Source organism: Rhodococcus sp. IEGM 27 (genome assembly GCF_033142305.1).
Lineage (GTDB): Bacteria > Actinomycetota > Actinomycetes > Mycobacteriales > Mycobacteriaceae > Rhodococcus_F > Rhodococcus_F oxybenzonivorans.
The window spans coordinates 1-106710 of record NZ_JAWLSG010000015.1 but is presented as its reverse complement, the minus strand read 5'-3'; the positions used below and the strand labels follow the sequence as shown (position 1 = coordinate 106710).

Annotated in this window: 86 protein-coding genes and 2 pseudogenes; 43 read left to right on the top strand and 45 right to left on the bottom strand. The window is 66.5% G+C overall.

What is annotated here, in order from left to right; genetic code table 11:
• Positions 1-345 precede the first annotated feature (345 nt).
• The 3 genes from R4P95_RS30535 to R4P95_RS30525 form a co-directional block, all read right to left on the bottom strand.
• Positions 346-474: a hypothetical protein gene (locus tag R4P95_RS30535; RefSeq protein WP_283254064.1), complete on the bottom strand. Its 129-nt coding sequence runs from the start codon at positions 472-474 to the stop codon at positions 346-348.
• Entirely contained in the window at positions 443-1372 is a 930-nt protein-coding gene (locus R4P95_RS30530; RefSeq protein ID WP_317840521.1) for a tyrosine-type recombinase/integrase, read from the bottom strand. Before R4P95_RS30530 ends, R4P95_RS30535 begins: the two co-directional genes overlap by 32 nt.
• A 259-nt stretch (positions 1373-1631) precedes the next feature.
• Positions 1632-1946 carry a hypothetical protein gene (locus tag R4P95_RS30525; protein ID WP_317747552.1) on the bottom strand — a complete coding sequence of 105 codons (315 nt, stop codon included), beginning with the start codon at positions 1944-1946 and terminating at the stop codon, positions 1632-1634.
• A 34-nt stretch (positions 1947-1980) separates the two neighbouring features.
• Here R4P95_RS30525 and R4P95_RS30520 point away from each other — a divergent pair, with 34 nt between their 5' ends.
• Both R4P95_RS30520 and R4P95_RS30515 read left to right on the top strand, forming a co-directional pair.
• Positions 1981-2265 (top strand): hypothetical protein, encoded by a 285-nt coding sequence (locus R4P95_RS30520; RefSeq protein ID WP_213576380.1) that lies wholly within the window; start codon positions 1981-1983, stop codon positions 2263-2265.
• 78 nt (positions 2266-2343) lie between these two features.
• Positions 2344-2637 (top strand): DUF1330 domain-containing protein, encoded by a 294-nt coding sequence (locus tag R4P95_RS30515; RefSeq protein ID WP_317747553.1) that lies wholly within the window; start codon positions 2344-2346, stop codon positions 2635-2637.
• Between the two features lie 180 nt (positions 2638-2817).
• On the opposite strand, the gene R4P95_RS30510 is transcribed toward R4P95_RS30515, so the two are convergent.
• On the bottom strand, positions 2818-3000 hold the full coding sequence (locus R4P95_RS30510; protein WP_317747554.1) for a hypothetical protein: 183 nt from the start codon (positions 2998-3000) through the stop codon (positions 2818-2820).
• Between the two features lie 20 nt (positions 3001-3020).
• Here R4P95_RS30510 and R4P95_RS30505 point away from each other — a divergent pair.
• Positions 3021-3464 (top strand): annotated as a pseudogene (locus R4P95_RS30505) (VOC family protein); the annotation flags it as partial.
• A 3-nt stretch (positions 3465-3467) separates the two neighbouring features.
• Here the strand turns inward: R4P95_RS30505 and R4P95_RS30500 are convergent.
• Positions 3468-4391, bottom strand: a complete 924-nt coding sequence (locus R4P95_RS30500) for an alpha/beta fold hydrolase (protein WP_213576377.1) — start codon at positions 4389-4391, stop codon at positions 3468-3470.
• A 49-nt stretch (positions 4392-4440) separates the two neighbouring features.
• Positions 4441-5055: a TetR/AcrR family transcriptional regulator gene (locus R4P95_RS30495; protein ID WP_213576376.1), complete on the bottom strand. Its 615-nt coding sequence runs from the start codon at positions 5053-5055 to the stop codon at positions 4441-4443.
• Between the two features lie 86 nt (positions 5056-5141).
• Between R4P95_RS30495 and R4P95_RS30490 the strand changes: the two genes are divergently transcribed.
• From R4P95_RS30490 to R4P95_RS30480, 3 genes are all read left to right on the top strand, one after another.
• A complete protein-coding gene (locus tag R4P95_RS30490) occupies positions 5142-6497 on the top strand; it encodes a cytochrome P450 (protein ID WP_213576375.1) in 1356 nt (451 codons plus the stop codon).
• A gap of 36 nt (positions 6498-6533) precedes the next feature.
• On the top strand, positions 6534-7691 hold the full coding sequence (locus R4P95_RS30485) for an alkaline phosphatase family protein (RefSeq protein WP_317747555.1): 1158 nt from the start codon (positions 6534-6536) through the stop codon (positions 7689-7691).
• Between the two features lie 74 nt (positions 7692-7765).
• Positions 7766-8527, top strand: coding sequence for an HNH endonuclease family protein (locus R4P95_RS30480; protein ID WP_213576373.1), 762 nt, complete (start codon positions 7766-7768; stop codon positions 8525-8527).
• On the opposite strand, the gene R4P95_RS30475 is transcribed toward R4P95_RS30480, so the two are convergent.
• Together R4P95_RS30475 and R4P95_RS30470 are read right to left on the bottom strand one after the other, a co-directional pair.
• Complete coding sequence (locus R4P95_RS30475; RefSeq protein WP_213576372.1) at positions 8528-9175, bottom strand: DUF3060 domain-containing protein; 648 nt, start codon at positions 9173-9175, stop codon at positions 8528-8530. It lies immediately after the preceding gene.
• Positions 9176-9313: 138 nt separating this feature from the next.
• Complete coding sequence (locus R4P95_RS30470; protein WP_109333248.1) at positions 9314-10333, bottom strand: beta-ketoacyl-ACP synthase III; 1020 nt, start codon at positions 10331-10333, stop codon at positions 9314-9316.
• A 285-nt stretch (positions 10334-10618) separates the two neighbouring features.
• Here R4P95_RS30470 and R4P95_RS30465 point away from each other — a divergent pair, with 285 nt between their 5' ends.
• The 4 genes from R4P95_RS30465 (at position 10619) to R4P95_RS30450 (ending at position 15543) form a co-directional block, all read left to right on the top strand.
• On the top strand, positions 10619-11734 hold the full coding sequence (locus tag R4P95_RS30465; RefSeq protein WP_213576371.1) for a DUF4185 domain-containing protein: 1116 nt from the start codon (positions 10619-10621) through the stop codon (positions 11732-11734).
• A gap of 57 nt (positions 11735-11791) precedes the next feature.
• Positions 11792-12415: a class I SAM-dependent methyltransferase gene (locus R4P95_RS30460; protein WP_317747556.1), complete on the top strand. Its 624-nt coding sequence runs from the start codon at positions 11792-11794 to the stop codon at positions 12413-12415.
• Positions 12416-12497: 82 nt separating this feature from the next.
• On the top strand, positions 12498-14333 hold the full coding sequence (locus R4P95_RS30455) for an acyl-CoA dehydrogenase (protein ID WP_159924157.1): 1836 nt from the start codon (positions 12498-12500) through the stop codon (positions 14331-14333).
• 226 nt (positions 14334-14559) lie between these two features.
• Positions 14560-15543, top strand: a complete 984-nt coding sequence (locus tag R4P95_RS30450; RefSeq protein WP_317747557.1) for a hypothetical protein — start codon at positions 14560-14562, stop codon at positions 15541-15543.
• A 3-nt stretch (positions 15544-15546) separates the two neighbouring features.
• Here the strand turns inward: R4P95_RS30450 and R4P95_RS30445 are convergent, their stop codons facing one another.
• Entirely contained in the window at positions 15547-17739 is a 2193-nt protein-coding gene (locus R4P95_RS30445; protein WP_317747558.1) for a VanW family protein, read from the bottom strand.
• 330 nt (positions 17740-18069) lie between these two features.
• The gene (locus tag R4P95_RS30440; RefSeq protein WP_213576367.1) at positions 18070-19416 is read right to left on the bottom strand and encodes an acetyl-CoA C-acetyltransferase; all 1347 of its coding nucleotides are present in this window, start codon (positions 19414-19416) and stop codon (positions 18070-18072) included.
• 131 nt (positions 19417-19547) lie between these two features.
• Here R4P95_RS30440 and R4P95_RS30435 point away from each other — a divergent pair, with 131 nt between their 5' ends.
• Both R4P95_RS30435 and R4P95_RS30430 read left to right on the top strand, forming a co-directional pair.
• Positions 19548-20894 (top strand): 3-oxoacyl-ACP reductase, encoded by a 1347-nt coding sequence (locus R4P95_RS30435; protein ID WP_317747559.1) that lies wholly within the window; start codon positions 19548-19550, stop codon positions 20892-20894.
• Positions 20894-21757, top strand: a complete 864-nt coding sequence (locus R4P95_RS30430) for a MaoC/PaaZ C-terminal domain-containing protein (RefSeq protein ID WP_213576365.1) — start codon at positions 20894-20896, stop codon at positions 21755-21757. Before R4P95_RS30435 ends, R4P95_RS30430 begins: the two co-directional genes overlap by 1 nt.
• Positions 21758-21811: 54 nt before the next feature.
• Here R4P95_RS30430 and R4P95_RS30425 read toward each other — a convergent pair whose 3' ends face one another.
• Both R4P95_RS30425 and R4P95_RS30420 read right to left on the bottom strand, forming a co-directional pair.
• Positions 21812-22411 carry a TetR/AcrR family transcriptional regulator gene (locus tag R4P95_RS30425; protein ID WP_213577680.1) on the bottom strand — a complete coding sequence of 200 codons (600 nt, stop codon included), beginning with the start codon at positions 22409-22411 and terminating at the stop codon, positions 21812-21814.
• A 186-nt stretch (positions 22412-22597) separates the two neighbouring features.
• Positions 22598-23779 (bottom strand): glycoside hydrolase family 3 N-terminal domain-containing protein, encoded by a 1182-nt coding sequence (locus R4P95_RS30420; protein ID WP_213576364.1) that lies wholly within the window; start codon positions 23777-23779, stop codon positions 22598-22600.
• Between the two features lie 116 nt (positions 23780-23895).
• Between R4P95_RS30420 and R4P95_RS30415 the strand changes: the two genes are divergently transcribed.
• From R4P95_RS30415 to R4P95_RS30400, 4 genes are all read left to right on the top strand, one after another.
• Complete coding sequence (locus tag R4P95_RS30415; protein ID WP_109333266.1) at positions 23896-24366, top strand: universal stress protein; 471 nt, start codon at positions 23896-23898, stop codon at positions 24364-24366.
• A 41-nt stretch (positions 24367-24407) separates the two neighbouring features.
• Positions 24408-25499 carry an isochorismate synthase gene (locus tag R4P95_RS30410; RefSeq protein WP_317747560.1) on the top strand — a complete coding sequence of 364 codons (1092 nt, stop codon included), beginning with the start codon at positions 24408-24410 and terminating at the stop codon, positions 25497-25499.
• A gap of 141 nt (positions 25500-25640) precedes the next feature.
• Entirely contained in the window at positions 25641-25814 is a 174-nt protein-coding gene (locus R4P95_RS30405; protein WP_159924141.1) for a DUF2613 domain-containing protein, read from the top strand.
• 46 nt (positions 25815-25860) lie between these two features.
• Positions 25861-30198, top strand: a complete 4338-nt coding sequence (locus R4P95_RS30400) for an alpha-(1->3)-arabinofuranosyltransferase (RefSeq protein WP_317747594.1) — start codon at positions 25861-25863, stop codon at positions 30196-30198.
• Between the two features lie 23 nt (positions 30199-30221).
• Here the strand turns inward: R4P95_RS30400 and R4P95_RS30395 are convergent.
• Positions 30222-31286, bottom strand: a pseudogene (locus tag R4P95_RS30395) (acyltransferase family protein); the annotation flags it as partial.
• A 220-nt stretch (positions 31287-31506) separates the two neighbouring features.
• On the opposite strand from R4P95_RS30395, the gene R4P95_RS30390 reads away from it, so the two are divergent.
• Positions 31507-32655: a DUF3068 domain-containing protein gene (locus R4P95_RS30390; protein ID WP_109333274.1), complete on the top strand. Its 1149-nt coding sequence runs from the start codon at positions 31507-31509 to the stop codon at positions 32653-32655.
• 121 nt (positions 32656-32776) lie between these two features.
• Here R4P95_RS30390 and R4P95_RS30385 read toward each other — a convergent pair whose 3' ends face one another.
• The gene (locus R4P95_RS30385) at positions 32777-33979 is read right to left on the bottom strand and encodes a polysaccharide biosynthesis protein (RefSeq protein WP_317747561.1); all 1203 of its coding nucleotides are present in this window, start codon (positions 33977-33979) and stop codon (positions 32777-32779) included.
• A 54-nt stretch (positions 33980-34033) separates the two neighbouring features.
• On the opposite strand from R4P95_RS30385, the gene R4P95_RS30380 reads away from it, so the two are divergent.
• A complete protein-coding gene (locus tag R4P95_RS30380) occupies positions 34034-35788 on the top strand; it encodes a hypothetical protein (RefSeq protein ID WP_317747562.1) in 1755 nt (584 codons plus the stop codon).
• Here the strand turns inward: R4P95_RS30380 and R4P95_RS30375 are convergent.
• A complete protein-coding gene (locus tag R4P95_RS30375) occupies positions 35696-36949 on the bottom strand; it encodes a glycosyltransferase family 4 protein (RefSeq protein WP_213577670.1) in 1254 nt (417 codons plus the stop codon). The genes R4P95_RS30380 and R4P95_RS30375 overlap by 93 nt on opposite strands.
• A 172-nt stretch (positions 36950-37121) precedes the next feature.
• Between R4P95_RS30375 and R4P95_RS30370 the strand changes: the two genes are divergently transcribed.
• The 5 genes from R4P95_RS30370 (at position 37122) to R4P95_RS30350 (ending at position 42655) form a co-directional block, all read left to right on the top strand.
• Positions 37122-37877 (top strand): class I SAM-dependent methyltransferase, encoded by a 756-nt coding sequence (locus R4P95_RS30370; RefSeq protein ID WP_317747595.1) that lies wholly within the window; start codon positions 37122-37124, stop codon positions 37875-37877.
• 2 nt (positions 37878-37879) lie between these two features.
• Positions 37880-38764 (top strand): ROK family protein, encoded by an 885-nt coding sequence (locus R4P95_RS30365; RefSeq protein ID WP_317747563.1) that lies wholly within the window; start codon positions 37880-37882, stop codon positions 38762-38764.
• Positions 38765-38869: 105 nt separating this feature from the next.
• Positions 38870-40033: a phosphotransferase family protein gene (locus R4P95_RS30360; protein WP_317747564.1), complete on the top strand. Its 1164-nt coding sequence runs from the start codon at positions 38870-38872 to the stop codon at positions 40031-40033.
• Positions 40030-41175, top strand: a complete 1146-nt coding sequence (locus R4P95_RS30355) for a hypothetical protein (protein ID WP_317747565.1) — start codon at positions 40030-40032, stop codon at positions 41173-41175. The genes R4P95_RS30360 and R4P95_RS30355 overlap by 4 nt, the downstream gene beginning before the upstream one ends.
• A 31-nt stretch (positions 41176-41206) precedes the next feature.
• Positions 41207-42655: an aldehyde dehydrogenase gene (locus R4P95_RS30350; protein ID WP_317747566.1), complete on the top strand. Its 1449-nt coding sequence runs from the start codon at positions 41207-41209 to the stop codon at positions 42653-42655.
• Between the two features lie 76 nt (positions 42656-42731).
• On the opposite strand, the gene R4P95_RS30345 is transcribed toward R4P95_RS30350, so the two are convergent.
• The gene (locus R4P95_RS30345; RefSeq protein ID WP_317747567.1) at positions 42732-43232 is read right to left on the bottom strand and encodes a hypothetical protein; all 501 of its coding nucleotides are present in this window, start codon (positions 43230-43232) and stop codon (positions 42732-42734) included.
• 144 nt (positions 43233-43376) lie between these two features.
• Here R4P95_RS30345 and R4P95_RS30340 point away from each other — a divergent pair, with 144 nt between their 5' ends.
• Positions 43377-43856, top strand: a complete 480-nt coding sequence (locus tag R4P95_RS30340; protein WP_317747568.1) for a VOC family protein — start codon at positions 43377-43379, stop codon at positions 43854-43856.
• 80 nt (positions 43857-43936) lie between these two features.
• Here R4P95_RS30340 and R4P95_RS30335 read toward each other — a convergent pair whose 3' ends face one another.
• From R4P95_RS30335 to R4P95_RS30320, 4 genes are all read right to left on the bottom strand, one after another.
• Complete coding sequence (locus R4P95_RS30335; protein WP_159924125.1) at positions 43937-45766, bottom strand: phosphoenolpyruvate carboxykinase (GTP); 1830 nt, start codon at positions 45764-45766, stop codon at positions 43937-43939.
• Positions 45767-46045: 279 nt separating this feature from the next.
• Complete coding sequence (locus R4P95_RS30330; protein WP_317747569.1) at positions 46046-46357, bottom strand: DUF6802 family protein; 312 nt, start codon at positions 46355-46357, stop codon at positions 46046-46048.
• 92 nt (positions 46358-46449) lie between these two features.
• On the bottom strand, positions 46450-47916 hold the full coding sequence (locus tag R4P95_RS30325; RefSeq protein ID WP_317747570.1) for a hypothetical protein: 1467 nt from the start codon (positions 47914-47916) through the stop codon (positions 46450-46452).
• Positions 47913-48959 (bottom strand): hypothetical protein, encoded by a 1047-nt coding sequence (locus R4P95_RS30320; protein ID WP_317747571.1) that lies wholly within the window; start codon positions 48957-48959, stop codon positions 47913-47915. The genes R4P95_RS30325 and R4P95_RS30320 overlap by 4 nt, the downstream gene beginning before the upstream one ends.
• A 122-nt stretch (positions 48960-49081) precedes the next feature.
• Between R4P95_RS30320 and trmB the strand changes: the two genes are divergently transcribed.
• The 3 genes from trmB to R4P95_RS30305 are packed head-to-tail and all read left to right on the top strand — an operon-like array spanning position 49082 to position 53626.
• Entirely contained in the window at positions 49082-49858 is a 777-nt protein-coding gene (gene trmB / locus R4P95_RS30315; protein WP_317747572.1) for a tRNA (guanosine(46)-N7)-methyltransferase TrmB, read from the top strand.
• The gene (locus tag R4P95_RS30310; RefSeq protein ID WP_208960440.1) at positions 49855-50589 is read left to right on the top strand and encodes an NYN domain-containing protein; all 735 of its coding nucleotides are present in this window, start codon (positions 49855-49857) and stop codon (positions 50587-50589) included. Before trmB ends, R4P95_RS30310 begins: the two co-directional genes overlap by 4 nt.
• Positions 50590-50599: 10 nt before the next feature.
• Positions 50600-53626 (top strand): MMPL family transporter, encoded by a 3027-nt coding sequence (locus tag R4P95_RS30305; protein WP_317747573.1) that lies wholly within the window; start codon positions 50600-50602, stop codon positions 53624-53626.
• Here R4P95_RS30305 and R4P95_RS30300 read toward each other — a convergent pair.
• The 5 genes from R4P95_RS30300 to R4P95_RS30280 all read right to left on the bottom strand — a co-directional run bounded on the left by R4P95_RS30300 (position 53601) and on the right by R4P95_RS30280 (position 59348).
• Complete coding sequence (locus R4P95_RS30300; protein ID WP_317747574.1) at positions 53601-55529, bottom strand: DUF2339 domain-containing protein; 1929 nt, start codon at positions 55527-55529, stop codon at positions 53601-53603. The two genes, R4P95_RS30305 and R4P95_RS30300, sit on opposite strands and share 26 nt — an antisense overlap.
• Before the next feature lie 78 nt (positions 55530-55607).
• A complete protein-coding gene (locus tag R4P95_RS30295) occupies positions 55608-56270 on the bottom strand; it encodes a DUF1707 domain-containing protein (protein WP_213576349.1) in 663 nt (220 codons plus the stop codon).
• 72 nt (positions 56271-56342) lie between these two features.
• Complete coding sequence (locus tag R4P95_RS30290; RefSeq protein WP_317747575.1) at positions 56343-57011, bottom strand: response regulator transcription factor; 669 nt, start codon at positions 57009-57011, stop codon at positions 56343-56345.
• Positions 57004-58212: a MacS family sensor histidine kinase gene (macS, locus tag R4P95_RS30285; protein ID WP_213576347.1), complete on the bottom strand. Its 1209-nt coding sequence runs from the start codon at positions 58210-58212 to the stop codon at positions 57004-57006. Before macS ends, R4P95_RS30290 begins: the two co-directional genes overlap by 8 nt.
• Positions 58209-59348 (bottom strand): AI-2E family transporter, encoded by a 1140-nt coding sequence (locus R4P95_RS30280; protein ID WP_249354591.1) that lies wholly within the window; start codon positions 59346-59348, stop codon positions 58209-58211. Before R4P95_RS30280 ends, macS begins: the two co-directional genes overlap by 4 nt.
• A gap of 244 nt (positions 59349-59592) precedes the next feature.
• On the opposite strand from R4P95_RS30280, the gene R4P95_RS30275 reads away from it, so the two are divergent.
• Positions 59593-61050, top strand: coding sequence for an adenylate/guanylate cyclase domain-containing protein (locus R4P95_RS30275; protein ID WP_213576346.1), 1458 nt, complete (start codon positions 59593-59595; stop codon positions 61048-61050).
• Positions 61051-61078: 28 nt separating this feature from the next.
• On the top strand, positions 61079-62200 hold the full coding sequence (locus R4P95_RS30270) for a YbhN family protein (protein ID WP_317747576.1): 1122 nt from the start codon (positions 61079-61081) through the stop codon (positions 62198-62200).
• On the opposite strand, the gene R4P95_RS30265 is transcribed toward R4P95_RS30270, so the two are convergent.
• Positions 62197-62439: a MerR family transcriptional regulator gene (locus R4P95_RS30265; protein WP_213577665.1), complete on the bottom strand. Its 243-nt coding sequence runs from the start codon at positions 62437-62439 to the stop codon at positions 62197-62199. The genes R4P95_RS30270 and R4P95_RS30265 overlap by 4 nt on opposite strands.
• A gap of 546 nt (positions 62440-62985) precedes the next feature.
• Between R4P95_RS30265 and R4P95_RS30260 the strand changes: the two genes are divergently transcribed.
• A complete protein-coding gene (locus tag R4P95_RS30260; protein WP_317747577.1) occupies positions 62986-63363 on the top strand; it encodes a DUF3054 domain-containing protein in 378 nt (125 codons plus the stop codon).
• Between the two features lie 60 nt (positions 63364-63423).
• On the top strand, positions 63424-64896 hold the full coding sequence (locus R4P95_RS30255) for a peptide MFS transporter (RefSeq protein WP_109333314.1): 1473 nt from the start codon (positions 63424-63426) through the stop codon (positions 64894-64896).
• A 21-nt stretch (positions 64897-64917) separates the two neighbouring features.
• Here the strand turns inward: R4P95_RS30255 and R4P95_RS30250 are convergent, their stop codons facing one another.
• From R4P95_RS30250 to R4P95_RS30240, 3 genes are all read right to left on the bottom strand, one after another.
• Positions 64918-65655, bottom strand: coding sequence for a sulfite exporter TauE/SafE family protein (locus R4P95_RS30250; protein ID WP_159924101.1), 738 nt, complete (start codon positions 65653-65655; stop codon positions 64918-64920).
• An 87-nt stretch (positions 65656-65742) separates the two neighbouring features.
• Positions 65743-67422 (bottom strand): NTF2-like N-terminal transpeptidase domain-containing protein, encoded by a 1680-nt coding sequence (locus R4P95_RS30245; protein ID WP_317747596.1) that lies wholly within the window; start codon positions 67420-67422, stop codon positions 65743-65745.
• A gap of 97 nt (positions 67423-67519) precedes the next feature.
• Entirely contained in the window at positions 67520-69322 is a 1803-nt protein-coding gene (locus R4P95_RS30240) for a penicillin-binding transpeptidase domain-containing protein (RefSeq protein WP_317747578.1), read from the bottom strand.
• A 94-nt stretch (positions 69323-69416) separates the two neighbouring features.
• On the opposite strand from R4P95_RS30240, the gene R4P95_RS30235 reads away from it, so the two are divergent.
• The 3 genes from R4P95_RS30235 to R4P95_RS30225 all read left to right on the top strand — a co-directional run bounded on the left by R4P95_RS30235 (position 69417) and on the right by R4P95_RS30225 (position 72524).
• Positions 69417-69983 (top strand): hypothetical protein, encoded by a 567-nt coding sequence (locus tag R4P95_RS30235; protein ID WP_109333322.1) that lies wholly within the window; start codon positions 69417-69419, stop codon positions 69981-69983.
• A 140-nt stretch (positions 69984-70123) separates the two neighbouring features.
• Complete coding sequence (locus R4P95_RS30230; protein ID WP_317747579.1) at positions 70124-71704, top strand: ABC-F family ATP-binding cassette domain-containing protein; 1581 nt, start codon at positions 70124-70126, stop codon at positions 71702-71704.
• A gap of 13 nt (positions 71705-71717) precedes the next feature.
• Entirely contained in the window at positions 71718-72524 is an 807-nt protein-coding gene (locus tag R4P95_RS30225; protein ID WP_317747597.1) for an alpha/beta fold hydrolase, read from the top strand.
• Between the two features lie 4 nt (positions 72525-72528).
• Here R4P95_RS30225 and R4P95_RS30220 read toward each other — a convergent pair whose 3' ends face one another.
• On the bottom strand, positions 72529-72906 hold the full coding sequence (locus R4P95_RS30220; RefSeq protein WP_213576340.1) for a VOC family protein: 378 nt from the start codon (positions 72904-72906) through the stop codon (positions 72529-72531).
• Between the two features lie 407 nt (positions 72907-73313).
• Between R4P95_RS30220 and R4P95_RS30215 the strand changes: the two genes are divergently transcribed.
• Entirely contained in the window at positions 73314-73550 is a 237-nt protein-coding gene (locus tag R4P95_RS30215; protein WP_317747580.1) for a transposase, read from the top strand.
• 247 nt (positions 73551-73797) lie between these two features.
• Here R4P95_RS30215 and R4P95_RS30210 read toward each other — a convergent pair whose 3' ends face one another.
• Entirely contained in the window at positions 73798-75033 is a 1236-nt protein-coding gene (locus R4P95_RS30210) for an acyl-CoA dehydrogenase family protein (RefSeq protein WP_317747581.1), read from the bottom strand.
• 87 nt (positions 75034-75120) lie between these two features.
• Entirely contained in the window at positions 75121-76422 is a 1302-nt protein-coding gene (locus tag R4P95_RS30205) for an alpha/beta hydrolase (RefSeq protein WP_317747582.1), read from the bottom strand.
• A 66-nt stretch (positions 76423-76488) separates the two neighbouring features.
• Between R4P95_RS30205 and R4P95_RS30200 the strand changes: the two genes are divergently transcribed.
• Entirely contained in the window at positions 76489-77076 is a 588-nt protein-coding gene (locus tag R4P95_RS30200) for a phosphoribosylanthranilate isomerase (protein ID WP_213576337.1), read from the top strand.
• A 1-nt stretch (position 77077) separates the two neighbouring features.
• On the opposite strand, the gene R4P95_RS30195 is transcribed toward R4P95_RS30200, so the two are convergent.
• Both R4P95_RS30195 and R4P95_RS30190 read right to left on the bottom strand, forming a co-directional pair.
• On the bottom strand, positions 77078-77974 hold the full coding sequence (locus tag R4P95_RS30195; RefSeq protein ID WP_213576336.1) for an alpha/beta fold hydrolase: 897 nt from the start codon (positions 77972-77974) through the stop codon (positions 77078-77080).
• 16 nt (positions 77975-77990) lie between these two features.
• Positions 77991-78635 (bottom strand): alpha/beta fold hydrolase, encoded by a 645-nt coding sequence (locus R4P95_RS30190; RefSeq protein ID WP_317747583.1) that lies wholly within the window; start codon positions 78633-78635, stop codon positions 77991-77993.
• Positions 78636-78764: 129 nt separating this feature from the next.
• On the opposite strand from R4P95_RS30190, the gene R4P95_RS30185 reads away from it, so the two are divergent.
• The 3 genes from R4P95_RS30185 to R4P95_RS30175 all read left to right on the top strand — a co-directional run bounded on the left by R4P95_RS30185 (position 78765) and on the right by R4P95_RS30175 (position 79749).
• Complete coding sequence (locus R4P95_RS30185; RefSeq protein WP_317747584.1) at positions 78765-79262, top strand: hypothetical protein; 498 nt, start codon at positions 78765-78767, stop codon at positions 79260-79262.
• Between the two features lie 90 nt (positions 79263-79352).
• Entirely contained in the window at positions 79353-79559 is a 207-nt protein-coding gene (locus R4P95_RS30180; RefSeq protein ID WP_159924088.1) for a hypothetical protein, read from the top strand.
• Between the two features lie 34 nt (positions 79560-79593).
• Positions 79594-79749 (top strand): DUF6131 family protein, encoded by a 156-nt coding sequence (locus R4P95_RS30175; protein WP_201453406.1) that lies wholly within the window; start codon positions 79594-79596, stop codon positions 79747-79749.
• 116 nt (positions 79750-79865) lie between these two features.
• On the opposite strand, the gene R4P95_RS30170 is transcribed toward R4P95_RS30175, so the two are convergent.
• Positions 79866-80705, bottom strand: coding sequence for a zinc permease (locus tag R4P95_RS30170; protein WP_317747585.1), 840 nt, complete (start codon positions 80703-80705; stop codon positions 79866-79868).
• A gap of 85 nt (positions 80706-80790) precedes the next feature.
• On the opposite strand from R4P95_RS30170, the gene R4P95_RS30165 reads away from it, so the two are divergent.
• The gene (locus R4P95_RS30165) at positions 80791-81708 is read left to right on the top strand and encodes an amidohydrolase family protein (protein ID WP_317747586.1); all 918 of its coding nucleotides are present in this window, start codon (positions 80791-80793) and stop codon (positions 81706-81708) included.
• Between the two features lie 72 nt (positions 81709-81780).
• Here the strand turns inward: R4P95_RS30165 and R4P95_RS30160 are convergent, their stop codons facing one another.
• Positions 81781-81960 carry a hypothetical protein gene (locus R4P95_RS30160; RefSeq protein ID WP_213576332.1) on the bottom strand — a complete coding sequence of 60 codons (180 nt, stop codon included), beginning with the start codon at positions 81958-81960 and terminating at the stop codon, positions 81781-81783.
• A gap of 337 nt (positions 81961-82297) precedes the next feature.
• Here R4P95_RS30160 and R4P95_RS30155 point away from each other — a divergent pair, with 337 nt between their 5' ends.
• Positions 82298-83062 carry a pirin family protein gene (locus R4P95_RS30155; RefSeq protein WP_317747587.1) on the top strand — a complete coding sequence of 255 codons (765 nt, stop codon included), beginning with the start codon at positions 82298-82300 and terminating at the stop codon, positions 83060-83062.
• A gap of 19 nt (positions 83063-83081) precedes the next feature.
• A complete protein-coding gene (locus R4P95_RS30150) occupies positions 83082-85031 on the top strand; it encodes a M13 family metallopeptidase (protein WP_317747588.1) in 1950 nt (649 codons plus the stop codon).
• Positions 85032-85118: 87 nt separating this feature from the next.
• On the opposite strand, the gene R4P95_RS30145 is transcribed toward R4P95_RS30150, so the two are convergent.
• The 7 genes from R4P95_RS30145 to R4P95_RS30115 form a co-directional block, all read right to left on the bottom strand.
• A complete protein-coding gene (locus R4P95_RS30145; protein ID WP_109333345.1) occupies positions 85119-86030 on the bottom strand; it encodes an Ig-like domain-containing protein in 912 nt (303 codons plus the stop codon).
• A gap of 164 nt (positions 86031-86194) precedes the next feature.
• Positions 86195-87880: an FAD-dependent oxidoreductase gene (locus tag R4P95_RS30140; RefSeq protein ID WP_317747589.1), complete on the bottom strand. Its 1686-nt coding sequence runs from the start codon at positions 87878-87880 to the stop codon at positions 86195-86197.
• 127 nt (positions 87881-88007) lie between these two features.
• Positions 88008-88229 carry a dodecin gene (locus R4P95_RS30135; RefSeq protein ID WP_109335362.1) on the bottom strand — a complete coding sequence of 74 codons (222 nt, stop codon included), beginning with the start codon at positions 88227-88229 and terminating at the stop codon, positions 88008-88010.
• A 17-nt stretch (positions 88230-88246) separates the two neighbouring features.
• Positions 88247-89452 carry a serine hydrolase domain-containing protein gene (locus R4P95_RS30130; RefSeq protein ID WP_317747590.1) on the bottom strand — a complete coding sequence of 402 codons (1206 nt, stop codon included), beginning with the start codon at positions 89450-89452 and terminating at the stop codon, positions 88247-88249.
• 90 nt (positions 89453-89542) lie between these two features.
• Positions 89543-90058: a DUF6764 family protein gene (locus tag R4P95_RS30125; RefSeq protein ID WP_213576328.1), complete on the bottom strand. Its 516-nt coding sequence runs from the start codon at positions 90056-90058 to the stop codon at positions 89543-89545.
• Positions 90059-90114: 56 nt separating this feature from the next.
• Positions 90115-91143, bottom strand: a complete 1029-nt coding sequence (locus R4P95_RS30120; RefSeq protein WP_213576327.1) for a DNA polymerase domain-containing protein — start codon at positions 91141-91143, stop codon at positions 90115-90117.
• Complete coding sequence (locus tag R4P95_RS30115; RefSeq protein WP_317747591.1) at positions 91143-92186, bottom strand: ATP-dependent DNA ligase; 1044 nt, start codon at positions 92184-92186, stop codon at positions 91143-91145. Before R4P95_RS30115 ends, R4P95_RS30120 begins: the two co-directional genes overlap by 1 nt.
• Positions 92187-92356: 170 nt before the next feature.
• Here R4P95_RS30115 and R4P95_RS30110 point away from each other — a divergent pair, with 170 nt between their 5' ends.
• The gene (locus R4P95_RS30110) at positions 92357-92947 is read left to right on the top strand and encodes a hypothetical protein (RefSeq protein ID WP_109333357.1); all 591 of its coding nucleotides are present in this window, start codon (positions 92357-92359) and stop codon (positions 92945-92947) included.
• Between the two features lie 76 nt (positions 92948-93023).
• Here R4P95_RS30110 and R4P95_RS30105 read toward each other — a convergent pair whose 3' ends face one another.
• Together R4P95_RS30105 and R4P95_RS30100 are read right to left on the bottom strand one after the other, a co-directional pair.
• Positions 93024-94154 carry a magnesium and cobalt transport protein CorA gene (locus R4P95_RS30105; RefSeq protein WP_213576325.1) on the bottom strand — a complete coding sequence of 377 codons (1131 nt, stop codon included), beginning with the start codon at positions 94152-94154 and terminating at the stop codon, positions 93024-93026.
• A gap of 237 nt (positions 94155-94391) precedes the next feature.
• Positions 94392-106710 (bottom strand): non-ribosomal peptide synthetase (locus tag R4P95_RS30100; protein WP_317747592.1); only part of this gene is annotated, 12319 nt, incomplete at its 5' end.

Here is a 106710-nt window from a genome sequence, read left to right as displayed (position 1 = left end):
ATTCGAAGGCCGCATCACCCCAACGGTGATCTAGATTCATGCGCCAGAACTGGATCCACCGATGTTCTGACAGTCCCGGGGCTGTCAAAGTAACGGTGTATTTGGTTGATTTGTAGCTACTTTCGTCCGGCGGACAGGCGTCCGTCGAAGGTGATCTCGAAGGCATGCAGTGCCGCCTTCCAGCGGTTGAACAGCGCTGGCGGGCGGTGCCTTTGGGGTCGAGGCTCATGATGGCCAGGTACACGCAATTCAGGGCCGCTGCCTCAGTCGTTCTGTGGAATCAGGAATGTCAAGTGCGTCCTGGTCGGCCATGGTTGACAGCGACGATTGGCAACGGGTTGGCGGTCAATTGGCGTGGTGTTGTTCCAGCCGGGACGGAACGTCGGCGAGGCGTAGCAGTAGCTGGTCGAGGGCGGCTTCACCGTCTTCGACGGCTGCTTGTTCATCGTCGGTGAGTGGGATGTTGACGAGCATCCGCTGAAGGTTCGATTTCGCTTGCAGAAGTTGGCTTTTGCTGGACTCTTTGGGAATGTAGAAGTCGCAGCGAGCAGGCCATGCGGTGCGGGCATTGCTCGAAGAAGGTGTAGCTGCAGAACCCGTGGCCGAGGTCGTAGTGCTGCCAAGGCTCACCAGCGGCGGCAGCGCCGGAGGTCGCCCCGTCGCGGTCAACGAGGACTTCGATGGTGCGGACGTTGCGGGCGAAGTAGCCAGCGTCATTGTATGCCTTGGCCAGGGTGTTCGGGGTGATTTCGGCGTAGTGCTGGGTCGATTCCGGGCTGCGGTGCCCGAGCCAAGCCTGCAGCTCGAACAGCGTCATCGGTTCCTTGGCGTTGTAGAGCTGTGTCGCGATGGTGGAGCGAGCGCGGTGGCTGGTGATCGGTCCGCGAACGTCGGCGGACGGGATGTCGGCCTTGCGGCAGAGCGCGAGGATGATCGTGTCGTTGATGTAGTTCTTGCTGATCCGCCCGGCCCGGACAGCAAACAGGAAGTGCACCTTCTCACCGGTTTTCCGGTCCAACATCGGTGGTTGCGCGGGGCGCAGGGCCTGCCATGCTTCGATCGCCCGGCCCAACAGCGGGTCGACGGGCTTGGTGAACGCGGTGCCGGTCTTGTGGGTAGGGATATCGATCAGACAGACCGATGAGTCGGTCTGCTGTGGGTCGTCGCCGACGGCGGGCTGATCGTGTTGCCAGCGGATGCAGCCGAGCCGAAGCCGGGCGATTTCGTCGCTGCGCTGGCCGGCGAACAGCCAGGTCAGCGTGACTGCGCGGACCATGGCGCCCGGGTGGGCCCCGGATCCTCCGGGCAGGTCGCCGGGATCGAGGTTGAGGCCGGCCCAGAGAAGTTTGGCCCAGAGGTCATCGGCGATCACCCGCGGGTCGGGTCCTTGCAGTGCCCGGATGCTGCGCGGGGTTTCCAACGGTCGCGCGGGGTCGAACCGACGCGAGATCCAGTCCCAGTCCTGGATATCGCGGAAGAAGGTGCGGACGATGCGGATGTAGGTGCGTTTCATTTTCGCCGACAAAGGTTTTCCGAGCTGTTCGATGCGGCTGTCACGCCAGCTCTCCGATTGGATGTGGTCGCCGACACGCATGCCGTCGACCCAGGCCGAGCAGGTCTGCCGTGTCCAGTCAGCGGGCCCGGTGATATCGGCATGGTCGGCGGCGATGCCGCCCCATGGAACGATTCGAACGCCAGCAGGCAGCGGTCACCGCCACGATGGTCGGCAAGGTGTACAGCAGCATGTAGGCGATGACCTGCCATCCTCCGTACTGCTCGAGTATTTGTCCTCCCGCGCGGAAAGGCTCGGACAGCCAGAAGAGTGCCAATCCGAAGACGACGATCGCGGCATAGATGAAAGGGTTGCGGGTCGAGCCGCGCTCTACTCGTCGGCTCCGTGGTCCAGGTGTCGTCTTCGCTTCCAGTGCCCCAGATGATGACAACACCGAGTATTGCTCCTCTGGCGAGCATCGCGAAGCAATGCGTGACCTGGCGGATCAACGACAGATCGGTCAGATGCGGTGCGATCCAGCTCTGGAAGTGGGGGTCGCGGGTTACGGCGGCGCAGCCCCAAAGGACCAACATGACGGTCAGGCGTCGTTCGAGGAGCGGGTCGCGGATGACCAGCAGCCGCAGACTGCGACGGCGATCAGAATCCCCATCAGCGGCCAGGCCAGCAGGGTCGGCGTAGTCGAGGTCAACGTCTTCCCCGCAACGCTTGGTTCGCTCGGCCCGCGAGCGGCGCCGCGTGGGGCGTTCGGGTAGTGCTCCGATTGCCGTGGCCGTTCTCTCGTCCGTGCCTTCGCATAGGCTCAAGCATCAAAATCGAGCACAGGAGGCACCGTGGCCAAAGGCTATTGGGTCAGCGTCTACCGCACCATCGCGGATTCCGAAAAGTTGGCTGCCTACGACAAATTGGCTGGTCCAGCCGTCAAAGCCGCAGGCGGGCGACTACTCTCCCGGGGCAGCCGGGTAACCGCACACGACGCCGGAATCGCGGAACGGACCATCCTGATCGAGTTCGACACCTTCGAACAAGCGGTCGCCGCACGTGCCAGCGCGCCCTATCAGCAGGCCCTGGCCACACTCGCTGATGGTGTCGAGCGTGACTTCCGCATCATCGAAGGCCTCGGCTGACGACCAAAGCTGTATTTGAAATCTGTCAGAAGACGGTGCGTCGCCTCTCTACTCCTCCGGCACGTCAGGACCGAACCGAAGTACCAACAACCCAACCAACCGCACCATGAGCTCAGCATCCCGCTGATCAGGTGACTGTGCGTCATGCGCATTAGACCGCTGCTTACGCACCGACACAACCTATTTCACGAGATCCTCGAGCGCATTTGCCAGAGGCGTGTCGACACCCGCAAGCCCTCCCTGCTTCTTCGCGGCTTTGAGTTGATCCCCCAGCGAACCGCCCGAATATCCCAACGACTCGAGGAGCATCTCCAGCGCCGTACCCGCGTCTGCGATGGCATCAGCCGGTTTGCCTGCCGACAACTCGGCAACCGCCCTCCCCCATCCTCGCCGATCCCGCCGGCGCGGTCATCGGGGTCTGGCAGGCAGATCAGCACAGCGGCTTCGGACTCGTCGACGAACCGGGAGCCCCCGTCTGGCACGAGACGCTCTCACGCAACTATGCGGCCGTGCTCCCTTTCTATGCGGACGTGTTCGGCTGGTCCTACGAATCCATGGGCGAATCAACCGAATTCCGCTACTCCCAGGCGAAGATCGGCGACCGGATGGTGGCCGGCATCATGGATGCCGACGCGTTCCTTCCCGAGGGCGTGCCGTCGTTCTGGCAGTTCTACCTCGGTGTCGACGATGCGGACGCCGCGGTGGCCCGGGTGACCGAGCTGGGCGGAAGCGTCCAGCGCGAACCGGAGGACAGCCCGTTCGGCAGGCTGGCGTCGGTGGCCGATCCGTTGGGCGCGTCCTTCCAGATCATGGGAATGCGGTCGTAACCGCTACGGCGCGGACGAGTTCGCGTCGCGCGCGTCCCAGATGTCGAGCAGCGACGTGAGGATCTCCTCGGCCATGCCCAGCCCACCAAGGTGACTCTCGCCGCGCATCGTGTGAAACTCGGCATCCGGCAACATCGAGACCATGTGCTCCCCGTGCCGGTGCGGGATGATGTGGTCGCAGTCGCCGTGCCACCAGCGGACCGGAGTCTTCACCTCGTTCACCCGGAACCCCCAGTCCCGCGCGAACAGCACCAGGTCGGCGAAGGGTGCACTGAGCTGCTTGCGGCCACCGTTGAGCAGGTCGTCGAGGAACATCGCCTTGAACTCCGGGCGGGCCAGGAGGCGCCGGTCCCCCTCGGGCGACAGCCGCCCGTACAGGTCGATGATCGGGGAGGCGAACGGCCTGGCCAAGCGAATGACGGAGCTGGCCACCAGCCCGATGGGGATGCCGCCGGCCGCCAACGCCGGCGCTGCCAGCACCGCGAGGTCCATGAGCCCGCTGCGGATGGCGTCCGGCCCCTGCGTGGGCGCGACTCCACCGAGAATGCCGACGGCGACCACGCGGTCGGGCATCGCGTATGCCGCGCCCAGCGTGTAAGGGCCACCGCCCGACAGCCCCACGATGGCCATCTGGTCGATCCCCAGCGTGTCGGCGACGATACCCAGATCCTCGGAGAAGTCGAGCACCGATTCGTATCGGAAGGACGTCGAGGAACCGACACCCGGCCGGTCGATGCCGATCAGCCGCAGATGGTGCTTCTCGGCGAACACCCGGGCCTCGGTCGGCACCTGACGACGCGCGCCCGGCGTGCCGTGCAGCCAGATGACCGCACGACCCTGGGCGGCTCCGAACTCGGCGAAACCGATCCGTCGTCCCTCGCGTACGGCTACTGTGCCCTCCAACTGCGGGCGTGCGATATCGATCATGCGCACAGCTTCCCACGTGACCCCGGTCACGATTTCGACCAGGTCCCGGTCAGCGGTGGGCGGTGGACGTGAACTGGTAGGTCGCCGCGTCGACGATCTGTTCCGGCGACACCTCGATCTCGCCGTTCAACCACGCGGTGATCAACTCCGACAGCCCACCGACGAACAGCAGGGCGGTGATCTCGTCCTGCGGCGACGACCACGCGCGGTCCCCGTAGAGCGCCTTGGACTCTTCTGCAACCATCGACGCGAACGCGCGCAGCAACTGACGGCGTCGTGTGCGCAGCGGTTCGGCACCCGCCGATTCGATGATCGACACCCTCCCCTTCCGCGGATCCTCCGTGAGAATCTCCACGAACGTCGCGATCGCCGCTCGCGCGCGCACTTCGGGATCTCCGGTGACCGTCTGCAGGGTGGCGTGCGCCGCCTCCCGCACCTCCTCGGCGATCCCCTCGATGACCTGTACCAGCAGATCGTCGCGACTGCGGAAGCTCTCGTAGAAATATCGTTCGGTCAGTTTTGCCTCTGCACAGATCGCGGTCATGGTGGCCTTGTCACCGACCGTCCCGAAGAGCTGCAACCCGGCTTCCAGCAGCCGTGCACGGCGATCTGCGGCCCGCTCCTGCGAACTTCTGCCGCGGTACTGCCGCGCCGGCTGAGTCATTCCTCGATGTTGACAGACCGTCCAGTGTGACGCACACTACACACAACTGACAGAGCGTCCTGTCACATCCTCGACGAGGAGAGCCGATGCCCAAGCTTCTTGCTCCCCCACCTCCCGACAGCACCCTGAGTCCCATCGCCGGTAACGCCGGACTTCCCATCATCGGACTGGGACTCGACTACATCCGCGACCCCATGGGACTGCTCGAAAGCCGCTGGGAGCGGTACGGGCCCGTGTCCTGGCTGAGCATGGCGGGCAAGCGGTGGGTCACCGTCATGGGACCGGACGGCTGCCAGACGGTGCTGCAGAACAAGGACCGGGCGTTCGCCAACGGTGACGGCTGGAGCGTGCTCATCGGCCCGTTCTTCCACCGCGGCCTCATGCTTCTCGACGGCGACGAACACCTCGCGCATCGGCGAATACTGCAGCAGGCGTTCACTCGCGAACGGCTGTCCCGCTACACCGAGGCACTGCACCCCGCCGTCGCGGGTGCGTTGGACGGTTGGCACCCGCGGGCAGGCTTCGCCGCATACCCGGCGTTGAAGGAACTGACGCTGGATCTGGCCACGAGCATCTTCATGGGCGGCGCCGAGGGGTCGTCGCACCAGGAGATGGTCGAGGTCAACAGGGCCTTCATCGATTGCGTCCAGGCTGCCACCTCCGTGGTTCGCTTCCCGTTGCCGGGCACTCGCTGGAAGCGTGGAATCGACGGGCGAGCACGCCTCGAGAAGTTCTTCCGCCGATACCTACCCGCCCGCAGGGCCGGCACGGGCGACGACCTGTTCACCACGCTGTGCCACATCGAATCCGAAGACGGACAACGGTTCAGCGACGACGACGTCATCAACCACATGATCTTTCTGCTGATGGCTGCGCACGACACGTCCACGATCACGCTGTCGACGATGATGCAGTATCTGGGTCAGCATCCGGAATGGCAGGAGCGATGCCGTCGGCAGTCGGCGGCGCTGGGAACGTCCACGCCGAGTTACGACCAGCTCGACGAGCTCACCGACCTCGACCTCGTCATGAAGGAGTGCATGCGGCTGGTGCCGCCGGTCCCGGTGGTGTCCCGGCGGGCGGTCAAGGACACGGAGGTGTTGGGTCGTTACATTCCACGGGGCTCGTACGTGTCGGTGGTCGTGCACTTCACCCACCACATGGCCGAATACTGGCCGGATCCGGAGAAGTTCGATCCCGAACGTTTCGCACCCGAGCGACGGGAAGACAAGATTCACCGATACGCCTGGGAGCCGTTCGGCGGGGGTGTGCACAAATGCCTCGGCATGCATTTCGCCGGCGCCGAGATCAAGACGGTCATGCATCACCTGCTCCAGCGTTTCGACTGGCACGTCGATCCCGGATACCGCGCGCCGCTCAACTACACCTCCCTGCCGTACCCCTCCGACGGGCAACCCGTCGACCTTCGTCACCGGTTGTGATCACGACGGGCGCCGTCCATCCCGCATAGTGGACCCATGACCACTACGGCGCCTGCGCTCGACGTGTACTCGCAGCCCACTCTGTCCACCCTGATGCCGTCCGTTCTGGCCTCGCTCGGCGTGGCGGGTGAAGCGAACCCCCTCGAACTGCCGGACAGTCGGCACACCGTTGTGCTGCTTCTCGACGGGTTGGGCTGGAACGCACTGAATCAGCATCGAGACCACGCGCCATTTCTGTGCAGCCTCCCGGGCCGGCCGATTCGAGCCGGGTTTCCCACCACGACGGCAACCAGCATTGCTTCCCTCGGCACCGGATTACCGTCGGGCAGTCACGGCATCACCGGGTACCAGTCATACGTCCGTGAGGTTTCCGGCACGCTGAATTGGTTGTCGTGGCGGGCGGGGCGCCGAGGCGACGAACTCGCACGCCTCGTCCCCGAGGTCGCCCTGCCGACACCCACTGTGTTCGAACGCGCTGCGGCAGACGGAATTCGGTGCGCCAACGTGCTACCGGCAAAATTCGACGGGTCCGGTCTCACCCGAGCGGTGCTGCGCGGTGGAACCTTCACCGGCATACATGCGTACGGTGATCTGATCGCGCAGGTGATCACCGCCTCCCGTACCGGCGACCGCACCCTCACCTACTGCTATCTCAGCGAAATCGACACCCTCGGACACGTGTACGGTCCGGGATCGGAGTCGTGGACTCAGCAAGTGGCCATCGTCGACGCACTCGTCGAAAATCTCGCCCGCGCCCTCGCGACCGTACCCGGAAACCCCACTCTGTACATCACCGCCGATCACGGCATGGTCACCGTGGACGACGTCGACAAGCTGGACTTCGATGCGGATTCGAGGTTGTCGGACGGCGTCATCGCACTCGCCGGCGAGCCCCGGTGCCGGCACGTGCACACCCGGACCGGAGCCGCCGGCGACGTGGCAGCCCGGTGGCGGCAAGCACTCGGCCCTCGTATGTGGATCGGCACGAGAGACGAGGCGATCACTGCCGGGCTGTTCGGCCCCGCCGTTCGATCCGACATCACCGGGCGTATCGGTGACGTCGTGGCGATCGCACTGGACGGTGTCGCGGTGGTGCGGCGGAAGAAGGAGTCGCGGTTGTCCGCCCTTCCCGGTCAACACGGCGCACTCACCGACGACGAGTTGCTGATTCCCCTGCTGCACACCGCCGGTTAGTCCCGGGTCGGCCACCGGCACTGCGGGCCACTCCTGATAGAAATAGCGAACGCTGTTGAATCCAGGAGACATTCATGCCCCGCACTGCGGTACCGAATCATCGCACCATCATCTCGACCGTCAGAAGCAGGTGGCCCTGGATCCTCGCCGCCATCGCCGTCATCGTGCTTGCAGCGATGCTGGCCCCGCAGTCCGACGACACCCTCGCCGCTGGCACCGGACCGCCCATCCTGCCGGAAGCCACTGACGCACAGCAGATACAAACGGCGTTCGCACAGTTGGCAACCCTCGAAGTCAAGGGCCGCGCCCCCAAGACCGGATACGACCGGGAACTCTTCGGCAGCAGCTGGACCGACAACGTCTCCGTCGAACTCGGCCGCAACGGCTGCGACACCCGCAACGACATCCTGCGACGCGACCTCGTCGACATCACCTCTCGGGATCGCACCCGAAACTGCGTCGTGCAGTCCGGGACGCTGCGAGACCTATACACCGGCAGTGTCATTGCCTTCACCCGTGGCCCGAAGACGTCGGACGCGGTGCAGATCGACCACGTGGTCGCGCTGTCCGACGCGTGGCAGAAGGGCGCCCAGCTCCTCGACGCCCAGACACGGGCCGACCTCGCGAACGATCCGCGCAATCTCCAGGCGGTGGACGGTCCCACGAACCAACGCAAGAGCGATGCGGACGCCTCCACCTGGCTGCCGCCACTGAAGAACTACCGATGCACCTATGTCGCCCGGCAGGTGGAAGTGAAAGCGGCATACCGCCTCTGGGTCACCCCAGCCGAGCGCGACGCCATGGCCGGTGTGCTCACCGAGTGCGGCGCGCGGTGACTACTGCCCCGGTGCGGTGAGCCGGTTCTCCGAGCCCGAGTCGGACACCGGAGCGGCGGCACCGGTCTCCCAGTCCACCGAGTTGTTCGACCCGGTCAGCTCCAGACTGTCCATCTCCTGTGCGCGCACGAAGTTGTCGTTGCCACTCACCGTCGTCACACCCGAGTCGTCCACGGTGATCGAGTTACCGCTGCCGGCGACCGAGATCCGGCCGGCCTGCTTACCCACCACTGTCACACCGTTGCCCTGCACCTCGATGGCCTCCACCGTCTCGATGTTCGCACTGTTGGTGCGCCCGGCGACGGTGAGAGTGCCGGTGCGGCCGCCGATCACGTTGGTGTCCTGGCCACGGATCAGCACGGCGTCCGAGCTGCCGATGTCGACCGACACGCCGTTGGCCTCGATCGTGACCGTGCCGCATTCCCCGTCGAGCACGATGCCCGCCCCGTCCCGGTTGACGACGACATCCCGGCCGGCACAGTCACCACCGGCGTTCAGCTCGACAGCCGAATCTCCGGACGACGACGCGGCGCGGTCGTCCGACGCCACGTTTCCGCACCCGGTGAGGCACGCGGCGCCGACCGTCAGGAAGACGGAAGCGGTCAGAACGGGCACGCGGATGCCGCCGCCCTGCCGTGTCACGTTCATCGATCCCTGCCTTCTCGTCCCGGACCCCTGCTTTCTCTTCGCGACAGAGGGTGTCACGCCCGCAGTACAAGCGGGCAGTGACCTCGCCCGAAACCTCGGGGCCACGAGCACACCGCGGCCCCGAGGTCGGGTAGGGGATCAGCTCTTCGGGAGGGCCGGCATCGTCACGACCTGGGCGGCATACGACAGCCCGGCCCCGAACGCGAGAAGCAGGGCAGTGTCGCCCGGCTTCGTGTCGCCGGACTTCAGCATGGCCTCCATGGCCAGGGGTACCGAGGCAGCCGACGTGTTGCCGCTCTCGGCGATGTCGTCGGAGACGGGAACACTCTCCGGCAGCTTCATGCTCCGAGCGATGACCTCGGTGATCCGCGAATTGGCCTGGTGCGGGACGAATGCATCGAGGTCGTCCACGGTCATGCCGGCCTTCTCGACCGCACGCAGTGCCACCTTGCCCATCTCGAAGGCGGCCCAGCGGAATACCGCGGTTCCGGCCATCTTGATGTACGGGCGAGTGGCGCCCGGCGTCGTGATGTATTCGTACCAATCCAGGTCCTGCACGATGGCGTCGGCCTGCGAGCCGTCCGACCCCCACTCCACCGGTCCGATACCGGCGACGTCACTCTTGCCGACCACGACGGCGCCCGCGCCGTCGCCGAAGATGAATCGGGTCGAGCGGTCGGTGGGGTCGGTGGTGATGCTCATCTTCTCTACACCCACCACCAGGGCGTAGTCGATGGAACCGCCGCGGACCATGTCCGACGCCACGGCCAGGGCGGTGCAGAATCCCGCGCAACCGCCCCCGAGGTCGAAAGCGCCCGGGCCGTTGGTGCCCAGCGCGTCGGCGACCACCGCGGCGGCGGGCGGTGTCAGCAGGAGGTACGTCGACGTGGCGACGATGACACACCCGATCTGCTCGGGAGCGATACCGCTCGCCGCGATCGCCTCGCGGCCCGCGGCGATCGACATCGTGACCACGTTCTCGTCCTCCGCGGCGAAGCGGCGATTGCGGATGCCGGAGCGGGACTGGATCCACTCGTCATTCGAGTCGATCAGCTCACAGATCTCGTCATTGGTGACGACCCGTTCCGGCCGGTACACGCCGAGCCCGAGAAGGGCGGACTGCCGACCTCCGGTCAGGGTGGCAATCTGCTTTCCCATCGATCGATCTCCTCATCAGGTCCCGCGTCGTCTCCGCGCGGTGTGGACTTGCTCGTTCCACACGTTACGTCGGCACCGCCCCAGCGGGTAGCACCGGTTACTGTTACTCGTCGGTAACCTCGAGCCGTCGTGTCCGGACAGAAACGAACGCGCTACTCGAAGCGACACTTCGGCGGGACCCGACTTGCTAGACTTCCCTCGATTTCCAGCAGTTGATCACCGGTAGGGGGAAGGGTCCCACGGACCCGGGGAAGCCGCCTGCTGCTAGAGATGGAGTACCACTTCGTGAAGCGCACCACAGCCCTTGCCGCAGCGTCCATCGCCAGCGTCGCCGCGTCGTTGATCGCCTTCGCCGTACCGGCCGCGGCAAACCCGAACGTCGTCAACCCCATTCCAGGGCTCAACGGCACCAACGGTATCCCGCATCTCACCGGCCGCACCCAAGCCGTCGCCCAGCAGACCGGCCTACTCAGCCCGAACCGCACCCAGGACGCCAACGTCCTCGGCACAGACCTCGGCATCATGTGGGACAACGGCCAGGGGCAGGTCCTCACCGCGTTCGGTGACTCCGCCGGGCTCGGACTGCCCAACCTGCTGTCGGGCAGCATCTGGGCGTGGCGCAGCAGCACCCTGTTCCGCAGTTCCGACGGCATCCTTTCCGACGGCATGAACTTCGACAGTTCCCCGCGCGACATCTTCGGGCAGTCCAAGGAACTCGTTCCCAGCCCCAAGATCCCGTTCGTCGAGATCAGCCGCATCCCCACCGCAGGTGTCGCCGTGGGCAACACCCAGGTGATGAGCATGATGTCGGTGAAGAACTGGGGTCCCGCGGGAACGTGGGACACCAACTATTCCGGTCTCGCCTACTCGCACGACAACGGCGAGAACTGGACCGTCGCACCCGAAACCCAGCGCCCGAACGTCGGAGGCAACGCCAACTTCCAGATGAGCGCGTTCGTCAAGGGTGGTGGCTTCGTCTACCAGTACGGAACGCCGGCAGGCCGCGGCGGACTCGTCCACGTCGCGCGCGTCCCCGAGGCCCAGATCATGGATCTCGGCGCCTACGAGTACTTCGACGGCGGCAAGTGGATCAAGGGGAACCCGGACGTCGCCAAGCCGATCGTCGCCGGAGGCGTCGGTGAGTTGTCCGTTGCCTACAACGAATACCTCGGACAGTTCCTCATGCTGACCACCGACCACAACAACTCCGTCGTGATGCGCCGCTCCCCCTCGATCACCGGACCATGGAGCGGACCCGAGACCCTCGTCGACGCCCGGGAACTCCCCAGCGCGTACGGCGCGTACATCCACCCGTGGTCGTCCGGACCCGACCTCTACTTCCTCACCACGGTGCACAGCAACTACAACGTGCTGTTGATGCGCACCACCTTGACTCCCTGAGTCCCGAGTCGCTCCACGTTTTCCTCCATGGCCCCGACGCGCACTAGCGTCGGGGCCATGGACGCATCTGACTGGGACGAGCGGTATTCACACAGCGAACTGGTGTGGGGTGCGCCACCCAACGCCGTGGTGGTCGAACAGGTCACCGCACTCAACCGGGGTCGGGCGCTCGACCTGGCCTGTGGGGAGGGCCGCAACGCGCTGTGGCTCGCCACCCGCGGGTGGGAAGTGACGGGGCTCGACTACTCCGCTGTCGCGATCGACAAGGCCCGGCGAGTGGCGGCCGACGCACCTCGCTCGGTGCGCGAACGGCTCGACTACCGCGTTGCCGACGTCACCGAATCCGACTTCGACACCGAGTACGACCTCGTCCTCGTCATCTACCTCCATCTGCCGCCTGCGGAGCGTCGCAAGGTTGTGAACCGCGCCATATCCGCGTTGAAACCTGATGGAATCCTCATGATTCTGGGGCATGACGCCGTTAACTTGGCGCAAGGAGTCGGGGGGCCGCAGGATCCCGAAATACTGTTCACCCCAGAGGATTTGACGACCGAGCTGAATGGGCGCGTCGACATCGATCTTGCAGAACGGCGCTTCCGCGAGACGGATGCAGGAACCGCGATCGACGCACTCGTCGTGGCACACCGCCCGAGTCTTGGCAGTCGGGATATTGGGGCGTAATATCGGCGATGTTACCGACGAGTAATAACTTGGGCGGTACTTACTGATAGACCGCACCATCTCACTGGGAGAGACAGAAGACATGGGCCATTACAAGAGCAACGTCCGCGACCTGGAGTTCAACCTCTTCGAGGTCCTCGGTCTCGAGCAGCCGCTGAGCGAAGGCGTGTGGGGCGATCTCGACGCCGACACCGTCCGCAACATGCTCAGCGAAGTTGCCCGCCTCGCCGAGGGACCGCTGGGTGAGGCGTTTGCCGACGCCGACCGCAACCCTCCGGTCTTCGATCCCGAAACCCACACCGTCACGCTGCCGGAGTCCTTCAAGAAATCCTTCCGCGCACTGTGGGACGCCGAGTGGTTCCGCATGGGCATCTCCGAAGAGATCGGCGGCGTTCCCGTCCCCCGCTCCGTGGTCTGGGCCATCGGAGAGCTGATCCTCGGCTCGCAGCCGGCCGCGCACATGTACCAGGCCGGACCCGCGTTCGCGGACGTGCTGTTCCACAACGGCACCGAAGAGCAGAAGAAGTGGGCCGCCACCATCGTCGAGCGCGGCTGGGGTGCCACCATGGTCCTCACCGAGCCCGACGCCGGATCCGACGTGGGCGCGGGCCGCACCAAGGCGATCAAGCAGGACGACGGCTCCTGGCACATCGAAGGCGTCAAGCGGTTCATCACCTCCGCAGACTCCGACGACCTCTTCGAGAACATCTTCCACCTCGTTCTCGCCCGCCCCGAGGGCGCGGGACCGGGCACCAAGGGCCTGTCCCTGTTCTTCGTCCCGAAGACGCATTTCAACTTCGAAACCAACGAGTTCGGTGAACGCAACGGCGTCTTCGTCACCAACGTCGAGCACAAGATGGGCCTCAAGGTCTCCGCCACGTGTGAGGTCACCTTCGGCGGCCACGGCGTCCCGGCCCAGGGCTGGCTCGTCGGCGAGGTCCACAACGGCATCGCGCAGATGTTCGACGTCATCGAGCACGCCCGCATGATGGTGGGCACCAAGGCAATTGCCACACTGTCGACCGGGTACCTCAACGCGCTCGACTACGCCAAGGAACGCGTCCAGGGCGCCGACCTCACGCAGATGACGGACAAGACCGCCCCGCGCGTCACCATCACGCATCACCCCGACGTCCGGCGCGCCCTCGCCATGCAGAAGGCGTACTCGGAGGGCCTGCGCGCCGTGTACCTCTACACCGCCGCACACCAGGACGAGGCCACCGCCAAGCTCGTCTCCGGTGCCGACAAGGACCTCGCGTTCCGCGTCAACGACCTGCTGCTGCCCATCGTCAAGGGTGTCGGCTCCGAACGGGCGTACCAGTACCTGACCGAAAGCCTGCAGACCTTCGGTGGCTCCGGCTTCCTGCAGGACTACCCCATCGAGCAGTACATCCGCGACGCCAAGATCGACTCGCTGTACGAGGGCACCACCGCCATCCAGGCCCAGGACTTCTTCTTCCGAAAGATCGCTCGCGACCGCGGCGTGGCACTCGCCCACGTCTCCGGCGAGATCAAGAAGTTCATCGACAGCGAGGCAGGCAACGGTCGACTCAAGGCGGAGCGCGCCCTGCTCGCCACCGCGCTCGACGACGTCCAGACCATGGCCGCCACCCTCACCGGCTACCTCATGGGCGCCCAGGAGCAGCCGTCCGAGCTGTACAAGGTCGGACTCGGTTCCGTGCGTTTCCTCCTCGCCGTCGGTGACCTGATGATCGGCTGGCAGCTGCTGCGTCACTCGGAGATCGCGATCAAGGCGCTCGACGAAGGTGCGTCCGACAAGGACAAGGCGTTCTACGAGGGCAAGGTCGCCATCGCGTCCTTCTTCGCCAAGAACGTCCTCCCCGAACTCACCGCTATCCGCGGCATCATCGCGAACATCGACAACGACATCATGGAGCTCGACGAAGCCGCGTTCTGATCGGCTGTGCACGGCCCGGCGGCTGGGGAATTCCCCGGCCGCCGGGCCTTTTTTCTGCCCCGCTGCCGGTTCCCGCACTACTTCTCCGTCGACGCACTACTTCTGGGTTCCGACAGGTAGTGCGCGGACCGAGAAGTAGTGCGGGAGTTGTCCACAAGCCTCAGTTCATCCACAGCCGGGTCCTTCGGACCGGATTCTTCAGGCGGCTCCGGCGAGAATCGTTCCCATGGAACACGACCCGGAGGCGATGCTCCGGCGCCGAGAGGCACTGGGCCGCGGCTACAGCGACGACGAGATCCGACGCCTGTACACACGCGGTGAGTGGCAACGCATCGGCCGCGGCGCGTACGTCTCGGCGTCGAAGTACGCGGAACTCGAGGACCGAGAACGTCATCGCCTCCTGATCGATTCGACCGTTTACGCACTGTCGGACGACGCGGTACTGAGCCATCAATCCGCGGCCGTTGTCTACGGACTACCACTGTGGAGAACCGCCCTCGACCGCGTCCACGTCACCAGGAGCCGACGTGGAGGAGGCCGGATCAAACGGCGGGCCACGGTGCACTGCGCCCCCGTCGGAGGGCAGGTCGCGGTAGTGGAGGGGCACTCGCTGACGCTCCCGGCCCGGACCGTGGTGGACCTCGCGCGGACTCTGCCCTTCGAGCAAGCCGTCATCGTGGGCGACGCGGCCGTCCGCAGATTCGGTATCAGCAGTGAGGACCTGGAGGCCGAACTTGCCCGCGCTGCGCGCCGTCACGGCGTCGACGCGGCGCGGAGGGTGGTCCGATTCGTGAGCGGACACAGCGAAAGTGTCGGTGAATCGCGAAGCCGGGTGATGTTGTCGAGTGCCGGACTCCCCGCCCCGTCCCAGCAAGGCGAGGTCTTCGAACCCGGCGGACGCCGAATTGGACGCGTGGACTTCCACTTCGACGGGGTTGTGTTGGGGGAATTCGACGGGCGCGTCAAGTACGGACGGCTGTTGAAACCCGGGCAGTTGCCCGGCGACGCGGTCTTCGCCGAAAAACAACGAGAGGACGCACTGCGTGATCTCGGTTTCCAGGTGGTGCGGTGGACCTGGGACGACCTCGGATCACCGGAGCAGGTCGCGCAGCGAGTCCGCCGCGCGATGTTGCGTGCCGAGCCGCCACGAGGCTGGATCAGGCAAGCATCGCTCCCGCCCGCGCATGTGCTCACTGTGCGAGCGCTGTAGGCGCTACTCGCCGTCGTCCGGGTCGGGCCTGGGGGTCGGGGACGGGGCGGTGGTGGACGGAGAGGTGGGGGCAGCCGCGGGGGTGCGATCGTCGGGCTTGGGGGCGGGGACAGGTTCGGGTGCTTCGCACTTCACGATCGGCACGGGGTCGTAGCGCACGGTCCGGGTGTTGCGGGAGATTTCCCGGCCGGTGGCGCGGTCGGTGATCACGCGGGTGTCGCTGGCGGTGAAACCCGGCGCGCCGCTCGACGGGATGCAGTGATCCCCGGCGGGCAAGGTGACCGTATCGGGAGTCGTGGGTCTGGTGCGATTGCCGGTGATCGAGTCGACGTCGACGGTCTTGGTGCCCCAGAACCTGATCGTCAGTTCGGAACTGCCGCCGATCGCCTGGATCATGACCCCGGTCTTCGCGGTGTTGCGGAACTGGAGATCGATGGCCCCTTCGAAGACCGTGGCCTCCCGCGCCTCCGGATAGCGTGAAATGTAGTAGGAGTGCTCGGTGTGCGCCACGTCTTCCATGCCGGCGAAGTAGGCCGCGTTGTAGAGCGTCGTCGCCACCTGACTGACACCGCCGCCGACGGCCGTATCCGGGCGGCCGTTGTTGATGATCCCCGACTCCACGTAACCCTGAGCGGCTCCACGCGGACCGGTGTGTCCGTTGAGGGAGAACGTGTCGCCGGGCTTGATCAGCGCACCGTTGATTTCGCTGGCCGCCAGCCTGATGTTGGTACCCGAAGCCGCGGAGAAGCCGCCGGTGGTGAATTCGCTGATCACCTCGTTGACGCCGAGGGCTTGCGCCGCCTCGGTGGTCAGGGCCGGCGGGACCGGGCCGTACACGGCCGGGGTGGTGTGCGAACCGGGAGTCGCGAGGAGCTGCGGCAATGTCTCCAACGTCTTGGGCCACTGGATCAGGTCACCGACGACTGCGGGAACGACGCGGGGCGATCCCCCGTCGAGCGTGATCGTGGCGTCCTTGGGCGCGATCTCCGTCGAGACGAGCTGCGGTGCGAGTATTCCTATCGCAGCGTCGACGTTGTACTCGGGCGTCAAGCCACCGTTCCCGTCCGGGCGGAATCCGAGCACGGCGCCGATCTGCTGCCGCGGAAGGGTGGCGACCGAGCCGTTGCGGCCCGGGACGACCAGGTCAGCGGAGGCGGCCGGCACCGCGATCTCGTCGAGCGCCCTCTGGACGCCCTCTTTGGTCACGGTTACCGGCACCGCGTCGACGGGCAACTCCACCGGGCCGCCGAACGCCCACTTCTCCACGATTGCCGCCTCGGCGCCCTCGCCGTTCAGGTTCTGGCCCGCGGACGGATCGACGGGAACAGGTGTGGGCCCCTCGAACACCACCGTTCCCTCGCGGGAAGCTCGGTCGGTGCGCGACCGCAGGTTGTCGACAGCAGCCGCCAACGCGGACTCGTCGCGCGTCGACACGACACCGATCTCGTCGGAGGTGAAGAACGATGCCACTCGGGTGAACGGATTGAGTGGCTGGGCATCGGCCCGGTCGAGCGTGGCCTGCCAGTCGACATCGAGTCCCGCCTGGGCAGGCACGAGCTCGGCGAATACGTCGCCGGCCTTCACCGACACCGGCTGATTCACGCGCGGCCCGACCTGCGCTTGCAGGACAGCTTCGGCGTCGGCTCGGGATGAACCGCCCACGTCGACCCCGGCCACCGTCACTCCGCGCGGCAGTTTCCCGGACGACATCGCGAGGTCGGCGGCGTAGGCGATGCCGATGATCGCGAAGACACCACCGATGACCGCGGCGATCTTTCCCCACCGGGGCCCCTTCGGACCACCCGCGTCGACGGGCGGAGCTGAGGGGGGTGGCACGTCGCCGGTCGGTTCTCCGCCCGCCGGAGGCGCCGCTTGGGGTGGTGGCGGAGGTGCGGGCGCGAGAACTGTGGGTTCGTCGTCTGCCGGAACTGCCGTGTACGCCTGTGTCGGTCCGCTCGCGGCGTCCGGTGTGATCACCGGGATCACCTGGGTCTCGTCCTCGTTGGGCGCAGGTTCCACCCACAGCGGTTCGGGGCGTGATGCCAGATCGCCGAGGTCCAGTCGAGTGGTGGGCGCGTCGTCGTCAGCGCTCGGCGGTGTGGGCTGAGGGTCGGGCGATACCGGGTTCTCGGGAGCAGCATCAGGCGTCGACCGTTGGGGTGCTGCGCTCCCTGCTTCGCGGTCTTCGTCGTTCACCGTGGCCCTCTCACCGAGTATCTTCGTTGCCGGCTTCAGCTTGCCGTCGGCGCTCGGTGCATTTCAAGCGGCGTCCGATTTCAGCGATCTCCGGTCCGGACCCCCCACGACAGACTACCGGCCGCCGAAAATGCAGGAGCCCCGCGCTGCTGCCAGGTCGGGGGTCAGGCAGCAACACGGGGCTGATGGGAGTATCGCCAGCTAATCTCCAGCGTTACACCTGCGGAGAAATATTTCGGGGATTCAACCACCCCTCGTCGCCGGATCCCCTCGCTGGACGCGCGCGAACTGGCCTTTCCGATCCGACAGCTACCGGAAAGGCCAGTCGAATCACGCCTCTATGATTGCCGTCACACCCTGCCCGCCGGCGGCGCAGATCGAGATCAATCCGCGGGCCGAACCGTTGGTGCCGGCCTTCTCGTGAAGCATCTTCGCCAGCGACGCCACGATGCGCCCTCCCGTCGCCGCGAACGGGTGACCGGCCGCCAGCGACGACCCGTTGACGTTCAGCTTGCTGCGGTCGATCGAGCCGAGGGCGCCATCGAGCCCCAGACGTTCCTTGCAGTACTCATCCGACTCGAACGCCTGCAGCGTCGCGAGAACGACGGACGCGAAGGCTTCGTGGATCTCGTAGTAGTCGAAGTCCTGCAGGGTGAGGCCGTTGCGGGCCAGCAGCCGCGGGATGGCATAGGTGGGGGCCATGAGCAGGCCGTCCTTGCCGTGGATGTAGTCGACGGACGCGGTTTCGGAGTCGACGAGGTGGGCCAGGACGGGCAACTTGCGCTCGGCCGCCCACTCCTCGCTCGACAGCAGGACCGCGGACGCTCCATCGGTGAGCGGCGTGGAGTTTCCGGCGGTCATCGTCGCATCGCCCGCCTTCACCCCGAACACCGGCTTCAGCGTGGACAGCTTCTCGACGGTGGACCCCGGACGCAGGTTGTCGTCGCGGGTGAGGCCCAGGAACGGGGTCACCAGATCGTCGAAGAATCCGCGGTCGTAGGCGGCGGCCATGTTCTTGTGGCTCGCGGCGGCCAGCTCGTCCTGGTCCTCGCGTCGAACGCCGAACTCCTTGGCAGTGATCGCCGCATGCTCGCCCATGGACAGGCCGGTGCGGGGTTCACCGTTGCGGGGGATCTCGATACCCAGCATCGACGGCCGCACGTTGGCGAGCAGCTTGATGCGATCGCCCGTGCTCTTTGCCCGGTTCAGCGACAGCAGGAACTCGCGAAGGTCGTCGTTGACGCCGATCGGTGCGTCGGACGTGGTGTCGACACCGCCACCGATACCGGCGTCGATGCGCCCCGCCGCGATCGCGTCACCGACGGCGACGATCGACTGGAGGCCGGTACCGCACGCCTGCTGCAGGTCGAAGGCGGGCGTGTACGGGCTGAGCGCGCTGCCGAGCACACATTCCCGCATCAGGTTGAAGTCGCGGCTGTGCTTGAGAACCGCACCACCCGCGACGAGTCCGAGCTTCTCACCCTGCAGATGGAAACGACTTACCAAGCCGTCGAGGGTCGCGGTGAACATGTCCTGGTTGGACGCCTGTGCGTACGCCTTGTCCGAGCGTGCGAACGGGATGCGATTGCCGCCGACGATGGCGACGGGACGCTGCTGCTTCCCGCCTGGCTTCGGCGTCGCGTCGGAGTTCGAATTGGTGCGAGCTTTGCTGGTCACTGACGTCTCCAAGGATCTGGTGCGATTACCTGTTGGCTACTATTCTTACTCAGGAGTAAGTTACTTGTCGACACCGCACTTCTTTCGGTGCTCGGTGACTGACCGCCAAACGACGAGAAGAAGGTAGGACCGTGGCAGCCAGCAAGGGAGCTCCCGACATCTATTCCCAGTTTCTGTCCTCCGCGCCAGGGGCGTTCATCGCCGCGAAAGCAGGCCTCCCGCGGCCGGAGAACCTGCGGCGTTACAAGCACGGCGAGCCGCCGCTCGCCGGACCGGTTCTGATCGGGGGCAAGGGCCGTCTGGTGGAGCCGCTTCGCGCGTTGCTCTCCGATTACCCGGCCGCCTCCGCCGCCGACGACAACTTCGGCGCCCTGGTGTTCGACGCCACCGGCATCGGCCAGGTCACCGAACTCGAGCAGCTGTTCGAGTTCTTTCAGCCGGTCATCCGGAACCTCGCGCCGTCCGCTCGCGTCGTCGTCCTCGGAACCACTCCCGAAGAGACCTCCGACGTCGACGAGCACGTCGCCCAGCGCGCGCTCGAAGGCTTCACCCGCAGCGTCGGCAAAGAGGTGAAGCGAGGCGCCACCGCGCAACTCGTCTACGTCTCCCCGAAAGCGTCACCTGGACTCTCCGGCGTGGAGTCGACGCTCCGGTTCCTGCTTTCCGCCAAGTCCGCGTTCGTCAGCGGTCAGGTCATCCGCGTCGGCGCCGAGGATTCCACCGCCCCCGCGGACTGGGACAAGCCGCTCGAGGGCAAGGTCGCCATCGTGACCGGTGCGGCGCGCGGCATCGGTGCCACCATCGCCGAGGTGCTGTCCCGCGACGGTGCGCATGTCATCTGCGCCGACATCCCGGCGGCCGGCGACGCCCTGTCCGAGACGGCCAACAAGGTCGGCGGCACGTCCCTCGCCCTGGATGTGACTGCCCCTGACGCGGCCGACAAGCTCGCCGAGCATGTCCTCGAACGCCACGGCGGCGCAGACATCATCGTCCACAACGCCGGTATCACCCGGGACAAGACGCTCGCCAACATGGACGAGGGCCGGTGGAACATGGTGATGGGTGTCAATCTCCTTGCACCGCAGAAGATCACCGAGTCGCTGGTCGCCAAGGGTGCACTGAAGGAAGGCGGCCGGGTGATCGACGTGTCCTCCATCGCCGGCATCGCCGGTAACCGTGGCCAGACCAACTACGGGACGTCCAAGGCCGGCGTCATCGGGCTCGTCGAAGCGTCGGCACCCGTTCTGGCGGAGAAGAACATCACCATCAACGCCGTCGCTCCGGGCTTCATCGAGACCGCCATGACCGCGGCCATCCCCTTCGCCACCCGCGAGGCCGGACGCCGCATGAGCTCGCTGCTGCAGGGCGGTCAGACCGTCGACGTCGCTGAGACGGTCGCATACTTCGCCAATCCCGCGTCCAACGCCGTCACCGGACAGGTCGTCCGTGTCTGCGGCCAGAGCTTGCTGGGCGCCTGATGGCGGGCAAAGTGGTCGAACTTCCCGGAATGCCGGGCACTCTCGACATCTACGCCCGCGCCGTGCGCAGCGCGCTTCCGGTCGTCGGGGCGAGCGGTGACAGTGCCCCGGACACCACACTGACGCTCAGCGGCGTCAAGGTGGATCCCGACAACCTCGCGGCGTACGACAGGGTCACCGGCCTGCGTTTCGGCGACACCCTGCCGTTGACCTACCCGTTCACACTGGTGTTCCCGATCGTCATGAAGCTGATGGTTTCGGACGGATTCCCGTTCCCCGCCATCGGTTCCGTCCACGCCGAGAACGTCATCGAACAGTTTCGTCCCATCTCGGTGAGTGAGCCGCTGGACGTGTCGGTGCACGCCGAGAATCTCCGCGAGCATCGCAAGGGTCTGCTGATCGACGTGGTCAGCGAGATCCGGGTGGGACGCGAACTGGTGTGGCGGCAGACGTCGAGTTTCCTGCGGCAGCAGAAGACGTCGCTGTCCGGCCAGCCGGGTCCCGAACCGAAACCGGAAGAGGTGCCGCCGCCGCCCCTTCGCACGTTGCGGGTCGACCAGAAGACGATCAGCAAGTACGCCGGGGTGTCGGGCGATCGCAACCCGATTCACGTGTCGACGTTGGGCGCCAAGGCCTTCGGCTTCCCGAAGACCATCGCGCACGGCATGTGGAGTGCGGCCGCCGTGCTCGGCTCCGTGGAGGGCCGGATTCCCGAGGCCGTCACCTACAGCGTGCGCTTCGGCAAGCCCATCCTGTTGCCGGCCACACTGAACGTCTACGCCGACCATGCGGGTGAAGGCTGGGAGTTGTCGCTCAAGCACCCGAAGAAGGGGTATCCACACCTCACGGCGACGCTGCGGTAGCTCATGCCGGGGCGAATGTACCTTTCGACACGACCAAGGCGTCGAAAGGTACATTCACTCCGGCTTCTTCTTGCCGGCGAGACCCCGCCACGCCAGCGACTCCAGCAGGTCGGCCGCCGCGTGCACCTCGACCTCGCCGCCGGCCACCCGGTCGGCGACTGCCTCACCGGCACCGACCAGGGCGATAGCGATGAGTTCGAAGTCCTGGCCCGGATCCGGGTCCTTGGTGCTGGACTGCAGCAGGTGCGCGGTCAATTCGATCAACCGGTCGCGGCTCGACTGCACCGATCCCACGAACGCTTGCTGACCCATCGCCTGCCGGTACAGCACCATCCACGACTTGCGGTGCGCTCCGACGAAGCCGAGAAAGCCCTCGAGCGCCCGGCGCAGTTGCTCACGCGGACTGAGTCCGGGATCTCCGGCCGGCGCGAGCGCCTCGACGAAACGCAGACCCTCACGCTGGATGCATGCGGCGAACAACTCGTCCTTGGAACCGTAATACAGGTAGAGCATCGGCTTGGAGATTGCCGCCTTGGCGGCGATCGCGTCCATCGAGGTCTCGTGAAAGCCCCTGTCGGAGAAGACGTCGACGGCCGCATCCAGCATCTGCTGCTCGCGCACTGCGCGAGGCAATCGCTTGGTGCCGCCGGCCATTCGTCCTCCAATATTCGTCGAACCCGCCATCTTACTCTACGGTAAGAAAACGGGCCCCACCTGGCGAACGAACTTCTACGCAGCCACGTATCAGGGCACACTGTACTGGCCGCTCACCCGGGACACTCCGGGAGGGCCGGGTTCGAGCCGACCTACGCAGGCCGACCCGAAGCCTGTGGGCACCCACTAGCAGGGCAAGGCACCCTTCGCGCGCGCCACGGTCAGCACCGCGTCGTCGACCCGTTGCTGCGGCAACTTACCCGAGGCCACAACGCTTTCGAGGTGGTCGAGCACGCGCGGGACGTCGTCGGTGGTGAGCCAGAGGGCGATGTCGACGCCGGACGCCAGTGACGTCTCGACTGCCTCGGTGATGTCGTAGCGGTCGGTGATCGCCTGCATACCGCTGAGGTCGTCGGTGAAAATCGGACCCGTGAACGGAGGGGCGCCGTAGCCGGTTCCCCCGCGCAGTAGGGCTACGGCGTCGGGACTGATGCTGGCCGGAATGCCGGGGGCGGTCAGTCCGGGCACCTCGAGGTGGCCCAGCATGACACCGACGCCCGTGGTGACGAGGTCGCGATACGGAACCAGATCGTAGGTCTGCAGCTGCTCGAGCGGCGGAGTGGTGACTGCTCCGGTGTGCGAGTCGCCCGAGGCCGACCCGTGACCGGGGAAATGCTTGATCACCGGCAGAATTCCGGCGTCGCGCATGCCGCGGGCGTACGCGTCGGCGTACCGGGTGACGACCGCCGGATCGTCGGAATAGGAGCGGTCACCGATCACACTGTCGTCGGGCTGGGAGCTCACATCGACGTCGGGCGCGAAGTTGACGGTCACTCCGAGATCCTTCAGCCCGCGCCCTCGCTCCAGAGCCATCCGATAGGTCTCTTCCTCGGTCATGGTGGCTGCGGTCTGCCGCGCGGAGGGGTCCGGTCCGAGCAGGTCCTCGACGCGCGACACGCGCCCGCCCTCCTCGTCGATGGTCACCATCAGTGGAAGCGCGGAAGCCGACGCCACCTGCGGAACCTCCCGGCCGGCGAGCATGGCCTCATCGGTCCAGCTGCCGATGAAGATGCCACCCACCTGCTCGTTCCGCACCACCTGAGCGGCGTCGGCGGTCCCCGTCACGCCGACGTTCAACAACTGAGCCAGCTTGCGCCGCAACGGCAGAGACTGCAGGAAGTTCGTTTCGCACGACACCGGAGCGGCAGTGGGCACATCGGTATGCGAGGCCGGCTCCGCCGTGGTCGGGGACGACGGTGTCGAGGACGGTGCCGTGGAGGACGACGGCGCGGCAGTGTCGCCGCCCGAGGAGCACCCGGCGACCAGGCCGGTACAGGCGACGAGCGCGAGGGCATACTTGATCCGCATGCCCCCGACGGTAGCCCAGTGACCGGAATCGTCGTCCCGGCCACTCCGAATCTCCTGTCAAGACCGGCACTCTTGGTAATCTGGTGGGTGAAAGGTCCCTTTCCCAGGAGGTCGTCGTGCCTGCAGGTCTGATGTTGATCGCTTACGACGGATCCGACAACGCCAAACGCGCGGTGCAGTGCGCGGGACGCTTTCTCGCCTCCAATCGCGCTGTGCTGGTGACGGTATGGGAACCGATGGTCCGTCAGGCCGCACGCATGTCGGGACTGTCCGGGGTGATGCAGCCCGAGTGGGTCCCCGACGAGGAGACCGAGGACGTCGCCTTCTCGGACGCCAAGGTCACCAACGCCGAAGGTATCGAACTCGCCGAGGCCGCCGGACTGACCACGCAAGGCCGAACCATCGAATGCACCACCACGATCTGGACGGCAATAGTCGAGACCGCCGACGAACTCGGCGTGGACATCATCGTCACAGGGACCCGGGGCACGACGGGACTGCGGTCCCTGCTGCAGAGCAGCGTCGCCGATCACGTGCTGCGGCACAGCCACCGTCCCGTGCTGATCGTGCCGCCCTGCGGCAAGTGATCGGATGAGGGCTGCGCAGGCCGACTACTGTCGGCAGCACCATGGACGGCTTCCTCCTCTCCCGCGCCGACCGGACGTTACGCACAGTCGGCGCCCGCAGTAGATACGACTCCGCGTCGGCGGCGATCACCGCGCTCGCCGACGGTGACACCGAACTCGTCGTCGGCGCATTGCCGTTCGATCCCGCCCGTCCGGCTGCGCTGACCGCTCCCGCCTCGTCGGAAGTCACGAGCGGCCCGTGGCGGCCCCCTCGCGTGGAGCGCCTCCCTGCCGTCCGCGTGGCTCGGCAGGTACCCGAGCCGGCCGAACACGTAGCCCGGGTCGGTGCTCTCGTCGACCGCCTGCGGAGCGGCGCGCTGGGAAAGGTGGTGGCCGCGCGCAGCATCGTCCTGGCGTCGGAGACACCGGTCGATCCGGAGGCGTTGGCGGCGCGGCTGATTCAGTCGAACCCCCTGGCCAACGGGTTCGCCGTCGACCTCACGTCGGCCGGCGACGGTTTTCGCGGCCACAGCCTCGTCGGTGCGAGCCCCGAAATGTTGATCAGCCGTCGCGGCCGCTCGATCACCTGCCGTCCCCTCGCCGGGACCGCGCCGCGGCGCGCCGATCCCGGCGCCGATGAACGCGAAGGTCGCGGGCTCCTGGACTCGACGAAGAACCTGGCCGAGCACGCATTCGTCACCGCCTGGATCGAGGAGGTCCTCGCCCCGCTGTGCACAGAGCTGACCATCCCCGACGCGCCCGTCCTGACCAGCACTCATGAGGTGTGGCATCTCGCGACACCGATCCGGGGGCTCTTGCGCGACCCGGCAACCGACGCACTCACTGTTGCGACACTGCTGCATCCCACCCCCGCCGTGTGCGGCACCCCTTCCGACCTGGCGCTGGCCGCCATTCGCGAGGTGGAAGAGGAACGGCGGTTCTACGGCGGCGCCGTCGGATGGTGCGACGCGCAGGGAGACGGCGACTGGGTGGTAGCCATCCGCTGCGCCGAGATCACCGCCGACGGCCTCGGGGTGCTCGCGACCGCGGGCGGCGGCATCGTCGCCGGATCGGACCCTCGATCCGAGCTGGATGAGACGACTGCCAAGCTCCGCACCCTACTGGGAGCGCTCGGAGTGGTCGCTGCAGACTGACGCCGCCACTCGCACTCGCCCGGACCTGCGGGAAAGGCACCAATGACCAGCCAGACGGGCCGCGAGTGATACCTTGGCCCGAGCAATTCGTACGCGGCGGTAAGTCGCGCGCGTCGATGGCACGACGGTGGGAGATGTGAGATGGCGAAGTTCCTGGTGCCCGGTGTGATCAGCGCTGTGGCCGGTGTTGCTCTCGGCGCTGTGGCGACTTTCGGCATCACGGCAGCGGCACAGGACAACACCCGCCCCGAGATCGACCGGAGCGGCAACGCAGACTCCTCACTGCTGAACCAGGTTGAGTACGGCAGCCGCTGAGAGCGCCGGCTTCGCGAGTTCCCGCACTACCTCCGAGCCGGTGGCCATGTCGTCCATGGCCCCCTCGGTGGAGCCTCTGTCCCGACGGTGGTTGTTCGGCGCCTCTGTCGTAGCGTTCTTCCTCCCGTTTCTGCAAACTCCCGGCCGGCTCGCGGCCGACACCAAATATGACCTCACCCAGAATCCGATCGGATTCCTGGAACGGGCTGCACATCAGTGGAGCAGCCAGGCGCCGATGGGCCAGGTCCAGAACCAGGCCTACGGGTACTTTTTTCCGCACGGTGCCTTCTTCGCGCTCGGCGACGTCCTCAGCATTCCTCCCTGGATAACCCAACGCGTGTGGTGGGCCCTGCTGCTCGTGGCGGGGTTCTGGGGCATCGTCCGTCTCGCGGAGGCCCTCGGCGTCGGGAGTCGGTCTTCGCGCGTCATCGCCGGAATCGCCTTCGCACTTTCCCCACGCGTCCTCACCACCCTCGGCTCGATCTCCTCGGAAACTCTGCCGATGATGCTGGCCCCGTGGGTTCTGCTGCCGCTCGTCGTGGCGTTCGGCAATCCGAGTCCCGCAGTCCGCTCCCCGCTACTGTCGCGTTCACCTGCGCGGCTGGCGGCACAGTCGGCGCTGGCGGTGGCGCTGATGGGTGCGGTGAATGCCGTCGCGACCGCCGCAGCATGCCTGGTGGCGGGCCTCTGGTGGATATCGCACCGGCCCAACCGACGCTGGTGGACGTTCACCGTGTGGTGGTTTCCGTTTCTCGCACTCGCCACCCTGTGGTGGATCGTCCCGCTCCTGCTCCTCGGGAAGGTGAGCCCGCCGTTCCTCGACTACATCGAATCCTCCGGGGTGACCACCCAGTGGACCTCGCTCGCCGAGATCCTCCGCGGCACCGACAGCTGGACGCCGTTCGTCTCCCCCGAGCGCATCGCCGGTGCCGTCCTCGTCACCCAGCCCGCCGCGGTTGCCGCCACCGGAGTCATCGCGGCGGCCGGGCTGGCGGGACTGTGCATGCGCGCGATGCCTGCGCGCGGACGCCTCGTGCTCATCCTGTTCGTCGGCGTCACCGGACTGGCCGCCGGCTACATCGGTGAACTCGGATCTCCCGTCGCGGAACAGGTGCGTCTGTTCCTCGACTCCACCGGCGCTCCGCTGCGCAACGTGCACAAGCTCGAGCCGCTGGTGCGGCTACCGCTGGTCCTCGGACTCGCTCATCTGCTCGCCCAGGTGCCCTTGCCGGGTTCGGTCCCGGCGGTACGGTGGCGCCGCGCCCTCGCTCATCCCGAACGCGAACCGATGGTCGCGGTCACCAGCCTGGTCCTCGTCGCCCTGACGCTCGCCACCTCCCTGGCCTGGACGGGGAAGCTCGCACCGCGCGGGACCTATCCGGAAGTGCCCGACTACTGGCAGCAGGCCGCGACGTGGCTCGAGCACAACGCCGGCGGAACGAGCCCGGACGGGTCCGACGCCGAGCGAGCACTCGTCGTACCGGGTGCGCCTTTCGGCAGTCAGGTGTGGGGTCTGACGCGCGACGAACCGATCCAGGCGCTGGCAACCACACCGTGGGCGTCCCGCGACGCGGTCCCGCTCACCCCGCCCGGCACGATCCGCGCGATGGACTCGGTCCAGCGCCTCATCACCGACGGCCGCCCGTCGGACGGTCTGGCACCGACATTGCTCGGCCAGGGCATCCACTACCTGGTACTCCGCAACGATCTCGATCCCGACACCTCGCGGTCGACGCGACCGATCATGGCCCACCAAGCGGTCACGGGCTCACCCGGTCTGACCCGGGTGGCCGGATTCGGCGAGGACATCGGGCCCGGCGAGGTGGACGGCCTCGTGATCGACAGCGATCTCCGGCCTCGGTATCCGGCCATCGAGATCTTCGCGGTGTCGACGCCGGACGGCTCCCCGGCGACGAGCGGGCCCTACACCGCCGACCTCGACGACGTCCCGTTCGTGCAGGGCGGCCCGGAGTCGCTGCAGCGCTTGCGGGAGAACGGGACCCTTCCCGGGGCGGGGCCGGTGCTCCTCGCGGCCGATGCCCAGCGGGCCGGGTTGCCGGTGCAAGACGTCACCGTCACCGACACTCCCCGGAACCGCGAGACCGATTACGGTCAGGTCGACAACCACAGCTCGGCGCTGCGGTCCCCGGAGGACGCGCGCCGCACCCACAACCTAGTACCCGACTATCCGGTGGCTGATACACCGCTGGTCGAGGGCAGGTGGGAAGGTGCCCGGCTCAGCGTGTCCAGTGCCGCGTCCGACGCCACACAGCTGGGCGGAACCTCACCTGCCAGCAGTGCCGCCGCGACCGTGGACGGTGACCCCGCGACGGGCTGGTTCAGCAACGGCATCGAGCGGGCGCTCGGCCAGTGGCTTCAGATCGACTTCGACACTCCTCCGACGAGCTCCCTGCTGCAGATCACAACGAGCCCGGCGGCCATCGGCGCCCCCGTCCGCTGGATGGAGGTGTCCACACCCAACGGCAGCACCGCCGTCAAGGTGGATGCACCCGGGAAACCGATCACGGTGTCCGTCCCGGGCGGCAACACTCCGTGGGTGCGCATCACCGCCACCCGCACCGAGAACGGTTCCGCCGGAACTCAATTCGGGATCAGCGAGGTGTCGGTGCAGGATTTCTCGCGCCGCGACGCACCACCCGTGACCGTCCCGATCCGATACCGCACGGTGCTGCCTCCCACCCCCGACGGCGCGTCGGTGTCCGGGTGGAACCTCACCCAGGAGTTGCCCGGCCGCAATGCCTGCGCCGAGGCCCCCGACCGTGTCCGCTGCAGCAACGCCTTCGCGCTGCCGCCGGAAGAGGCCGGCACTTTCCAGCGCACCTTGTCGGTGCCCGCCCCCACCGCCGTCACACCGCAACTCACGGTGCGGGCACGCCACGGCGCCGCGCTCGAAGAGCTTCTGACCCGCCCGGACCGACCGACTGCGCACGGCACGAGCAACATCGGCGATCTCCGCGGATCCGCCTTCGCCGCCACCGATGGTGACCCGCGGACCAGCTGGTCGGCCATGCAGGACACCACGAGCGGCAAGGGGGCGAAACCCACACTCACCCTTCACCTTCCGGAGCCCACACTCGTCACAGGCCTCGAGCTGACCCCCAGTGCAGGAGCCATACCCGCCGCTCCGAAGACGGTCGCCGTCGACCTCGGCGACGGCCCTCAGGTCCGAGAGGTCGGCGACGATCTCACCGTCGCCGTGGAACCCCGCGTGACGGATCGGATCGTGCTCAGCCTGGTGTCGTGGGAGGACGTTCTCGATCAGAACGCCCTCGGCTTCGCACAGCTGCAACCCGCGGGGCTCGCCGAGGTCGGGGTGCTGGGTGCGGACGGCGCCTTGCTGCCGGGGTCGGGCCCCAGCGACGACTCCGGTGACCACCCGGTCTCGGTGCCCTGCGAGGAGGGCCCGGTGATCTCGGTCGCCGGACGCCTCGTGCGCACCAGCATCTCCACCACCGCGGAACAGTTGCTGTCGGGAGACCCCGTGCAGGCCACGCTGTGCGATTCGCCCGCCGCCGTTCCGCTCGCCGCCGGCGCGCAGGACGTTTTCGTGCAACCCGGGTCGGCCTTCTTCGTCGACGATCTCCGCCTCGACGCGGGCGGGGGCACGGGCACGGACACGGACGCGCGTGCGGTGCCCACCGAACAGATGTCGACCACCGCCTGGACAGAGAACCATCGGAAACTTTCCGTATCCCGGTCGGAATCCGATCGCCTCGTCGTCGTCCCCGAGAGCACCAATGTCGGCTGGATCGCCACCGCACCGGATGGACGCGAACTTGCCCCCGTCGTCGTCGACGGGTGGCAGCAGGGGTGGATCCTGCCGGCTGGAACAGAGGGCACCGTCACCCTCGACTTCCCCACCGACCGCTGGTACCGCCTGGGCATCTTCGGCGGGCTTCTGCTCCTCGTACCGCTGATCGCAGCGGCATGCCTGCCTCGGCGCGCACGGGAAGCAGTCCGGGACCCCGGCGCCGCGCCGAGGACATGGGGCAGCGTGACAGCCGGATGGCTGGGACTTCTCGTGGCGTCGACGGTGATCGCCGGGCCGGTCGGCGGCGCGACAACCATCCTGCTGACCGCGCTCGCCGCCGGCCTGATCCAGTTACGCGGATCTACCACCACGGCAAGGGTTCTCGTCGGCGTAGCAGGTGCCTCCACGATGCTCGGGGTGGCGATGCTCTCCACCGGACCGTGGCGTGCGCCCGGTGGATACGTGGGGCACTCGTTCCTCGTTCAGTTCCCGGTGCTGGTGGCGTTGATCGCCGCCGGACTCGCCGTGCTGCCTGTCGGTGGCTCCGCGACCGCGCGGCGGGTGTTCCACCGGATGACCGCGCGCCGGGCCGGTTCCTCCACCAGCGCGTAGCTGGCCGAGGCCACCGCAATACTGAGCACCGCGGTGAGAATCAGTACGTAGACGAAGTGCCCGGCGAACGGCACGAGACCGAATACCGGAAAGACGATCGAGAGCACCGCCAGGTGCCAGATGAAGATTCCGTACGACCAACGGCCGACGGCCAGAGCAACAGGACTGGCCAGGAATCGGTGCCGCGACGTGTCGGACAACACCAGCGGAGCCATCAGCGCGAAGCTCATCACGGCACCGAGAGCCATCTTGATGGCGTATTGCCACGGTTCGGGTCGTACCAGCCCCTCCGGCCCGGCGAGCTCAGTGGTGGTGAGAGCGAAGGCCACCGCCGCGACGAGGAACATCGCGACCCGGTGCCGTGCCCAGCGGTGCATCCGCCCGGGTGGGCACACCGACAACTCGGCCAGCACCATCCCCGCGCCGAACCACGGCAGGTATCCGGGCAACCAATTGTCGTGATGGATGCCCTCCGGCGCCGGTATGGGCAGGAAGGCCCACGTCAGGCTCACCGCGATGAGGGCCGTGATCGCGGGGATCCGCAGTCGGGCGGCCGAGCCTCGCAGTCGGACCAACGCGAAGGCCAGAAGAGGAAGCACCAGATAGAACGCCACCTCCACCGACAGGCTCCACATCTGGGTGAGCCCGTCCGTGAGGGTCAGCGGCACGAACACCTGCACGAGACCGAGATTCGCCCACCAGGTGCGGAAGCTCGCGTGCGCGGTGGGGAGGAAGGTAAGGACGACCGCCACCGCGACCCAGTAAGCGGGCAGGATGCGCGTGGCCCGCGACAACCAGTACCTCACCATTCCCTGCGCGGGTCCCAAGCCCCGTGCAGCCCCGGCGTGCCCGCGCCACAACAAGAACCCCGACAGCGCGAAGAACACAGCCACCGCCAGATCGAACCGTCCCCAGATCCGACCCGAAACCGCGGTGTGCGTCGCTCCCGTCTGGAAGGCGACATGCGTCACCAGCACACCGAGCGCGGCGAGCCCACGCATTCCCTCGAGGGCGGGAATGAACCCTCGAGGTGTGTCGCGGGTCTCGGCGGGCGCCGGCGCCTCCGAGGTCGGAACTGAACTGGTCATCAACAACAGTGTGCCTGGTCCCGGCCTCGAGACGGAAAACTGTGCCCGTGTCACTTCGCTGGAGAAGCGCCGGTGCGTTTACTATCCGATGGGGCAAATGGGCCTTCGGGACTGTTAGTGTTTTGCCTCACGTGGTGTCGATGTGGGCTCCATGCGATCCGTGCAGCCATGCTGCCGGTGGGGGAATCTCAATCGACAGAATTGGGTTAGGAGAGACAGCATGGCGGAGCGCTCAGGGCCGAGCCGGATACTTGCTTGCATTCTGGTGGGCCTCGGTGCCTTCCTCTTGGCCGTCGCCATACTCATTCCCACCTACACGGTGGGCAAGTTGGAGAAGACGCCGTTGGACCTCGAAGTGACGACGATTGCCGAAGGCTCCGGCAGCGTACTCAACTCGCAGGCTCTCCTCGCAGGCAAGGCCGAAGTAAACACGAACGTTCCACTGGTGTCACAGCGCTACGTCACCACCGAAGACCCCGCGAACGCGGACGTCGTCACTCTCCAGGCGGGGCAGACGCTGCGGCGCACCGACAAGCAGGGCGACACCGGCCTGCTGTCCGCGATCGTCGACCGCAACACCGTCGACCGCCAGACGTCGATGCCGACGAACGACCCGGTCGGCACCATCCAGACGCAGCCCAACCAGCCTGCCGAGGAAGTTCCGCGCGACGGACTGCAGTACAAGTTCCCGTTCAACGCGGAGCAGAAGAGCTACCCCTACTTCGACCTCAGCGCTCGCGCCACGCAGGACATCAACTTCGTCGAGGAGACGGAGATCAACGGCCTGAAGGTGTACCACTACAACCAGACCATCGAGCCGGTCGATCTGTCGAAGGTGGTCAACTCGCCCACCAACAAGCTGACCCTGCCCGCCGAAGCCTGGGGCGTCCCCGGCGGCACGCTGCCCGTCACCATGACGCGCTGGTACACCAACGTCCGCGACCTGTGGGTCGAGCCCGAAACCGGTGTCGTCGTCAAGGGCCAGGAGCAGCTGCACCAGTACTACGCCCGCAACAAGGCCCGGCCCGAAATCGACGTCCTGAAGGTCGAACTGCCCTTCAACGAGGAGACCATCGAGTACCAGGTCCAGCAGGCCCGTGACGGAATGGACAAGATCAGCACCTTCGGGCGCACCGTCCCGATCATCGCGGGCATCCTCGGCCTCATCGCACTGATCGCGGGCATCATCCTCGGACTCCGCGGCGGCAAGGGCCCGCAGCCGGCCCGGACCACCGGCGGAGGCGTACCCCCCGCGGAAGGTGGACGCCACTATGAAGGTTCGGACGCGCCGACGGAACAGCACGACTGGACCACGGACAAGACCGAAGAGATTCCGGTCGCCGATCCGCGCAGGTACGACCAGCGGTAGAGCAGTCCACCCGGACACCACGTAGACACGACGAAGGGGACCTCGGAAATAACCGGGGTCCCCTTCGTCGTGTCTACGGCCGGTGGGCTGGGTGCCGCACGAAGCGACCCGAGCGAGCGACCTAGACCGCTACCGCGTGCCGGGCGCTCCGGACCGCGAGAACGCTTGCGACCACTGCGGTGCTCGCCGCAGCGGTGACGGCCACACCGATGAACTGACCGACGGTGGAGGCGAGGGTGAGCATGCCGGCCATTTCGACGGCGAATCCGATCCAGGCAATGACCGCAAGGTACGTCCGCTCCCCGGCGATGGCGGACAGCAAGGCGCCTTGGAGCACCGCAAGGCAGGCCCCTTGGAGGGCGAACAGCCACAGCAGTGACTGCACCGGCTGGTACGCCTCGCCGACGAGGAGTGGAACGAGCGGGGCGCTCACTGCGACGACCGCGACCAAAACGGCGCCGAGGCCGACCAGGACGGCGATCGCCGATCGGACTGCCTGCACGGAGTGCGCTGGGCTGGCCATCCGGGGATACAGCACCACACCGACCGCCTGCGGAAGCCAGAACGCGGCTTTGGTCGCGACCGCGCCGAGTGCGTAGAGACCGGCGTCGTCGTTGCTGAGGACTATGCGGGCCAGGACGAGGTCCATCGACGACAACGCGATCAGCGCCAACTGCACCTGCGACGCCTTCAGGACGGCCGCGACTCCGATGGGTGTGCTCGTCGCCCCGGGCGGGTCCGGGTCGGCGAACACTCGCGCGGCCAGAGCGACGACCCCCGTTCCGACTGCACTGGCGGCGAGCGCGAATCCCGGTCCTCCACCCACGGCGAGGACCACGACGGCGGGGGCGACCTTCGCTATCCCGGCGCCGGCGAGGACGATGCTGAGGGGACCGAAACGCGCGGCGCCCTGCAGGAGTCCCTGTTCGGTGGCGAGCAGGACCAGCATCGGCGCGGTGATCAACGCGGAGACGGTGGCGAGCATGCCCGTCTCCAGTGCCCATGAGACTGCGGGTGCGAGGAGAATCGCCGCGATTCCGACGATGACGGCACATCGATAGCCGAGTTGACGCACCGCATGCGCACCCCTGCCCCTGACCACTTCGCGCGCGACGACGGTCTGCAGCGCCAGGGCCGGCACGGCCAGAACCAGCTGGGCGGCCAGCAGGCTCGCGAATTCGCCGTAACCGGCAGGACCGAGCCAGCGGCTGGCGGGAAGATGCAGCAGGTAGGACGCGACGTTCGCGACCATCGACCCGGCCGTCACCATCGTCGCTCCGGCGACTGCCGAGGTGGTGAGGCTCTGGCGGGTCATGCGCCCCATGATGCACTACGCGGCGGACGAGCCGAGCTGATGTACCACGTATCGTGGCCGCTCATGACCGCCCGGAACCGAACACTGTCCGTTCCGGCGGGCTACAGCCTGGTCTTGGCCGCGGTGATTCTCGGCCCTCTTTTCGGACCCGGATATCTGCTGCTGCGTGACGCGGTGAGCACACCACGTTCGTATCCGACGGATTCGGCGTTGGGTCTGACGGATGCCGCCGCGCGCGCGGTACCGCAGGACGCGCTGATCGCGGCGTTGAGCACGATCGTCGACGGTGGTCTGGTGGTGAAAGCGGTCCTGTTTCTCGCCCTCTGGGCCGCCGGCTGGGGCGCGGCCCGGATGGTTCGCGCCGTGCTGCCCACGGCAGGGCTCGGCTCCCAGCTGGTGGGTTCGACGGTGATGCTGTGGAACCCGTACGTAGCCGAGCGACTACTCCAAGGTCATTGGAGCCTGCTGGCCGGGTATGCGGCGCTGCCGTGGACGGTGTGTGCCGCGCTCGCCATTCGTCGGGGTCGCCGGGCGGGCTGGTTCGCGCTCGCCGCCTGCTTCGCGGCAGCAGGCCTCACCCCGACCGGTGTGATGCTCGCGGCAGTGACGGCGCTGGCGGTCCTGGTGGTTCCGGGTGGGCGGTCGTCTGCGCCGTGGCGGTCGGCCGGTGTGTTGGTGCTGTTCGGTCTCGCGAGCGCGCCCTGGCTGGCGGCCACCGCGCTCTCCACGGGTGGTGCCGACAGCTCCGACCCCGCCGGGGTCGCGGCGTTCGCGGCGCGCGCCGAGCCGGGACTCGCGACAGTGGGCAGCCTCCTCGGACTCAGCGGGGTGTGGAACGACGCTGCCGTTCCGAACAGTCGCATGACGCTGTTCGCCCTGGTGGGAACAGTGATGTTGCTCGCCGTGGTCCTCTGTGGGGTACCGGCGTTGTGGCGGCGACGTCGCCACCCCGTGGTGAAGGCCCTCGCGGTGCTCGCCGTGGGAGCGGTGGTGATGCCGACGATCGGCGCGACGCCCTGGGGTCTCGACCTCGGCCGGTGGGCGGTGCAGAACGTGCCCGGCGCCGGCCTGTTCCGGGACGGTCAGAAGTGGGTGGCCGCGGCGGCACCGCTCTACGTTCTTGCCGCGGCCGCGGCGGTGCTGCGACGCCCCGCCCTCTGGTCGGTGTCGGCCGGCCTGATCGTGGTGCTGGCCCTCCCCGACCTCGTGTGGGGTGTGGGCGGCGCGCTCCGGCCGGTTCGGTACCCACAATCCTGGGAGCAGGTGACGTCCCGGCTCGAGGCCCATCCGGACAGCGGCGACGTCGCGGTACTGCCCACCGGCATGTTCCGCCGATTCCCGTACAGCGGGGAGGCTGCCGTCCTCGACCCGGCGCCCCGCCTGCTGCCCGTGGACGTCCTGCAGTCGGGTGAACTGGTGGTGGACGGGCGTGCCGTCGCAGGCGAGGGTTCCCGCGCGCAGAAGGTGGAACGGGTCCTCCAGGGCGGGGGTCCGCCCTCGGATCTGGCGTCGCTCGGCGTGCGCTGGGTGCTCGTCGAGCGCGACACGCCCGGGCCGCACGGGCAATCCGCGAACACATTGGCGGCGCTGCAACCGTGGTTCTCGGACGAGCATCTCGCGTTGTATCGAGTGGACGGCGACGTGACGGCCCGGGAAGCAACTACGCAGATGCGGGCGACGGTGATCGCAGCACACGCGCTGTGGGCAGCGCTGCTGATCGGGGGACTACTCGGCGCCGGCGTGTTCGAGGCCCTGAAGCACGCGGAGCGTGCGGTCCCGCGCCTCCGGACGCGGCAGCACCGGCGACACCAGTCCTGAGGTCCGAAGACCTGCGGCGGTACCGGCGAGCACCTCGTGTACACCGTTGCCGGTCTGCTCCCAGGAGAATTCTCCCGCACGCACACGTGCCTTCTCACCGAGAACCATGCGAGTCTCCGCGTCGAGGAGCAACGCGCTGACGGCCGCCGTGAGGTCGCCGACATCAGCGGTGGCGGCGTCGATGCCGCCGACGAGGACCCCGGTCACGCCGTCGACGATCGAATCCGTCAGGCCCTTGGAGCTGCGGTAACCGACGGTCGGAACACCGTGCTGCGCAGCCTCGATCACCGCGAGACCCCATCCCTCCTTGCGGGATGGCATCACGTGCACCCACGACTGTGACAGCAGTTCGTGTTTGCGCGACTCGTCCACGTGGCCGTGGAAGGTCACTGCATGACCGATGCCGAGTTCGTGGGCACGGTCTCGGAGGTTCTGTTCCCACCAGCCGCCGCCGATGACGTCCAGGTGCAAGTCGGCGATCGTAAGCCGCAGCGCCGCAACAGCTTCCAGGGCGTCCTCGATCTGCTTGTGCGGGACGAGACGCGAGAGGACACACACGCTCGGGTGGCCGGTCCGGGTCTGCGCGGAGCCCACCGCGACGCCGACGGGAATGTCGTCGGCACCGTTGCGCACGACGGCGATCCGTTCGCGCTCGACACCGAGTTCGACCAGTTCGTCGGCCGAGGGCAGCGACACGGTGAGGTACTGGTTGTCGCGGTGAGTACGCGGGGACAGTCGCGATTCCACCCACCAGCCGATCTTGCCGACCAGCCTTCCTGCGACGGGCCACTGCTCGCGGTGGCAGTGATGCACCAGCAGCGTCACCGGTGCACCCGCGACGGTGCGGGAGAAGAAGGGGATGCCGTTCTGGGTATCGATGACAGCGTCCGGCCGGATGCCCTTGAGGGGTCCGAACCCGAGCCGGCCTGCCGCAATGGCCGCCAGCGCCCGCGGGTAGACGCTGTACCGACCGCCCGCGCGACTGATCTCGATACCGTCGACCGTCTCTTTCTTGGGCGCGCCCCGGTAACCGGCGGTCCGCAGAGTCACCTTGATTCCCCGCGCGGCGAGCTGCGCCCCGACCTGCTCGAGATACCGCTCACTCCCGCCACCCTGCGGGTGCCCGGTGTCTCGCCAGCAGAGCAGCAGAACCTCGTGCACGTTCATGAACTCCTGTGGTCGGTGCGGCTCTTTCTCGGTCCGAGGCGGGGTTGCCGCTCGATAGTCCTCGAACACCCTATCGGTCGTACCGGGTCGAGCGTTGCAGCGTCGCGCAGGATTGCCGTCCGCTGGGCCCCAGTCGCTAAGGTTCTTATCCGTGACGACGCCACCCGTGACCCGACGATTCGGTCGACGGGCAACCTTGAAGCGGTCGTTCGGGCTGCTGAGCGACTTCCGGCACGAGCAGACCGCGCCCGACCTGTTCTACGGGGCACTGGCCCGCGATTCGGTCGAGCTCATCGGCGACCTGTACTGCGGACTCACCGACCAGGACCTCACCGGGACTACGGTGCTCGACGTGGGCGGCGGACCGGGTTACTTCGCCGATGTCTTCCTGGAGGCCGGTGCCCGGTACGTCCCGGTGGAGCCCGACCCGTCGGAGATGCACGCAGCCGGTCTGACCGTGGGCGGGGCCATCCGCGGTTCGGGGCTCGCGTTGCCGTTCCGCACGTCCTCGGTGGACATCTGTTTCTCCTCCAATGTGGCCGAGCACGTCAGCAAGCCGTGGGCGATGGCCGACGAGATGGTCCGGGTCACGAAACCCGGCGGCCTGATCGTCTTGTCGTACACGTTGTGGTGGGGACCGTTCGGCGGGCACGAAACCGGCCCGTGGCATGCGCTGGGTGGCGAATACGCCGCCCGCCGGTACGCCCGGAAGACCGGTCGTGAACCCAAGAACCGCTACGGCGTGTCGCTGTTCAAAGTCGGTGCCACCGAAGGTCTTCGGTGGGCCGAACGCACCACCGACGCCGAACTCCTCGCAGCGTTTCCTCGCTACCATCCGCGGTGGGCGTGGTGGTTGGTGCGGGTCCCGGGGCTGCGCGAATTTCTGGTGAGCAATCTCGTCCTCGTGCTGAAGAAGCGCTGACCGTGGCCCGCCTGGCGCTCGACATCGGCGGCACCAAGATCGCCGCGGGGCTGGTCGCAGAAGGCGGCACCGTCCCGGAACCGTCGATCACCCCGACCCCCACGTCCGGTGTCTGGGACGCGTGCGCGACGCTGTTGCGCGAAGTCGCTGCCGACGCCACGATCACCTCCGTCGGCATCGCCTGCGCGGGACCGGTCGACTCGACGGGCGGTCGTGTCTCCCCCATCAACATCGACGAGTGGTCGGCCGGGTTCGGCCTGGTCGACGCCGTCCGCGACCTCTTCCCCGACGCGCGGACGCGGCTCGCCATGGACGGCGCCGCGGCTGCCCTCGGCGAGCATCGCCACGGAGCCGGGCGCGGAACGTCGGATCTCGTCTCCCTGGTGGTCTCGACGGGCATCGGCGGCGGTGTGGTTCTCGGCGGACGTATCGCGACCGGGCGCACGGGGAATGCCGGGCACATCGGTCACCTGGTGGTTCCGGGTGGCACCGAGGCCTGCACCTGCGGCGGCGTCGGCTGCCTCGAAACGGTGGCGAGCGGTCCCGCGGCTGTGCGATGGGCGCGTTCGCAGGGCTGGCACGGTACGACGGGCATCGACATCGCGGCATCGGCCGTGTCGGGCGATCCTGTGGCCGTCGCAGCCCTCGACCGCGCGGGTACCGCCCTGGGCGTCGCCATCGCCTCCGCCGCGGCGTTGCTCGATATCGACCTCGCCGTCGTCGGCGGCGGATTCGCCCAGGCCGGTCCGGGCCTGTGGCAGCCCCTGCGCGCGGCCGCCGCCCGGCATGCCCGCTTGACGTTCGTCTCGGATCTGCGCGTCGTACCCGCGGAGTTGGGCGCCTCCGGAACGCTCGTCGGGGCCGGAGTTCTCGCGCTCGACAGCTGAAGCCCCCGTCGATCCGGGCGCCAGTTCGCCCCCTCTATTCCGAAATTCTGTAACGTGTTCTAGTGTTCAGGGTCACACCACGTTCAGTCGAGGAGGAGGTGACTCGTGAGCACGAGCGCTGCCCGATCTGCCGACGACTCCACCCATCAGTCCGAGGTCGCCCGACCCAGCAGCTCCAAGCGCGACCCCGAGATCCTGCGCGAACGGCTCGAGCGGTGGCTGTCCGCCCAACTGCCGGTCGGCACTGCCGCCGAGGTCACGCACGTCCACCTTCCCGACGCCAACGGAATGTCCAGCGAAACCATCCTGTTCGACGCCGTGTGGTCGGGCGAACGACATCCGCTGGTCGCCCGGGTAGCCCCGGCCGACAGCACCATGCCCGTCTTCCCCCGCTACGACCTCGACAACCAGTTCCAGGTGATGGCCCAGGTCCGCGAACATTCGTCGGTCCCTGTCCCGGTCGTCTACTGGTCCGAGACGAATCCGGAACCACTCGGTGCGCCGTTCTTCGTCATGGCCCGGGTGTCCGGCCAGGTCCCGCCGGACGTGATGCCGTACAACTTCGGGTCCTGGGTGACCGAGGCGACCGACGCCCAGCGCGCACTACTGCAGCACACCTCGGTGGAGGTGCTCGCGAAACTGCACGACATCGACCGCCCGTGGGACCGGTTCGATTTCCTGCGGCTCCCCGATGCCGGCCCGACGGCCGCCGAGTCCCTCTCCGCGCACATCCGCCAGCAGCGTGAGTACTACGAGTGGACCACCCTGTCGGGGCCGCGGTCCCCGCTGATCGAGCGCAGCTTCGCCTGGCTCGAGGAAAACCGCCCCGACGATTCGTCACCCGCCGTCTTCTGCTGGGGTGACGCCCGCATCGGCAACATCATGTACGAAGATTTCCGGCCGGTGGCGGTACTCGACTGGGAGATGGCCACACTCGGACCGCGTGAACTCGACCTCGGATGGATGGCGTACCTGCATCGGTTCTTCGAAGACATTGCCGAAGTCGCAGGCCTGGGCGGTCTGCCCGACTTCCTGCGCGTCGACGAGATCGCCGCGACCTACGAGGAACTGACGGGCCACGCTCCCCGCAACCTCGAGTACTACACCGTGTACGCCGCGCTACGGCAGGCCACCATCATGCTGCGAATCCAGACCCGCGCCATCCACTTCGGGCAAGCCGTCGCACCGGAAGACCCCGACGACATGATCATGCACCGCGCCTCGCTCGAAGCGATGCTCGACGGCACGTACGGGGAGAAACTCCGATGAACGCAGACTTCGCGGGCAATCCGCTGTCACCGATGGACGACTACCCGGTGCATCAGGTGGCCGAGCCGATCCGCCGGGTGGGTACGTCCGACCGGAATTTCTACGACCGCTACTACTTCAATTGTTACCCGTCGGCCGAGACGGATCTGTTCCTCATCGTCGGTCTCGGCCAGTACCCCAATCTCGGTGTGGCGGACGCGTTCGCGGTGCTACGCCGCGGTGACGACCACATCGTCGTGCGCGGTTCCAGGGCCCTCGGTCCCGACCGCTCCGACACCACTGTCGGACCCTTCGGCGTCGAGGTCCTCGAGGGGCTGCAACGACTGCGGATCGTGCTCGAACCCGGCGAGTACGACCTCTCGTTCGACCTCACCTTCGACGCCGCCGTCCCCGCGACGCTCGAGCCACGACATTTCCGCCGCCAGCTCGAACGGGTCACGTTCGACACCAGCCGTTTCGTCCAGACCGGTACCTGGACAGGCGAGCTGACGATCGATGGAGCACCACGAACGGTCACGCCGGACAGCTGGCGCGGCAACCGCGACCGGTCGTGGGGAGTACGCCCGGTCGGCGAATCCGAGCCGCCCGGCAGACGCGCCGTGGATGGTATCCAGAACTTCTTCTGGATCTACTCGGTCATGCAGTTCGACGACTACTCGATCTGCGTGGTGCTGCAAGAAGACGAACGCGGCAGGCGCATCGTCGAAGAGGCGGTCCGCATCTGGCCCGACGACGGTCGTGAGCCCGAGTGGCTCGGCAGGCCCGAGCACGAGCTGAAATTCGAGCCCGGCACCCGGGACGTGACCGCGGCTTCACTCACCTTCCACCGGCCCGGGCGTGAGACCGTCAGTGTCACCTGCGAATTCCTGGTGTCGAATTTCATCGGGATCGGCACCGGCTACGGGCTCGAAGCCGACTGGCGGCACGGGATGTGGCAGGGCGAACTGGTGGTTCAAGGACTGCGCAAGCAGGCGTCCGAGATCTTTCCGGGACTGCGCATGTTCTGCCCCGTCGACAATCTGACCCGCTTCCGCCTGGACGACGGCGGCGACACCGTGGTGGGCACGGGACTTTTCGAAGTCGCGGCGATCGGCCCACACGCACGTTATGGATTCGACAGTTTCACCGACACCGCTCGCTGACCGGGTGGGCAATCAACGAGGGAATGGAAGAATGACCGACTACGACAAGCTCTACATCGGCGGCAAGTGGGTGGCGCCGTCCACCGATCAGGTGCTCGAAGTGTTCTCTCCCGCAACCGAAGAACGTGTCGGCTCGGTTCCGGTTGCCGGGCCGCAGGACATCGACGCCGCCGTCGCCGCCGCAAGGCGCGCATTCGACGACGGCCCGTGGCCACGCATGTCGCCCACAGAACGGGCTCAGGTGATCGCGAAGGCCGCGAAACTTCTCGAAGAACGCGCGGCCGACATCGCGGGCGTGCTCTCGTCGGAGATGGGTCAACCTCCCGCGTCGGTGCAGATGATGCAGGTGACCCCGTCCCTCGCCACGATCAACTATTTCGCCGGACTCGCCGATTCGTTTCCGTGGACGGAAGAACGTTCGGGTGCGTTCGGCCGCTCCCGCGTCACTCGGGAACCGGTCGGTGTCGTGGCCGCCGTGATCGCCTGGAACGTGCCCCTCTTCCTGGCGATCAACAAGTTAGGTCCGGCCATGCTCGCCGGGTGCACCATGGTACTCAAACCGGCCCCGGAATCACCGCTGACCACCAATATCGTCGGCGAGATCTTCACCGAGGCCGGTCTGCCCGAGGGTGTGCTGTCGCTCGTGCCCGGTGGCGCCGAGACGGGTGAGTACCTGGTCTCGCACCCCGACATCGACAAAATCACCTTCACCGGCTCCACCGCGGTGGGCCGCAAGATCGGCGCCATCGCGGCGCAGAATCTCAAGCGCTGTTCCCTCGAGCTGGGAGGCAAGTCCGCCGCGATCGTCCTCGAGGACGCCGATCTCGCGTCGACGATGCCGATGCTCGTGATGTCCGGGCTGATGAACACCGGTCAGGCCTGCGTCGGTCAGACCCGCATCCTGGCGCCGCGGTCGCGGTACGACGAAGTGGTCGAGGGCATGGTGGCCACCGCCGCTTTCTTCCCTGTCGGACTACCGTCCGACCCGGCGGCGCAGCTCGGTCCTCTGATCTCCGAGAAGCAGCGGGAACGAGTCGAGGGCTACATCGCCAAGGGCAAGGAGGAAGGTGCGCGCCTGGTGCTGGGCGGTGGACGTCCAGCAGGCCTCGAGACCGGGTACTTCGTGGAGCCGACGATCTTCGCGGACGTCGACAACTCCATGACCATCGCCCGGGAAGAGATATTCGGACCCGTGCTGTGCGTGATTCCCTACGATTCCGTGGACGAGGCCATCAAGATCGCGAACGACTCCGACTACGGGCTCGCCGGCTCGGTGTACACCACCGATGTCGAGAAGGGACTCGAGGTGGCAGCCCAGGTCCGCACCGGTACCTACGGAATCAATTGGTATGCCTTCGATCCCGGTTCCCCGTTCGGCGGATACAAGAACTCGGGCATCGGGCGCGAGGACGGACCGGAAGGCGTCGAAGCCTTCTGTGAGACCAAGTCCGTGCTCTACCCGCCCGGCTACACAGACTAGGCGGCTCCGCCGCTCGTGCGCCTTTCTGGTAGCTGCTGCTACCCGAAACGCGCACGAGCGCGAAGCGCTTCGACGTCTAGCTGCCGAACTGGATGCCATCCAGCGGGCCGCCGACGAAGACGATCTGCGGCAGCGTGGTCTGCGGGTTCGCGACGGTACTGAGCGAGAGGCACTCGCCGATCACCGCGTAGGCGCCGTCCGCGAGTTCCGATGTGGTGAACGTCTTGACCGCGTCACCGGTGGCGTTCGCAACCACCCGTTCGGGCAATGGAGTCATCCACGCCGCAAATCCCGGCTGAAGAACGACGGCGGGGTTGGAGAGGACTTCCGGGAGCCTGGTGGCGTCGAACGCGACTGCACCACAAGACTGTGGATCGGTGAGCTCGAAGACATTCGGGTTGGTCACCGTGATGTCGAGGGTGTTTCCGTCCACCTCGGTCACCACGGTCGGAGGGGCTACCTCCGTTGCTGCCGAAGCAGTCGCCGGCATGGCCATGGATACGGCGGCCGCAGCGGCCGCGGCACATGCGGCACCTCCGGCGAGTCGCTTCATGCCCCTACTGGTTCCTGGCTGCATTCGTCAATCCTTTCGTCGGTGAGCTTCGAAATCATGACACTTACAGACCGAATGGTATGGGATTGGCGGCAGTCCTGCCGGGTTCCCTCCGAATCGGTCGGGTTTGTTCAATGAAGACACCTGCCCGGGCGGCACACTGGGACCATGACCAATGCAGACGCTGTGCGCCCTGTCCCGCACGGATACACGACAATTACGCCGTATCTGGTGGTGGCCGGCGGAGCGGCGGCCATCGACTACTACACCGAGGTGTTCGGCGCGACCGTTGTTCAGCGCATGGACGGCCCCGACGGTTCCGTCATGCACGCCGAGCTCGACTTCGGCAACGGCCGGCTACAGCTCAGTGATCCGATGCCGACGATGGGCCTCCACGCACCCGACGGCACGAACACCGTCAACCATTCGTATGTGTTGTATTGCGAGGACGTCGATGCCATGTTCCGCCGCGCCGTCGAGCGCGGGGCAACCGTGTTCGAGGAGCCGTCCACTTTCGTCACCGGTGACCGATTCGGCTCCATCCTCGACCCCTTCGGGCACCGGTGGGCGATCATGACCCGCGTCGAGAACGTCTCGGACGAGGAGGCCCAGCGGCGGGTCGAAAAGTGGGCAGCAACGCAGGGCTGACCGTAATCTGCCCCTTCGACGCCGAATGCCGCAGTGTTCAGTGAGACTGAACTACTGCGGCATTCGGTGATGTACAGGGACTAGCCGAGGCGCTGCTTGAGTGCCTCGAACTCGTCACGAATGCCGGACGGCACCTTCTCGCCGAGGAACTCGAACCATTCCTCGATGAGGGGCAACTCCTGCTTCCACTCGTCGACGTTCACCTTCAGTGCCTCGTCCACGTCCGCCGTGTTCACGTCGAGACCGTCCAGCTCGAGGTCCGCGGCGGTGGGGACGTAACCGATCGGGGTCGACTCGGCGCCGGCCTTGTGCTCGATGCGGTCGACGATCCACTTCAGGACGCGCGAGTTCTCGCCGAAACCTGGCCACAGGAAGCGGCCGTCGTCGCCACGGCGGAACCAGTTGACGTAGAAGATCTTCGGCAGCTTCTGGGCGTCGGCGTTCTTGCCGACGTTGATCCAGTGGTTCAGGTAGTCACCGGCGTTGTAGCCGATGAACGGCAGCATCGCCATCGGGTCGCGGCGCACGGTGCCCACGGCACCTTCCGCCGCTGCGGTCTGCTCGGACGACAGGGTGGCACCGAGGAACGTGCCGTGCTGCCAGTCGAACGACTCGCTGACCAACGGGACCGTGGTCTTGCGACGTCCACCGAACAGAATCGCCGAGATCGGAACACCCTGCGGGTCGTCCCACTCGGGAGCGAGGATGGGGCACTGCGACATGGGGGTGGTGTACCGCGAGTTCGGGTGGGCGGCCTTCTCACCGGACTCGGGCGTCCAATCGTTGCCCTTCCAGTCCGTCAGATGCTGCGGGTCGCCTTCGAGGCCTTCCCACCACACATCGCCGTCGTCGGTGAGGGCGACGTTGGTGAAGAGCGTGTTGCCCGACTCCATCGTCTTCATGGCGTTCGGGTTGGAACCATGGTTCGTGCCCGGTGCGACACCGAAGAATCCGAACTCCGGGTTGACGGCGTACAGGCGGCCGTCTTCGCCGAACCGCATCCACGCGATGTCGTCACCGAGGGTCTCGGCGCGCCAGCCCGGAACGGTGGGCTGGATCATGGCGAGGTTGGTTTTGCCACATGCGCTCGGGAAGGCGGCGGCGATGTAGTACGCCTTGTCTTCCGGCGAAATGAGCTTGAGGATCAGCATGTGCTCGGCCAGCCAGCCCTCGTCGTGGGCCATGGCCGAGGCGATGCGCAGCGAGTAGCACTTCTTGCCGAGCAGGGCGTTGCCGCCGTAGCCGGAACCGTAGCTCCAGATTTCCCGGGTCTCGGGGAAGTGGGTGATGTACTTGGTGTCGCTGCACGGCCACGGCACGTCGGCCTGACCCTCTTCGAGGGGAGCACCCACCGAGTGCAGTGCCTTGACGAACGGCTTGTCCTTGCCCAGCTTCTCGAGGGCAGCGGTACCCATGCGCGTCATGATCCGCATGGAGACGACCACGTACTCGGAGTCGGTGATCTCGACGCCCAGTTTCGGATCCTCGGCACCGAGAGGTCCCATGCAGAACGGGACGACATACATGGTCCGACCCCGCATCGAACCGCGGTAGAGGTCGGTCATGAGGGCCTTCATCTCGGCCGGGTCCATCCAATTGTTGGTGGGACCGGCTCCGATCTCCTCGTTGGTGCAGATGTAGGTCCGCGATTCGACACGTGCCACATCCGACGGGTCGGAGTTGCCGAGGAACGAGTTCGGCTTCTTCTCCTCGTTGAGGCGGGTGAACGTACCGGCGTCGACCAGTTGCGAGGTCAGTCGATCCCATTCGTCATCCGAGCCGTCTGCAAAGACGACGCGATCGGGCTGCGTGAGTTCGGCAACCTCTCGAACCCAGGCGAGCAGCTCACTGTGCTCCGTGGGGGGCGTGCCGTCAGTTCCGTTCAGACCGGGAATGGTCGCTGAGGTCATCAAACTCTCCTGGGGTGAGCCGGAACCGGACCATCTGCCGTCCGTTGCGAAAGAGCCCCTCGCAACGAGTGCCAGACGGTCCGATTTTCCCCTCTCGGCGGGGTCCAGCCAGGCCGTCCATGCCACATGGAAGACGCGGGCGCCGGGTGTCCTATCCCTAGAGGTTAACGCCGCGGGTCCCATCTAGGGGAACCGGGTGCGGTCGCAAAGGTCACAGAAACGATTCAGTAGAGCCGTCCGGCGCCTTTCCCGCGTCTGACGGGCGTTTTCGGGGAGATACTAGCCGTTACCGAGGGTCCCGTCATCAGTCTGTTTCCACTGCGCGACGCCGTCCGTGCCGCGGTGGAATTCCCAGGATGCGTACGCGCCGTTGTCGGAGATCGTCGTCAGCTGGTCGGCATCCCCGTCGCCGTCCATATCCGAGACGACTACCAGGGCATTTCCGGATTCGAAGGTCTGCGTATCCAGCAGGCCGTCACCGTCGATGTCATGCGTGGGAGTGGTCAGAGCCACCGCTCCGGAGTCCTCACCGAACGTGTCCGGGTCGAACGAGGGCACATCGGGGACCAGAAAACTCTCAGCGGTGGCCACGGCGATCTCCCTTCACACCCACAGTTTCACAGAGAGGCGGACGCAATTCAACATGGTTCCACACACATATGGACACATTCGGCCGACCACCTCTACGTAGTCTGACGTTCCGGACGATGTTTCGGTTCCCTCGAGTTGTCGCGAATTTCCCGAAGCCCGCGATCGATGGCCGCGATGTCCCGTTCGCACGAAGCGAGCTGACCGTTGCGCCTCGACGTCAGTTTCCGCAGCTCTCCGTCGATCGACGCCACCCTAGTGTCGACCTCTTGGGCGCGCGACCTGCTCTCCTCGAGGATCATCTCGCTGATCTCAGCTTCGGCGGACAACAACCGGCCGAGAACCAGCTGCTCCCATTGCGCACGCACGGTCGTGAGCGACTCGGTGGCCCACTGACGCACGTGGGAGCGCTCGGCGATGTGACCACGCGCCCGGGCGAGCCACCACGCCACCACGCCGCCGAGGGTCAGGGTGAGCGGAACGGACGCGATGTCGAGGGCGGGCACCACAGACAACGGTGCCACCATCAGGCGGCCCAGCCCGAGACCCGCCGATGCCCCGATCAGGATCGTCATGCGGTCTTCCAGCCCCCGGTGGCGAGGTTCGGGGCGTCCCGAGGCGAGGTAATCGGGTTTCGGGCCGGTGTCTCGCGGAGCGGGCGCGGCGACACCGGCGCGCGCACGCAGGTGGTCGAGTCGCGTGGTCACCACGCCTTCGAGGTCCGCGCCCAGCTGCGCCACGACGTCGGCGAGTCGGTCCGGGTAGTCGGCGAGATCCGCACGTCCCGCCCGATCGATGTCGGCGCGCGCCGCCACCCCCGCCGCCCGGATCTGCGTGGACACCTCATGTATCAATTCGACCTTGCCGAGCTGCACCTCGCTGCGCAGTCGAGCAACCCGCTCGGCACGCCGGCCATCGCGGTGCGCGAGCAGGTAGGTCCGTTCGGCACGAAGGTCGGCACCGGAATCGGCCTCCCGGATGGATCGGTCGGTGGCCACGATCATCCGGCGAGTCTGCTCGAGAACCCTTTCGGTGCCCGAACGCGCGCTCCTCGATTGGCCGTCTGCCGCGGACAGGAGGGCCTCGAGCAGTGCCTCGACCCCGGATCCGCGTGCCGGGGCGCGCCCGGCTCCGGCCGCGACCGGGTGGATGGTCACGTCGGCGAACCGCTCCGCATGACCGGCGAGCAAGGCGCGGTCACGCTCGCGGACTGTGGCCCACTCTCTGTGGACATCGATTTTCGTCAGGGCGAACACCACCGGGCATGCGGGACGCAAGACCACATCGAGAACGGACAGTTCCTCGCGCCCGAGTGGCGCGGCGGCGTCGAGCACCATCAGCACGACGCCGGCGTCGAGCGGGTCGTCGACGAGATCGAAGGCGGACTCGTCGAGGAAGCGGAGCGCGTCGACGAGGGTGGTCTTGCCCGCCCGACGGGGCCCGGCGACGAAGAGCTCGTGTCCGGAATCGGTCCGGGCCCCGAGCCGGACGGTTGCTCCGGGATTCCACCGGGAAACGACATCGACGGTCTCCGCGGGCAGATCCGTCAACTCCTGCGTCATCCGGGCCCGCGGGCGGCGAGAGTCCGGCTGTCGTCCGGACTGCCGCCCATCCGCTGCCAGATCCGTAGGTAATGCCGCCGGACGTCGACGATGGCCCGTCGTTGCCGGGCAGTGGGGTTTCCACTGAGTTGCGTGCGCCACCAGTGCGCGCACCGGACGGCGTCCTCGGCGGTGTCTGGCTCGGCCGGGGCCTGCCGAATCCAGTCGACGAGGTGGAGTCGGCCGGCCGCGGCCGCGAGCGCCACGGCGGCATCTCCCGCGAGGTACTTCTCGAGTGCGTCGCGAACCCCGGCGTTGCGGGCCGCCAACGACCGGAGAGAAAGGAGCGCACACTCGCCTCGGCCCGCCCGGACGTGCGCCACTCGAGCGGCGACCGCTTCCACTACCTCGTCCACACCGCTGGCCGTGCGCAACAGGGCGGTGACTGCCGGCGCGTCGAGTTGCGCATTCGCCTCGAGCGCCGCGCTCGCTACCGCGACACCGTGGGCATCCCAGACCGAAGAAAGGTCGCGCGGACGCTGACGAAGGACGGGCAGGTCGGCCTCCGTCACAGCCCGTGCGGTCGCCAGGGAGCCGATGAGCGGAAGCACGGGCAGGCCGGCGTCCGACGAGCACTCCGCCGCCCGCGCGAGCGCCGCCACCCACACGTCGGCCGGCTCGCGTGATTCGCCGAGTGCGTCCACCTTGTTGAGTACGAGCAGTGCGCGCTCGGCGTCCACCCCGGCGACTGCCACACGATCGGCGGCACGCACCGATTCGACGAGAACACACACCACGACGTCACCGTCCAGAACGGGGTCGGGCGCGCCGGGCACATCGAGCGCACCGGGCTCTTCGATCACGACACCCGGAATTGCACCTTCTTTTACTGCGGTCGCGACAGTGGTTCTCCCCACACCCGCACGACCGGTGATGTGCACACGAATCGGCGCGCGGAGAAGTGCCGCGACTTCCCGAACGCTCTCCCCCGCCGCACGGTCCGATACCGCCACCCGATCTGCAAGTTCGTCCAATTCCCCGCCCCCGGCATCTACAGTGCCCATGACGCGATCACCCCCCTTCGTACCGTCAGGATTCTGTCAGACTTCCGCGAAACCGGCGTGGGCAACCATGCAGGCTGCGCCGCCGATCGACCAGAAAGTCTCAATGTCAACTTCAGACCCGTATGCCAGAAACGCCCCCCATGCGTGACAATGGTCCGGTGAACCACGCCGATCAGGAAGCACCCGCCGTCCCCGTGGAGGGACAGACTCCGCGTAAGACGGGATCTCGACTGCACCCCCGGGTGACGAGTTTCCGCTCCCGCCGGGGGGCGCTGACCTCTGCCCAGCAGGAGTCGTGGGATCGGCAGTGGCCGAAAATCGGTGCCGAGGTCTCGGACACCCGCCTCGACGCGGCCGCCTGGTTCGGGCGCGACGCACCGCTGATCCTCGAGATCGGCTCGGGCACCGGAACCGCCACAGCGGCGATGGCGAAAGCCGAACCGCACGTGAATCTGATGGCCGTCGAGGTGTACCGCCCCGGGCTCGCACAGCTACTGCAGCAGATCGAGCGCGACGGCATCCCCAACATCCGTGTTCTGCGCGGTGACGCCATGGACGTTCTCGAGAACATGGTCGAACCCGAATCGTTGACCGGTGTCCGTGTCTTCTTCCCGGACCCGTGGCCGAAGGCCCGTCACCACAAGCGCCGCCTGTTGCAAGCCCCCACCTTTGCGCTGATCGCGAGCCGGTTGAAGCCCGGTGGTGTGTTGCACGTTGCAACCGATCACGCCGAGTATGCCGAGGCGATCGCCGAGGCGGGAAACGCGGAACCGCTGTTGACCTCCCTCGACTGGGAGTCCCCGATGACACACGAGCGTCCGGTGACGAAGTTCGAAGACAAGGCCCATCAGGTCGGGAGTGCTATCACCGAGTTGATTTGGGGGAAGATCAGGTCATGAGCGTCAGCGAGCAGTACATCTCCGGCGGGTTGCCTGCGGGCTCTGCCGGCACCGCGGTGTCGTCAGGATCTCCCGTGGTGGGTGCACGTGACGGACGCCACCAGAAGCGAGTCCTTCTCGTCTGGGACGCGCCGAACCTCGACATGGGCCTGGGCGCCATCCTCGGCGGTCGCCCGACGGCGGCCTACCGGCCACGATTCGACGCTCTCGGCCGCTGGCTCCTCTCCCGGACCGCCGAACTGTCGGCGTCCGGCACCGACACACTCGAACCCGAAGCGACCGTCTTCACCAATATCGCGGCTGGCAGCGCCGATGTTGTGAGACCGTGGGTCGAAGCCTTGCGTAATGTGGGCTTCGCGGTGTTCGCCAAGCCGAAGATCGATGAGGACAGCGACGTCGACTCCGACATGCTGGACCACATCGCGCTCCGGCATGGTGAGGGGCTGGCCGGTGTCATGGTCGCCTCCGCCGACGGTCAGGCATTTCGTGAACCGTTGGAGAACATCGCCGCGACCGGCATACCGGTCCAGATACTCGGGTTCCGCGAGCACGCCAGCTGGGCGGTTGCGTCCGATCTTCTGGACTTCGTCGATCTCGAGGACATCCCCGGCGTCTTCCGGGAACCACTTCCTCGGGTCAGCCTCGACACATTGCCCGACGAGGGTGCCTGGTTGCAGCCGTTCCGACCGCTTTCCGCCCTGCTCGTCGGGCGGAAGAGTGCTGCCGAGTAGGAGTTGATCAGTGTTCGCGAGCTGGGGAAGCGTCGTCTACCGGGCCCGATTCACCGTCATCGGCATCATGGTGGCTTTGTTGCTCGGTTCCGCCGCATACGGTCTGGGTTTGGAGAAGCATCTCAGCCAGTCCGGCTGGGATGATCCGGGCTCGGAATCGGTCGCCGCGTCCAAGCTTGCCGACAGCACCTTCGGCCGCGACACCAACAGTGATGTGGTGGCCCTCTACACGGCTCCCGAAGGCAAGACCATCGAGGATCCGGAGTTTCAGGCGAAGGTCGTCGCCAACCTCGAATCGCTGGCCGCGGAACACCCCGACAAGATCCTCAAGATCAACGGCGGGTACTTCAAGGTCGGGTCTGCCCCCACTCTGAGCGCCGCCTCGAGCCCGGACAAGCAGCACGCGATCGAGAGCATCGCCATCGTCGGTGACAACGACACCGAGGTCACCGCCAACTTCCGCGACATCAAGGACGAGTTCTACATCGACGGCGTCGACGTGCAGCTCGCCGGCTTGCAACCGGTGTCGGGCGCGTTGAACGACACGATGGCCAAGGACATCAAGCGGATGGAGATCCTCGCGATCCCGGCCGTCGGCCTCCTGCTCTTCTTCGTGTTCGGTGGTGTCGTGGCGGCGGCGCTGCCGCTGATCATCGGCGGTCTCACCGTGGTCGGCGCCAACGGTGTCGTCCGTCTCATCACCAACTTCACCGAGGTCAACTCGTTCGTCGCGCCCGTGGTCTCCCTCGTGGGTCTCGGCCTCGCCATCGACTATGGCTTGTTCGTCGTCAGCCGTTTCCGAGAAGAGATGGCGGAGGGGTACGACACCCGCTCTGCCGTCCGGAGAACAGTGATGACCGCGGGTCGCACCGTGGTGTTCTCGGCCACCATGATCGTCGCCAGCCTCGGTGGTCTGCTGCTGTTCCCGCAGGGCTTCCTGAAGTCCGTTGCCTACGGCGCCATCGCGACGGTGGGACTCGCGGCGATCACGTCCATCACGGTCCTGCCCGCGATTCTGGGCATCCTGGGCAAGCGCATCGACGCCCTCAGTTTCGAGCGCTTCCGTCAAACCAAGAACACGGAGGAAATCGAGGCCAGCGTCTGGGGCCGCCTCACCCGCTGGGTGATGCGCAATCCGCTGAAGGTCACCATCCCGATCGTGGTCGGGCTGCTCCTGTTGATCGTCCCGTTGACGGGCATCAAGTTCGGTGGCATCAACGAGACGTACCTGCCGCCGGACAGCTCGACTCGTGCCGCGCAGGAACAGTTCGACGAGATCTTCCCCAGCATGCGCACCGAACCCGTCAAGCTGGTGGTGTCGAACGCCGATAACAAGGCGCTGGGCCAGATCATCAAGGAAGCCAGCGGCGCGCCGGGCCTGATCGAGAAGTTCTCCCCGGAGGGCGCGGTCAAGGACGGCGTCGTCGTCCTCAAGGCGGGCCTGGTGGACCGCAACGAGTCGAAGCCCACGATCGACTATCTGCGCGCGATGGACGCTCCCGACGGCGCGCAGGTGCTGGTCGGTGGAACGCCGGCCATCGAGCAGGACAGTATCGCCGCACTGCTCGAACACCTGCCGACGATGGTGATCTCTGTCCTTTTCCTGACGACGTTGCTGATGTTCCTGACGTTCGGGTCCCTGGTGCTGCCGATCAAGGCCGCGCTGATGAGCGCCTTGGGTCTCGGCTCCACCCTCGGCATCTTGACCTGGATCTTCATCGACGGTCACGGGTCGGCCTGGTTGAACTTCACCCCGGGCCCGATCATGTCGCCGGTGCTGGTGCTCATCATCGCCATCGTTTACGGCCTCTCCACCGACTATGAGGTGTTCCTGCTCTCACGCATGGTGGAGGCGCGTGCACAGGGCGCGAGTACCACGGAATCCATCCGCGTCGGCACCGCACACACCGGGCGGATCATCACCGCCGCCGCCCTCATTCTCATCGTCGTCACGGGCGCGTTCGGGTTTTCGGAACTGGTGATGATGAAGTACATCTCCTACGGCATGATCGCCGCCCTGATCATCGACGCCACGCTCATCCGTATGTTCCTCGTCCCGGCCACGATGAAGCTCCTCGGCGACGACTGCTGGTGGGCGCCCGCGTGGATGAAACGCATCCAGGAGAAGACGGGTCTCGCCGAGCCGATCCTCGACAGCGAACTGATGCCTGCGGACGTCCCCGAACTGACCCCTGTGGGAGCAGCACCACCGCGCAGGAAGCCTTCGGCGCCACCCGCTCCCCGTAAGCCCGAACCGCTCACCGAGCCGATTCCGCTCGTCACCGCTCAGGCGCTCGCCGCGAAGATATCCGAGGACGAGGCGAAAGCACGGCGCGCGGAGACCGAGGCCCGGAGGTCGGCCACGGGCAGGCCTGCCCAGCCGCCGAAGCCGGTCGACGACGCACCACCGGCCGAGCCCCCCACCACGGTTCTGCCCTCGCCGGCTGCTCCGCGTCCTGCCACCGCTCCGTCGCGCACCAATCGGCAGACCCGTCCCGCGCAACCGCCTCGCCCGGCCCAGCAGCCGCCCCGGCAAGCGACCCCGGCTCCCGGCCCTGCCACGCAGTCTCGACCGATCGAGAGTTGGCTCGCAGACCTGCGGTCCACCTCCGCGGCCGGACCCCGCCCGGTCTCGTCACCCGCGGAACCGCGGCCGAGCACGCCCACGCAGCAGACGCCGTCGCTTCCCACCCGAGCGCCGCGTTCGGTGCCGGCGCCGTACGAGCAGGAGACCCCCCAGTCGTCTCCTGCCCGGCCGGTTCCCTCGATGCCGACCCGGCGTCGTGCTTTGCCCGACCCCCCGGACCCCGCGAGCAGCACTCGACGCGCGGGCACCAACGGCAACTCGGGTGCCACCGGCGGCACGGCACACGGCAGTCCGGCCAACAACGGCGGCACGGGGACCAACGGCTCCCGTCGACGCGGTGTCGAACACCCGCCGACCGACGTGGAAGACACGTCGAGCGGCAGGCACCGCGCGGACGACGGCAACGCCGTCAGCGTCAGCGAACTCATCGCTCGGCAGAATCGGCGCTGACCGACGAGCCGCGCCCGGAGTCGCGCTCCGCGAACTCCCTGGCGTAACGCGTACCCACGAGCAGGAGCAGCAGGCCGACCACCAGGAAGGCGAGTACGCGGAACAGGCCGTCGAGCATGGCCAGGTCGAACACGAACAGTTTGGCCAGCGCGGCCGCAGTCAGCGCCAGTCCGGCTCCCAGTGCGGTGTGGGCATACTCGCGGTGAGCCAGGCCGAACACGAGAGCAGCAGTGGCGGCCATCATCCACACGATCGTGGCGACGCAGTGACCGGCGATGAAGCCGACGGATGTGCCCGCAATCGTCGTACCCACCGACACTGCGACCGTGGTGACCGCGTAGAGGACCACGAGTCCGGCAAGGACCCAGACGGGTTGTGCGGTAGCGCTGCGGATCAGCCGCAACGAGTGCGCGTACCAGACGAGCAACACCACCGTGCCGACGAGAACCAACCCGGACAGCACAGTCGTGATCCCGAGCAGGTCCACCGCGCTGTCCTCGTCGACGAGGACGAACGGCGGGGCGCTGTCGAGGAAGATCAGACCACCGATCACCGCGAACGCTGCACCGACCGCGTAGGCGATGCGTGAGGACACCTGGCCACCGATGGTGAGGAACAACGTTGCCATCCCGAGTACGACGAGCGGTGCACTCTCTCCACCGGCACCGACCAGGCACGCGAGCAGCAGCGCGAGGGCCCCGGTGCCTGCGAGCGCACTGCGCACATGCAGAGGCAGCGGCCGCACCACCATCCAGGTCCCAAACATTGCGGCTGCGAGGCCGAGTGTGATCAAGGTGGACTGCACTCGGCCGAAGAGGTCCGACACCAGAAGCATGGGGACTGCGGTGGTCACGATCATCGCTGTCGCGGTGATGTCACGAGAATCTCTCCGGAGCAGCATGATCGACGAGACCAGACCGAACGACGCGACCAGCACCGCACTGGCCAACGCCCAGTTCCTCATCTGTCCGTCGTTCGCCTCGAGGTCGACGATCACGATCAGCAGCGCAATCACCACGGGAAGGGTGCGCGTAATCGCCAGATACGGCCACACGCGGCCGAGTTGGGCCGGGAAGCCGGCCACCTGTACTACGAAGAGGAATCCGATCAGGGTGAGCGATATTCCGTCGGTCAGGACCGGGGCGAGCACCGCGGCACCCGTCACGACCAGTACTGCGAGCGGTTGCGACGACCATCTGACGGCCAGAGCGACGCCGACTGCGGCGACCCCGAGTGCCACGACCATCGCCAGGGCTGGAAGCAGCCAGTGATACACGACGGCGACGGCGACCACGTCGAGATACGCACCGGCGATACCCGTTGCGGTGAGGGCGATTCCGCCGACCCTGCCACCGGGTCGGTCGAACACACGGGCACCGAGGAGAACGAGCACCACCGACAGAATCGCTCCGGAGGCGACCCGCAGTCCCGGACCGAAGAACCCGGCCTGGGCGGCCAGCACCAGCAGCATGACAACCCCGATGAGCGTCACACCCACACCCGCGACCGCGAGGATGCGGCTGATGACCCCGTCGCGTTGCCACCACGGTTCCCGGGCCACTCTGGACGGCGGGATGGGTACAGGCCGGAACTGCGGCGACGCTTGGGATACCGGAGGTAGAGGCGCAGAAGGATGAGGGGCCGGCGGCCGGTACATCGGCTGGGGAGGTTGCTGGGTTTGCGGAGGTTGTTGGGCTTGCGGAGGTTGCGCCCATCCGGGCTGCGGTGCGGGTCCGGGCCGAGGTGCCGGCTCGGAGGAAGGCTGCGAAACGGTCGACAACTGCGCCTGCAGGATGGCGAGATTTTCGCCCACGTGCCGCATCTGCTGGCCGAGTGCGGAGAAATCGCCGGACAGCTGGGCGATCAGGCGCGGATCGACGGAGGGATTCCCGGGTGTGGACATGCAATCATCGTCCGGCGACCAGTCCGTCCGCACATGAGTAGACCTACTCGAGCGGGGTGGGGGTTTCGACGAACCCGCTTACTGGAACATGTTGCGGAGCGAGGTGCCGAACGGATGCCGGGCCGTGACTGTGCCGAACCGGACTTTGCCGCGCACCACCAGGTGCAGGGGGCCGATGGGCGGGCCGCTGCGCACCTTGTTGGTGGCGCTGCCGCCCACTGTCTCTATCCCGTTGAGATCGACGGTCGCCTCGGCGGGGACGATCAGGGTGAGCGAGCTCGCGTAGTCGTCGACATCGAGGTACACCACCTGGGTCGCCATGACTGCGCGGGTGAAGTCGAGATTCACGCTCGACACCCGGGTGTCCACTTTCAGGGACGCCGGCACACTCCACGAACCGGTGCGGGTGATGGAGGACATCCGACCCCGGATGATCTCACCGGGCGGCGGCACGGACACGTGGTGGCCTACCGACGGTGCAGGTGCCGGCGAGGGTGGGACCGGCCGCGCGGCGTACGGCCGGTCGGGATACGGGGGCGGGACGAACTCCGAGATCAGCTGAATTCCCGGCAGGTCGACGAGGACGGCGTTGAGTTCGCCGCGCGTTTTCGCGGCCAGCGCCGTGTCCATTCGTTCTGTGAACTCCCCCAGCGACAGCATCCCCTGGCCGACTGCTCGCTGCAGCAGTTCACCGACGTGTTCGCGCTCCGCATCGGATACGCGTAGATCCCGTGCCTCCATGCCGACCAGGCTAGTGCGCCTCCGCCGCCCGTGAGTACTTGTTAACAACGCGTTGTCAACAAGTACTCACGGCTACTCGAGGCCCTGCTCAATGGCGTACCGGGTCAGTTCGACGCGGTTGGCCAATTGCAGCTTGCGCAAGGTGGCCTGCACGTGGTTCTCGACGGTGCGGTGACTGAGCGACAACTTGGTTGCGATCTGCTTGGCGCTCAATCCTTTCGCGACGAAACGCAGGACCTCCGTCTCCCGCTCGGTGAGCTTCGGAATCGCGGGTCCCCGCTCATCGGCGGGCGCACTCGACATCCGGCGATACTCGCCGAGAACCAGGCCGGCGAGGCCCGGTGTGAAGACGGCCTGCCCGGCGGCGGTGGCTCGCACCGCCTCCCGCAGCTCCTCCACCGACGCGCTCTTCACGAGGTACCCGGATGCACCCGCCTTCACGGCGTCGAGGACGTCGTCGCGTTCCGACGACGCCGACAGCACGAGGACCCGGCTGTCGGGCGACACCTCGAGTACCGCAGCGGTGGCGGTCGCCCCGTTTCCGTCGGGCAGCTGCATGTCCATGAGTACGACGTCCGGGCGCGCTGCGGCGGCGCGGCGGCCTGCGGCGGCGACGCCGTCAGCCGTCGCGACGACGGTGAACCCGGCGCCCTCGAGGTCCCGGGCGACGGCGTCCCGCCACATCGGGTGATCGTCGACCACCATCACCGTGATCTGACCACCGGCCTGCTCCTCATCCATCCCGGTCCTCTCCTTTCGGCACGCGGATCTCCCATTCGGTGCCCTGCCCGGGTTCGGTGTCGAGTTCGGCAGTTCCGCCGAGTACTCGGACCCGCCCCAGGATCGACTTCGATATTCCCATGCGTCCTTCGGCTTCCGCCTCGGCCAGCCTGCCGGGGGCGATCCCGGCGCCGTCGTCGCGCACGCTGACGATCACGTCGTCCCCGAGATCTTCGAGCAGCACGTAAGCCCTGGCGCCGGCCCCGGCATGCTGCACCACATTGGACAGCGCCGTGTCGACAATCGCGGCCAGTTCCGTGGCCCTTCCCCGCTCTATCGTCACCGGATCGGCCGGCGTCGACACCGACACCGTGGTGCTGGCCCGGGTGCTCAGGAGGAGCCGCAGGTCGATCGCCGCGCCGCCCAGGTCTGCGGTCACCCCGGCGCCCTGTTCGGAGATCAGCATGCGCAGCGCCACCTCCTGCTCCCCCGCCAGGTCCGCGAGCTCGGCTGCGGGACCACCGATTTCGTTTCCGCGCCGACGAACGAGGGCAAGTACCTGGAGAACCCCGTCGTGGACTTCGCGGGCGAGGCGTTCGCGTTCCTCCGTCGCCGCTGCCAGCCGTACGGCCCGTTCCAGCTGGGTCTGCGCCCGTCTCGCCGTCGTGGTGGCCAGGCCGAGAGCAAGTCCGACCGACACCAGCACAGGCGCCGTGGCGTCACGCCACAAATCGAGGTTGACCTGGTCGCGCACCACCGCGCTCACAGTCGCCATCAGGACGCCCGATGCCATCCCCAGCCACGGCCCGCCGAAGACAGCGGCCGAGATCACCGCGTTGGTGACCCACAACGTCGTCGGCAGAGTCTGGTGGTGCTGATACCAGTCGGGGTCGGACACGAGTCTCGTCGACGCCATCAAGGCGATGACGACGAGTTGGTCCGCGATGACGATCTGATAGCGCGGGATCTTCCCGTGCGAGAGCAGCACCGCCGAGACTCCCGACCACACCGCCATCAGCGCAACGAAGAACCAGCTCAGCCGTTGATGGGAGTAGTACTGAACGGACACGAACTGGTAGCTGATTGCATACACCAGGGTGACCAGCCGGAACGCCTGCGCCGCACGCCACAGCGGTGCATCCGGCTGGGTGTCTCGCTCCGCGGCGGCTCGCACAGTCGGCCGGTAGTGCAGCCGAGTGCGGCGCTCATGGTCGTCGGTCATGGGGAACTGTCGGATCGAGAGTGTTGCGGTTCATCCGGTTCGTCAGGTTCTGCCGGATAGAGCGGAACGGCGGGATCGTCGACCTCGATCGCATCGAACGTGGCCTCGGGGTCCCCGGACAGCAGCGAACGGACCGCCGTGTTGAGCACGGCGACGATGGGAACGGCGAGTAGCCCGCCGACGATCCCAGCGAGCACGATTCCGGTCGTGATCGCGAGAACCACCGCGAGGGGATGCAGCCGGACGGCGCGACCGAGCAACAGCGGTTGCAGCACGTGGGCCTCGAGCTGCATCACGCCGATGATGATGCCCAGCACGATCAGTGCGGTGAGGAAGCCTTTGGTGACGAGGGCGACGAGGACAGCGAGAAAGCCGGTGAGGAACGCGCCGACGATCGGGATGAACGCACCGATGAAGACCAGCGACGCCAGGGGAAGTGCGAGAGGCACCCCGAGGATGGCGAGTCCCGCACCGATGCCGATGGCGTCGGCGGCTGCGACCGCAACGGTGGCGCGGACGTAACCGATGAGCGAGCCGAACCCCTGGCTTCCGGCCAGCCGAACGCGCGGGCGGGAAGCAGCAGGCACGAGCCGGGTGACGAACTCCCAGATCTGGCTTCCGCCGTAGAGGAAGAAGATGAGAGTGAACAGGGTCAGCAGTGCCCCGGTGAAGATCTCCCCGATGACGGTGGCCGTGGTCAGCGCACCGCTGGTGAGCTGCTCGCGGTTGTCCTGGATCGACTTGACCACGGAGTCGCCGGCCTGGTGGATCTGATCCTCGCTGAAGTGGAACGGCCCATTGGTGAACCAGTTCTGAATCTGGTCGATGCTCGCCTCGAACTGGGCGGTCAGCCCGGGAAGACCCGCGACGAACTGTTCGACCACGAACGTCATGATCCCGGCGACGACGCCTATGGACACGACCAGGATTACCACCACCGCCGCCGATCGGGGCACACCCTTCTCCTGCAGCCAGTCCACGAGTGGCACGAGGAGAGCCGAGGCAAGCAGTGCGAGCCCCACGGGAATGAGCACGGTGTCGAGCCTGGCGACGATGTAGCCGAGAGTCAGCAGCCCGGCAAAGATGACGAGCAGGCGCCACGTCCACTCCGCCGCCACCCGCACGACCGGATGCACGGACGCGGAGGCACGGTGCCTACGTTCCGCTGCGGTCACCGGTGCCGAGCCCTCGTTCGAGTTCACCTGCGGAGCGTATCGAGCTTCACCAGGTTGCCGGGGAGTTCGCGCCCGAATCAGGCGTGTCCAGACCCAATAGGGGATGTGTCCTGCGCTCCCGAACTTGCCCACCGCTAAATTGAACGGCGTGCGGAAATCATATAGAGCGATCGCGGCGACGGTTCGCAGCAGGTGGCCGCTCTATATGGTCTCGATGCTCCTCGCCAATTTCATCGGCGCCATCCTGGTTTTCGCGTTTGTGCGCTATGGCGTGCCGATCCCCGAGTCGCAGGCCATCATCGCCGACCGGGTGCGCAACGTCGCGATCTTCGGCGGCTACCTGGCCTTCGCCGCGGTGGTGAGTCTCGCTGCGGCAGCGATGATGCTGCGGTCCGTCATCCGCTGGCAATTACGCGGCGGCCCGCCCACCCGCAGTGAACAGATGTCGGCGCTGCACGCACCGCTACGGCAGGCGATCGTGCATCTGGTCCTGTGGATACTCGGCGGCATCATCTTCGTGCTGCTCACCATCACCGAGATGCCCGAACTCGCGGTCGCGGTGATCGTCACGGTGTGCATGGCCGCGACCACCACGTTCGGCTTCACCTACATGCTCGGGGAACGCATTCTGCGCCCGGTGGCGGCGCGCGCCCTCAGCGAGGGGGAATTCGACCGGACCATGGCCCCCGGGGTCGGCACCCGCCTGGCGATGACCTGGGGCCTGGGCACATTGATGCCCGTCATCGGCATCATCCTGCTCTGCGTCACGCAGTTGACCACCGACCTCGTGTTCTCCCCCAACGCACTCGCCTGGGCGATCATGCTGCTGTCGATCATCGCGATCGCACAGGCCTTCGCACTGTCGATGCTGACCGCCAGCCAGATCTCCGACCCCATCAAGCAGTTGCGGCGGGCCATCGAACGGGTCCAGCGCGGCGCCACCGACGTGCGGGTGGAAGTGTTCGACGGAAGCGAGATCGGACGGCTGCAGGTCGGGTTCAACCGGATGATGCGCGAGTCCGACGAGCGGCGACTGCTGCGTGAACTGTTCGGTCAGCATGTCGGTGAGGACGTGGCACGGCGAGCACTCCAGTTCGGCACCGAACTCGGCGGCGAGACGAGGTTCGTGGCCGTTCTGTTCGTCGACATGGTCGGGTCCACCGGTGCGGCGGCCGAACGTCCGCCCGGCGAGGTGGTGAATCTGCTCAACGAGTTCTTCCGCGTCGTCGTCGATGTGATCGACCGACACCACGGATTCGTCAACAAGTTCATGGGTGACGCGGCTCTCGCAATCTTCGGCGCCCCGCTCGACCGCCCCGACGCCCCGACCGCCGCACTGGCCGCCGCGCGGGAGCTGAGGTTCGCTCTCCACGAGATCACCGGTCTCGACATCGGCATCGGCGTGTCCGCGGGCCTGGCCGTCGCCGGAAATATCGGTGCCGCAGAAAGATTCGAGTACACCGTGATCGGCGACCCCGTCAACGAGGCGTCGCGCCTCACCGAGCTCGCCAAGCTCCATCCAAGCCGCGTCCTGGCGTCCACCAGCGCGCTGTACTTCGCCGACGAGGAGGAGCAGGCGCACTGGGAGCTGGGCGAACAGGTGCAGTTACGTGGGCGTCGTCGCAACACCCATCTGGCTTGGCCGGAGGACTATCCGGAGTAATCCGCTACCCGTTGGTTACGCTTGGGATGTGGCCCTGCCTCGTTCCGACCCGCCCACTGCCGAGCCTCCTCGGCAGCGAAGTCGATTCTGGTGGATCAAATGGCTGCTCGGGGCCGGGCTGCTCGCCCTCCTGACCATCGAGGGCATCTACTTGTGGCCGACCCTCAGCGATTCGTGGAAAGCACTCACCGAAATCCACTGGGGATGGGTCGCTGCCTGCATCGCGGCGCAGGCGGTGTCGCTGAGCGGCTACGGCGCCGTCCAGCAGCGGTTACTGCGAGCCGGAGGCGTCGTCGTCTCCCAGTTGAAGTCCGTGTCCGTCATCTACGCGAGCACTGCGATGGCCGTCAGCCTGCCGGCAGGCCAGGTCTTCTCCACCGCGTTCACCTACAAGCAGACCCGCAAGTGGGGCGCGACGCCGGTCGTCGCATCGTGGCAGCTCGCGATCTCGGGGGTGATCGCCGCAGGCAGCCTCGCGTTCCTAGGCGTGGCCGGCGCGTTTGCCGTCGGAACCAGAGTCAGCCCCATCACCCTGGTGCTGTCACTGATCGCCGCATTCGCCCTGTTCTACGGCTTGCGATACATATCCCGTAACCCCGGCTGCATCGAGTCGACGGGACATCGGGTTCTCACTCGGTACAACAGATTCCGTAAGAACCCCCCGGAAACCGGCGTCGAGCGCTGGAAGGAGATCCTCAGCCAGCTCGATTCGGTGGAGCTGGGCCGGCGCGATTCCCTCGCCGCCTTCGGGTGGTCGGCGGTGCACCGCCTCGCCGATGTGGCCTGCCTGGGGTTCGCCTGCTGGGCCGTCGGCGCCGAACCCTCGTTCGCCGGTTTGCTCATCGCGTTCGCTGCCGCCAAGGCGGTTGCCAGTATTCCGCTGGCACCGGGGGGACTCGGGTTCGTCGACGGCACCTTGATCGCCACCCTGACGGCGGCGGGAACGACGGCGTCGCAGGCGCTCGCAGCCGTCTTCGTCTACCGCATGGTCAGTTACATTCTCGTGGCCCTGATCGGGTGGATCGTCTTCCTCATTCTCTTCCGCCACAACCAGCATGAGGACCTGGAGATGGACCTCGAGTTCGAACGCCGGGAGCAGCCAGGGGCGGAACACACCCCGCACAGCACCGGCGAAGCCGACACTGCCTAGCGGCTGGTATTTTCGCGCCGAGCCTCGGCGAGCTGATCTTCGAGCGAGATGATGCGGCAGGCCGCTTCGACTGCTGTGCCGCTGTCCACGAGCTCCCGGACGCGGGCGGCAAGCCGAAGCTGACGCCGCGAATAGCGGCGATGCCCTCCCTCCGAGCGGTACGCCACCAGCAATCCCATGTCGTCGAGACTCCGAAGAAACGCTGCGGTGACACCGAGAAGATCGGCGGCGCGCCCCATGGTGTATGCGGGGTAGTCGTCGTTGTCGAGTTCATTGGTGGTGCCGGTGGAGTTATCCACAGTTCCTGCGTCGAGCCCTTCGTTGCGTTGTAAGGGACCCCGGCGCGAGCTCGCGCCGGGGTCCGAAGGGGTTATAGCTGCACCGGCCGCGGCCGGCACAAGGACAAGACATTCATTGCATACGGATCCTGATGATGGATACGCAACACCCGCCTCTCACCTCGACTTCTTGTGAACAGCGTGAGTAGCTGACCTTCTCCTTCTCACGCCGGGTGTTCGGGGGGCGGAGCCACCTCTTCGTCCTTCCGGCTCCGCCCCGTGCCTTCGTCTTTCCTCGGTAGCCCGTCGGCTACCCCGCTAGTTGATTCCCTCTGTTGACGATCAATACTTTAGAACCGTCGCTGCCAAAAGTCTACAGTCTCGGCTGGAGATTTCGAGGAGATGGTCAGCACGGTCCACGTCGTCCCCGGATGCTGCGCATCCTCCACAAGAACAAGAGTCGGCCGTGCCCGTGGGTCGCATGTGCCGCCGCATTACGCTGACCGGGTGAAGAAGTTCCTTCCCGCACTCGTCGTCGATGTCGTGCTCGTGGTCGTCTTCTGCGCCATCGGCCGCCGGAGCCACGACGAAGCCAACGCGCTGACGGGACTCGCCATCACGGCGTGGCCATTCCTCAGCGGCCTCGCCGTCGGCTGGCTCGGGACCGTAGCGCTGTACCGCGACAAGTTCGACGCCGTGTTGATCGTGCCGACGGGGCTGCTGGTGTGGTTCTCGACGCTGGTGGTCGGCATGCTGCTCCGCGTCGTCAGCGGTCAGGGCACGGCATTCAGTTTCATCCTGGTGGCGGGCACTGTTCTGGCGGTGTTCCTTCTCGGCTGGCGTGCGGTCGCGAGAGCCGTCACGAAGGTACGCACACCCAGCTGATCGGCAGCGGATCCGCCGCGTCGCCGCCCGAACCGACGTGCGAAGTGGGACAGTCGTTGCATGAGTGACACCGTCGATCCGCGGCAGGACGAAAAGCGAGCCGACACCGGTTTCTTCGGCCAGCCGTTTGCCCTCGCGAACCTGTTCGGCGTGGAGATGTGGGAGAGGTTCTCGTTCTACGGGATGCAGGGCATCCTGATCTACTACCTCTACTACTCGGCAGCCGACGGCGGCCTCGGAATCTCCGAGGCCTCGGCCACCAGCATCGTCGGCGCCTACGGCGGCACGGTGTACCTCTCGACGATCCTCGGAGCGTGGATCGCCGACCGGCTCCTGGGCTCCGAGCGCACCCTGTTCTACAGCGCGGTACTCGTCATGCTCGGGCACATCGCACTGGCCGTTTTCCCGGGCCTGTGGGGTGTGGGGGTCGGACTCGTCTGCGTGGCGTTCGGCAGTGGCGGTCTGAAGGCGAACGCGACCTCGCTGGTCGGCGACCTCTACGACGAGCACGACGAGCGCCGCGACGCCGGGTTCTCCATCTTCTACATGGGTATCAACCTCGGCGCTCTCGTCGGTCCCCTGCTGACCGGCTGGGCGCAGGACACCATGGGCTTCCACGCCGGGTTCGCCCTCGCCGCCGTCGGTATGGCGTTCGGCCTGGTTCAATACACGCTGGGCCGCAAACATCTGCGCGGCATCGGTGCGACCGCCCCCAACCCGCTTCCGTCGGACCAGCGCACCAAGTGGATCGCCATCGCCGCCGCGGCAGTGATCGTGATCGCCGCGGCGTGCCTGACCGGTCTGGTCACCACGAGCAACATGTCGGATGTCGTCGTGGCGCTCACTGTCGTCGCGGCCATCGGCTACTTCGCCATCATCCTGTCGAGTCGCCGCATCACCGCGATCGAGCGGAGCCGGGTCTACGCGTTCATTCCGATGTTCATCGCGAGTGCCGTCTTCTGGTCGCTGTTCCAGCAGCAGTTCACCACCGTCGCGGTCTACTCCGACAAGCGACTCGACCGCAACCTGTTCGGATGGGACTTCCCGCCCTCCTGGGTGCAATCGATCAACCCGGTCTTCATCATCATTTTCGCGGGCGTGTTCGCCGCCGCATGGACGAAGCTCGGGCCGCGCCAGCCGTCCTCCCCCGTCAAGTTCGCGATGGGCACGATGATCATGGGGCTGGCGTTTCTGGCGTTCATTCCGATGTCCGGTGGTGGCGCCAACAGCGCTCCACTCCTCGGCCTGTGTGGCATTCTCCTGCTGTTCACCTTCGCGGAACTGCTCCTGTCGCCGGTCGGGTTGTCGCTGTCGACCAAGCTCGCGCCGGAGGCTTTCCACACGCAGATGGTTGCCCTGTTCTTCCTGTCCGTGGCGCTGGGTACCGCGATGGCGGGCACGTTGGCCGGTTTCTACAACGAGAACAACGAGGTTCCCTACTTCACCGCTATCGGCCTCGGGTCCATCGCGGTGGGCGTGCTGCTGGCGGTCGGCTCACCGTGGATCAAGCGTCTGATGAAGGGAGTGCATTGACCCCTGTTCGTGGTCGTCCGCTCACCGCATCCACAGCCACCCGGCGAGGCCGAACCCCGCCACCGCGATCACGACACGGAGTATCGACGGTGGAATCCGCTTGACCACCGGCGGACCGCACCAACCCCCGGCAAGGGCACCGATCGCCATCGCCGCAGCGGCGCCCCAGTGAACGGGTCCGAACACCGCGAAGCCGAGAGCCGCCACGAGGTTCGCGATACCCAAAAGGAAGCTTTTCAAGATGGTGGCGCGCCAGATCGTCTCGGACGTGAGGATCAACGCGCTCGCCAGGAAGATCACGCCGGCTCCCGCGCCGAAATAGCCGCCGTAGATTGCGACGACGAACAGGGACAGCATGTAGGTACGGGGCAGGTCGCGCTCCCCTGCGAACGCGCGGATCCGCGGCTGCAAGAGCAGGGCAAGCGCGGCGAACGCCACCATGAACGGCACGACGGCCTCGAAGGAACCCTCGGGGGCGCCCAGGAGGATCGCTGCCCCGACTATTCCACCGGCAGCGGACGCCAGCACCCAGCGCCACAGCTTCGGGCCCGTGTCCGCCACCTCGCGCGTCGAGTTGGAGAGCGCGCCGACGCCGACGGCCACCATCGCAACGGTGTTGGTGACGTTCGCGGTGACGGGCGGCAGTCCCGCTGCGAGCAGGGCCGGGTACGACACGATGGAGGCCAGTCCGGTGACGAAGCCGACCAGTCCCGCGAAGAACCCCGCGACGACGAGTAGACCGATATCGAGCAGGGGCACAGGTGAAAAACTTACCCTTGCGTACTTGCTCCTTCAGCGCCGCCGCGCTCCTTCGGCGCCGCCGTACGTCGCCGGTGGGCGCAGGGGTCAGCTCGCCGGCTTGGCCATTTCCCGGAACAGCATGTCGGTCATCTTCACGGCGCGGTCGCCACCGTCCGCGTCGGCAACGAGAACCGCGAAGGCGAGGTCTCCGCGGGATCCGTAGAACCAGCGGTCATCGCCGCTGGCCCCGTTCATGCCGATGAGGTCGGGGTAGCCGTTCAGCAGAGAAGCGCCGCCGCGCACCACGTTGTCCCGCATCATTGCACGCAGCTGATCGGTGACGTTCGCGGGAAGCGGCTGCGCCGCCACCTCGGTGGTCCCCGGCTGACCCTGCACGATCATCGGTGCGGGCGCACTGCCCCGGGCGACCGACGCCGCCACCATCGCCATTCCGAACGGTGTCACGGCGGGCAGGTCCTCGTTCTTGCGGTTCATCACTTGGTTCATTCCCGATTGGTCGGCAGTGAACACCGCGGTCTGGTGGTCGAGCCCCGGAACGTTGTAGTTCATCCCGAGTCCGAATTGGTTCCCTGCCTTCGCGATGTCCTCCATCGACAGCGACGACGGGTCGACGCCCTTCTGCAGTCCGGCGGCCTTCTTGATCAGGTCGAGGTTCGACCCGGCCGGGTAGAGACCCTGGAAGGTGATCGGCCCCTGCTCCATCGCCTGGTTGTTCTGCGCGGCGGCGAGAACGGCCCCTGTGGACGGCTGGATCGCGATGATCGAGGCCGGGGTGCCCACACTGACCACCGCTTCCTCTGCAGCCAGCTGCAGCCGCGAATCCATGGTGGCGACGATGTCGGGTCCGGGTGGGCCCTGGAATCCCGCCTGCGGGATCAGCGTGCCGTCGGGATCGACGAGGTGGACGGCCCAGCCGGCGGTGGCGTCACGGTTCGCTTGCCACACCTTCCGCAGCGGGTCGAGTAGCGGAGTGGTGATGCGGCGATCCGCTGTGATCAGTTTCGGTGTCTTGATCACCACGACCCCGGGGATGTTCAAGTCCTCCTCCAGGTACAGGTAGTCCTGATCGCGCAGGAGGACTGCGGTGACCTGCTCTCCCGGTTTCTGGGCGAGATCGGCCATCATCGTGTCTGCCGTCACCAGCGGAGCCACCGGTTCGAGGACTTCGGCCAGGCGGCGGGTGGTCGCGACGGGATCCGCCATCGTGGCCGGATCCAAGGTGATCGCATTGATGGTCTGCTCGTTCATCAGCAGCGCACCGGCGGCGTCGAAAATCCTGGGCGGAGCGGCGTCCGTCCGGTCGTAGCGGACGACACGCCCGTTACCGAGGTCGGGCGCGAGGATCGACGGATCCCACGAGATGCGCCAGCCCACCGACAGATGCCGCACGCCGCCCTGCACCTGATAGCTCCAGTCCTTGCCCTCGCCGAAGTTCCACGCGGCACCGACGGTGAAGAACCCGGAGTCGGAACCGAGGTCCATGAACTGGGTGAGGTCGAACTGGGCGTCCTCGGGTTTCAAGCCGTCGAACATCTGCTGAATCGCCGACTCTGCGGCGTTGGGATACGAGGTGTGTGCGGCAGCGGCAGCGGCATCGCGCTCGTTCAGCGCTTCGACGAAGGAGGCGACGACCGACTTGGCGTCGGCCTCCTCTGACGACATCACGCAGGACGCCAGAACGACCGCTGATATCACAGCCGTTACGAGGGCGATCACGTATTTGTTGCGGCGTCCAAGCGATCGTCCATTCCCCATGTCCACCATCTTGCTTTCAGTCACATGCGTAACAAGCACAACTTGCCTACGAAGGAGTTACGGTTGAGCCACAACTTATCTCGCCGAGCACGACCAGCGAACCGGTTTAGCGCAGAAAACGCCCCGCGGCCTGCACAGCAGGGGCCGAGCTGTCTCCTGTGGCGACAAATACGGCAAATGCGAGATCGTCCTTGATTCCGACGAACCAGCCGTGTGCCGGACCGTTACCGGACTCCGCCGTGCCGGTTTTTCCGAGCAGTCCCGGAATGTCCTGCAGCGCAGTAGCGGTACCGCCGGTCACAGTTTCACGCATCATAGTCCGCAGATCCGCGGTCACCTCGGCAGGCACCGGCGGGGCCGACCGATCGGCAGTGCCCGGTTGCCCCGTCACGATCATGGGCGCCGGCGTGGAGCCGTGAGCGATCGATGCCGCGACCAATGCCATTCCGAAGGGGGACGCCGTAACCTGACCCTGACCGATCGCCGATTCGACACGGGCCGCCGAGCTGTCGGCGATGGGTACGTTGCCGGTCACGGTTGTCAAACCCGGTGTCACATAATCCACCCCGAGTCCGAACTGCAGGGCCGCGTTCTGCAAGGCATCGGCCGGAAGCCCCACAGCCAACCGGCCCATCGTGGTATTGCACGATCGGGCGAAGGCTGTGTGCAGCGGGACCTGACCCAGGTCGAATTGGTCGTCATTGGGTATCTGTCTGCCCTCGATGTTCTCGGTTCCCGGGCAGGGCAGCACCGTGTCGATGGTGGCGGATCCGGCCTGCAGGGCAGCCGACGTCGTGACCGTCTTGAAGGTGGACCCCGGCGGGTACAGGCCGGTGAGCGCGATCGGGCCGAGCGCGTCGGCGGGAGCGTTCTGCGCGACCGCCAGCACGGCACCGGTGGACGGGCGCAGGGCGACGATCGCGGCTTGCTGCGGCATGTCCGCCAGAGCCCGCTCGGCCGCCGCCTGCATCGGGAGGTCGAGGGTGGTCGTGATGTCTGGGGCGACGGGGCCGTCCTCCCCCGCGATGCTCTCCGCCGAGCCGTCGGCTGAGACCAACTGGACGGCCCACCCGGCGGACGCGTCCTGCCCCTGTTGCCACAGGTCGGCGAGTCCGGACAGCGTCGGGGATGCGAGTGCCTTGTCGGTGCTCAGCAGTCGCGCCTGCGGGACGAGCGTCACCCCCGGAAGTGCAGTCAGTTGCGCCTCGATGGGCGCCAGATCCTCCGCACGCAGGCTGATCGCGGTGACGGGTTTGCCCTGGGCATCGGCCACATCCTTCTGCAGTGACGCCGGGGTGATCGTGGGTGCGAGGGGGGCCAGCAGCGCTGCGACTGCGGCGGTGTCCGCACCCTGGTCCAGGTTCACCAGAGTGACCACTTGCTCCGTGAGAATCGGCGCGCCCGACGACGACAGCACCTTCGGCGGCCGCCCGGTCGTCGGTGTGTAGCGAACGGTCGTGTCTTCCGTGAGCCCGGGCGCAAGCACGGCCGGGTCCCAGGTGATCTTCCAGTCGTCACCCTGCTTCGCCGCGTTGCCACTCGTGCTGTACTTCCACTCCTGACCATCGGCGAAGGGCCAGGTGACCTCCATCGTGAAGGTTCCGGCGTCGTCGCCCGACTCCTGCACTTCGGTACGGGCGAAGGTTCCGTCCTTGTTGCCCAGCCCGTCGTAGAGGGCGGTGATGGCCGCCGATGCGGCGGCGGGGTCGGTGGTGAGGGCCGCGGCTGCCTGGACGTCGTCGGCATTCAGAGCATCGACGAACTCCTGGCTGACGGTGTCCGGCTGATCCGGTCCGAAGAGGCCGCAGGCGGACAACGTCATCACGAGGACGGCTATGCCGGCGGCGGCCTTACGCCTGGGGCCGGTGGGACTGTGACGAACTGTTGAGGTGCGCACGTAGTCGATCATGCCTGAGATGCTGGCGGCCCTGACGATAAGGGTGTAATCATGTAATCAGTGCTTCGTCACACAGACAGAGCACCCAGGCTCCCAGGAGGACGCCATGAAGAACGCCCAGGCCCCCGGAGACCGCCGTTTCGGTCGTCCCGGCGGATGGCAGCAAGCAGATGTTCCCGATGCGAGCGACGCGGCCGACTGGTTCGCCGGCCGACTGCCCGACGACTGGTTCACCGGGCCCGCCACCGTCGAGGTCGACCGTGAGGAGATCGTCGTCGTGGGAGAGCTGCCTCCCGTCGAGTCCGGCGACTCCGCCTCGGAGGCCGCCGTCGACGGGCGCATCGCACGCTTCCGCGAGAGCACTCGCGCCGACCGAATGCGCATCGCACACGAGGCCGAACTCCGCTACGGACGGAAGGTGGCGTGGGGAGTCACCCTCGACGGCCGCCGCTCGCTGTTCACTCACCTCGCCGTACCGGTGATGACTCGACTTCGCCAGCCCGAACGCAAGGTTCTCGACACACTGGTCGACGCCGGGGTGGCGCGATCTCGCTCGGACGCCCTGATGTGGACGGTTCGACTCGCAGGCAAGCACAGTGAGCAGTGGCTCACCGAACTGCGCGAGGCGATGGCGAAGGTGGACGAATTGCGCGCGGACGGCCCGCAGATTTAATTCGATTGCCGCGGCATCGGGTGGGCCTTACCCTGAACTCACCCGATGCGCAGAGGGCGCGTCAGACGAAAGGACACGGGCCGTTGCTCCTGACGAGGTAGTTCCGCGAGTCTTCATCCGCACACACCTCGGAGTACCTCATGGCCCAGTCATATCTGTCCCTGTCCGATCTCACTTTTTCGTGGCCTGACGGCGAACCGGTCTTCGACGGCGTCGACGCCGTGTTCGGCTCGGGGCGTACCGGCGTGGTCGGCCTCAACGGCACCGGAAAATCCACCCTCCTTCGCTTGATCGCCGGCGTACTGCAGCCCGACCGGGGGTCGATCGTCACACGCGGTGAGGTGGCCTACCTGCCGCAGGACATCACCCTCGATCCCGGTCTGCGGGTAGACCGCATCCTCGGTATCGCCGATCTTCGCCACTCGCTGCACCGGATCGAATCCGGGGTGGGCACCCCCGAGGACTTCGACGCTGCCCAGGGTCGCTGGGACATCGAGGAATGCGCGATCTCGACGCTGCACAAACTTGGGCTCGAGCGGGTGCTCGGCTCCGCGAGCGACCTCGACCGCACGGTCGGCACATTGTCCGGGGGTGAAACGGTCCTGCTCGGCCTCACCGCAAAGCTGCTGACCGAACCGGAGATACTTCTGCTCGACGAGCCCACCAACAATCTGGACGGAAGTTCGCGCCGCAGGCTCTACTCCGTCGTCGAGCAGTTCTCGGGCGCCATGCTGGTGGTCAGCCACGACCGTGACTTGCTCGACCTGATGGACGCCACCGCGGAGCTGCGCGGCGGCGGCATCCGGATGTTCGGCGGCAACTTCAGCGTCTACCAGGAGATCGTGGAGGCGGAGCAGGAAGCCGCATTGGCCGCGGTACGGGACGCGCGCGGCGACGTACAGAAGCAGAAACGAGAGCTCGCCGAGGCGCGGATCAAGCTGGATCGGCGCAAACGCTACGGCCAGAAGATGTTCGAGACGAAGCGTGAACCGAAGATCGTGATGGGGATGCGGAAGCGTCAAGCCCAGGAATCGGCGGGGAAACTGCGAAACAACCACATCGCGAAGGTCGACGAGGCCAGGGAATCGTTGACGGAAGCGGAGAGTGCAGTCCGGGACGACCGCGAGGTCCGCATCGAACTTCCGGACACCGAGGTGCATTCGGGCCAGGACGTGATTTCGGTGCAGGACCTGGAACTCGGCAGCGGACAACGGGTGTCGCTGCACGTCGTCGGGCCGGAACGTATCGCATTGATCGGGCGCAACGGTATCGGCAAGACGACGCTGCTCGACGCAATCGTGGCAGCGGGACCGCGCGTACCGTTCAAGTCCCTGCCACAACGGCTCGACGTCTTCGACGAGACGCTCACGGTGGCGCAGAATGTCGCCGCCGCCGCACCGCATGCCTCGCAGGAGCAGATTCGCGCACAGTTGGCCCGGTTTCTGTTCCGCGGGAACGACTCCGACGTGCTCGCCTCGGCATTGTCGGGCGGCGAACGGTTACGCGCAGCTCTCGCAACGATGTTGCTGGCCGAACCTGCACCCCGCCTGCTACTGCTGGACGAGCCGACGAACAACCTCGACCTCCCGAGTCTGTCGCATCTCACGCAGGCGCTCCGCAGTTTTCGCGGAGCACTGATCGTGGTGAGTCACGACCGTCGTTTTCTCGAGGACATCGGGGTGTCGCGGCGGCTGGAACTCACCGAGGACGGGCTGCTGTAGGACCGGCGGGAAGATCGTGCACACTGGGCGGGTGAAGCACGCTACCAATCCCGTCGACGGTATCCGGGTCGCGTACGAGACCGTCGGCGACGGGGAACCCTTCGTCCTCATCCACGGCACTGCGCTGTCACATGCCATCTGGCGCGGGTTCGGTTACGTTCGCGCACTTCGGGATCGGTACCAGTTGATCCTCGTCGACCTCCGTGGACACGGCCGCAGCGACAAACCACACGAGCCGGCCTCGTATGCGATGGACTTGATGAGCGCCGACATCGTGGCGGTCCTCGATGAGGTCGGGCTGCCCAGCGCGCACGTTCTGGGCTATTCGCTCGGTGGGCGTGTCGCGCTGGCACTGGCGGTTCAGAATCCCGAACGCCTCGAGAGTCTGATCATCGGAGGCGGCAGCAGCCTCCCGCAGGCCGGCGCTTTCGATCGATTGTTCTTCCCCGGCTGCATCGATGTGCTCGAGCGGGACGGGATGGATGCGTTCCTCGAACGATGGAATGCCCGGCGCTCCTGGCCGATCGACGCAGGCACCCGTGCGGCATTCAAAGCCAACGACGCGAAGGCATTGGCCGCGTACATGCGGCGTTCGGGTGACGAACCGGGTGTAGACGACGGGGTGCTACGTCGGATAACCGTCCCGACGCTGCTGTTCGTCGGATCCAAGGATGCCGAACGTTTGGGGGACACGCAACGGGCGGCGTCCCTCATTCCAGGGGCGTCGTCGGTGATTCTTCCCGGCTTCGACCACTCGAGCACGGTGGCCGCGAGCACCGAAGTGCTCGCGGCCGTCGAGCCGTTCCTCGCTTCGGTGTGAACGGCTACACCCACTCCACCAACTGGATGATCACTCCGTTCGGGTCGCTCATCTGGAAGTAGCGCTCACCCCAGGGTTCCGTTTCGATGGGCGTGACGATCGGTACACCCTCTGCCTGCAGCCGCTCGTACTCGGCGTCGATGCCGTCGACGACCAGCGCGATGAGCAGACCCTGCCCGGCCGCACCCGCGATGTGCGCGGGCTTGAACGTTTCGAGTCCTGTCCGCAGGAAGACCAGGCCGAAGCCGACGTCCTCACGTTTCAGCGACACGAATCCGTCGGCTGCCATGTCCTCGACGAAACCGAGATGGGTCTTGGCGAAATCGGCCGATGCAGTCGGGTCGGCGACGTTCAGTGACAGTGCGCTTGCCGTGACCTTCACAGTGGTGTCCTTTCCTTGACGACACCCCTATAACGTACGCCGTACGATATTTGTTCCCGGGGGCGTCGACGACCTCAGAGGGTGTTGAGAACTCGCGATCGCGGGCGTGTGCCTCGCTGAGAATCGAAGAATGCGGGCTCCTGGTTGGGCCGGTGAGTACCAAATCCCCGACCACACCAGGAGCCCACAATGAGATCATCGCCGATTCCGCCATCCCCGTCGTGCCCGCCCACGCGGCGGGCGGGCACGGTTGCGCGGTGGTATCGCCTGGCGGCAACTGCCGATGGGGTCCCGCCGGCCGGGACGCCTGTACGCGGTCTTCGCCCGCTGGCCCCACAGCGGCCCGTGGCAGCGCATCCTCGACACACGCTGCGCGACCGCCTGCGGGTGCGTGACGGGCAGGACCGGTGCCCGACCGCGGCGATCATCGACTCGCAGACGGTGCCAGCCGCCGATACCGTGCCCCGATCGAGCCGCGGCTGGGCGGCAAGAGAACGAACGGCGTCAAACGGCATACTGCCGTGGATGTGAACGGACTGCTGCTCGCCGTCGTCGTCACCGCTACCTCGATCCAGGACCGCGACGCCGCGCACCGACTCCTGACCGCACTGCGGGGCAGTTCAGCAGTTATCCCGGACGTTTGACTGCATAGGCGAAAGATGTTCTCGCCCTTCCTATGCAAATCATCAAACGCATCCCGGCCCCACCGGTTTCCACGTCCGATCCCGCGTGTGGGTGATCGAGAGAAGTCTCGCGTGGATCAACAAGCACCGCCGCTGCGTGCGAGACTACGAAACCAGACCCGACCACCACGAGGCCATGGTTCACATCGCAACGATCGCGACCATGACCAGGCGGCTCGCCCGAACCTGACGGTTTTCAAACGCACTCTCAGACGCCGAGCAGACCCTTCGCGATGTGCGTCACCTGAATTTCGTTGCTCCCGGCGTAGATCATCAGCGACTTCGCGTCGCGCGCCAGCTGCTCGACCCGGTACTCGGCCATGTAGCCGTTACCACCGAACAACTGCACCGCCTCCATCGCCACCTCGGTGGCCGCGCGCGAGGAGTACAACTTCATCGCCGACGCCTCTGCCAGCGTCACCGGGTCCCCCGCCTCCGCCCGTTCGATGGCATTGAAGACCATGTTCTGCACGTTCATCCGGGCAATCTCCATCTCGGCCAACTTGAGCTGCACCAGCTGGAACTGTGCGATCTCCTTGCCCCACAACTTGCGGGACTTGGCGTAGTCGACACACAGACGGTGACATTCGTTGATGATCCCGAGCGACAACGAGGCGATGCCGATACGTTCGGCGGCGAAGCTCTCCTTCGCACTGGACTTCCCGTCCGATGCGCCGCCCTCTTCGGTCTCGCCGAGCAGCCGATCGCGGCCGACGCGGACGTTGTCGAAGAACAACTCACCGGTGGGCGAGGAGTTCATCCCCATTTTCTTGAACGGCGCCCCCTGGGTGAGACCCTCCATGCTGGCGTCGAGGACGAACGTGAGCACCTTGCGGTCGCGGCGGTCGATCGACGCATCGCCGTCGTCGAGCTTCGCGTACACGATCATGACGTCGGCATAGGGCCCGTTGGTGATGAAGGTCTTCTGCCCGTTGAGGATGTAGTCGTCTCCGTCGCGCCGGACATAGGACTTCATGCCACCGAAGGCGTCCGAGCCGGAATCGGGTTCGGTGATGGCCCAGGCGCCCACCTTCTCGAAGGTGACCAGGGCGGGTAGCCAACGTTCCTTCTGCGCCAGAGTGCCTCGACTGCGGATGGTGCCCGCCGCCAGGCCGAGGCTCACGCCGAGGGAGGCGACGAGCCCGAGACTCACTCCCGCCAGCTCGGCATTCATGATGACGCCCATGCTGCCCGCACCGAGGCCGGCCGATTTCTCGCCTTTCTCCGCGGATTCGGGGTCGTCGCCGCGTTCGCGGGCCAGCGACTTCTCGAGGGCGTCCCGCGCCATCTCGTCGATACCGAAGGTGGCGAAGAGCTTGCGGATGATGTCGAACGGAGGCAACTCCCCGGTCTCGAGCTTGTCGACGTGGGGTCGAATCTCCTTGTCGATGAAGCCGCGGATCGCGTCGCGGAACATCAGATCGGTGTCGGACCACTGATACATGCCGGGGACTCCAGTCGCTGAAAAGACAAGAACACTTACCCGCAAATATAGAACAGGTTCTCGTTATTGGGAACGAGACCACACCCGCTACCGGATCAGTCCCAACCGCTGCGCCAGCCAGGGCGTTTCCTTCTCCAGTCCGGCAGACCACACGGCGAAGCTGTGACCCCCGGGGACCTCGAGGTACTGCACATCCATGCCCGCATCCTTCGCAGCCTGGAAAACCTTCTGCGCGCCGGGCCGGTAGTCCGCGTCATCGCTGCCGACGACGAAGACCCCGGCCGAGTCCGGGTACTTCTTCGTCGCCATCAAATCGAGCGGATTGACTTTCTCGAATGCAGACTCGCTTCCGCCGAACGCTGCATCGAGCGTCCTCTGACGATCACCGAGTGTGGGCTCCTCCTGCCCGGAGATGTCGAGGAACGTGGGGTACACCTCGGGATAGTTGGTCGCCATCTGCAGCGAACAAGTGCCGCCGTAGGAGAGGCCGCCTATCGCCCAGGCCCGGGGGTCCCGATTGACCTGAAGGTTCGAGGTCACCCAGGCCGGAACATCTTTGGCCAGATAGGTGGCCACGTTGCCCATGGGCGAGTCGACGCACAACGGGTTCGCGATCTGTGAACCGGTAGCGTCCGCGACCACCACGACGGGAGCGAGACCTTCGTGCTCGGCCGCGAAGGCATCCATCGTAGAGGTCAGCTTGCCTCCCGCGAGCCAGTCCTCCGGAGCGCCGGGCTGGCCGGCGAGAAGTACCAGCACAGGCAGCAAAGGTCGAGGGTTCGTGAAATACGCAGGAGGCAGATAGATTTCGGCGTCGCGGGCGGTGAAATTCGATTGCGTGGCGGGGATGTGCGCGGTGAGGACGCGACCCTCATCGCCCATTCCCGGCGGAGGAGTCCACGACGCGTCGAGTGGCGTCCCGGTGACAACCTTCTCGGTGACACCCCCCAGATCGTGAAGATCCACGCGATCGAACGGTTCGTCCCCGAAAGCGGTGCCCACAGTGGGATACGCGTCGAACACCAGATTGATCTGCGTCGCCGACGCGAGCACGACGGCGATCACCGCCAGTACCGACACCGCCGCCGATGCCGCCGTACGTCCGGCCCGAATCCTCGGAATCAGCAACAGAATTGCGGTCAGACCCACCCCGATCCACACATAGATGGAAATTTCGATCGGGTCGGGAAAGGGTTTGAGGACCTTCTCGACGGCGATATAGACGGCGAGGGCGACCACGGCGGCCACGGCGAGACAGAGCGGCAGGGCTTTCCTGCGAAACCACGGGGGGCGGGCGGCCAGCAACCACACGCCACCGAGTGCGCCCAGGCCGGTGAGAATCCAGGGCAAAGGCCCTGAAATCACGCTGAGGTCGCTGAGCCATTCCACGTCACGAAGCCTAGAGCGCGAACCCGCACTGCGTCGGCTACTCGAAGCGACCGTTAAAATCATGTGGTGACATTCATCAAGGTCTGCGGTCTGCGTGACCAAGCCTCGGTCGATCTGGCCGTGCGACTCGGTGTCGACGCCGTGGGCTTCGTCTTCGCCGAGAGCGTGCGCCGAATCGCGGTGGAGGATGCGGCGTCGCTGATCCGCTCCGTCACCGGTCCCACCGTGGCGGTGGGGGTGTTCAAGGGAAGTTCTGTGCCGGACGTGATCGAGATCGCGGCCGCAGCCGGGCTCGGCACCGTCCAGGTGCACGATGTGAGGTCCGCCGAGGACGTCACCCGATTGCGAGAGGCAGGGCTCACGGTGATCCGTGCGGTGGTTGCCGGGGATTCGTCCGGCGATTTCGGGGCCGACCGCCTCCTCGTCGACGGGGCGACAGCCGGCGCGGGAGTGCCGTGGGACTGGGCGGGGCAGGCCCGACCCGACGGTGAGTGGATCCTCGCCGGCGGCCTGAATCCCGGCAACGTCCGGACCGCAATCGACGCCACCGGCGCGTGGGGTGTCGACGTGTCGAGCGGTGTGGAATCTTCCCGCGGCGTCAAGGACGCGGCGCTGATCGAGCAGTTCGTTTCCGCGGTCCGATCAGGGGCGTGACTCAGTCGGGCATCCCTGTCACGGAATCTTCGGCGTCCCAGGAGGCAAGGACGGTGCGGATACCCACCACTAACGCCAACGGCTGGTCGATCATCACGTGATGCCCCGCGTCCGGGATGTCCGTCACCAGCGCGGTCGGGCCGAATCGCGCCCTCATAGTCCTCATCATCTCTTCGTCGACGATCCCGTTCTCGGCACGGAAGAACGCGATGCGGCAGCGGGGTTCTGCCGCGACCAGCCGATCGCTGCCGCTGCGGGCGAAGAATCCGGGGTCGAACTTCCACGACCAGCCGCCCTCCACCTCCCGCATCGAGGTCTCCGCGACGTGGTCTCGGACGGCCGGAACCGCCGACTCCTGCGGCGGCACGAACCGGAAATGGGCGAGCGCATCGGCCTTGCTCGAATACACCTTCTTGGGCCCGAACGCCCGCTGCTGCCGCGCCGCTTCCTCCTCGGGTGTCTGGGCGCGAACGGGTGAATCGATCAGTTGGACCCCGGCCAGATCCTCGCCGAACAACTGGGCGGCCACATACGACACCATTCCGCCCATGCTGTGTCCGACGAAGACCGGTGGACCGGAGATACCAGCGGGTTTCGCGACGGCCAGGGCCTCTTCGGCCCACTGCTCGAGCCCGTAGTGCTCACGAGAGTCACTGTCTCCGTGTCCGGAAAGATCGAGAGCGACCACCCGTCGTCCGGTGGCCAGCATGGGCGCGACGTGATCCCACCACCTGCTGTGTGCCGCTCCACCGTGCACCAACACGATTCCGGGGGATCCCGTCGGCCCCCACGCGCGGTACCGAATCTGTGCGCCGGCCACATCTACCTGGCCCACCTCCACCGGGCAGGCCAGGGCCGAGGCGAACCAGCGGGGCACGTCACGCTGCACGTTGCACATCAATCGAACATACCGATCACTTTTCCCGACGCTGACGAAGGTCGAACATCGCGGCGACAGCACGGTCGACGACGGGAAACTTGTCCGGGGCCAGGTCGTGGCGCGCACCGTCGACCTCGACGAGGATCGTCGCCGCCGGAATCAGTTCGAGTGCCGATTCCATTTCTTCGGTGGTCGCGAACGGATCCTTCGAACCATGCACGATCACTGCCGGCGTACGCAGGTCCGGGAAATGGTCTGTGCGAGGCTTCTCGGGTTTCGCCGGTGGATGCAGCGGATACGACAGCAACAGGAGGGCATCGATCCCGGCGGGCATCTCCGCGGCCAGCATGGACGCTTGACGACCGCCGTACGAATGCCCGCCGGCCCACACCGGCCCGGGCCCGAAGTCACTCATGACGGCGACGGCTTCCGCAACGCCCTCGCGATCCTCCGCCGCCCTCGACGGATGCGGCGGGCCCGACGCACGGCGCTGCCGAAAGGGCAGGTCAAATAGCAGGACCAGCACGCCTCGTTCCACGAAACCTTCGGCCATCGCTCGTAACAGCTTTGTGTCGCAGTTACTTCCCGCCCCGTGCGTCAGCACCAACCCGGCCACCGGATCACCCTCCGGGCGATGCAGCTGCCCCCGCACCCCCTGCTTCTGCAGCAGTTCGCTCATTCGATCACGGTAGCCGGTTCCGTTCCCTGGCCACCGCACCCGCCCACAGGTTGGTTTCGATTGGCTTTCGATCTGTTTGCCGAGGGCGTCGAGTGGGTATCTTTACTCTACGACTGCTGGGAGTAGCACATGGATACCACCACGACCGTCATCTGGATCGTCGTCGCGATCGTCGTCGTCCTTGCCCTGATCGCGCTGGCCGTTGCCGCATCGCGCAAGCGCAAGCAAGCACGGCTCCACGAGGCCCAGGACATCCGCGGGAAAGCCGAGGAACAGGCTTCCATCGTCGGGCAGCGTGAAGCGATCGCCGATCAGACTGCCGCCGAGGCACGGCGGGCCCAGGCAGATGCCGAGGCCAAAGCCGCGGAGGCGTCGCGACTTCAGCACGAGGCGGCGACGCACCAGCGCACTGCCAGCACGTCCCGGGAAGAGCTGGACAAGGAGTGGAAGCGGGCCGACAAGCTCGATCCCACCATCAAGTCCACGAATGCGGACGCGAATACGAACACGGACACGACCGGCACTCGGTCGAACGACACCCGGACCAATGACGTCCGATCGAATGAAACCCGATCGAACGACACGCCCGGTGCCCATTCAAAGCCGACCGATACAACACCGACGTAACACCGTCGGCGCGGCCTGCCTCGCCCCACAGAAGCAAAAGTGTGACACTGTGCACCGGCTCGAGCCGGCACTCACCATGGGAGGTCGGAAATGCGCATCGGACGACTCGTCACGATCATCGTCGTGGTGTGGTTGATCATCGGGGCTATCGCCGTCTGGCAGCGCGGCTACTTCAAAGAGGCCAACGCCGACTGCGCCAGCGCGGGCACCATCGCCGTCACCGTCATCGCGGGCCCACTGAACTACGCAGGCGTAAACCCGAAGGTGAATTGTGAAGTGCCACAGCCGAGTCAGTAGTCTCGGTCCGTCGAAAAGGAAATGAGGCAATACCGTGATCATCCTCGGAATCATTCTGCTGATCATCGGTCTCGTCGCGAAGATTTCGATCCTCACGACAATCGGGATCATCCTCCTGGTCATCGGTCTCGTCCTGATGGTGCTCGGTACGACAGGGCGCGCCGTCGGCGGGCGAAAATACTGGTATTGACGGCTCGACCGTCCTCCGGTAACTGACCCTCTCCGACCGCCGTCGATCCCGACGGCGGTCGGAGACGCACGGGGATGGCAACCGGTCCGGCTGTCCGGATTTCAGCTGTCCGGGCTTCAGACGGTGGCGAGGACGTACGAGAGAACGAAGCCGGCCGCAGTACTCAACGCGACTGTCGGACCGCCTTTTTCGTATGCCTCGGGCATGAGGGTGTCGGCGAGCGAGGCCAGTACGGCGCCGGCGGCGAATGCAAGTGGCAGAGATATCGTCTCGGGTGAACTCGTGGCCAGCGGCCCCGCGCCGATGACGACGGCCGCGGTGAGCAAAGCTGCGCACACCACCCAGGTGCCGAGAACGAAGGCCTGCGTTCTTCCCTGTGCGCGCATCGATGCACTGCCGACCAAGGCCTCGGGAAAGTTGGAGACGAAGATCGCGACGAGAAGGGTTACGCCCCCGGTACCCTCACCGAGAGACACGCCGAGCGCAATGTTTTCCGGCACGCCGTCGAGCGTCACCGCGGCGAGGAGGGCGAATCCGGCCATCCCGCTCACAGAAGCCGTCGAGGGGGCAGTCCCCGACGCTGCTGCGTCGAGGTCGAGTTTCTCACTACCCTGACGTTGTCGATGCGTGCCCTCCGCGAGACGGTCGAGCCGCTCGCTGAGAACGGTGAAGACTACGGCCCCCACAGCCAGTCCGAGCACCGCCCGCCAGATACCGCCCTTCTCATACGACTCCTCGAAGAGTTCGAAGGTCAACGCAGTAATCAGGGCGCCCGAGGCAAACGCCAGCATGCCGGCGAGCATGCGTTTGGGAACGGTGAATCGGCCGCCGACCAGCGCTCCGATAACCAGTGCGCTCGACGCGATCACCCCGAAGATCAGCGACTCGATGATGATGATGCCTCCACGTGCGGAGAAGGCCCGATGACCTTCATGGATACACCGAGTACCCCGCACAGACGAGTTTGCGCAGCACCGACGAGATCATGTGGTTCAGCGGACAAAATGCGACGGCACCGGCCGGATGGTAGAAGATCGCTCCATGGCTTCTCGTTCGTGGATCGACACCCATGTCCATCTCGTCGACTTTCTGCAAGCTCCCGCCGATACCGCCGAGCTGCGCGACGCGCTCGTCCGTAACGGAGCCCGGCGTGCCGTAGTCTTCGGTCTTCCGGTGAAAAAGAAATGGTCGGTCGCCGAGCCCGTTCGGCCCGACTACTACCTCGACGACAATGCACCGTGCCACTACCATTCGCTGACCGATGCGACCGTCCTCGACCTTCTCCCCGACCTCGAGGCGGAGGGGCAGCTCGAGGTGGCGCCGTTGATCTGCGGCTTCGATCCCACCGACAAGCTGGCGATCGACCACCTGGAATTCGTCTGGAGCCGCTCGGACCGGTGGGCCGGCGTCGGCGAGGTGATGTTCCGCCACGACGATCTCACCAACCTGACACTCGGCGACGTTCCCGCACCCGATCACGAGGCCATGGACGCGGTTCTCGATTTCTGCGCCCAGCGGAAGGTCCCGATCTCCCTGCACCACGACTCGGCGTCACCGGGCCTGCCGGACCGGCACGAATACGTCGGTAAGCTCGAGAATGCGCTCGACCGGCATCCGACCACCTCGGTGATCTGGTGCCATGCCGGTGTCTTCCGCCGCACCCGTCCCTCCAACCAGCTGGATCTGGTGCGCCAACTGATAGAACGTCACGCCCGCCTGACCATCGAACTGTCCTGGGTGTTGCTCGACCACATCACCGACGGCACCGATACCGACCCGGACTGGATCGCACTTCTCGCCCGCCACCCCGATCGCTTCGTGGTCGGCACCGACACCGTCGCAAGCGCGGATACCGTCGACACCCGCGCCCGCCAGATCCACGCCCTGCTCGAGGCTCTCCCCGACCCCGCCGCGAGGTGCGTCGCCGAGGACAACGCGCAGGCACTGTGGTTCCCCTGACAGCGCGCAACCGTGCCTGTGAGTACTTATCAACCGTGGAAGGTTAAGAAGTACTCACGGGTGCCGGAGGCGCTACTCGGGAGCCTGATCCTCGGGCTCTACCGGCTCGACTTCTGCACGATCGGACGCGTTGCCCTCGACTCCTTTGGCCTCACGCTCGGCGGTCAGACGGTCTTCCATGTCGTCGACGAGGTCGGCAATCCGCTGATGCTCGGGGAGGTGCTGACCATGTCGATCTTGGTTCGCCTTCATCACGCTCCTTCCGGGTGGGTGCGGGAGTTCGGTATCGGTCCGACTCGGGTCCACACATTTCGAACTGTACGCCGATCGACGTCCGGCGTCGGGAAATGCGACACGGTACTGGACGCCCGTCCTGGTTGCGAAACACCGACAGTGAAACGCGTTGCAGACCAGTGGCATACGCTCGACGGCACTGCGAATGTTCCACCGCGCTCTACTATTTCGCCATTGTGGTGGACTATCCGCTTCGATACGGCGCGGACTTCGATACGCAATCGACACCGTCTTGTGCATACGGACGGCGAGCACCTCGTACTCTGGACCCGGTACCACCCGAAGGAGGATCGAGATGCCGGCAGTCACCACTCCCCACGTCTACGTGCACCGCGCCGGAGATCGGCTGAAAACCAGGATTTCCTGGTTGGATTCGAAGCATTCGTTCTCCTTCGGTCAGCACTACGACCCCGACAACACCCATCACGGACTTCTGCTCGTGAACAACGACGACACCGTGCTTCCGGGACAGGGATTCGAGACTCATCCCCACAAGGACATGGAGATTGTCACCTGGGTGTTGCGTGGCTCACTCGTGCACCAGGATTCGATCGGCCATTCGGGCATCATCTATCCCGGTCTCGCTCAACGCATGAGTGCGGGCACAGGAATCATGCATTCGGAGAAGAACGACAGCTGGCGGCTGGCCGGCGAAGAGCACCACGAACCCGTTCATTTCGTGCAGATGTGGGTGGTGCCCGACGAGGCAGGACTGACACCGAGTTACGAACAGCTCGAGATCGAGGACGAGATCCTCGAGGGTGGACTGGTACCGGTGGCGTCCGGAATGCCCGAATACCGCGACCATTCGGCAATCCGCATCAACAACAAGCACGCCGCACTGCACGTCGCACGCATCTTTCCCGGCACACCCATCAGGTTGCCCGAGGCACCGTTCCTGCACGTCTTCATTACTCAGGGCACCGCCGACATGGAAGGTGTCGGCACCCTGTACGAGGGCGATGCCGTCCGTACCAGCGCATCCGGCGGTCAGGAGATCTCCTCGCATTCCGGCGCAGAGGTGCTGGTCTGGGAAATGCACGCCCGCATCGGCGGGTAAACGGTGTAAGTATGGAGCCATGACCACGGCTCAACGCTCAGGCATCGACCTCACACACCTCGGCAGCGGCATCCGTGCCCAGGACGACCTCTTCCTCCACGTCAACGGCGGCTGGATCGACAGTTACGAGATACCCGCGGATCGGGCCATCGACGGCGCGTTCCGCACGCTGTACGACAAGGCCGAAGTCGACGTCCAGAACATCATCGAGGAGGCTGCCGGTTCGGGCGCTCCGGCAGGGACCGACGCTCAGCGAATCGGCGACCTGTACGGCAGCTTCATGGACTCCGACGTCGTGGAAGCCGCAGGCCTCAGGCCGATCGCCGACGAACTCGCAGCCGTCACCGAGGCAGGCGATCTCTCGGCGCTGGCCGGAGTGATCGGCCGCCTGCAGCGGACGGGCGTGGGCGGCGCGGTCGGCCACTACGTCGACACGGACGCCAAGAACTCCGAACGCTATCTGGTGCACTTCAGCCAATCCGGCCTCGGACTGCCCGACGAGTCCTACTACCGCCAGGACGAGCACGCGGAGATCCGGGCCGCGTACGTGGCGCACATCGGCAAAATGTTCGAGCTCGCCGGTGTCGGGTACGACGCCCAGCGCGTGTTCGACCTGGAGACGAAGATCGCGGCCGGACACTGGGACGTCGTGAAACGGCGCGATGCGGAATTGAGCTACAACCTGGTAACCCTCGACCAGCTGCCGGAAGGCCTGGATTGGGCTGCGTGGATCGACGGGCTGGGCGGCACCCGTGATCAGTTCGCCGAGATCGTGGTCCGCCAGCCCGACTTCCTCACCACACTCACCGCGCTATGGACGTCCGAGGATCTGGAGACGTGGAAGGCGTGGGCCACCTGGAACGTCATCCGCTCACGGGCGCCGTACCTGACGCAGGCACTCGTCGACGAGAATTTCGCGTTCTACGGTAAGACGCTGACCGGAACCGAGGAGAACCGTGAGCGCTGGAAGCGCGGGGTGTCCCTGGTTCAGGACCTCCTCGGTGAGGCCGTCGGAAAGTTGTACGTCGAGCGTCACTTCCCCGCCGACGCCAAGGCCCGTATGCAGGAACTCGTCGCCAACCTGCAGGAGGCGTACCGCCGCAACATCGCCGACCTCGAGTGGATGAGCCCCGCGACCCGTGAGGCCGCGCTGCGCAAGCTCGAGAAGTTCACGCCGAAGATCGGCTACCCGGACAAGTGGCGCGACTACTCGTCGGTCACCATCTCCCGCGACGACCTGGTGGGCAACTATCGGCGCGGGTACGCGGCCGAGTACGACCGCGACCTGGGCAAAGTGGGTGGTCCCGTCGACCGCGACGAATGGTTCATGACCCCGCAGACGGTGAACGCCTACTACAACCCGGGCATGAACGAAATCGTGTTTCCGGCCGCTATCCTGCAGCCGCCGTTCTTCGACGCCGCCGCCGACGATGCCGCTAATTACGGCGGAATCGGTGCGGTCATCGGCCACGAGATCGGCCACGGATTCGACGACCAGGGCGCCAAGTACGACGGTGACGGGAACATGGTCGACTGGTGGACCGACGACGATCGCAGTGAGTTCGGAAAGCGCACCAAGGCTCTGATCGAGCAGTACAACCAGTTCGAGCCGAAGGCACTGCCCGGCCATGCGGTGAATGGGGAGTTCACGATCGGCGAGAACATCGGCGACCTCGGTGGCCTCTCCATCGCGATCGCCGCCTACAAGATCGCGACGGAGGGAACCGAGCCTCCGGTACTCGACGGGCTCACCGGTCTACAGCGCGTGTTCTTCGGCTGGGCGCAGGTGTGGCGGACCAAGGCACGCGATGCCGAAGCTCTCCGGCGTCTCGCGGTTGATCCGCACTCGCCGCCGGAGTTCCGGTGCAACGGAGTGGTGCGCAACCTCGACACCTTCCACGACGCGTTCGACGTCCAGCCCGGCGACGCCCTGTATCTCGATCCGGAGCAGCGCGTCAAGATCTGGTAGCGCCGGTCCCCCACCGACGCCCCGCTTGGAAAGCCCGTAGCCCGCACAGCGAACTGTGCGGGCTACGGCATGGTGTTCGGATCAGGTTCAGCGGTTCCAGTCGCCCAGACCGTCGGAGCCGCTGAGCACTCCACCGGCGGTGTTCTGCACGACCACCGCGTCGCCCTTCTTGGAGTTCTCGTAGAACCACTTGGCGTCCTCGGTGCTCACGTTGAGGCACCCGTGGCTGACGTTGGTGTTGCCCTGCGCGTCCAACGACCACGGCGCGGCGTGGACGAAGATGCCGCTGTACGACATGCGCGTGGCGTACTCGACGTAGGTGCGGTACCCCTCCTCGGAGTCGACCGGCACCCCGTACGTGGACGAATCCATGTACATGTCGCGGAACTTCTCGCCGATGATGTAGGTGCCGTTGGGGGTCTCGTGACCCGGCTTACCCATCGAGGTCGGCATGGTCTTGACCACCTCACCGTTGCGGGTGATCGTGATCTGCTTGGTATTGTCGTCGGCGGTCGCCACCAAGGCGTCGCCGATGGTGAACGTGGAATGCGCGTCTCCGGCATCCACGGTGACCTGCGTGTTGGCCGGCCAGAAGTCGGTGGGCTTCCAGCGCACCTGGCTGTCGTTGATCCAGTAGAAGCCACCCTCGACGGGTTGGCTGGTGGTGACCTTGATGGCACGCTCGGCGGCGGCGCGGTCACCGATCGCCTCGTTGAACCGGATGATCACCGGCTGCGCGACACCCACGACCTCACCCTCACCGGGGTTGAGGGACGGTGCCGAGAAGTTGGCCGGCGCGGGCGCCGGTTCGGGTAGCGGAAGCTGCGGGGCGCTGGGCAGACCGGGAAGGGTGGGAATCTCCGGTCCACCGGGGAACAGCGGGACGGCCTGGGCGGGTCCTACCAGCGCCGTTCCGGAAACCACCACTCCGGCCACTGCGACGGCGACGCGCGATGACCAGCGCTGATTCCGCGAAGTACAGATTCCTGTCTTGCCCATATGACCACTCTCGTTCGACGACGTGTACTGACGCGCGTCCCCGACGGACCTAACAATCGCGCACAGCCATTAACACACATCATCCGGCGCCGAGCAATTTACCCGCAATCGTTGCCGCTCTGCGCCCTGTGAGTATTTGTTATCACTGGACTGTTAAGAAGTGCTCACGGCGAGGTATCGGCGCGGGCTGCGGCCAGCATGCTGTCGATGGTCACGAGCTTGGTGCGAGCCCGACCCGCGGCCCGGCCCCCGGCGCGCTCGGTTTTGTCGATACGCTGCCAACCTTGGTAGTCGATCGCATTGGGCGCCCGTTCGGCAATCAACCGGTCGAGGGCCTCCCGGTCTTCGGGCGCGTCGAGCCGGCCCGCCGAGAAATCATCGATCACCATGTGCACGGTCTCGGCCGAGCAGTACTTGTTCGTGCCGATCACGCCTGTCGGTCCCCGCTTGATCCACCCCGCCACGTAGACACCGGGGATCGGCGTTCCCGTCTCCGGGTCGATCACCCGCCCGTTCTCGTTGGGGATGACCCCGCGCCGGTCGTCGAACGGGAGCCCCGCCACCGGACGGCCGCGATAGCCGATCGATCGCAGGATCAGCCCGGTGTCGAGCGTCTCGATGACATCCGATGGTTTGGCGCCGAGAACCCCGGAGGCGTCCGCGACCATCTCGTTGCGGGCGATTCGCACGGATTCGACGTGCCCGTCACCGAGGATGTCGACCGGTGAAGTGAGGAAGCGAAGCACGATGCGCTTGCGTGCGGGGTCGGCGGCCCGCTGCGCGAATTCCTCCACCTGCTTCACCTTCAACTGCAGCGACGGCTCCGCATCGTCCGCGTCGACGAGTGCACGGCTGGCCGGATCGAGCACGGCTTCCTCGGGGTCGACGACGACGTCCACGTTGGGCATCCGGCCCAAGGCAAGGAGTTCGGGGTTGGTGTATGCCGCCTGGGCAGGACCCCTCCGCCCGAGGATCACGACCTCCCGGATGTTGCTCGACCGCAGCGCTTCGAGAGCATGGTCCGCCAGATCCGTGGTCGCCAGGACATCGGGATCGGTGACCAGGATCCGGGCCACGTCGAGCGCCACGTTGCCGTTGCCGACGATCACGGCTCGCTCGCCGGAGAGGTCGAACGTGCGGTCGGCGTAGTCGGGATGGCCGTTGTACCAAGCGACGAACTCGGTGGCCGCATGGCTGCCCGGCAGATCCTCGCCGGGTATGTCGAGCCTGCGGTCACCCGCAGCGCCTACTGCGTAGATCACGGCGTGGTGGTGCCGCAGCAGTTCCTCGTGGGTGACGTCCTCGCCGACTGCCACGTTGAAGTGGCAATGCACGTTTCGTTTGCCCACTGCCGAACGGAACTGATCGGTGACACCCTTCGTGCCCGGATGATCGGGGGCGACACCGGCGCGCACCAACCCGTACGGGGTGGGCAGGCGCTCGAACATGTCGACCTCCATGCGCGGTTTGGCGGTCAGTTCCATCGCGGCGTAACAGGCCGCGGGACCGGACCCGACGATCGCGACGTGCAGCGTGCCGAGCGCGGCGTCGATCGACGGCAGCTTCACCGGATCCGGCCAGTCGGGACCGATGGGGTGTTTGGTGTAGTACTGCGCATTGATGTCGAGGTAGGGGGCGTCGACTTCTTCGAGGTCGTTCTCGGCATAGATGGCCTCGACCGGGCATTCCTCGACGCAGGCACCGCAGTCGATGCAGGTGTCGGGGTCGATGTACAGCATTTCCGTGGTCGCGAACGGTTTCTCGTCCGGTGTGGGATGGATGCAGTTGACCGGACAGACATCGACGCACGAGGCGTCGTTGCAGCAAGGCTGCGTAATCACATAAGTCACGGCTCTCCCCTACCTGAGTACACGCAGTCCGACGTCGACTGGAAGCCCAGACTATAACGTGTTCCACTTTTGCGCGAGGGTGTGACGAAGGGGACGTTCGCCAGGACAGCGTCCGTCCCCGCTCCCGTCAGACCGCTCCGCCCGGCTCCAGCCGGAATCCGACCTTGAGTGTCACCTGGAAGTGCGCCACCGCACCATCCTCGATGTGACCCCGTGTCGAGACCACCTCGAACCATTCGAGGTTGCGTACGGTCTCCTGCGCGCGCCCGACGGCGTTTTTGATGGCGCCGTCGATGCTGTCTCCCGACGAACCTACGACCTCGACAACCCGGTACACGTGATCACTCATCATGATTCCTTTCGTGGTTACTCGTCGTTACGTACGAGCGCTTGCGCTTCGACCCCGAGCCGCGCCAGACGCAGATCACCGAGAGCGGTGAACGAACTGCCGAGCCGGTTGGTGACGAAGCCGAGGGACAACCCGCTGTCGAGGTCCGCATAGGCCCCGGACCCGCCGACGCCGTAGTGCCCGATCGCGTTCCGTGGTTGCTCTCGGGACGCCAGGATCGGGCGGTGATAGCCGAGCGACCACTGGGGCCGGATACCGAGCACGTAATCGCGGTCGCGGGTCTGCACGGTCGACATCTGCTCGATGGTGGATCGGCGCAGGAAACGGCGTCCGTCGAGCACACCGCCGTTCGCGATCGCGCCGTACATGCGGGCGAGGGCGCGGGCACTGAACACACCGTTCCATCCGGGCATCACTGCGCCGTGCACGGCCGGGTTGCGCACCAGCAGGTCGAATCCGGTGGGCATGGCCGCCTCGGCGAGCCCGCGCATGGGGCCGACGCGCGCGAGAACGGTGGACGTGAGCTCCCAATTCAATCCGGCGGGGTTGATGTGCGGAAACAGCTTTGCGATCCGTGGCCGGTGCTGCTCCGGGACCAGGTACCAGAAGTCGTCGATTCCGAGGGGACCGGCGATCTCCTCCTCCACCACCCGGACGAACGGTTTCGCCGTCACCCGTGCGACGAGTTCAGCCACCAACCACCCATAGGTGACGGCGTGATATCCCGGACCGCGGAGTCTGCGTGGGTCGGCCGGTGTCGACGCGAGAGCCTGCACGACCGCGTCGTAGTCGAGTAAATCGAGTGGGCTGCGCATCAGACCTCGAACTCGATGCAAACCGGCGCGATGCGTCAGCAGGTCGCGGACCGTGATGGCGTCCTTACCTGCCGCACCGAACTCGGGCCAGTAGTCGGCCACTCTCGCGTCGTAATCGAGCAGACCGCGCTCGGCCAGCCTGTGCACGACGGTGCTGGCCACCCCTTTGCCCGTCGAGAACGACAAGGCGACGGTGTCGCGGTCCCAGCGGCGATCACGATCGGCCCAACCCGCCCAGATATCCAGCACCTTCTCACCGCGGAAATACGCGGTGAGCGCGCCGCCACCCTGCTGAGGCTGTCGGTACATCGCGAAGAAGCGGTCGGCGAGGGGAAGGAACCGAGGGTCCACATGCAACTCGGTCCGGGGCGCGGCCGCGGGCCTGTGACTTCGAACGCTGGTCGTCATCGACCACCTCCGATCTACTGCCGCTTCATGCGGCAGATGCGTCAGCCCATTGTGACTGCCGTCACCATACGACGCCGACCGGGGGTGTGATCAGGAAACCCGCCAGACCGTTACCCCATCGGTGAAACATGCTTGACCTGCAAGGAAATTGATGGCAAGCGCAGGCCCGCCGGAGCACACGACACCGCGGGCCGGGTCGGCGACGAGGGCCTGACCCCCTGGGCCGCTCAACACCAGCGCGGGGCCTGATCCGGCGACCGTACCGATGGCGACGCTTTTCGGTCCGATCGCGATCGCGGCAACGCCGCCGCCGCGAGCTTCGGCGGCGCCGACACCCCCGCCGACGCCGGCGCCGAGTGCCGCCCCCGCCTCGGCGGCGTCGGCGAAACCGACGCCATCGTTGCCGAGCGCTGCAGAGTTGCTGCTCGGGTCGGATTTCGCGCCACACGCGGTGCGGTCGATGATCGAGGTGGTGTCGCGGCCCGGAGGTGACACGCAGGACAACGATCCTGCCGACGCGGTGGCCGGCGTCGTCATCAGAGTTCCGAATGCCGTCGCAACGACACCGAGAACGAGTCCGGCAGCACCGGCTGTCGAACGCTCCATGAAGACCTCCCCATGTTCGGACGCAACTCGCCCGCCTGAGCGTACGTCAGCGTCGGCTACTTTCGGTCTCGGTCCCGACTCGGTTGCACTCGCTTCGGTTCGCCCGGCATCTTGGGATAGTTAGGCGGGTACGGGAGATCGCCCAGGCCGTTCGCGGCGTCCCGGTCTGCCATGTCGAGCAGGACGTCGAGCGACTGCTCCACGTCACGGATGGTCGCCATGGGGTCTCCACGCTTGTCGAGCAGGGCGGGCACGGTGGCGATGGTGAAGTCGTCAGGGTCGACGTCGATGAGTTCCGCCCAGGTCACCGGCGTCGACACCGTCGCGATAGGAGTCTTGCGGGCGGAGTACGCGGAGGCGATGGTCTTGTCGCGCGCATTCTGGTTGAAGTCGAGGAAGATTCGTTCACCGCGTTCCTCCTTCCACCACGACGTAGTGGCCCGGTCGCCGCTGCGCCGCTCGATCTCCCGCGCGAGGGCGATGCCGGCCCGGCGCACCTCCACGAAGTCCCACCGCTGCGCGATGCTCAGATAGACGTGCAGGCCACGACCACCCGACGTCTTCGGGAAGCCGACCAGGCCGAGCTCGTCCAGTAGGGGCTGCACGACGTCGAGGGCCACCGCACGGGCATCGTCGAAGCCGGTGCCGGGCTGCGGGTCCAGGTCGATCCGCAGCTCGTCGGGATGGTCGACGTCGGGGCAGCGGACCGCCCAGGGATGGAAGGTGATGTTGCCGAGGTTCGCAGCCCACACGATGTCGGGTGCGCTGCGGACGCGGAGTACATCCGCCTTTCGTCCCGACGGGAAAGTGACCTCGCAGGAACCGACGTGTTCCGGACGCTTGGCCGGCACGCGCTTCTGGTAGATCTCCTCGCCTTCGACTCCGTCGGGGAACCGCTGCAGATGCGTCGGCCGGTCCCGCAGCGCATCCAGCAGCGCACCCTGCAGGGCGACGGAGCGGTAGTACTCCACGAGGTGCCGTTTGGTGCCGCCGTCCGCACCGAGTTTCGGGTAGTAGATCTTGTCGGGGTTCGACAGGCGAACGGCGACGCCGTCCACGTCGAGTTCGACGGCCGGGCTCGCCATCACGAACCCCCGGCCAGCACGTCGGAAAGGTCGTATCGCACCGGAACCTCCAGTTGTTCGAATGTGCACTCGTCGGGCGTCCGGTCCGGTCGCCAGCGCAGGAACCGCGCGGCGTGCCGGAAGCGTGCGCCTTCCATCTGGTCATACGCCACCTCGACCACCCGTTCAGGTCGTAGTGGCACCCACGTGCGGTCGTTGCCCGACCGCCAGCGGGTGGGCTCACCCTCGGCGACGACGTCGTCACCGACCCGCAGCTCTTCCAACTCGGCGAGCAGTTCGATTCGCCTCGCCGAGGTGAAGGCCGACGCACCGCCCACCATCGACAGCTGGTCACCGTCGTAGAGCCCGAGAAGCATCGACCCGATTCCGGGCTGGCTCTTGTGGGGCCGGTAGCCGATGACGACGCAGTCGGCGGTGCGGGCGTGCTTCACCTTCACCATTTCCCGCTTGTTCGGCAGGTACGGCCCGGCGAGCTTTTTCGCCACCACTCCGTCGAGGCCGGCGCCCTCGAACGTCTGGAACCACTCGGTTGCCAGCTCGCTCGACTCCGTGGCCGCGGTGACATGGCAACTGGGACCGCCACCGACGGCGCCGACCAGTTCCTGTCTGCGGATCGAGAAGTCCTGACGACTGAGATCCCGGTCGCCCAGGACCAGCAGGTCGAAGGCGACGAACTGAGCCGGGGTCTGCTCGGACAGCAGTGTCACTCGGCTCTCCGCCGGATGAATGCGCTCCGACAAGGATTCCCAGTCGAGCCGGGTGTGGCCGTCGACAGTGCGGGGCACCACGAGCTCACCGTCCACCACACAGCGCTCCGGGAGCTCGGCGACGGCGGCCCGAACCATCTCGGGGAAGTACCTGGCCAGGTCTTTTCCGCCGCGGGAGCCGAGCACCACCTCGTCGCCGTCCCGGAAAACGAGGGCCCGAAAGCCGTCCCACTTGGGCTCGTACGACCACATGAGACCCGACTCCGGTTGCGTCGGAACGGACGACGCGGACTTCGCGAGCATCGGTTGCAGCGGAGGCATCACGGGGAGATCCACCCGTCCATAGTGTCATTACGATTGGTAAATCGGTGACCGATGTAATCAAATAATGCGCGACACGGCATGCGCGTGGAGCCGGGATGGCAAGCGGTCATCCGGGAAGGTAGGTGGCACCGCCATCCCGGAAATTCGGGTGGCACTGCCATCCAGAACGAGGTGGGGTTGAGATGGCAGGTCTGGTTCGGCGGGTGTGCACCGCGGTCGTCGCACTGTCGGCGACGGCGGTTCTCGTCACGGGGTGCGGTTCGGAGGTCACTCCCACGGCAGTGCCGGAGTCGGGGGCTTCGGCCACTACCACTGAGTCGACGACCGTGATCGACGGACAGGAAGGTGTGGACGCCGGCGGAGACGTCGACTTCGAAGTAGCGATCGGCGAGTGCGTCAAGCTCGGCGGCACGATCACCGACGCCGAGATCGACAAGGCGGCGTGCGGCAGCCCCGAGTCGAACTACAAGGTGATCGCCAAGGCGGAGCAGAACAGCCAGTGCATCAGCGACGCCGACTCGTACTACTACGAGACCCTCGGCGGAGTCGAGCAGGGCGCGATCTGCCTCGACGTCGACTGGGTCATCGGCGGATGCATGGATGTCGGTGGTGAGGATCCCAAGCGCATCGAGTGCACCGACCCCACCGCCGTCGACGGGGTCAAGGTGACCGAAATCGTGCAGGGCGCCACGTCCGTGGATTCGTGCACCACGTCCTCCAACGGCTACGAATACCCCGAGCGCAAGTTCGTCGTCTGTGTTGATGAGCTCTGACAGCCCGAGGCTGCGGGTCGACGAGCCTTAACTGGTTGTCAGGTCGGCTGCGGGTCCACCCGCAGCCGACCTCCGCTCACAACCAGCCACGCCGTTTGAAGATGGTGTACAGGCCCGCGCACGTGAGCATCATCAGCGACAGGGCGAACGGGTATCCGCCCACCCAGTGCAGTTCCGGCATGTGGTCGAAATTCATGCCATACACCGTCCCGATGAGGGTGGGGGCGAACAGGATTGCCGCCCAGGCCGATACCTTCTTGATTTCTTCGTTCTGCGCGTAGCTCGCCTGGGTGAGGTTCCGCATCTCCTCGTTCTGTTCCTGCGACACCAGAGTCGCGTTGACGGTGAGGATGTTGCCGAGCAACTGGCGGAATCCGTCCGCCCGCTCCACGACGACCGTCGCGTGATCGGTAACGTCACGGAGATACCGCTGCAGTTCCTCGTCGGTGTTGTACTTCTCGAATCCCGCCGACAGCCCGCGCAGCATTCCGAGCAGCGGCCTTGTGGCCCTCTGGAATTCGATGACCTCACGCGTGAGTTCGTAGATTCGCCGCGACACACCGGGTTCGCCGCTGAACACCTCGGTTTCGATCTCGTCGATGTCGTTCTGCAGGCCCGACACCACCGGGGCGTAGCCGTCGACCACCGCGTCGAGGATTGCGTACAGGACCGCCTCGGGTCCCAGCTTCAGCAGGTCCGGGTTCCCTTCCATCCTCCTGCGCACCGCCGACAGGTCGGGTGACTCACTGTGCCGCACGGTGAGCACGAACGTCGGCCCACAGAAGATGTGCAGCTCGCCGAATTCGACGCGCTCGGTTTCGTCGCAGTACCGTGCGGCCCGCAGCACCACGAACAACGTTTCGCCGTAGCGTTCGAGTTTGGGACGCTGGTGCGCGACGATCGCGTCCTCGACCGCCAGCTCGTGAAGATCGAATTGCGCTGCTGCAGCGTACAACTGGGCGTCGTTGGGCCGGTACATGCCGATCCAGGCCATCGACGACGCGTCCGGCAAGCTGCCCAGCGCCTCCGACAGCGTGGCCGGTGTCGCGATCTTCTTTCCGTCACGATAGACGGCGCTGTTGACCACAGTTTCTTCGGCCGGCGTCGGTTCGGGTGCGCGACGCGGGGCGACGTGACCGGTCTCGGCGTCGGACAGACCGGCGGAACGGCTCGGGAGCAGGGAACGAATGGGACGCAATTGTGGCATGGCACTGGTCTTTCGAGGAAGGATGCGTGCAAGTGGACACACGACTGTGAAACCGTTCCCCGGCGAGGTGAAACGGTTTCAGTAGATACTGGGAGGTTGGCTTCTCATCGGACGCCTCACCTCCACTTCCTCGACATGCTCACAGACGCGAGCGGCGACTGCACTCTGCAGACCGCAGGACAGACTACTCCTGTCGGGCCGATTCAGGGAAGCAGGGCCATTCCCGCCCTGGCCGGGTCACCGTTCACGTACCTCGAGCGAGCGTGCCAGGACGGGCCCGATGACGGCGAGGGACTGCGGTTCGATCATGTCGTTGTGCCCGCAATCGACGGGCTGCTCGTCGATCCGGCCGGTCACGAGCGACCGCCACTCCTCGGCGGACCGCGCGCGGGCGCCGCCGTCTCCGTTGCGCACGGCAGGGAAGAAGAGCACGTTGCCGTCGTACACCCGCGGAACGAACCGGTACCCGAGACGCTGGGAGTTCTCGTACCCCGCAGCGATCCGTTCGAGATGCTCTGCGGTGACGCCGGCTTCGGCCCCGAATGTTTCACCGAGCAACTGGGCCGCACGCTCGTAGGTGAGCTGGTTGTCCGACAGGTCTGTCTCCACGCCGAGGCCCCGGAGCAGCTCCCGCAGGTCGAGCTGACCGACTGCGGGTTGCTCTCCGTCCTCGGGGTAGCTGTCCATGAGGGTGAGGGTGGCCACCTCGTCCCCCGAGGCCCGGAGTTCGACGGCCATGGCATGCGCGATGACCCCGCCGAGCGACCAGCCCAACAGGTCGTAGGGACCTTCGGGCTGTATGTTCCTGATCTCTTCGACGTAGCGGCGGGCGAGTTGTTCGATCGACTCGGGTAACGGCTCACCGCTGATCGCGGGAAGCTGCAGTCCGTACACCGGCCGGTCCGGCGGTAGGTACCGGACGAGGCCGGCGTAGCCCCACGAGAGCCCGATTCCCGGGTGCACGCAGAACAACGGGGTACCTCTTCCCTGCGCCCGCAAGGGAATCACGACGGCGAGTGCCTCTTCCACACCGGTGGCGCGGGCCGGCAGTTCGAGACGGTGGGCGATCCCCGCAGGCGTGGGGTCGAGGAACATCCATTGCAGCGGAACCGTCCGCTCCAGTCTGGCCTCGAGGGCGCTGACGATCCGGGTGGCGAGGAGGGAGTTACCGCCGAGGTCGAAGAAGCTGTCCGCGACGCCGACCCGCTCCACGCCGAGGACCTCGGCGAACGCTTCCACGATTACGCGTTCGGTGTCCGTGGCCGGTGCCCGGAACGTCGCTCCACTGGAACCGAATTCTGGTGCGGGCAGCGCTTTTCGGTCGAGTTTGCCGACAGGGGTCATCGGGATTTCGTCGAGGACGATCACCGCGGCCGGCGTCATGTGTGCGGGCAGGCGCTCGGACGCGTAGGTGCGCAGTTCCGTGGGCCGCACCTCCTGTCCCTCCTGTACCCGCACATACGAGGCGAGTACGGCGTCGCCCGAGGGAGCTGTGTGACCGATGGTGGCAGCAAAGGCGACCGCCGGATGACGGGCGAGCACGGCGTCGATCTCGCCGAGCTCGATGCGGAAGCCACGGACCTTGACCTGGAAGTCGCTGCGCCCGATGTACTCGAGGGTGTGCGGTGTGACATCCCCCGTCGCCGGGCTCGCCGACTTGCGCCAGCGCACCACGTCGCCGGTCCGGTACATCCGGCACCCCGGCTCGCAGAAGGGGCAGGCGACGAAGCGTTCGGAGGTGAGCGCCGCCCGATTGTGGTACCCGCGTGCCATACCCGGCCCGACGATGTATAACTCGCCGTGCACACCGACGGGCACCGGTTGCAGTCGCTCGTCGAGGACCAGGAACGCAAGTCCTACTGCCGGCCCCCCGATGTTCACCCCTTCACCGGCATGCATCGGGGCGCTGACACTCGCCTGGATGGTGGTTTCCGTGGGTCCGTACCCGCTGTGCAGGCTGCGACCCGGCGCCCACTGCGCGACCACCTCCGGCGGGCATGCCTCGCCGACCAGGTCGAGGACACGAAGCGAGTGGAGTTCGTCGTTGTCGAGCGCCGCCAGCGCGGTGGGTGTGATGGTGGCATGGGTGACGCGCTCGCGCCGGAACAGATGAGCCAGTTCGCTGCCACCGACGATGGTGGGCGGCACGATCACCACCCGCGCCCCGGCGCTGAACGCCATCATCAGCTCGAACACCGACGCATCGAAACTCGGGGACGCCAGATGCGACACCCTGGCCTCGGGCGTGACCTCGAAGCAGTCGCGCGTTTCCGCGGTGAAGTTCGCCATGCCCTGGTGAGTGACGACGACGCCCTTCGGTTTCCCCGTCGAGCCGGAGGTATAGATGAGATACGCCGGATGGGCGAGTAACAATCGGCTCGTCCGGTCCTCATCTGTCAGTGGCGCGGACGACTCCGCCGCCATCTGCTCGGTGACGTTGTCGTCGTCCAGCACCAGCCACGCAACAGTGTCCGGCAAAGTGTCTCGGTGAGCTCGCACGGTGAGGCCCAACGAGGCTTGGCAGTCGGTGAGCATGAAGTCGACGCGTTCGCGTGGGTAGGCCGGATCGACGGGCACGAAGGCCGCGCCTGCCTTGGTGACCGACCAGATCGAGACCACGGCTTCGATCGAGCGGGGCATTCCGAGCGCGACGAAGGTCTCCGGCCCCACCCCACGGCCACGGAGGACGCGGGCCAACCGGTTGGACCACTCGTCGAGTTCGCGGTAACGCACGTGCCTGCCCTCGCAGGACAGCGCCACCGAGTCGGGGTCGAGTGCGGCGGCAGCGGTGAGCAGGTCGGGCCACAGTTCCGGGCGCATGTCGGGTGCGCCGCGGGCAGGAACCAGGGCCCGCGTCTCCACCTCGTCGAGGAGCGGGAGGTCGCCGACCGGCCGGTCGGGGTTCTCGGTCACAGCGTCGAGAATCCGCAGGAACCGGTCGGCGAAACCTCGGACGGTGCCGGCATCGAAGAGATCGGTCGCGAAATCGATGGCGCCATCCATGCCTTCCGGTGCACCGTTCACGTCGAACTTCTCGGCCAGGAGGAATTCGAGATCCACCTTGACGACGGCGAGTTCGGGATCGAGTGCACGAACCTCCAGATCCGGAAGTGTCAGCACTGGTTGCTCGTTGTTCTGGAACTCGAGGGAGACCTGGACGATCGGTGAGTGCGCCGTCGATCGAGTCGGACCCACTGCCTCCACGACGCGTTCGAAGGGAACGTCGGCGTGGGTGAAGGCACCGAGGTCGACATCACGGCACTGGGCCGCCAGGGTGGTGAAGGACGTTGCGGAATCGACGTGCGTCCGCAGGGCGAGCGTGCCCACGAACATGCCGACCAGATCATCGAGCGCGGGTTCTCCGCGGCCGGCGATCGGCGTTCCGATCACGACGTCGTCGGTGCGGCCGAGCCGTGACAGCAGCACGGCGAGTGCGGCATGGACGGTCATGAACTCCGTGGAGCGAAGGCGCCGCGACAGTTCTTTGATCCGTCGATGGAGGCCGCGGTCGACGGTGAAGCCGATGCGGCCGCCGCGGAAGGATTGCTGGGAAGGTCGGTCGTAATCGGTGGGCAGTTCGAGGAGGTCGGGTGTTCCTGCCAGCACATTCCTCCAGTAGGCGAGCTGCGTCCCGATCAGCGACTCGGGGTCGTCGGCCGAGCCCAGCAGCTCCCGTTGCCACAGGGTGTAGTCGGCGTACTGCACCGGCAGCGGTGCCCACGCGGGCGCGTCGCCGCGGGCACGGGCTTCGTATGCCGTCATCACGTCGTGCACCAGCGGGACCATCGAGAACCCGTCCGCCGAGATGTGATGCACCACAACGGCAAGCACGTGCTCGGTGGCGGTGAGCGAGAACAGGCGCACCCGCAGCGGTACCCGCGCGGTGACATCGAATCCCGCCGACACCAGCCGGGTCAGCTTCTCTCGCAGATGATGCTCGTCCACCACGGCGACCGGGATCAGTGTGAGCCCTGCGCTCTCGGCGGGCAGAATTCGTTGGACCGGCCCGTCCTCGCCGATCGGGAACGTCGTTCGCAGGGACTCGTGCCGGGTAAAGACATCGGCGATCGCCGAGCTCAGCGCCCGCACATCGAGCGCACCACTCAGTCGGACCACGATCGGGATGTTGTAGGCGGCCGAGGTGGTGTCGAGTTGGTTGACGAACCACATGCGCTGCTGAGCGAACGACAGCGGGATGTTCTCGGGTCGCGTGCGGGGTGCGAGCACCGGGCGTTCGGACTGCCGCGCACCGGCGTGCTCGATTCGTGCGGCCAGCGCGGCCACGGTGGGCGCCTCGAACAGGTCACGGACCCCACAGTCGATGCCGAGCAACGCCCGCAACCGGGCCATCGCGCGGGTCGCGCTCAGGGAATTGCCGCCGAGGTCGAAGAATCCGGCATCGGCACCCACCCGCCCTAGTCCGAGTACGTCGGCGAAGACGTCGGCTACCGCTTCCTCGATCGGGTCGGCCGGCGGCCGGTATGGACCTGTCGTGGACAGGAAGTCGGGCTCCGGCAGTGCCGTGCGGTCCAGCTTGCCGACTGCCGTCAACGGGATTCGATCCAGCAGGACGATCGAGAACGGCACCATGTGCGACGGCAGACGGCGTTCGAGACTCCTGGTGAGCACGGCACTGTCGAGGACGCGACCCGCCGCCGGGACGACGTAGGACACCAGCAGCGTGTCACCGGCGGGACCGCGGTGCGCGATCGTGGCCGCGAACCCGACGTCCGGCTCCGACATGAGGGTGGCGTCGATCTCGCCGAGTTCGACGCGGAAACCCCGGACCTTGACCTGGAAGTCGCTGCGGCCCAGGTACTCGATGCTGTGGTCCGCGGTCCACCGCACGACATCCCCGGTGCGGTACATCCTTTCGCCGGGTCGCGTGGGATCAGCGACGAACCGTTCGGCCGTGAGCGCGGGTCGACGGTGATAGCCGCGGGCCAGACCTGCCCCGGCGAGATACAGCTCACCCGGAACTCCGACCGGGACCGGTTGCAATCGGGTGTCGAGTACCAGTTCCGTCACGCCGCGGATGGGGCCGCCGATGGTGATCGGACCGCCGGGAACCAGCGGTGCGCTGATGTTGGACATGATCGTCGTCTCGGTCGGCCCGTACCCGTTGTACAGCCGACGGCCCGGTGCCCAGCGGGCGATCAGATCGGGTGGGCACGCTTCACCGCCGAACACCACGTCCGCCAGGTGATCCAACCCGGCTGGGTCGAGTGACGCCAGCGCCGAGGTGGTGATGAACGCGTGGGTGACCTCCCGTTCCGCGAGGAGCCGTGCCAGATCTTCGCCGCCGAATACCGTGGGCGGCGCGATCACCATCGTCGCGCCGGCCCCGAAGGCCTGCAGATACTCGTATACCGAACCGTCGAAGCTGGGTGTCGAGAAGTGCAGGGTGCGCGATTGCCCTGTCGCGCCGAACCTTTCGAGTTGGTCGAGGGCGAAGTTGTCGAGACCACGATGGGTGACGAGGACACCCTTGGGCAGGCCCGTGGACCCCGAGGTGTAAACCAGATACGCGGCGGTGTCCAGCGCGATCGGACCGGTACGCTCGACTGCGGTGACCGGCGCCTCCGAACAATCGGCGCATTCGGTTGTGAAGTCGGGGTGGTCCAGCATCAGCCAGTGCGCGGCTCCGGGGAGGCGGCCACGGTGCTTCGTGGTGGTCACGCCCAGTGCGGCTCCGGAATCGGCGAGCATGTGCGTGATGCGCTCGTCGGGGTAGCTGGGGTCGATCGGCACGAACGCCGCTCCCGTCTTCGCCACCGCCCACACCGACAGCATGGAGTCGAGGGACCGCGGTATTCCGATGGCCACGAAGCTCTCCGGTCCGACACCGCGGGCGATGAGTGCGCGCGCCAGACGATTCGACCGCTCGTCCAGCTCGCGGTAGCTCACGTGCTCGTCTTCGAAGGACAGTGCGATCGCGTCCGGATCGAGCGCGGCGGCATCGGCAAAAATTTCGGGCAGAGTGCGGGCCGACCCGCCCGGACGACCGCGGACCGGAACCAGCTCGGCGCGCTCGTCGTCGGTGAGCAGCGACAGCGCGGCCAACGGCTGTTCCGGCCGGGTGCACGCGTCGAGAACCCGCAGCACACGCCCGGCGATGCCTTCAACTGCGTCCGCCGCGAAGACGTCGGGCAGGTACTCGAACTTCAGGTGGAGACGAATGTCGACAGACGCGACCAGGCTCAGCGGGTAATGGGCCGCATCGTGCGCATCCACCCCCGCCACGCGCATCCCGGCGATATCGGTGTCGGTCGACAGCCCGGCGCGATCGACCGGGTACGACTCGAACACGGTCAAGGTGTCGAAGCCGACCTCGGGCCCCGCGGCGCGCTGAATCTCGGCCAGACCCAGGTAGTGGTGATCCAGCAACGCCGCCTGCTCGGCCTGGACACGTTCGAGGAGCGCACCCATCGATTCTTCGGGACGCAGCTCGATCCGGACGGGCAATGTGTTGATGAACAGGCCGATCATCGTCTCGATGCCCGCCAGCTCGGGAGGCCGCCCCGAGACGGTGGCGCCGAACAGTACGTCGTCGCGGCCGGTCAACGTACCGAGCACAATTCCCCAGCACACCTGGACGAGAGTGTTGATCGTCACCCCGCGAGAACGCGCCAGCTCGCGCAGGCGGGTGGTCTCGTCCTCGTCCAGGTCGAACACCCACTCCTGCGGAATGGTGGACAACTGCCGCCGACGTTCGACGGCTGCTGAATCATCCCTCGCTCCGCTCACCCCGGTCGCCCGGGCTGCCAGCAGCGTCGGCCCCTCCACCCCCGCCAGAGCCCGGGCCCACACCGCCCGGGAGGGTTCGAGATCCCGGTGCTTCATCCACGCCAGATAGTCGCGGTAGCCGCGCACACGTGGGAGGGGTGACGGGTCACCGTCGGTGGCGTAGAGCGTCAGCAACTCCGTGATCAGCAGCGGCATCGACCAGCCGTCGAGAAGGATGTGATGGTTGGCCGACACCAGCCGGTATCGGTTCTGTGCCGACGTGATCAGTGTGAAGCGGATCAGCGGCGCGGAGGTCAGGTCGAACGGGCGGATCCTGTCTTCGGCCTCCAGTCGCCTGATCTCGGACGCCGCCGCGGTGTCGTCGAGCGCGGTCAGATCGACCTCACGCCAGGGCACCTCGACGTGTCGCCGGACGACTTGCATGGTGTTGCCCTCGGCGTCGTGCAGGAAAGCGGTGCGTAGGTTGGCGTGTCTGTCGACCAGAGCGGCGACCGCGCGACGCAGGCGAGGTGCATCCACCTCACCGCGAAGGTCGAGACCGATCTGCACGAGGTAGGCATCGACGGAGGCGTCGGCAAGCTCGGCCTGAAAGAGCATGCCGAATTGCAGAGGCGACAGCGGCCACACATCGGTCAGGTCGGGGCAGCGACGTTCGAGGGTCTCGATCGCATCCTGCCCCAGTTCGACGAGATCGAAATCCGATGGCGTGAAGCCGCCGCCGCCCGACTCGACGTGCGCACCGAGGGCGGCGAGTGCCTGCACCCACAGTTGCGCGAGTTCGTCGACCTCGTCGCGGGTGAGGACGCCCGGCGGGTAACTCCACGTGGATTTCAGCTGCGGGCCTTCGCCCGCGTCGATGGTCATCGCATTGACGTCGACGACCGCCGCGACGGGTAGGTCTGCAGCCGCCTTCTCGCGTAGGGCGGGTTCGTCGACGGGCACCCATCCCTCGGCGTTCTCCGGAGCTGTTCCGCCCATTCTGCCGAGATAGTTGAAACTGACCTGCGGAGGCGACAGTCGTGAAAGTGTCTCCGTAGTTTCGTTGTTCAGGTGCCGGAGCAGTCCGAAGCCGATGCCGTGGTCGGGTACGGCGAGGAGTATTTCCTTGACAGCCTTCACCGCGGCTCCTGCGGACGGGCCTCCCGCGAACGCGTCGTCGAGGTCCACTCCGCTGAGATCGAAACGCACGGGGAAGATGGTGGTGAACCATCCGACCGTGCGGGAGAGATCTGCCCCGGGTACCACCTGCTCTTCACGGCCGTGGCCTTCGAGATTCACCAAGGCGTCCTCGACATCGATCCTCCGGTGTCGCCGCCACCGGATCAGCGCCATGGTCAGCGCCGTCAACAGCCCGTCTCCCACGCTGCCGTGGAATGCCTGTGGCACGGTCGTCAGCAGTGTCTCGCTCAACGGGGCCGGAAGGTGCACTTCCACGTCCTCGGCGGTGAGGGCGGTGTCCGATTCGGCCACGGGGCGTGAGCCCAGGATGGGGTCGGGCGCGTCCAGTATCCGTTGCCACAGTTCGAGTTCGGCTGTTCGACGAGGCTCGTGCGCGGCGTCGGCGAGTGCATACGCCCATCGGCGCATCGACGTTCCCGGTGGCTCCAGCACCGGTGTCGCGCCGGACTGCAGTTGCGCGCACGCCGTGGCGAGGTCCGGGATCATGATCCGCCAGGACACTCCGTCCATCGCCAGATGATGGACGGCGATCAGCAACCGGCCATCCCCCCGGCGACCCGCGTCGAGCCAGACCACCTGCATCATCACACCCGTTTCGGGGTCGAGCCGATCGAGGGCTGCGTCGAGTTCCCTCGCGGCGAGATCGGAGACGCCGTCACCGTCCACCGGCACCCGGCGTACGAGCGTGGCCGCCCGCACCGCCCCTTCGGCCTGCACCTCCATCGACCAGCCCTCTTCGGTGTGCGAGGTGCGGTACAGACGCGACCGCAGGAGGTCGTGCCGATCCAGCAGGGCCTGGACGGCCTGCGTCAGGGTGTCCTGGTCCAAGGTCGCAGGCACGGTGAACAGTGCGGTCTGCGAGTAACGCCGGAAATCTCCGCCTCGGCCGAGGAGCCACCGCACTATCGGGGTCAACGGAATCTCCCCGACACCGCCACCGGGCAGCTCCTCCAGAATCACCGCCTGGTCACCCTGTCCGGCGATTTCGGCCAGAGCCGCAACGGTTCTACGTTCGAACACATCTCGCGGCGAGATCACCACCCCGGCTGCCTTGGCGCGGGTGACCAGCTGGATGGACATGATCGAATCGCCACCGATGGCGAAGAACGAGTCGTCGACGCCCACCGTGTCGAGGCCCAGGACCTCGGCGAACAGGCCGGCGAGAATGCGTTCGGTCTCGGTGAGGGGGGTAAGACTCGTGGTGACCTGTCGACCGAAGTCCGGTTCGGGCAGAGCTTTCCGGTCGAGCTTGCCGTTCGCCGTCAACGGCATCTCGTCGAGAACCACCACTGCTGCCGGCACCATGTGCGAAGCCAGCCTCTTTGCTGCTGCGTCGATGACCACAGCCGGGTCGATCGATACGCCGGTCTCCGGCACGGCGTACCCCACCAATCGACTCCCGTGCACCGTCACCGCAGACTGCGCCACTCCTTCACACGCGAGGAGAGCCGACTCCACCTCACCGAGTTCGATCCGGTAACCCTTCACCTGCACCTGGAGGTCATTGCGGCCGAGGTACTCCAGCTGCCCGTCGCGGTTCCACCTGCCGAGGTCACCGGACCGGTACATCCGGGACTCCGGCAGGAACGGGTCGGGAACGAACCGGGCGGACGTGAGGGCGGGACGGCCGAGGTATCCGCGCGACACCTGCTCCCCTGCGACGTACAGTTCCCCGATCACGCCCGGCGGCACCGGATGCAGCCGGTCGTCGAGGACGTAGACGCGCAGCCCGGGTAGGCCCCGGCCGATCACGGATGCGGGCTGCTCCGTCACGGTGTCCCGGTCGATCGGCAGGTGGCTGACATGCACCGTCGTTTCCGTGATGCCGTACATATTGACCAGAACCGGCGCGGTGTCGTCCCGGCGTGCGTACCAGCGCTGCAGTTGCGCGAATTCGAGGGCTTCCCCACCGAAGATCACGTACCGGAGGGACAGTCCGAGACCACCGGCCAGACGATCCGCCTCTGCCAACTGGTAAAAGGCAGTGGGAGTTTGGTTCAGGACTGTGACGTATTCACCGCGCAGGAGTTCGAGGAACTTCTCGGGTGAGCGCGCGGTGAAGTAGTCCACCAGTACCAGCCGGCCACCGTGCGCGAGCGCTCCCCACATCTCCCACACCGAGAAGTCGAATGCGGCGGAATGGAACATGGTCCACACGTCGTCGGGCCCGAAACCGAACAGCGACTGGGTTTGTGCCAGCAAGGCAACCACGTTGCGATGCGAGACCTGCACACCCTTCGGCCGTCCGGTGGAGCCCGACGTGTAGATCACGTACGCCACCGAGTCCGGGTGCAACGGACTGCACCGGTCGACATCCGTGATCGGCAGGGGCGAGAAGCGTTGCACCGCGGTCAGCGTGTCGGGGTCGTCCACGACAATGACCGGGGCGCAGGCAGTATCGACAACCGGTGCGTCCGCGGTGGTGGTCAGTACACATCTCGGCTGGGCATCGCTCAGCAGGAAGGTCAGCCGTTCCGGAGGAGAGGCTACATCGACAGGGAGGTACCCGGCGCCCGACTTCACCACTGCCAGAAGCGCAACCACCAAGTCGACGGAACGCGTCATGACCACGGCCACCAGTGTTTCCGCGCCCGCCCCCTGATCGACCAGCAGTCTCGCGAGCCGGTTCGCCCGGTCGTCGAGTTCCCGGTAGGTCACGGACGAGCCGTCACAACGCACGGCGACGGCATCGCCGGCGGCGGCCACCACACGGTCGAAAACGTCCGCCAACGTCGACGGCGCGACGTGCTGTGCCGGTCGATGCGCGGAGGTGAGCACGAACTCGCGCTCCGCCGGGAGGAGGAGGTCGACGTCGTCCACGAGCACCGTCGGGTCTGCCGACACGGTCTCGACCACCTGGAGGAAGCGGTGCGCGAGACGCTCGACCGATGTGCGGTCGAATACGTCGGTCGCGTACCGGAAGCCGGCGGTGATCCCGGTCGGCATCCCGTTCTCGTCGAGCCGTTCGGCCAGGCTCAGCTGCAAGTCGAATTGCGCCACCTCGAGATCGACGTCGAGAGATTCGACTGCCAACCCCGGCAGTTCCAGGCGTACGCGCGTGTCGTTCCGGAACTCGAGGAGCACCTGGAACAGGGGTGTGTGCGCAGTGGACCGCTCGGGCACCAACTCGTCTACGAGCCGCTCGAACGGGATGTCCGCGTGCTCGAATGCGCCGAGGTCAGCTGAGCGCACCTCGGTGAGTACGTCGGCGAACGATGCCCCTGACGGCACCGACGTGCGGAGCACGAGCGTATTGACGAACATCCCCACTACATCGTCGAGCGCCCGGTGGCCGCGGCCCGCGATCGGCGTTCCCACCACCACGTCGTGTGAGCCCGACAGCCGTTGGAGCAGCACTGCCCAGGCCGCGTGCATCACCATGAACAGAGTCGAACGAGCTTGGCGTGCAAGGTCGAGCAAGGCGGAATGCACGGCAGGCGCGATGTCGCGGGTGACGACGGCACCCCGGGAGGATCTTTGTCTGGGTCGCGGTCGGTCCAGGGGCAACGGCAGAACCTCCGGGCCGCCCGACAGCGTCCGGATCCAGTAGCCGAGTTGCTCCGACAGCACCGACTCGGGCTGGTCCTCGGTGCCCAGGACCTCGCGCTGCCACAGGCTGTAGTCGGCGTACTGCACGGGCAGCGGTGCCCAGCCGGGCGCGCGCTGTTGTTTGCGCGCGGTGTAGGCAAGCATCACATCGCGCGCCAGGGGCGTCATCGAGAAGCCGTCGGCCGCAATGTGATGTACGGCGAGGGCCAGGACGTGACTCTCGGGAGCGAGGCTCACCAACGTCACCCGGATGGGCAGTTCCTCGGTGACATCGAATCCCTTGCCGAAAAAGGTGGCGAGGAGATCTCGAAGGTCCCGTTCGGTAGCGGATGTCGAATCCAGTTCGGGGATGGCGGTTCTCGTCTCCACGATCACTTGATGGGGTCCGTCGGCAGAACCGGGATACATGGTACGCAGTGTCTCGTGCCGTTCGATGACGTCACCGAGTGCCGCCCGGAGAGTCGGCAGGTCTATCACGCCGTCCAGACGTAGCGCAACCGGAATGTTGTATGCCGGTGAGGAGGTGTCGAACTGGTTGATGAACCACATACGCTGTTGCGCCAGAGAAAGGGGAAGCCGATCGGGCCGCGGTCGCGCGGTCAGTTCCGGGGTAACGGAGTTCGTCAGCAGGGACGGCCCGATCCGATCGGCCAGGTCGGATACCACGGGGTTGTCGAACAGCACGCCCACAGCGAGTGTCGTCTCCAGCGCGCTGTTGATGCGGGCCACCGCCCTGGTGGCGCTGAGCGAATCGCCACCGAGTGCGAAGAAGCTGTCGTCCGCGCCGACGCGGTCGACACCGAGGACGTCAGCGAAAGCTGTGGCGACAGACTGCTCCACGGGTGTCGTCGGAGCGCGATACCCCGCTGTGGTGAAGTGGGGTTCGGGGAGGGCCTTGCGGTCGAGCTTGCCATTCACCGTCACCGGCAACTCATCGAGCACCACCACCACCGACGGCACCATATACCCCGGCAACACCCCCGCCACCCACTCCACCACCGCCAGACCCTCCACCACCACCCCACACTCAGGCACCACATACCCCACCACAAACTCCCCACCCGACCCACCCCGCAACACC

Coding starts and splice junctions, on each gene's coding strand:
- R4P95_RS30120 (WP_213576327.1), bottom strand. CDS start 91,143: ATGGCGAGCCCGGCCGTCGAACTCGACGTGGACGGCGTCGCCGTTCGC.
- R4P95_RS30125 (WP_213576328.1), bottom strand. CDS start 90,058: ATGGAGCGTTCGACAGCCGGTGCTGCCGGACTCGTTCTCGGTGTCGTT.
- R4P95_RS30235 (WP_109333322.1), top strand. CDS start 69,417: ATGAAGAACGCCCAGGCCCCCGGAGACCGCCGTTTCGGTCGTCCCGGC.
- R4P95_RS30495 (WP_213576376.1), bottom strand. CDS start 5,055: ATGACTCAGCCGGCGCGGCAGTACCGCGGCAGAAGTTCGCAGGAGCGG.
- R4P95_RS30245 (WP_317747596.1), bottom strand. CDS start 67,422: ATGGTGGACATGGGGAATGGACGATCGCTTGGACGCCGCAACAAATAC.
- R4P95_RS30105 (WP_213576325.1), bottom strand. CDS start 94,154: ATGCCACAATTGCGTCCCATTCGTTCCCTGCTCCCGAGCCGTTCCGCC.
- R4P95_RS30420 (WP_213576364.1), bottom strand. CDS start 23,779: ATGCGGATCAAGTATGCCCTCGCGCTCGTCGCCTGTACCGGCCTGGTC.
- R4P95_RS30345 (WP_317747567.1), bottom strand. CDS start 43,232: ATGCAGCCAGGAACCAGTAGGGGCATGAAGCGACTCGCCGGAGGTGCC.
- R4P95_RS30180 (WP_159924088.1), top strand. CDS start 79,353: ATGCGCATCGGACGACTCGTCACGATCATCGTCGTGGTGTGGTTGATC.
- R4P95_RS30185 (WP_317747584.1), top strand. CDS start 78,765: ATGGATACCACCACGACCGTCATCTGGATCGTCGTCGCGATCGTCGTC.
- R4P95_RS30135 (WP_109335362.1), bottom strand. CDS start 88,229: ATGAGTGATCACGTGTACCGGGTTGTCGAGGTCGTAGGTTCGTCGGGA.
- R4P95_RS30400 (WP_317747594.1), top strand. CDS start 25,861: ATGTCGTCCATGGCCCCCTCGGTGGAGCCTCTGTCCCGACGGTGGTTG.
- R4P95_RS30230 (WP_317747579.1), top strand. CDS start 70,124: ATGGCCCAGTCATATCTGTCCCTGTCCGATCTCACTTTTTCGTGGCCT.
- R4P95_RS30430 (WP_213576365.1), top strand. CDS start 20,894: ATGGCGGGCAAAGTGGTCGAACTTCCCGGAATGCCGGGCACTCTCGAC.
- R4P95_RS30320 (WP_317747571.1), bottom strand. CDS start 48,959: ATGGGCACTGTAGATGCCGGGGGCGGGGAATTGGACGAACTTGCAGAT.
- R4P95_RS30390 (WP_109333274.1), top strand. CDS start 31,507: ATGGCGGAGCGCTCAGGGCCGAGCCGGATACTTGCTTGCATTCTGGTG.
- R4P95_RS30425 (WP_213577680.1), bottom strand. CDS start 22,411: ATGGCCGGCGGCACCAAGCGATTGCCTCGCGCAGTGCGCGAGCAGCAG.
- R4P95_RS30455 (WP_159924157.1), top strand. CDS start 12,498: ATGGGCCATTACAAGAGCAACGTCCGCGACCTGGAGTTCAACCTCTTC.
- trmB (WP_317747572.1), top strand. CDS start 49,082: ATGCCAGAAACGCCCCCCATGCGTGACAATGGTCCGGTGAACCACGCC.
- R4P95_RS30405 (WP_159924141.1), top strand. CDS start 25,641: ATGGCGAAGTTCCTGGTGCCCGGTGTGATCAGCGCTGTGGCCGGTGTT.
- R4P95_RS30335 (WP_159924125.1), bottom strand. CDS start 45,766: ATGACCTCAGCGACCATTCCCGGTCTGAACGGAACTGACGGCACGCCC.
- R4P95_RS30265 (WP_213577665.1), bottom strand. CDS start 62,439: ATGGGGCGCGCCGCCGATCTTCTCGGTGTCACCGCAGCGTTTCTTCGG.
- R4P95_RS30490 (WP_213576375.1), top strand. CDS start 5,142: ATGCCCAAGCTTCTTGCTCCCCCACCTCCCGACAGCACCCTGAGTCCC.
- R4P95_RS30470 (WP_109333248.1), bottom strand. CDS start 10,333: ATGGGAAAGCAGATTGCCACCCTGACCGGAGGTCGGCAGTCCGCCCTT.
- R4P95_RS30340 (WP_317747568.1), top strand. CDS start 43,377: ATGACCAATGCAGACGCTGTGCGCCCTGTCCCGCACGGATACACGACA.
- R4P95_RS30165 (WP_317747586.1), top strand. CDS start 80,791: ATGGCTTCTCGTTCGTGGATCGACACCCATGTCCATCTCGTCGACTTT.
- R4P95_RS30155 (WP_317747587.1), top strand. CDS start 82,298: ATGCCGGCAGTCACCACTCCCCACGTCTACGTGCACCGCGCCGGAGAT.
- R4P95_RS30325 (WP_317747570.1), bottom strand. CDS start 47,916: ATGACGCAGGAGTTGACGGATCTGCCCGCGGAGACCGTCGATGTCGTT.
- R4P95_RS30160 (WP_213576332.1), bottom strand. CDS start 81,960: ATGAAGGCGAACCAAGATCGACATGGTCAGCACCTCCCCGAGCATCAG.
- R4P95_RS30310 (WP_208960440.1), top strand. CDS start 49,855: ATGAGCGTCAGCGAGCAGTACATCTCCGGCGGGTTGCCTGCGGGCTCT.
- R4P95_RS30535 (WP_283254064.1), bottom strand. CDS start 474: ATGCTCGTCAACATCCCACTCACCGACGATGAACAAGCAGCCGTCGAA.
- R4P95_RS30460 (WP_317747556.1), top strand. CDS start 11,792: ATGGACGCATCTGACTGGGACGAGCGGTATTCACACAGCGAACTGGTG.
- R4P95_RS30295 (WP_213576349.1), bottom strand. CDS start 56,270: ATGGAGGCACGGGATCTACGCGTATCCGATGCGGAGCGCGAACACGTC.
- R4P95_RS30300 (WP_317747574.1), bottom strand. CDS start 55,529: ATGTCCACACCCGGGAATCCCTCCGTCGATCCGCGCCTGATCGCCCAG.
- R4P95_RS30275 (WP_213576346.1), top strand. CDS start 59,593: ATGGTCTCGATGCTCCTCGCCAATTTCATCGGCGCCATCCTGGTTTTC.
- R4P95_RS30500 (WP_213576377.1), bottom strand. CDS start 4,391: ATGATCGATATCGCACGCCCGCAGTTGGAGGGCACAGTAGCCGTACGC.
- R4P95_RS30355 (WP_317747565.1), top strand. CDS start 40,030: ATGAACGCAGACTTCGCGGGCAATCCGCTGTCACCGATGGACGACTAC.
- R4P95_RS30475 (WP_213576372.1), bottom strand. CDS start 9,175: ATGAACGTGACACGGCAGGGCGGCGGCATCCGCGTGCCCGTTCTGACC.
- R4P95_RS30380 (WP_317747562.1), top strand. CDS start 34,034: ATGACCGCCCGGAACCGAACACTGTCCGTTCCGGCGGGCTACAGCCTG.
- R4P95_RS30240 (WP_317747578.1), bottom strand. CDS start 69,322: ATGATCGACTACGTGCGCACCTCAACAGTTCGTCACAGTCCCACCGGC.
- R4P95_RS30210 (WP_317747581.1), bottom strand. CDS start 75,033: ATGTATCAGTGGTCCGACACCGATCTGATGTTCCGCGACGCGATCCGC.
- R4P95_RS30350 (WP_317747566.1), top strand. CDS start 41,207: ATGACCGACTACGACAAGCTCTACATCGGCGGCAAGTGGGTGGCGCCG.
- R4P95_RS30150 (WP_317747588.1), top strand. CDS start 83,082: ATGACCACGGCTCAACGCTCAGGCATCGACCTCACACACCTCGGCAGC.
- R4P95_RS30255 (WP_109333314.1), top strand. CDS start 63,424: ATGAGTGACACCGTCGATCCGCGGCAGGACGAAAAGCGAGCCGACACC.
- R4P95_RS30480 (WP_213576373.1), top strand. CDS start 7,766: ATGCCCCGCACTGCGGTACCGAATCATCGCACCATCATCTCGACCGTC.
- R4P95_RS30520 (WP_213576380.1), top strand. CDS start 1,981: ATGCGTGACCTGGCGGATCAACGACAGATCGGTCAGATGCGGTGCGAT.
- R4P95_RS30110 (WP_109333357.1), top strand. CDS start 92,357: ATGGCAGGTCTGGTTCGGCGGGTGTGCACCGCGGTCGTCGCACTGTCG.
- macS (WP_213576347.1), bottom strand. CDS start 58,212: ATGACCGACGACCATGAGCGCCGCACTCGGCTGCACTACCGGCCGACT.
- R4P95_RS30195 (WP_213576336.1), bottom strand. CDS start 77,974: ATGTGCAACGTGCAGCGTGACGTGCCCCGCTGGTTCGCCTCGGCCCTG.
- R4P95_RS30290 (WP_317747575.1), bottom strand. CDS start 57,011: ATGGATGAGGAGCAGGCCGGTGGTCAGATCACGGTGATGGTGGTCGAC.
- R4P95_RS30385 (WP_317747561.1), bottom strand. CDS start 33,979: ATGGGGCGCATGACCCGCCAGAGCCTCACCACCTCGGCAGTCGCCGGA.
- R4P95_RS30190 (WP_317747583.1), bottom strand. CDS start 78,635: ATGAGCGAACTGCTGCAGAAGCAGGGGGTGCGGGGGCAGCTGCATCGC.
- R4P95_RS30145 (WP_109333345.1), bottom strand. CDS start 86,030: ATGGGCAAGACAGGAATCTGTACTTCGCGGAATCAGCGCTGGTCATCG.
- R4P95_RS30450 (WP_317747557.1), top strand. CDS start 14,560: ATGGAACACGACCCGGAGGCGATGCTCCGGCGCCGAGAGGCACTGGGC.
- R4P95_RS30130 (WP_317747590.1), bottom strand. CDS start 89,452: ATGACGACCAGCGTTCGAAGTCACAGGCCCGCGGCCGCGCCCCGGACC.
- R4P95_RS30485 (WP_317747555.1), top strand. CDS start 6,534: ATGACCACTACGGCGCCTGCGCTCGACGTGTACTCGCAGCCCACTCTG.
- R4P95_RS30410 (WP_317747560.1), top strand. CDS start 24,408: ATGGACGGCTTCCTCCTCTCCCGCGCCGACCGGACGTTACGCACAGTC.